Below are 111660 nucleotides of genomic sequence, written 5' to 3' on the forward strand. Positions count from 1 at the left end.
GACTTGCTCGGAGAAAACCTTCTTGCAGCCGAGGGCGGCGAGGTCGCGGACCTGAGCCTCAAGGCCGGCTTCTTGTTCGAGGGTGGAGGTGCGGGCGTAGCCGATCAACATTGAAGGGGTCTCCAAGCTGGCGGCGAGCCTGCCGCGTTCCAATAGGGTCTTAGAGATATTGCCCCAAGCGTTCCAGAAGTCAACACGGTATTTCAATGGAACGGATGCGGTGGCAGGGTGGAACGGTCCACATGCCCTTGCCCTATGGAACGTTTGAATGCATTTCGTTTTCGACCCGGCAACCGTGGGCTACGGGCACCTGGTAAGAGTGAGGTCTAAATTGGCACAAGTTCTGAGTTACAGACTGGCGATTGCTGATCGGTACAGAAAAGCCGCAAAGCTGGTGATTGACCGCCAAGCCAGCGAGTTCGAGCACATGGAGCCTGTTGGTTTCCTGATCGCCATGGCTGCGGAGATCACCCTGAAGGCCTTTCTCTCCGACAGGGGATGGAGCGACAAAAAGCTTAAAAAGCTAGGTCACGATTTAAGAGCAATTCTTCGCAGCGCGGTTGATGCCGGGTTGCTCCTCACGTCATCGGAGGCACGTTGCATACTCACGATGCGGGACGCGCACTTCAGCCACTTCAACCGGTATGGCCTCGATGCGGTTGACGGGCACCTCAAACTAGGTGCCGTTCAGCTATCCAACGAACGCATGTCATTGCGGTTTGTAGGCGCACTTATAGATAGGCTAACAGGCAAGTCCGCCTCTGCCTCTCTCGCCGCTTGGCACAGCATTGAAGCCGAGAGGCTCGTTTCGCCACAGCTTCTAGAAGAGCTTGACGGTATTGTAGAGATCGAGCGCGAAGGTATACGAGCCTTGAACTCCGCGTACGAAAGGCGGTGAGGGGGTACGGGGGGAATGTCGCCTCAGCCCTCTCATGGGGAGGGTCTCACGTACGGGACCCTAATTTCATTGGGGCACCGGCTCGCTCACCATCAAGCTTTGGCGCAGCAAGGCAGACCCAATGCCCTGCATCACGCCCGCCACAATCCTCGCGTAGTCGGCTTCCTCAAGGCTGAACCGCATGGGCTCCGGCTTGGGTAGGTTCCGGGGCTCGGCCTTGCGGAGAGCGTCCTGCATTTCGTTGAAGCGGTTGATGTAGGCCACCTTGAAGGCCAGCGCGTCGCGGCCCGTGAAGCCCATAACGAGGAGCGTGAAGCCATCCTTCGTCATGTCGATGGCGGGAGCGGCCCGGTAGCCGAAGCCCACTTTGACGGTGTGGGAGGAGGGACAGAACCAGTCGTCCCCATTGCGCTCTTTTCTGAGCCGAATAGCCGCGATGTCCCGCAGCACATTCTTATGCTGCTTCCCGAAGTAGTCCGCCACGTCCCGCGAGTTGGCGTAAACCTCGCCGTCACGCACACGAACTACCGGCAGGGCGGGCGTGATGTTGAGCATTGTGTTTGTCACTGCCCGGACTGTTTTGGCGTAAGGGGTGGGCGTACGGAGGGAATGTCGCCTCAGCCCTCTCATGGGGAGGGTCTCACGTACGGGACCCTAATTTCATTGGGGCAGCTAGCCGACGAGTCGCGGTCCGCTATCATCCAATCAGTCATCCTGGAGGTCAGAGGAATGGAGTGGTTTGCACGGCTGCTAGACGATGCCGCAATGCTGATTGCCTGGCCTCTTATGTTCCTACTGGTCGGGGTGCTTACGGCAGCCGTTGGAAAGACGGCATGGGACCTAATGATGGACCCCCGCCGCAGCCGTTTCGCTCAAGCCGGCGCGGCCATCCTGTTGGGGGCGGGGGTCTTCGCCCTCATGAGCGGCTACTGGGTTGGACCTGGGCCGGCCGCGGAGGTTGCCTACAGGTGATCGCCTTCGCAGAGCGAGAGATAATCTTCTGCTTAGCACCATCTACTAGCAGGACGGAGGTGCGTGGAAACTCGCCGCTGCTAGAAGTAAGTGCCCGAAATACGGGACCCCAATATTCTTCGCGACGTAGCAGGCTACTTGAGCCCATAGTAGCGGAGCAACACTTCCTCCGTAAGCTTGCCCGCCGCGCCGACGCCAACCTTCCAAGCCCCGCTCGCTGCCTTGCCAATAGCTGTTCCGAGCCATGAGGTGACGGCTGGGCCATAGCTTCTGGTGTCCTGCACTAGCGCACCGTCCGATTCCACAGCCACGCGAAATCCATCGGCAGTGTCGCCATCCAGTCCAGCGGCTTTGAGCGTATCAATAGCCTCTGTAATATTACCCACAGAGCCCAATGCTATGAGCTTCGATTGGTCGGATTGAGCAACGATGTTGGTGTTCCCCGTGATGGCGCCATTAAAAATCTGGGTGACATGGGACGGCGGAACTGGAGACGATACCGACCCTACATTGATTTCACGGGCCGCCGGCTCACTTCTCCACAGTGCAATAGCAAACTCCAATACACGATTTCTTACGGCGCTCTCAATTCCGGCAAGTGCGCTGTAGGGGAACTCGGCAGAGAACGCGACTAGGGAGTATCCCTCATAAAAGGTATCGCGCAGCAGCAATATCATGTTGTCCATGTTAATGGACGCTGTTCCAGTTTTCTCTACGAGGCCCTCAATCGTCGCTATGCTGCTTCGATACGAGAGCGTAGCTACATCAGGCTGGCCGCTTGCCTTCGCAACTAGATACTGCGGCAGTGGTGCATTACTGATCTGTGCGCCAAACGGGCCTGAGAAAGTGCCGCGAAACGAAAGAGCCACCTTGCGATAGGCCGGCACCTCAGCGGCGGGCTCATACCCATCCAACTCCCATCGGACCCATTCTTCCAACGGATCACTTTCCAAACGGGATGCAAGGAGGCGGCATTTCCTTAAGAGCGTGGATAAACTAGTTGAGCCATCCGTCGCGGCAGTTTGAATGTCGATTAGAAGACTCACTGGCTCTGCCCTTCTAAAAATCGAAAGGGTACGCAAGCGGGTACGCAGAGGCAATTAGCTTACGTCTAAGTCCATGAGATTTATGGTGATAATAAACATATTAATGAACTGGTGGAGCTGAGCGGGATCGAACCGCTGACCTCGTCATTGCGAACGACGCGCTCTCCCAACTGAGCTACAGCCCCGTCCACCTGTTCGAGTGGGCTTCTAGTGCGCCGGCCCGCCGGCTGTCAAGCGCGATGTCACGAAGCGGTGCTTTCCGACCCATGCCCCGATGCGCTACAGGAGAGCCGTCGTTTTCACGAGGCTTACATCCCCATGCTCGCAGTCATCCAGCTCGTGCTGCTCATCCTGAATATCCTTTGGTGGATCATTATCGCGTCGGCGGTGCTCTCCTGGCTCTTCGCCTTCAACATCGTCAATCCGCGCAACCAGTTCGTGGGCATGATCGGCGAGTTCCTGTATCGCGTCACCGAGCCCATCTACCGGCCCATCCGTCGCGTGCTGCCCGATCTCGGCGGCATTGACCTGTCGCCGCTCGTCGTCCTGCTGGGCATCTTCTTCCTGCAGCAACTCATCATATATTCCATTGCCCCGGTCCTGCTCGGCATGTGACATTATCGGCATGGGCGCGTAGGAGGCGTTTGCGATGATGCAATGGCTGCTTGTTCCGCTTCTTGCCATGACGGCCGCCGGCGGCGCAGCGCCTCCCGCGCGGGACAGCATCACCACCGCCGCCACGCCTTTGTTCCTGAACCGATGCGAGACCCTGTCCGACACGGCATGGCGCTGCGCCGGCCTGCCGGGTACGGATGTCTTCGTGTCGGAGGAGGAGACGGGGCGCTGGCGCGTCGCGGTGGGCGTTCCGGAAGACGGATCGCCGACGTTCCATCTGCCGCATATGCTGGGCCGTACCATGGAATGGCGCATCGCCGGCAGCCGTCCGCTGGCCGGCATCGTGCGCTATCGCTTCCCCAGGCCCTCGGGCAGCGGCACGGACGATCTTTTAGCCGTGGTGAAGGCCGGCGGCGTCGCCGGACCGGGGTGCCTGGCCGCCCTCGTGGATGTCGCGGCCAACAGCGCGGCGGTGGAACTGGCGCGCGAGGCCGCCGATGCGGTGGCCCCGCGCTTTCGCTGTGGCGTCGATACGCTGGAGGCGGTCGGCCGCGTGACCGGGCGGACACGCGACGAACTGATGCCCGCCCTCCGTTAAGGCGGTTACGACTTCGACGTCTCGTAGCGCTCGATGGCTTCGAGGATCAGCCGACGTGCCTGCTCCGACCCGCCCCATTCGCCGATCTTCACCCATTTGCCGGGCTCCAGATCCTTGTAGTGCTGGAAGAAGTGCTCGATCTGCTTGAGGGTGATTTCCGGAAGGTCGGTGTGCTCGCGCACCTTCTCGTAGCGCAGGGTCATGTCGGCAGAAGGAACCGCGATAACCTTCTCGTCCTGGCCCTTGTTGTCTTCCATCACCAGGACGCCGATGGGGCGCACTGCGATGACGCAGCCCGGCAGCAGCGGGCGCGTGTTGCAGACGACCACGTCGATCGGGTCTCCGTCGTCCGACAGCGTATGCGGCATGAAGCCGTAATTTCCGGGATAGACCATCGGCGTATACAGGAATCGGTCGACGAAGAGCGCGCCCGACTCCTTGTCCATCTCGTACTTGATGGGCTGGCCGCCGACCGGAACCTCGATGATGACGTTGATGTCGTCCGGCGGGTTCTTGCCGCGCGGGATCGCCTCGATCTTCATTTGGTACTTCCTTGAAGGTTGGAAACTGTCTTCTCGGCCTTGGCCACTAGCGCATTTCGCGGCGAAGGGAAATCTCCAACAGCGCGCCCGGCTACGACTTGCGGTGGTCGAGCCGCGCCACCAGCCGGTCGCCGCCCCATTGCAGAAGCCACACCATGGCCACCAGAACCAGCACGACCGCGACCATGACGTTCGTTTCGAACCTCTGGTAGCCATAGCGAATGGCAAGGTCGCCCAGCCCGCCGGCGCCGATGGCCCCCGCGATGGCCGTCGCGCCGATAAGCGTGACCAGGGTGACCACGAAGCCGGCGACTAGGCCGGGCAGGGCCTCGGGCACCAGCACCTCGCGGACGATGGTCCAGCGCGTCGCGCCCATGGCGCGCGCCGCCTCAACGAGGTTCGGGTCCACCTCCCGCAGCGAAACTTCGGCCATGCGGGCATAATAGGGAATGGCGGCGACGGACAATGGTACGATGGCCGCCCATGTCCCGATGGAGGTTCCGACAACGAAGCGCGTAAAGGGGATCAACGCCACCAGAAGTATGATGAAGGGCACCGAGCGCAGCGCGTTGACGATGCCCCCCAGCACCCAGTTCACGCCACGGTTCTGCATGATGCCGCCGCGCGCCGTCAGCGTCAGCACCAAAGCGATGGGCAGGCCGACGACCAGCGATGCCGCGCCGGAGGCCCCGGTCATCAGCAGCGTTTCCCAGGTCGCCCGCAGGAACAGGTCGTACAGCGCCTGGTTCATCGCTCGATCACCTCGACCCGCAGGGCATAGGCCGAGAGAGTGTCGATCACGGCCGGCAGGTCGGCCGCCGTGCGCGGCGTCACGCCGATGAAGAGGCGCCCTACGGGCTGGCCTTGAACCTCTTCGACGCCGCCGCCGAGAATGCGCGCCGCGGCGCCATGCCGGAGTGCGATCTCCGACAGGAAGGGCCGGCGCGCAGTCTCGCCGCCAAGGTCCAGCCGTACAAGCGTCTCGCCCTCGGCCAATGCAGGCATCGCCCCGCCATCGCCCAGCGGCGCTTCCGGCATGACGGACGACAGCAGCGCGATGGTTTCGGGCGCGGTCGGCGCCGCGAAGACGCGCCATGTCTCGCCGTGTTCGACGATACGCCCGCCATCCAGCACCACGACCCGACCGGCAATGCGGCGTATGACATCCATCTCGTGCGTGATGAGCGCGATCGTCAGGCCCAGGCGGCGGTTGATGTCGGCCAGAAGCCGCAGGATCTGCTCCGTCGTTTCCGGGTCGAGGGCCGAGGTCGCCTCGTCCGACAGAAGCAGCACCGGATCCGCCGCGAGTGCACGGGCGATACCGACACGCTGCTTCTGCCCTCCGGAAAGCTGCGCCGGGTAGCTGCCCTCCCGGCCGGCGAGGCCGACGAGGTCCAGCAGTTCGGCGACGCGCTGCCGTCGCGCGGTCCGGCTGTGACCGCCGATCTTCAGCGGCAGGGCGATATTCTCGGCGACCGTCTTGTTGGCAAGCAGGTTGAAGTGCTGGAAGATCATGCCGATGCGCCGGCGTACCGGCTGCAATTCCGTTTCCGACAGGCCTTCGATGGCGCGGCCTTCCACCTCCACCGTGCCGCTATCGGGCTTCTCGAGCCCGTTTATGCAGCGGATCAGCGTGGATTTCCCGGCACCGGAACGACCGATGATGCCGACGATCTCGCCCTTGCCGACCGTCAGGTCGATATCGCTGATGGCGGCATGGGTGCCAAAACGCTTGGAGACGCCGGCCAATCGCAGGATCGGCCGCGCGTGCGATATCTGGTCGGCGTGACCGGCGCTCACCATGCGGGAAGCGTGGTGCCCTTGTAGACCGTTTCCAGTGCATCGGCGACGGGCTGGTTCTGGAACGAGGAGACGAGCGTCTTTACCCAGGGCTTGTCCTTGTCCTCGCTGCGCACGGCGATGAAGTTACGGTACGGATTGTCTTCCAGCGGTTCGATGGCGATCCGGTCTTCCGCGGCGGTCAGGCCGGCCTTGAAGGCCCAGTCGGTGTTGACGACGGCGGCGTCGAGATCGTCGATGGCGCGCCCGACGATGCCGGCGTCCAGCTCCTGAATCCGGATGTTCTTCGGGTTCTCTTCCACGTCGATGGCCGTCGCCAGAACGCCGGCATCGGCCCGCAGCTTGATCAGGCCCTCATGCTCGAGCAGCTTCAACGCCCGCCCGCCATTGGACGGATCGTTCGGAATGCCGATCTGCGCGCCGTCCGGAATGTCGGCAACGGTGTCGTACTTCCGGGTATAGAGGCCGATGGGCTGGATCAGCGTGTAGCCGACCGGCTCGATGGCATAGCCGTGCTGCTGGATCTGCGCTTCCAGATAGGGCCCGTGCTGAAAGGCATTGGCGTCGATCTCGCCATTGGCAAGCGCCTCGTTGGGCTGGATATAGTCGGAGAAGGGCACGATCGTCAGCGTCAGGCCCTGCTTTGCGGCTTCCTCGGCGACGGTCCGGAACACTTCTTCGGTTTCGCCCGCCATCACGCCGATGCGGATGGTGTCCTGTGCCTGCGCGGTGGACAGTGGCATGGCGGCCGCGACCGACAACGCGGCCAGGGTGGCGAATAGGGTGCGGCGGGTAAGGGTCAGTGTGGTCATCTGGATATTCCGGGTTGCCGTTGTGTCTGCGTGCAGGGCCAATCTGACGATGGCGCACCCGCAGCGCAAAGCATGGCTTTTCGCATTTGCGAAATTCTGCGCAAAAAACAGGCTCCGGGTGCCTGAATCGCGATCACAGGTTCGAAAGGGCCCGGCTGCGTTCAGGCAGCCGGGCCGATGGGATGTCAGGCGGCCGCCTTGCGGCTCTTCTCGAAGCGCTTGCGCTCGTTCGGGTCGAGATACAGCTTGCGCAGACGGATGTTCTTCGGCGTCACTTCCACCAGCTCGTCATCCTGGATCCAGGACAAGGCGCGGTCCAGCGTCATGCGGATGGGTGGGGTCAGCTTCACGGCTTCGTCCTTGCCGGCGGCGCGGATGTTGGTGAGCTTCTTGCCCTTCAAGACATTGACCTCCAGGTCGTTGTCGCGCGAGTGGATGCCGATGATCATCCCCTCATACACCTTGACGCCGGGATCGATCACCATCGGGCCACGATCCTCCAGGTTGAACATGGCGTAGGCCACGGCCTCGCCCGCTTCGTTGGCGATCAGGACGCCGTTGGTGCGGCCCGGCAGGGGGCCCTTGTACGGCTGGTAGGAGTGGAACAGCCGGTTCATGATGGCCGTGCCGCGCGTATCGGTGAGCAGTTCCGACTGGTAGCCGATCAGACCGCGAGTCGGCGCGTGGAACACCAGGCGCTGGCGGCCGCCGCCCGAGGGGCGCAGCTCCACCATCTCGGCTTTCCGCTCGCTCATCTTCTGCACGACGATGCCGGAATGCTCCTCGTCGACGTCGATGACGACTTCCTCGATGGGCTCCAGCGTCTCGCCAGTGGCTTCGTCCTTCTGCATCACGACGCGCGGGCGCGAAACGCCGATCTCGAAGCCTTCGCGGCGCATCGTCTCGATCAGTACCGCAAGTTGCAGCTCGCCGCGGCCGGACACGAAGAACGAGTCCTTGTCTTCCGACTCCTCGATCTTCAGGGCCACGTTGCCCTCGGCCTCCTTCAACAGGCGGTCGCGGATGACGCGGCTGGTGACCTTGTCACCCTCGGTGCCGGCCAGCGGGCTGTCGTTGACGATGAACGACATCGTCACGGTCGGCGGGTCGATCGGCTGCGCTTCCAGAGCGGTGGTCACCGACGGATCGCAGAACGTGTCGGCGACGGTGCCCTTCTGCAGGCCGGCTATGGCCACGATGTCGCCCGCCTCGGCGTATTCCACCGGCTGGCGCTCCAGGCCGCGGAAGGCCAGGATCTTGGAAATGCGGCCGCTTTCCAGCTGCTTGCCGTCGCGGCTCAGAACCTTGACGGCCTGGTTCGGGCGGATGGAGCCGGACTGGATGCGCCCGGTGATGAGGCGGCCGAGGAACGGGTTGGCTTCGAGGATGGTGCCGATCATCTCGAAGGGCGCGTCCTTGCCGGCGGTGCTGGGTTCCGGAACATGGCTGAGGATGAGGTCGAACAGCGGGGCCAGGCCCTGGTCCTGCGGGCCGGTCGGCGCATCGGCCATCCAGCCGCCGCGGCCGGAGCCGTAGAGGACGGGGAAGTCCAGTTGCTCTTCCGTGGCGTCGAGATTGACGAACAGGTCGAAGATCTCGTTCAGCACTTCCTCGTGGCGCTCGTCCGGACGGTCGATCTTGTTGATCGCCACGATGGGCTTGAGGCCGACCTTGAGGGCCTTGGACAGCACGAACTTGGTTTGCGGCATCGGGCCTTCCGATGCGTCGACCAGGATGACCGCGCCGTCCACCATGTTCAGGATGCGCTCGACCTCGCCGCCGAAATCGGCGTGGCCCGGCGTGTCCACGATGTTGATGCGGGTGTCTTTCCATTCCACCGAGGTCGCCTTGGCGAGAATGGTGATGCCGCGCTCCTTTTCAAGGTCGTTGGAGTCCATCGCACGCTCTTCGACGCGCTGGTTCTCGCGGACGGAGCCGGACTGTGCGAGCAACTTATCGACGAGGGTGGTCTTTCCATGGTCGACGTGCGCAATGATCGCGATATTGCGGAGCTTCATGTGATCTCGCTCGGAAAAAGGGGTTCAAGCACACCAAAGGCGCTTCCCCGCACTGGGAAAGCACCCTCGACAAGACTGTGCCGCTATTCTTTGGCGCCCCCTATACACTATCTTTCGCAGTCGCGAAAGGGTGGCGCCATCGAGATCGCGTCAGGCCGCAAGGCCCCGCTTGCGCATCAGCGCGCCGGCATCCGGCATCCGCCCCCGGAAGGCCTGGTACAATACGTCCGCCGGGCGGCTGTTGCCGGCCGAATAGATGTTCCGCAACAGGCTCTGCGCCATCGCAGGGTCGAACGGATCCCCCGTTTCGGTGAATGCCTCGAAGGCGTCGGCGTCCAGCACTTCCGACCACATGTAGGAATAGTAGCCCGAAGCGTAGCCATCGCCCGAGAAGACATGTGCGAAATGCGGCGAACGGTGCCGCATCACGATGGCATCCGGCATGCCGATCCGGGCCAGCACCTCGGCCTCGGCCGCAATCGGGTCGTCCGGCGCCTGGCCCATTTCATGCAGGGCAAGATCCACAAGGGCGGATGCGGTAAACTCCACCGTATCGAAGCCGGCGTCGAAATTGCGCGTCTCTTCCATGCGGCGCACGAGCTCGGCCGGCAGGGCCTCGCCGGTTTCGACGTGGCGGGCATGCCTTTCCAGAATCTCGGGTACGCCGAGCCAATGCTCATAGAGCTGCGACGGCAGTTCGACGAAATCGCGCGAGACGGAGGTTCCGGACAATGAAGGCCACGTCACGTCGGAGAGGAGGCCGTGCAGCGCATGGCCGAATTCGTGGAACAAGGTGCGCGCGTCGTCCATCGACAGAAGCGCCGGCTGGCCCTTCGCTGGTTTTGCGAAGTTGCAGATGTTGTAGATGATGGGCGTATGCCCGCCGTCGAGCTTGTCCTGCCCACGCAGCGCGCTCATCCATGCGCCGGAGCGTTTGGAGGAACGGGCGAAATAGTCGCCGATGAAGATTCCGACCGTCGAGCCGTCGGCACGCAGCACCTGCCAGACGCGGGCATCCGGGTGCCATGCCCGCGCGTTTTCGATGCGCTCGAATGTCAGGCCGAACAGAAGGTTGGCGACGTCGAACGACGCCTCGATCATCCGGTCCAATTGGAAATAGGGCTTCAGCGCGCCCTCATCGAAAGAAAATTCCGCCTGCCGGCGCTTTTCCGCGTAGTAGCGCCAGTCGAACGGGGCGAGGGCGGCGTTGTCGCCTTCCGCCACCGCCAGCGCCGCCAATGCCTCCGCATCCGCCGCAGCGCGGACGCGCGCCTTGTCCCAGACGCTCGTCAGCAGCGTGCGCACCGCATCCGGCGTCTTCGCCATGCTGTCGTCCAGCTTGAAGGCGGCGAAGCTGTCATAGCCCAGCAGCCGCGCCTTCTCGGCGCGCAGGCGCAGCGTTTCGGCCATGATGGGCCGGTTGTCGTGCGGGCCGTCATGCTCGCCCCTGGCCGTCCAGGCGGCGAAGGCCGTTTCACGCAAGGCGCGGTCGCGGCAATAGGTCAGGAAGGGCACGATCAGCGAGCGAGACAAGGTCACGACATGGCCTGCCATGCCACGCGCTTGCGCGGCCTCTGCCATGGCGGCGACGAGCCAGCCCGGCAAGCCTTCCAGCGCCGCCCCGGGCACCGGGAGAGCATAGGACTTCTCGTCGGCCAGAACGTTCTGGGAGAAGGCGGTGCCGAGTTCGGACAGCCGTGCATTGATCTCGGCCAGTGCGTCTCGGTCCCTGCCGACGAGGCGCGCGCCGCTGCGCACGAAACCCAGATGCATCCGCTCCAGCAGCCGCAGCGACTCCGCGTCGAGGCCCAGCGTGTGGCGTGCCTCGTAAAGCGCGTCGACCCGTGCGAACAACGCTTCGTTCAGCGAGATGGCCGAGGAATGGCGCGAGAGGCGGGGCGACACGGCGCGCTCCACCGCCTGCAGGGCGTCGTCGGTATTGGCGCCGGCCAGTGCATGGAAGGTGGCCGATACGCGCCGCAGCAGGGCGCCGGCGCGCTCCATGGCCGCGACGGTGTTGTCGAAGCTGGGCGGGGCGTCCGCATTGGCGATGGCTGAAATCTCGGCCGCATGGCTGGCCATTGCCTCTTCGAAGGCCGGCTCGAAACGATCGGCGGTCAGCTTCGAGAAGTCCGGGAGGCCGGCGGGGCCATCGAAATCGAAGACGGACGCGTCGAATGGACTTAAGTCGTGTGGTGTGTTCAAGGAGGGCCTCGAAATGATAGTTCCTGCACAGGCTGCATTTGCGCTATCAGTTAGGGATGGCCATGGATAGTGGAAAGACCTGCCGTGGATCGGCCGGTGGTTCGACGGGCCGATCGGGCAAACACAGGAAAGGTCGCTCGTGACTCATTTTACCTCCGGCAACACCCTTGCCTTCCTTCTGTCGGATGGTGCGCGGCTTTACCGGCAGGCATTCGAACGCACCATCGCCGAAAGCGGCAGCGGGCTGACGCCGGGGGAGGTGCGTACGCTGGGCCACGCGTTGCGGTATCACGGGTCCAGGCAGGCGGTGCTGGCGGAGCGGATGGGCATAGAGCCGATGACGCTGTCGGCCTATCTCGACAGGCTGGAGGCGCGCGGCCTGATCCGCCGCGAGGTGGACCGCACCGACAGGCGCGCCAAGATCATCCATCCGACGGACGAGGCGGCGCGGCTGATGCAGCAACTCAGCCCGCTGTTTCAAAAAGTCTACGATGAGGCGACGCGCGACATCGACGAAGAGACCATGCGCGCGTGCGTCCAGGCGTTGATCGGCATTCGCTCGAACCTGACGAGCGACCCGGAGCTTCTGGGCAGCCTCGACCCGTCGAAACCGGAGGACCTGACCGGACGCCCGGTCCTCTAACGCCCATGAAAGGCCGCATGTCCGAAGCGCGGACGAGTGTCATCGGCGCGCTCCTGGTGGCTATCGGGCCCATTTCCATGGCGCTTTACACGCCTGCGATGCCGGAACTGGCGCACGCCTTCGACACGGACCCGGCCCTGGTCAAGCTGTCCCTGTCGCTGTATTTCGCCGGCTTCGCCGTCACCCAACTGGTCTGCGGGCCGCTGTCCGATGCGCTGGGGCGCCGCCGAACCACCGTCATCTTCATGATCCTCTATATCGCCGGGGCGCTGGTCGCCGTGCTGGCGTCCACCATCGGATGGCTGCTCGCGGCGCGTCTTCTGCAAGGTGTGGGGGCATCGGTCGGCGTTGCGACCGCCCGCGCCATCGTGCGCGATCAGTTCACCGGCGAGGCGTCCTCGCGCATCATGAGCACCATCGGCATGATCCTGGCGCTGGGGCCCGCGATCGCGCCCACCATCGGCGGCTTTACCCTGGCGCTGGCCGGCTGGCACGCCATCTTCGTGGTCATGCTGTTCTTCGGCATCGCCGTCATCGGCATCGTGCTCGGCGCCATGCACGAGACGACCACGCCCGACCCCGCAATGCTGAAGCCCCGCGCCATCCTGTCGGCCTATGGCCGGTTGGCCCGCAACCGCACCTTCCTGTGCTGCTGCCTCGTCCTCGGCGGATCCGTCGGGGCGCTCTACACCTGGGCCACGATCCTGCCCTTCGTGCTCATCGACCATGCCGGATTGACGCCGCAGCAATTCGGCGTCGGCATGCTGGCCCAATCGGGCATGTTCTTTCTCGGCTCGTCGCTGACGCGGCTGTCAATGCGCTGGATGCCGGCGGAACGGCTCGTTGTGCCCGGGCTTTTGGCCATCGGCCTCGGCGGGCTACTGTTGCTTCTGGTCCTGTCGCTGCGCGCACCGGGCTATATCGAGGTGATGATACCCATCGGCCTCTATGCCTTCGGCATCGGCTTCGTAATGCCGGCCATGACGACGGCGGCGCTGGCCCCGTTTCCGAGGATCGCCGGTTCCGCCGCCGCCATGATGGGTTTCATGCAGATGGGCACGGGGCTGGTCGGGGGCCTGATCGCGGCCGCCATACCCGACCCTGTCCTGGCCGTGCGCACGATCATCCCCGCCTTCGCCTGCGTGGCGATCGCCGCCTATCTTGCCCTGCGCCGTCCCGTGGCTACGCCGCCTGCCGTCCGGCGTTGAGCGCCTGCATCGCCTCGGCGCCGATGCGGAACGATTCCAGCCGCGCGGCCTCGTCGTGGATCTGGCCGTTCAACATGATCTCGTCCGGCTGGTACCGCGCGATCAGACCGGCCAATTGCTCCCGCACCGACTGCGGGCTGCCCGTGGCGGAGATGCGCAGCGCCTCGTCCACCATGGCGCGGGCCGACGGGTCCAGTGCCGCGTCGATATCGTCCACCGGCCGCGGCAGCTTGCCGGGCTTGCCGGTGCGCAACTGGGCGAAGGCAAGCTGCATGGATGTCTTCAGTTTCCGCCCCTCGGCATCTGTCGCGGCGGCAAACAGGTTGGCCGCCAGCATGAAGTACGGCTTGTCCAGGAAGGCCGATGGGCGGAACGTCTGGCGATACACCTCCACCGCATCGTCCAGCGCGGCCGGCGCGAAATGGGAGGCGAAGGCGTAGGGCAGGCCCAGATGCGCCGCCAGTTGGGCGCCGAACAGGCTGGACCCGAGAATCCATACCGGAACGTGCGTCCCGGAGCCCGGAATGGCGCGCAGCTTCTGCCCCTCGTCCGCATCGTCCAGGTAGTGGAGCAGTTCCACCACGTCCTGCGGGAAGTTGTCGGACGACTCCAGATTGCGGCGCAGGGCGCGCGCCGTCAGCATGTCGGTGCCGGGCGCGCGCCCGAGCCCCAGATCGATGCGGCCCGGATACAACTCGGCCAGCGTACCGAACTGCTCGGCGATCACCAGCGGCGCGTGGTTCGGCAGCATGATCCCGCCCGAGCCGACGCGGATCGTCTTCGTATGGGCCGCGACATGGCCGATCACCACCGCGGTGGCCGCGCTGGCGATGCCGGGCATGTTATGGTGCTCGGCCAGCCAGAACCGATGGTAGCCCTGGGCTTCCGCATGCTGTGCCAGCCGGGCGGAGCGGCCAAGCGCCTCCGCGACGGTTGCGCCCTCGGGCACGGGCGCCAGATCCAGCATCGAGTAGACAGTCATCGCTTCAACCTTGGGTTTATCTTTTCCCCCATTTGGGCATTGCGGTCACCGATTTTAAGCTGCGTCGCGTCATGTTCTCTCCGGCGATTACGGCCGGGTGACTGGAAACCTTCGATACGTGCCGCCACACCGGACGTCGTCGTCGAGGCCGCGTGGGTTCAGTAACCTGGCGAGCCCTCGACGGGCCCGGCCAGGCCGGGCCCATCGCTTGCAGGCCTTGCGCCGCTCAGCGGTCGCGCTTGGCCAGGGTGCGCAGGCGCAGTGCGTTGAGGCGGATGAACCCGGCCGCATCCTTCTGGTCGTAGGCGCCGTGGTCGTCCTCGAAGGTGACGAGCGCGTCGGAGTAGAGCGACTTGTCGCTTTCCCGCCCGATGACGATGACGTTGCCCTTGTAAAGCTTCAGCGTCACGGTGCCCTCGACATGCTCCTGGCTCTTGTCGATCAGCGCCTGCAGCATCTCGCGCTCGGGCGAGAACCAGAAGCCGTTATAGATCAGCTCCGCATAGCGGGGCATCAATTCGTCCTTCAGGTGCGCCGCCCCGCGGTCCAGCGTCAGGCTTTCGATGGCACGGTGCGCCGCGATGAGAATGGTGCCGCCCGGCGTTTCGTAGATGCCACGAGACTTCATGCCGACGAAGCGGTTTTCCACCAGATCCAGCCGGCCGATCCCGTTGTCGCGGCCGAGGTCGTTGAGAGCGGCAAGAATTTCGTGCGGCGGCAGCGCCTTGCCGCCGATCGACACGGCATCGCCGCGCTTGAAACCGATCTTGACGACGGTCGGCGTGTCTGGCGCCTCTTCCGGGCTCACCGTTCGCTGGAAGACATAGGCCGGCGGCTCTTCGTTCGGGTCTTCCAGCACCTTGCCCTCGGACGAGGAGTGCAGGAGATTGGCGTCCACCGAGAAGGGCGCTTCACCGCGCTTGTCCTTCGGCACGGGGATCTGGTGCTTTTCGGCGAAATCGATGAGCTGGGTGCGGGACTTGAGCTCCCATTCGCGCCACGGCGCGATCACCTTGATATCCGGGTTCAGGGCGTAGGCCGACAGTTCGAAGCGGACCTGGTCGTTGCCCTTGCCGGTGGCGCCGTGGGCGATGGCGTCGGCGCCCGTTTCCGCTGCGATCTCCACCAGCCGCTTGGAGATCAGCGGGCGGGCGATGGAGGTTCCCAGAAGGTAGGTGCCTTCATACAGGGCATTGGCGCGAAACATCGGGAAGACGAAGTCGCGGACGAATTCCTCCCGCACGTCCTCGATGCGGATATCCTTGATACCCATCAGCTCGGCCTTCTTGCGGGCCGGTTCCAGCTCCTCGCCCTGGCCGAGATCCGCGGTGAAGGTGACGACCTCCGCGCCATATTCCGTCTGCAGCCATTTCAGGATGATGGAGGTGTCGAGACCTCCGGAATAGGCGAGAACGACTTTCTTGACATCGCGATGCGCGGCCATGCTGCTCACTTTCCTTGTGTCGTCGCAGATCATCGCCATGCGCTCTACAGGAGATGCGGGCCGGAAGAAAGCCGTGGAATGCGGGGGAGCCAGGGTCTATACGAGCGCCCTTACAGCCGATGGACCATGCCGTCATGACCTTCCTGCCCGATGCCGCCGCGCTTGCCAGCTTCGCCGTCGCCTCCTTCGTGCTGGCCGTTACGCCCGGGCCCGACATGGTCCTGTTCCTGTCGCGTACCATTGCTCAGGGGCGCAGGGCCGGTTTCGCGTGCATGTTCGGCGCGCTCACCGGAATCATAGTCCATACGACGCTGGTGGCGCTGGGTCTCGCGGCCCTGTTGGCGGCTTCGCCCCAGGCTTTCGCCCTGCTGAAGCTGGCGGGCGTCGCCTATTTGATCTTCCTTGCGGTACAGGCCGTGCGCAACGGCTCGGCTCCGGCCGTCGCGCTGGGCAGATCGGCCTATCTGGGCTTCAGCCGCAACTGGCGCGCCGGCCTCGCGGTCAACCTCCTCAACCCGAAGATCATCCTGTTCTTCCTGACATTCCTGCCGCAGTTCGTGGCCGCCAGCGATCCGCATGCCGCCGCGAAGCTGGCCTTCCTGGGACTCACCTTCGTTGCGATCGGGTTGTGCGTCTGCATCGGCGTCATCCTCATGGCCGATCGGGTCGCGCTGCTGCTGCGTCGCAGCCAGAGAGCTTCTCGTGCGCTCGACTGGCTTTTCGCCTCGGTGTTCTCGGCCTTCGCGGTAAAGCTGATGCTGGCGCGGGCCTAAGGCCTATTCAGCGAAGGCGTAGGGCCCGCCCTTGTCCAGCGCCGCGCGGTAGGCGGGGCGGGCGTGGATCCGCGACAGGAAACCGGTCAGGTTGCCGTAGCCGGACAGGTCGGCCCGCGATGCGGCCGCCTCCACCGGAAAGCTCATCATGACATCGGCGGCGCTGATATCCGGTCCGGCAAACCAGCCTGTATCCGCAAGGGATCGGTCCCAGTAGGCAAGGTTTCTTTCGATCTGCGGCGTCACGAAGCCCTCGTCCGTCGCCTGCATCGCCTTGCCAACCACGGGCCGCACCAAAGCCGGCGTTTTCTTCGTCACCGTTGCCAGAACGAGCTTCAGAAGCAGCGGCGGCATGGCCGTTCCTTCCGCGTGGTGCAGGAAATGCTGGTAGCGCCAGTAGTCGGGGCTGCCCTGCGCCGGGACCATGCGTCCGCGCGCATGCGTTTCGAGGATGTAGGTGACGATGGCGCCCGTTTCAGCCAGCGTAAAGGCCCCCTCCGTCAGGACAGGCGACTTGCCCAGCGGGTGCAGCTGGCGCAGCTCCGCAGGTGCCTGCATGTCCGCGCCGCGCTGGTAATGGCGGATTTCGTAGGGGAGCTCGAGCTCCTCCAGAAGCCACAGGACCCGCTGCGAGCGGGAATTGTTCAGGTGATGGATCGTCAACATGCGCATGAAGATCGGGCGCGGCGCCCGATCGGCAAGAGGCGGATCAAGCGATGGGCGGACCCGGCTTGCGTCGCCACGATCCGGCTGCCCGTCCGGCGACGATCCAGTAGATCATCCCGAAAGCGAGCCCTGCCAGAAAGATGGCCGTCTGGATGGCCATCGGCGGCATGGCCCCGTCATAGGCCAGGCGCAGGGCGACGAAGCCGGATGCAAGTCCGATCGCGGCGTGCAACAGAAGCGAGCGCCACCCCATGATCTCGGTGGCCAACATGAAGATGGCCCAGGGCAGCAATGCCACGGAGCCGACCTGCGCGGCCTGTGCCGTGAAGACGAAGAACATCTCGACCATGCGGAAGGGATCGTCGCCGATCGTCGCCGGCACCTCGATGAATGGCCAGAGAAGCGCGAAGGCCGCGCCATAGCAGGCGAAGACGAAGGCCAGGGGAATGACGAACAGGAAGCGCAGCACCGCCCGCATGGATCGTCAGCCGGCCACCGCCGCAGCCAGCGCGAGCCTGTCGGCTTTTTTCATCCGCTCCGATTCCGATTTCAACTGGCCGCATGCGGCGAAGATATCCCGGCCCCGCGGCGTGCGGATGGGAGAGGCGTAGCCGGCATCGTTGACGAGGTCGGCGAACCGCTCGATCTGGTCCCAGTCGGAGCACTCATAGTCCGTTCCGGGCCAGGGATTGAAGGGTATCAAATTGATCTTGGCCGGAATGCCCCTCAGCAGGCGCACGAGCTCCCTTGCGTCGGCAAGGCTGTCGTTGACGCCCTTCAACATCACATACTCGAAGGTGATGCGCCGCGCATTGGACAGGCCAGGATAAGACCGGCAGGCGGCCACGAGCTCGTCCAGCGGGTACTTCTTGTTGATCGGCACGAGCACATCGCGCAATTCGTCGCGCACGGCATGAAGCGAGATGGCCAGCATCACGCCCATCTCGTCGCCGGTCCGCCCGATCATCGGGACGACCCCGGAGGTGGACAGGGTGATGCGGCGCTTGGACAGCGCCAAGCCGTCACCATCGGACGCCACGGCCAGCGCCTGCTTGACGTTGTCGAAATTGTACAGCGGCTCGCCCATGCCCATCATCACGATGTTCGATACGAGCCGCCCGTCGGACGGCACGATGGCGCCCATCGGCGTGTCGGCCTCCGGCAGGTCGCCCAATCGCTCCCGCGCGGTCAGGATCTGCCCGACGATCTCGCCTTCGGTCAGGTTGCGCACGAGGCGCTGCGTGCCCGTATGGCAGAAGGTGCAGGTGAGGGTGCAGCCGACCTGGGACGATACGCAGAGCGTGCCGCGCCCCTCTTCGGGGATATAGACGGTTTCGATCTCGACCGGGCGTCCGGCGCCGCGCGCCGGAAAGCGGAACAGCCACTTGCGGGTCCCGTCCACCGAAATCTGCTCTTCCACGATTTCCGGACGGGCGATCTCGAAATTGTCGGCCAGCGCCGTGCGCAGATCCTTGGAGATATTGGCCATGGCGGAAAAATCGTCGACGCCGCGCACATAGAGCCAGTGCCAAAGCTGGCCTGCCCGCATGCGGAGCTGCTTTTCGGGCACGCCGATGCCGCGCAGGCGCTCGGCCAGGCTCTCGCGCGACAGGCCCAGAAGGGACTGGCGCTCGGGCGCTTTTTCCGGTGCCGGGCGGTTGTGCCCGGCCAGGTCGATGCTCACGCTCATGGGCTCGCTTTCGGGCGTCGGCCTTTGGCCAGGCACGCCTTCATCGGTCTTCGGTGTCTGACGAATGGACACTCACATGCGCGTTTTGGCAGAATTTCGCAAGGAGGAGCGCAAAATTCCTTTGCGCTCCAACGGGTTTGCCCCCGCCACCCAGCGTCAGCGGCAGTTGCCGATGGAGTTCATCGCAGCGGTGATGCCAGCCAGCGAGTAGGTGTATTTGGTGTTGGTTCCGCGAGCCGATGTGGCGTCCACCGACATCGAGCGGCCGTTGCGCATCGCCGAGACGAGCTGCGGCTCCTCCGACGGATTCTCGACCCAGGCCGACTCGCCCCGCGTGAACAGCGTGAACTTGCGCGTATCGACCGTCACGGTGACCTTGGAGCCTTCGCGCATGGGATAACCCATGACGACCTGCGGCTCGTACGCGGCGGCCTGGCCCGGCTTCTGGGAGACGAGGAAGAAGATGTCGCCATGATTGACGCTGGCCGGTTCCTTCGTCTTCGGCGTCGACAGGACGTAGCACACCTTGTTGCCGCCGGCCGTGTAGGAATAGGTGCCCCAGTCGTTGAACTGCTGCAGGCGGGTCGGAGTCTGGGCGACGGCGGCGGTGGAAAGGACGACAAGGAGACTGGCTGCCGTCAAGACTTTCTTCAAGGACATGGTTCCCCGCATGATCAATTTCGATTAGCTCGCGCCGGGGCGCGACTTCGCGTCTTAATCGCGATCTGCCCGGAAATTAGGTCCAAGAGCCTTTCCGGACCGTAAACATCGGTCCGGCGACGATTGGAATCTCCGGGGCAACGGAACGCACGAAACCGAAGAAAGCGGCGAGACCGTGTCCAGACCATGGCCTCGCATCAAGGTGTTCGGGTGTCCGCCTCGTCCGTCTCGCTGTCCAGGAGTGCGCGGGCGCGGTCGTAATGCTCGGGCCGGATATTGGCCCGCACGGCCGTGATCGCGGCCATCAGCACCGCGGCGTCGTCGGTAAAGCCGATCAGCGGCATCAGGTCCGGGACGAGATCGGCCGGCATGACGAAATAGGCTAGCGCCGCCAGAAGGATGCCGCGCGAGGCGAGCGGCGTCTCGGGGTCGATCGCGCAGTAGTAGGAGGCGGCGAGATCGCGCGTGAAAGGGATCGCGCTTGCGGCGCGACGCACGGTGGACAGGAACGAGCGCATCACGCGCCGCTTCTGCCGCGCCTGCTGCCCGGCATCGGCCGGGCGCAGGATCTCTGCGATCTTCTGCCGGTCGAGCGGCAGGGCGGGAAGGCTCGGTCGTTTCATGTCAGGTTAGATAGGAAGTGCCAGGCGCCGACCAAGGGTCGAAACCGGCATCATGCCGGAACGGCCGCATGCTCCGGTGCGCGGCGCGATACCGGTTCCCCCAGTTTGAACGCTTCTTCCAGGAGATAGGGGCCGCCACCAACGGAATCGCGCGACGAGTAGAGCACGAAGCGACCCACCTGGAAGGACGGCGAGCGAAAATTGCCCCGTCCGGACAGATAGCGCGCGACGTCCTCGCCCTTTGGGTGGCGCAGCCGCGCCAGCGTCACATGCGGTACGAATTTTTGCGCGTTGGGTGCGATGCCGGCCCTGCGGCATGCCCGGTCGACATCGGCCTGCAGCGTGTCCAGCCCGGGCGAGGGGACCGCCCCGGCATAGATGGAATGCGGCTTCTTCGACCCGAAGGCGCCAACTCCGCGCAACGTCAACTCGAAACTCGGGCGAGCGACCCGGTCGAGTTCGGCGACCACTTCGTCCGCGGTGCGGCAATCGACATCGCCGATGAAGCGCAGGGTCAGATGGTAGTTTTCGGTGTCGATCCACCGCGCGGACGGCAGCCCGCCCCTGAGGAAGGATAGACAGAGCGCCGCATCCCGCGGGATCTCGATGGCAGTGAACAGTCGCGGCATGAAGTGTTTCCTTCTGCTTCGAGCATGTCTCGCACTTTGGAAAGGGAATCACTCAATCGGTTTCACCGCAAGCACCGCACTGCGATATCATGGGGAAATCCCGCGATGCTGCTGAATGAGGGGTTCGACGCTGGGCAGGATCCGCCGCACGATCTCGGCGATCCCATCGCCGGTCGGGTGCATGTAGTCGGCCTGGTTCAGGCGCGTGACACCGGCCACCCCATCCAGGAAGAACGGATAGAAGGGCACATCGTATTGCCGTGCGATATCCGGAAAGATCGGGTTGAAGGCGCTTGCGAACTCTTCGCCCATGTTCGGCGGCGCCAGCATTCCGGTCAGGAGCACGCTGGTATCCGCACGTGCCTTCAGGCGCGCGACGATGTCGGACAGGTTCGCTCGGGTGATGTCGGGCTGGATTCCGCGCAATGCGTCGTTGGCCCCCAGTTCCACGATGACGATGTCGGCACTGTCCGGCACCGACCAATCCAGCCGGGCCAGGCCTCCGGTGGTCGTGTCGCCGGACACGCCGGCATTGACGACCCGCACATCGTATCCCTTATCCCGCAAGGCCGCTTCGAGCTGGTCCGGAAACGCCTCGCCCGGGCCCACGCCATAGCCCGCCGAAAGGCTGTCGCCAAAGGCGACGATTTCCACCGGGCCCGCCTCCTGCGCCCTCGCAGTCGCAAAAAAGTGAGGGGACAAAAGCAAAAGGGCGGCCAGCACGGGGACCAGGAAGTGATTTTGCCGCATTCGATACCCATATCCCGTTTTCGAGGCGCCTTGATGGCGTTATCCTCCATGGTCCGCAGGCATATAGGATGACGGCGTCTTGGCTGAAATGGCGATCCGGTTACGAAATGTTCACCTGACCTTGGGCGCCGGCGGCAGCGCGGTCCATGTACTCAAGGGGATGGAGCTGACGGTCGGGCGGGGCGAATCGCTTGGCGTCGTCGGCCCGTCGGGCTCCGGTAAATCGACTTTGCTGATGGTCCTGGCCGGGCTCGAGCGGGCCGATTCCGGCCTCGTCGAAGTTGCCGGTCAGTCGCTCGAAGGCCTTTCCGAAGACAGGCTGGCGGCCTTTCGCGGGCGCAATATCGGCATCGTCTTCCAGTCGTTCCACCTCATTCCCAACATGACGGCCATCGAAAACGTCGCCGTGCCGCTGGAACTGGCGGGGGCGCCGGATGCTTTCGCCCGGGCCGCCCGGGAACTGGAGGCTGTGGGCCTCGGCCATCGCCTCGATCATTATCCGGGGGCGCTTTCGGGTGGCGAGCAGCAGCGCGTAGCGCTGGCAAGGGCCCTTGCGCCGGAGCCGGCGATCCTGATCGCCGACGAGCCGACGGGCAATCTCGATGCCGAAACCGGCCGCCTCGTGGCGGACCTTCTGTTTTCGGAGGTTCGGCGTCGGCACATGACCATGGTTCTCGTCACGCACGATGCCGCGCTGGCGGCGCGCTGCGCCCGCCAGGTCTCGGTGCGCGACGGGCGCATCCAGGGCACGAACGCTCCGGTGCAGGCCGCATGAGCGCGCTGGCCGGCAATGAAGCGGCAGGCGCCGTGCGTCCACCGGCGCGGCCGGCGGGAAATCTTCGGCTGGCGCTGCGCTTCGCCCTTCGGGAAATGCGCGGCGGCCTGTCGGGCTTCATCATCTTTCTTGCCTGCCTGACGCTGGGCGTCGCCTCCATCGCCGCCGTCAACTCCGTCTCCCGCATGATGACCGAGGCCATCGAGCGCGAGGGCCGCATCATCCTCGGCGGCGATATCCGCTTCAGCCTGCCGCAGCGCCAGGCCAGCGAAGAGGAGCGCGCCTTCCTGGAAGCGGCCGGGCCGGTGGGCGAAAGTGCGCAGCTGCGCTCCATGGCGCGGCTGGCCGATGGCCGCGACCAGACCATCAGCGAGGTCAAGGCAGTCGATGGGGCCTATCCGCTCTACGGTGCTGTCGAGACCGATTCCGACGCTTCCCTTGCCGAGCTTCTGGCCGATCGGGACGGTGTTGCCGGCGCGGTGGCCGCGCCCGAGCTGTTCACGCGGCTGGACATCGCCCCCGGAGCGCGCATACGCGTCGGGTCGCAGGAGTTCGAGCTGCGCGCCCGGCTGCTGACGGAACCGGACCGGCTCTCCGATGGCTTCGTCTTCGCACCGCGCCTGATGATCGGGCTCGATGCCCTGCAGCGCACGGGGCTGTTGCAGCCCGGCAGCCTCGTTGAATACGACTATAAAGTCAGGCTTCCTGACGGTGTCACCGCCGCTCAGGTGACGGAGCAGGCCGAGGCGCGCTTTCCGGAAGCGGGCTGGAGCATACGGCCCTACGACCGTGCCGCGCCCGCCCTGCAGCGCAATATCGAGCGCTTCTCGCAGTTCCTGACGCTCGTCGGACTGACGGCGCTGATCGTGGGCGGCGTCGGCATAGCCAACGCCGTCAACGCCTATCTGGATTCCAAGCGCACCGTCATCGCCACCTTCAAGAGCCTCGGCGGCGGCGGCAATTTCGTCGTGTCCATCTATCTCATCCAGGTCCTGGCGCTGGCCAGCATCGGCGTAGCGCTGGGGCTCGCTCTGGGTGCGATCGCCCCCTTCGTCGCTGCCGGCTTCCTGGAGGCGGCCATCCCGGTGGAAACGCGGCCGGAAGTCTATCCCGTGGCGCTTCTGGTCGCGGCGGCGTTCGGCTACATGACGGCGCTTGCCTTCGCCCTCCTGCCGCTTGGGCGCACCCGCGACATCGGTGCCGCCGCCCTGTTCCGCGATACCGGCGCCGGCGGCGGCCTGCGGATGCACTGGCCGTTCCTGGCCGGGGCGCTCGGCCTTGCGGTGCTGGTTTCGGCCATCGCGCTGTTCATGGCAGACGATCGGCGGATCGCCGGCATCTTCCTGGCATCCACGGCCGTCGCCTTCGTCATCCTGCGCGTGGTGGCGCTGGCCATCCAGTGGCTGGCCCGCGCCGAGCCGCGCGTACGCTCCACCGCACTGCGCCTTGCCATCGGCAACATCCACCGCCCGGGGGCGCTGACCTCCTCGGTGGTGCTGTCCCTGGGGCTGGGGCTGACGCTGCTGGTCACGCTGGCGACCATCGACAATAATTTGCGCAACGAAATCAGCACCAACCTGGCCGAACGGGCCCCCAATTTCTTCTTCTTCGATATCCAGTCGGCCGAGGCGCAGGGCTTCGGCGAGGCGGTGCTGGCATTGGCCCCCGGCAGCGAGCTGGAATCCGTGCCGATGCTGCGCGGGCGCATCGTCGAGCTGAATGGCACCAATGTCCGGGACATGGCCATACCGGCGGAAGGCGCATGGGTGCTGCGCGGCGACAGGGGCCTGACCTATTCCACGCAGATGCCGCCGGCCTCCACCCTGACGGAGGGAGAGTGGTGGCCGGCCGACTACGCCGGCGAAAACCTCGTGTCCTTCGCGGCGGAAGAGGCCGGACAACTGGGGCTGAAGATCGGCGACACGGTCACCGTCAACGTGCTTGGCCGCAATGTTACCGCACGCATCGCCAATCTGCGCCGTGTCGAATGGCAAAGCCTGTCGATCAACTTCGTCATGGTCTTCTCGCCCAATACGTTCGCCGGCGCGCCGCACACCGCGCTGGCGACCCTGCGCATGGGCGAAGATACGCCCGAGGCCGAGCAAGCCGTTCTGCGCGGCCTCGGCGACGATTTCCCCGCCGTGACCGCGGTGCGGGTACGCGACGCGCTGGATGCCGTCAATCAGATCATCGCGCAACTGGCCCTGGCCATCCGGGCGGCCGCGGCGGTGGCGCTGGTGGCTTCCGTCTTCGTGCTGGCCGGGGCTCTGGCGGCCGGCAATCGCGGGCGCGTACACGACGCCGTCGTGCTGAAGACGCTGGGCGCCACACGCGCCACGCTCATCCGCGCCTATGTCACGGAATATCTGCTGCTCGGTGTCGGCACGGCGGTCTTCGCCATCGGCGCAGGCGCGCTCGCCTCGTCCTTCGTGGTCTCCACCATCATGCAGTTGCCTTACCGCTTCGACTGGGGCGTGGGACTTGCGACGCTTCTGGTCTCGCTTCTCCTGACCATCGGCCTTGGCCTTGCGGGCACATGGCGGGTGCTGGGACGCAAGGCCGCGCCGGTGTTGCGGACACTCTAGGATCGGCGAAAGCCCCAGATAACGTAAATTTAATCGCCCGGAGGGGCACGGCAGCCGGTCTGCAACCTTGGATACCCTTGTATAGAGGAGCAAGGTTCCGCATATTTCAGGCAGGACTGCTGGGGGTTCCGCCAGCGGCGCCTCGGTGTGCGAGCCCGTCTTCGCGCCCGACACCGGACGGAACACGCAGAAAGGAATTAGGAAACCCATGGCTGATTATCGGAATTACGGGGCACGCGTTCCCGCTGCCGGTAGCCGCGCCGACGCCACGATCGACCCGGGCCTGCGCGCCTACATGCTCAAGGTTTACAACCTTATGGCAATGGGTCTGGCGATCACGGGTGTGGCGGCCTACGGCCTGTTCATGATGGCCACCAGCGGCGCTCCCGTCGAAGGCGGCGCTCAGGTGCGCCCGGATCTCTGGCTGACGCCTCTCGGCATCGCCCTCTTCACCTCGCCTCTGCGCTGGGTGCTGATGCTGGCACCGCTGGCGCTGGTCTTCTTCCTGTCGTTCCGTGTCCACCGCATGTCGGTCGGCGCGGCACAGGCGACCTTCTGGGCTTATGCAGCGCTTGTCGGCCTGTCGCTGTCGACGATCTTCCTCGTCTTTACGCAGGAGTCGATCGTCCAGGTGTTCTTCATCACGGCGGCGGCCTTCGGCTCGCTCTCGCTGTGGGGCTACACCACCAAGCGTGACATCTCCGGCTGGGGCTCCTTCCTGTTCATGGGCCTCATCGGCGTGGTCATCGCCATGGTCGTCAACATCTTCCTCGCCTCGTCGGCGCTCGGCTTCGCCGTGTCGGTGATCGGCGTGCTGGTGTTCGCGGGTCTCACGGCCTACGACACGCAGCGCATCAAGGAGATGTATTACGAGGGCGACGACGTCCTGGCCGGTGGCCGCAAGGCCGTCATGGGCGCGCTCAGCCTCTACCTTAACTTCATCAACATGTTCATGATGCTGCTGCAGCTTTTCGGCAACCGCGAATAAACTGAACGCGCATCACGGCCTCATCGGAGGGCGGTCCGCAAGGGCCGCCCTTTTTCGTGCCGGCGCAAGGGCATGCGGATTGAAAGCCCGGTATGCACGGGCGTAGAAGCGTGGCGACACCGATGGGGAATCGATCCATGAGCGCCTTTACCCTCCGCGACGCCACCCCGGCCGATATTCCGGCCATCACCGCGATCTATCGCCATGCGGTTCTGCACGGCACGGCAACCTTCGAGGTGACGCCGCCCGACGAGGCGGAGATGGCCGCCCGGATGCAGACGCTCCTGACCCAGAATTATCCGTACATCGTGGCGGTTTCGGCGGCGGGCGAGGTCGTCGCCTACGCCTATGCCGGCCCTTTCCGGGCCCGCCCGGCCTATCGCTGGTCGGTGGAGGATTCCATCTACATAGACCCCAGCCACCACGGCAAGGGCATCGGGCGCGCCTTGCTGATGCGTCTTCTGGAGCTGTGCACGGAAAAGGGCTTCCGCCAGATGATCGCCGTCATCGGCGGATCGGACCATGCCCCGTCGATCCGGCTGCACGAGCGCGCGGGTTTCGGCATGATCGGCGTGTTCGAAGGATCCGGCTTCAAGTTCGGCCGCTGGATCGACACCGTCTTCATGCAGATGCGCCTCGGCGATGGACGGCATTCCCTGCCCGACGAGCACCGCTATCCCGGCACCCTGTAGCGCCGTTCAGCTTTTGGATGCCTTGTCGAGCACGCGGAGTACGCTGGACAGCTCGTGCCCTCGCTTCAAAACCGTGCCGCCGGCGCCGATGACGCTGTAGGCGCCCTGGCGACGCGCCAGGCGCGGGTCTTTCTCGACGCGGAACAGCGGCATTTCGCTGGTGCGGCGAAAGATCGAGAAGACGGCCCTGTCCTTGAGGGTATCGATGGCATAGTCGCGCCATTCTCCCGCCGCGACCATGCGGCCGTAGATGCGCAGGATCTCGGAAAGTTCTCGCCGGTCGAAGGAAACCACTGGAAGCGTGTCGGCGGGCCGGGCCATCGGAAATGTCAGAAGGTCCGCGGAGTGCCGTGACGTCTGATCGTCCAAAATCATCCCCTGTCGAAGGGCTGCCGCTCAAACGCCGAGGCCGGCCCGAAGAGCGATGGTCTCACCAAAAGACGCAGGATGCAAACCGGCATGCGTCAGTCGTCGACAAACTCCAGTTGCGCGGCCGCCAGGATGCGGCCCGGCGTGCCGGAGGCGTCGACGGCCTGCAACAGCACCGCGCAGCCGATGGCGCCGCGCGCTCCCTCCTGCAGCATGGAAACGGGAATGTCGATTTCCAGCGGCTTCGTCTCCGAGACCGTGCCCACTACCTTGAACTCCGAAACGGCATGCCGGTTCACGATATGGTGTCCGCTGTTCTCGCCCTTCAGGACGGGGGTTTCGATCCGGTCCTGATAGGTCACGAGAACCAGGATCGGCGGATTCTCCGTCGCGGGGCCTACCAGTTTCGCACGGACCTGCAGCGTCTCGTCGACGACGTTCATGGCAACCCGCGCGAGCGCGTCCTGCCCCGTGGCAAGGGGAGACGACTTCAGCGCCTGCGAGATTTCCTTGTCGTGCGAGCCGATGAAATCTCCCGTGCCGTTGACGACGACCTGCGGCGTGTAGACCGAACTCATGCGGAACGCCTTGGCGTAGGAGCGCTGGCGCTCGGTGTTCTGCCGGGTCGCAAGCTGGTCCTTCCAGCCGATATAATCCCAGTAGTCGACATTGTAGGAGAGGGCGACGATTCCGTGTTCGTCGGACAGCCGCGCCAGCACATCGTCGGCCGGCGGGCACGAGGCGCAGCCCTGGCTGGTGAAGAGCTCGACCACCCCGCGAAAATCGTCCGAAGACGCGCTTTGCGCCATGGCCGGGCCCGTACCGAGCGTTCCCGCAAGGCCGGCAACCGCCAGTAACGTCCATAAGGGGGGCCGAGAAGTCGTCGTCATGCGCGAAACCTACTGGCGGGCGTCGACACCCACCAGTCAAATCGGGGTGAAACGCCCTGACCCCCGCAGGAGAAGAATGGGGCGGCCGCAAGGCCGCCCCTTCATGGTCCTGTCAATGGGCCGTCGGCCTCAGGCGGCGAGCTGGCGCAGCACGTAGTGCAGGATGCCGCCGTTGCGAAAATACTCCAGCTCGTCCAGCGTATCGATGCGGCACAGCAGCTTGACGACCTGCGTCGACCCGTCGGCACGCTCGATGGTGGCGTCCATGATCTGGCGCGGCTTGACGTCGGCAAGACCCGTGATCGTCACCTTCTCGTCGCCCGTCAGGCCGAGCGTCTGCCAGCTCTCGCCTTCATTGGCGAAGACGAACGGAACGACGCCCATGCCCACCAGGTTCGACCGGTGGATACGCTCGAAGCTCTGCGCGATCACGGCGCGGACGCCGAGAAGGACGGTGCCCTTCGCCGCCCAGTCGCGGGAGGAGCCGGTGCCGTATTCCTTGTTGGCGAAGATCACCAGCGGCACGCCTTCGTCCTTGTAGCGCATCGCCGCCGTGTAGATCGGCAGCTCCTCGCCCGAGGGGTAGTGCCTGGTGATGCCGCCCTCGATGCCGGGCACCATCTGGTTCTTGATGCGGATGTTGGCGAAGGTGCCCCGCATCATGACCTGGTGGTTGCCGCGCCGCGCGCCATAGGAGTTGAAGTCCACCGGACGCACCTGATAGCTGACCAGATATTCGCCCGCCGGGCTGCTGGCCTTGATGGAGCCGGCCGGAGAGATGTGGTCGGTGGTGATGGAATCCAGGAACAGGCCAAGGATGCGCGCGCCCTGGATGTCCTCCACCGGCCTGGGCGTCATGCTCATGCCCTCGAAGTAAGGCGGGTTCTGCACATAGGTCGAGCGGTCGTCCCAATCGTAGGTGAGCCCGCCCGAGACGTTGATCTTCTGCCAGTGCTCGTCACCGGCGAACACGTCCGAATAGCGCGTCTCGAACAGGTCGCGCGTGACGGTCTGGCGGACGATGTCGGCAATCTCCTGCGTCGTCGGCCAGATGTCCCGAAGGAAGACGTCGTTGCCGTCGGCGTCCTGACCGAGCGGGTCGTTCGTCAGGTCGACGAAGAGCGATCCGGCAAGCGCGTAGGCCACCACAAGCGGCGGCGAGGCCAGGTAGTTGGCCCGCACGTCCGGATTGACGCGTCCCTCGAAGTTGCGGTTGCCCGAAAGGACCGAACAGGCGACGAGGTCATGCTTGTTGATGGCATCGGAGATGTTTTCCGGCAGCGGGCCGGAATTGCCGATGCAGGTGGTGCAGCCATAGCCGACGAGGTTGAAGCCGAGCGCGTCGAGATCCTTCTGCAGGTCGGCCTTTTCCAGGTACTCGGTCACGACCTGGCTGCCGGGGGCAAGCGAGGTCTTGACCCACGGCTTCACCTTCAGGCCCTTCGCATGCGCCTTGCGGGCCAGCAGGCCGGCAGCGACGAGGACGTTGGGGTTGGAGGTGTTCGTGCAGGAGGTGATCGCGGCGATCACGACGTCGCCGTCGGAGATGCCGTGATCGGTTCCGGCGACGGGGTGACGCACGGTCTGCGGCGTCTGGCCGGCCTGTCCGGCGCCTTCGTCCATGTAGCGCGCATCGCCGACCGATTCGGGCTTGTCGCTTTTCTTGCGGCCGCCATGGATTTCCGTCAGCGCGATGTCGAACTTGCGTGCGGCGTCGGTAAGCGCCACGCGGTCCTGCGGACGCTTGGGTCCGGCAAGCGAGGGTACGACGGTGCCGAGGTCCAGTTCGAGCGTATCGGTGAAGACGGGCTCGCCCTCCGACAGGCCGTGGAACATGCCCTGCGCCCTGGCATAGGATTCCACCAGCGCGATGCGATGCTTGTCGCGGCCGGTTGCCTCCAGATAGGCGACGGTGTCCTTGTCGATCGGGAAGAAGCCGCAGGTCGCGCCGTATTCCGGCGCCATGTTGGCGATGGTGGCCTGGTCTTCCAGCGTCAGGTTGGCAAGGCCGGGTCCGAAGAACTCGACGAACTTGCCGACGACGCCCTTCTTGCGCAGCATCTCGGTGACGGTCAGCACCAGATCGGTCGCCGTGGTGCCTTCGGGCAGCTTGCCCGTCAGGCGGAAGCCGATGACTTCGGGAATCAGCATGGAGATCGGCTGTCCCAGCATCACGGCCTCGGCCTCGATGCCGCCGACGCCCCAGCCAAGCACGGCGAGGCCGTTGACCATGGTGGTGTGCGAATCGGTGCCGACGAGCGTGTCCGGATAGGCGACGGTCTCGCCGTTCTCTTCACGCGTCCAGACCGTCTGCGATAGATACTCCAGGTTGACCTGGTGGCAGATGCCCGTGCCGGGGGGCACGACGCGGAAATTGCGGAACGCCTTGGACCCCCAGCGCAGGAAGGTGTACCGCTCGCCGTTGCGGTCGTACTCGACCGTCACGTTCTTTTCGAAGGCGTCCTTGCTGCCGAAATAATCGACCATGACCGAGTGGTCGATGACGAGATCGACCGGGACCAGAGGGTTGATCTTGTTTGCATCGGCACCGAGCTTCTCGGTGGCGTCGCGCATGGCCGCCAGGTCGACGACGGCCGGAACGCCGGTAAAGTCCTGCATCAGCACACGGGCCGGGCGGTAGGCGATTTCATGGCCGGCCTTGCCGCGGTCGTCCAGCCAGTTGACGACGGCGCGGACGTCGTCCGCCTTGACGGTACGCCCGTCTTCGTTGCGCAGCAGGTTTTCGAGGAGAACCTTCATGGAGAAGGGCAGTCGCGACGCCCCCTCCAGGCCGTTCTTCTCGGCTTCCTTGAGGTCGTAGTAGACATAGTCCTTGCCGTCGACGGTCAGGGTGCGGCGGCATTTGAATGTATCGGGATGGGACACGGGCTCTCGTTCCTTCTCGAACCAAAGTGATGTCCGAAAGGCGAACGCCAGTCGCGCCCGCGGAATTGAGCGCGTTTGGTACTGCGGGTACGACCATTTCCGCTCGTCCGCCTCCGCGCCTGCCTGAAGAGGCAGGAAGCATGAGATCGGCGCTGTTGATCCACGCCGGTCGCTGGTGTGGTTGGCGCCCTTATAGGCAAGTTTGTAATCGCTATAAAGGGGCAAGACGCGTCGTGGCGCTATTTTTGCGGCACCCCTTGCATTGTCCGCGGCCAGGGGACAGGACAGGGCATAAGCGGGTTTGGCGGGGGCAAAGTGGTTGAACTGAGGCTCGAAGGCGTGGTGATCGGCCGTCAGGCCCGTGCGCTCGGCCCTCCGCTCAGCCTGGCGCTCCGCCGGGGCGATGCGCTCGTCGTCAGCGGGCCCAACGGTGCCGGGAAATCCACCCTTCTCAGGACCCTCGCGGGCCTCACTCCCGCGCTGGCCGGCCGCATCAGCGTCGGCGGCCTGAACGCGCCCGATGGAGAACCGGCCACCCATCCGGGCCAGGTGTGCCATTACATCGGCCATCGCAACGGGCTCAAGCCGCTCGAGACGCTCGCGCGCAACGTCGCATTCTGGCGCGATTTCCTGGATGGAGGCCGGACCGGCGTGGATGAGGCGCTGGCGGCCTTCGACCTGCAGCCGCTGGCCGCCATTCCGGCTGGCTACCTGTCCGCCGGCCAGCAACGCCGCGCGGCGCTGTGCCGGCTTCTGGCGGCATGGCGGCCCTTATGGCTGCTGGACGAGCCGACGAACGCCCTGGATACCGCGTCGCAGGCGCTGTTTGCGCGGGTGGTCGCCGGGCACCTCGCCAAGGGCGGCATCGTGGTCGCGGCGACCCACCAGCCCCTGGAACTCGGTCCGGCGCGTGAACTGGTCCTCGCCGCCCGTCAGGCCGATACGGGCGACGGGCAGCCGGCAGAGGACTGGCAATGGTGAGCCTGTTCCTGCGCGACCTGGCCCTGTTTGCGCGCGGCGGCGGCTTCGCCACGGGGCTCATCTTCTTCCTGGCCCTCGTCGTCACGATTCCCTTCGGCATCGGGCCCGACCTTGCTCTTCTGTCGCGGGTCGGCCCGGCCATCCTGTGGATCGGCGTGCTCATGGCGACGCTGCTGTCGCTCGACCGCCTCTTCCAGGCCGACCGCGAGGATGGGACGCTCGACGCGCTGATTCTCGGCCCGGTGCCGATGCCGCTGGTGGTCCTCGTCAAATGCGCCGCGCTGTGGTGCGCGGCCATCCTTCCGCTGGTGGTCGCGGCGCCCGTCCTGGGCCTGTTCCTTGCGGTGGAGCCAGCGGCCCTGGGCGCCGTCGCCGCCACCCTTCTGGTCGGCTCGCCCGCGGTCGTGCTTGTCGGGGCCATCGGCGCGGCCATTGCGATTTCGCTACCGCGCGGCGGCGTGCTCGTGTCGGTTCTGGTGCTGCCCCTGACGGTGCCGATCCTGATCTTCGGGGTCACGGCCGCCTATGGCGCCGTCAACGACCCCGCCCCCTTCCGCGAGCCTTTCCTGGTGCTGTGCGGATTGTCTCTTTTCTTCGCCGTGCTGGGGCCCGTCGCGGCAGCCCATGCGCTGCGGATGCTGGCCGATTGAAGGACGCGATGATGCAGGAAGCCTATACCCTGTCCATGGAGATACCGACCGTGGAGGATTACCGTCGCCTCCGCCTGGTTACCGGCCTGTCGGGCAAGACGGAGGAGGCCGCGCGCCTTGGGCTGCCGAACAGTTGGTCGGCGGCTGTCGTGCGCCATCGTGGCCGCGTGGTGGCCATGGGCCGCGTGATCGGAGATGGCGGCTGCTTCTTCCAGGTGTGCGACATGGCGGTGGAACCGGAGCATCAGGGGCAGGGTCTGGGCAAGCGCATCTTCGCCCGGCTGATGGAGGATCTTCAGGCGCGCGCCCCCAAATCGGCCTATGTCAGCCTGATCGCCGATGGCGACGCGAAGCACCTCTATGCCAAATTCGGCTTCGAACCGGTGATGCCGGCGTCGATCGGCATGGCGATCTGGATCGGCGAACGGCCATCCGGGGGAAGTTGAACGCCCTATGCTGCATCGCAGCGCAGAGCGCATTTGCGATGGCGGCACCACGCATTTAGATTGCCTCTCATGAACGACATTGCCGTCAGACAATCGCGCTTTTCGGCGCTGGCCAACCCCACGCGCTTCCTGCAGCTATCCGGCAGGGTGCAGCCTTACGTCTATGGGGCTGCCATCGCATCCATCGCCGCCGGGCTTGGCCTCGGCTTTGCCGCGCCCGGGGACTACCAGCAGGGCGCGACGGTGCGCATCATGTTCATCCACGTGCCCTTCGCCTGGCTGTCGATGATGGTGTGGACCGTGATGACCGTTTCCGCGCTTGGCACCCTCATCTGGCGGCACCCCATCGCGGAAGTGTCCATCAAGGCCGCGGCGCCCCTGGGCGCAGCCTTTACCCTGCTGGCGCTCGTGACGGGCTCGGTCTGGGGCCGTCCCATGTGGGGCACCTGGTGGGTCTGGGACGCCCGGCTGACAAGCGTGTTCGTGCTGTTCATCATGTATCTCGGCCTCATCGCCCTCACGCGCGCCTTCGACGATCCGGGCAAGGCGGGCAAGCCTTCGGCCGTTTTGGTGCTCGTCGGATTTATCAACATTCCGATCATCAAGTTCTCCGTCGACTGGTGGAACACGCTGCACCAGCCGGCCAGCGTGGTGCGCATGGACGGGCCGTCCATGGCGGCCGTCTACCTGTGGCCGCTGCTGCTGTCGGCACTGGGGTTCTCGCTCTTGTTCTTCGCCCTGCACCTGACGGCGATGCGCACCGAGATACGACGCCGGCGCATCGTCGCCCTTGGCCGGCGGTCGGCCGCGCGTATGGAGGCCTGACGCCATGACCGGGGATTATTTCGGCTATATCGCCGCCGCCTATGGCATTTCGGCGGTCGTCCTGGCGGCGCTCTGCCTGTTCGTCGGTCTCGATGCGCGGTCCGCCGCGCGCCGCCTCGAGGCCCTGGAAGGCAAGCGCCGATGATTTCGCGCAGAGCGCGCCGTCTGGCGCTGGCGGCGTTGCCGCTGATCCTGTTCGTGGGGATGGGCGGGATGTTTCTCTTCGCCCTGGAATCGGGCCGCGATCCGCAGGCCCTGCCATCGGCCTTGCAGGGGCGGGCAGCCCCGGCAACCAGCCTGCCGCCGCTGCAAGGCGCACGGCTGGCGGATGGACGGCCTGTTCCGGGCCTGACATTTCCGGCGGGCGGCACGGGCCGGCCCGCTTTGGTGAATGTCTTTGCGTCGTGGTGCGCGCCGTGCCGGGCCGAACATCCGTTGCTGATGCGGTTGGCGGCCGACCCGCGTTTCGACCTTGTCGGTATCAATTACAAGGACAAGCCCGAGCAGGCGTCGGGCTTCCTGGAAGAACTCGGGAACCCTTATGCGCAGATCGGTGCGGACGAAGACGGCCGCGCCGGCATCGACTGGGGCGTCTATGGCGTGCCGGAAACATTCCTGGTGTCGCCCGAGGGGACGGTGCTGTGGAAGGCGACCGGCCCGCTGACCCCGGCGATCATCCAGCAAGAGCTGCTGCCCCGGCTGGAGGCCGGCAGCCCGCTCTCCTGATCGGCGTTGCCGATATATCAGGTGACCGGAACTGTCGCGGCCGTCAGGGATGCCAGGAAACGCCGGGTGCGTTCCTCTCTCGGTGCGCCGAAAAGCGTGGCCGAGGGCCCCATCTCCACCACCACGCCCGCATCCAGGAAAACGGCCTGCCCGGCAATGCGCGAGCCGAGGCGCAGATCGTGCGTGGCCATCACCATCGTCGTGCCATCGCGCGCCAGTCCGGCCAGAACCTCGACCACCTCGTCGGACAGTTCCGGGTCCAGCGCCGATGTCGGCTCGTCGCAAAGCAGGACGCGAGGCGAGGGGGCCAGCGCCCTGGCGATTGCGACGCGTTGCTGCTGTCCGCCCGACAGCGTCGAGGGCCAGGCATCCGCCTTGTCCGCAAGGCCGACCCGGTCCAGAAGCTGCATGGCCCGCTGGCTGGCTTTCGCCTGCGGCCACTTCAGCACCGTAACCAGGGATTCCATCACGTTCTGAAGCGCCGTTCGGTGCGGGAACAGCTGGAAGTTCTGGAACACCATTCCGGTCTGGCGCCGCACGGCCTGAACCTGCCGCGCCGGCACCTTTCGGCCCGGCGTGAAGTCCACTTCCGCGTCGCCCACCTGCAGGTGGCCGCGATCCGGGATCTCGAGCAGGTTGATGCATCGCAGCAGCGTGCTCTTGCCGCTGCCCGAAGGGCCGATCAGCGCGGTGACGCTGCCTTCCGAAAAGCTCAGCGAAATTCCTTTCAGCACCTCGTTCGCAGCGAAGCTCTTGTGGATGTCCTTCATGACGATCATGACCGCGCCTCCATGAAGCCGCCATACCGGTTCAGGCGCTTTTCCATCCGGGTCTGGAGCGATGACAGGACGGAGGACAGCAGAAGATAGATCAAAGCCGCCTGGACATAGAGGATGAGCGGTTCGTAAGTCACCGCCACGATCCGCTGGGCCTGCTGGAACAGCTCCGGCACGGTGATGGCGGCGGCCAGCGACGTATCCTTGACCAGGGAGATGAAGGTATTGGACAGCGGCGGCACGGCGGTGCGGGCGGCCTGGGGCAGGATCGTGCGGCGCATGGTCTGAAACCAGCTCATGCCGATGGAATAGGATGCCTCCCATTGCCCGCGCGGCACGGAGGCGATGACCGCCCGGATGATTTCCGAGGTATAGGCCCCGACATTCAGCGTAAAGCCGATCACGGCGGCGGTGAAAGCATCCAGCACGATGCCTGCGCTGGGCAGGCCGTAGAAGATCAGGAAAAGCTGCACCAGCAGCGGCGTGCCGCGGAAGATCCAGACATAAAAGCGCGCCACAAGCGCGAAAGGCTTCGGCGCGAACATGCGTACCAGCGCCGTCAAAAGGCCGAGCGAGAGACCTAGCGCAAAGGATATCAGCGTCAGCGGGGCCGTGAACTTGAGGGCCGCCCAAAGCAGCGGCCCAAGGGAATCCCACATGAGTTGCAGCCAGAAGGGCATTTCATACTCCGCCTTCAGGCTTCGCCGCCGCTGTTTATTGCGAGACGTCCGCGCCGAAATATTTGTCGGCGATGGCCTGGTAGGTGCCATCGGTCTTGATGTCTGCAAGGGCGGCATTGACCGCGGCAACGAGATCGTCCTGCCCCTGACGCATCAGGATGCCGGAATATTCCGCGTCCGCAAGTTCGGCGGCGACCCGCACGGGCGCATTCGGTTGCTTCTTGCGGAAATCCAGAAATGAGAGGCTGTCATTGATCGTTGCGTCGGCCCGGCCCTGCAGGACGAGCTGGATCGATTGGTCGAAACCGTCGGTGGCAACCAGCTCGGCGCCGTGCTCCTGCGCCAGGCGCCCGAAATTGCTGGTCAGCGACTGAGCCGCACGAAGGCCTTTCAGGTCGTCGAACCCCTTGACCGCTTCGTTGTCGGCCTTGACGATCAGCACGGCCTTGGAGGCGATATACGGTTCGGAGAAGCTGTACTTGCGCTGCCGGGCCTCGGTGATGCCGACCTGGTTGATGACGGCGTCGTAGCGATTGGCGTCGAGCCCGGCGATGAGGCCGTCCCACTTTCCCTCCAGGAATTCGGCGCGCACACCCATCTTCTCGGCAACGGCGCGGCCGATCTCGACATCGAAGCCGACAAGCGCGCCGCTGGCATCGTGAAAGGTGAAGGGCGCATAGGTGCCTTCCGTGCCGATGCGGATGACACCGTCCGCCTTGATCCGCTCGAGGTCGGTCTGCGCCCGCGCAGGGGCGCCAAGGCCCGCGGCCACCAGGGTTGCGGCGAGTATCGTGGTGAACGACTTCATTGGGGACATTCCTGTCTTGGTCGTGCCGGGGCAAAACTCCGTTGCCTGCAAAGGTAACGCCTAGAGGCAGAAGGTGAAGGCCACGCCCGTCCATATGGCAAGGCCATGCGCCTCCCAAAGCCACAATCCGCCCACCAGCGCCACGAGGATGCCGGCCGCCGTCGCGGCCCTGAGGGCGAGCGCGCCGCTCATGCAGCCTGCGCACGCAGGATCGGCCGGTCCCGGATCGGCAGGTTGACGAGGCCGGCCAGAAGACCGAGCCCGATGGATACCTGCCAGGCAAGGTCGTAGCTGCCGGTGTCCTCGAAGAAGCGGCCTGCCAGCCACGCCCCGAAGAAGCCGCCCACCTGATGGCTCATGAAGACGATGCCGAACAGCGTAGCCAGGTATCGTACGCCGAAGATCTGGCTGACAAGCCCACTGGTCAGGGGCACGGTGCCGAGCCACAGGAAACCGATGGCACAGGCGAAGAGTGTCGCGCTGAGCGGCGTGAAAGGCACGGCCAGGAAGACGACGATGACCGCCGATCGGGCGAAGTACAGGCCGGACAGCACGTATTTCTTGCGCATCTTGTCGGCGCTGAGGCCGAAGACGTAGGAACCGAGGATGTTGAAAAGGCCGATAAGCGCCAGCGCCCGCGCGCCGACCGCTGGGTCCAGCCCCTGGTCGGCCAGAAAGGCCGGCAGGTGGGTGGAGATGAAGGCGACATGGAAGCCGCAGACAAAGAAGCCGAAATTCAAGAGCCAGTAGCCGGGATGGCGGGATGCCTCGCGCAGCGCCTCGCCCAGGCTTTGCTGGCGTAAGGTGCCCGCCGCCGTGCCTGCCGGAAGGCCGGCGATGCCACGCGCCAGAAGGACGATGAGGAGCGCCAGGAGGGCGCCGATCAACATGGTTTCGCGCCAGCCGAAACTGCCGATCAGCCCTTGCGTCAGCGGCACGAGGAGGAACTGCCCGAACGAGCCGCCGGCCGTCGCGATGCCGACGGCCGCGCCGCGCTTTTGCGGCGGCACCGCACGGCCTATGGCGCCGAGTACGACGACGAAGGTGATACCCGTCATGGCGAAGCCGGCCAGAAAGCCGAGCGAGAGGTTCAACCCGACTGCGCTGCCCGCCGTGGCGGCCAGCGCCAGCGCCAGCGCATAGAGGACACCGCCCGCGGCGGCGACGCGGCCGGAGCCATGCCTGTCGGCCAGCGCGCCGACGAAGGGCTGCGCCAGACCGAGAATCAGTGTCTGGACGGCAATGGCGAGACCGAAGGCTTCGCGGCTGACGCCGAGCTCCAGCTCGACCGGGCGCATATAAAGGCCGAAGGACTGGCGCAGGCCCATGGATATGGTGACGATCGCCGCGCCGCAGGCCAGCACGATGGCCGGCCTTGCGTATCCAAGAGGGGAACCTGTGCGCATGTCGGCATTTCTCCGCGCGAGACCCCGCGCACGCTCTTCAGTAGGGGAGCAGCGGGCGCGCGGTCAATGCCCGGGTGTCATGACTGCAGGGCGTTGTCGTGCGCATCGTGGATCTCGGCGACGAGGTCCGGCGGCAGGCGCAGCGCCGAAGCCAGCCTTTGCAGATAGTCCCGCTCGGCGGGCGTATCCGCGTCGATGGCCATCAGCGACGCAAGATAGACTTCGACCCCGGCTTCCGGGGTGCGGGCCTGCGCGGCGAGATCCTCCACCGGCATCGGGCGGCGCAACTCGTCCATCACCAGCGATTTTTCCTCGGCATCCAGTTCGAGCCCGTCCATCTTGCCGAAGATTGCTTCCTCTTCCGCACTGTCGATGCTGCCGTCCGCCTTGGCCGCGGCGATCATGGCCGACAGAAGCAGGCGGGCATGTTCCTGTTCTTCTCCCGGCGGCGGGATGAAGGCGGTATCCGATGCATCCGGAATCTCGCCGGGCGCGATGCGACTGACTGTATTGCCGGCCTGCTGCGCCTGATAATTTTGCCAGGCCTTGTAGCCGAGGCCCGCAACCAGAGCCAGGCCGCCAAGCTTGATGGCAGAGCCGCCGAGCTTCCTGGCGTTCTTTCCGCGCAGCAGATAGGAGGCGAGGCCACCGGCTATGACGGGACCGAGCGCACCGCCCATGCCGCCCGCAAGGCCGCCGCCCAGGCCGCTACCCCGGCCACCGCCGCGACTGCCCCCGAGGACGCTGCCGACGAGGTCTCCGAGGCCGCCCGGCAGACCGGCGCCGAGCCCTCCCTGGCCCGTCTGCAGGCCACCCTGGCCCGTTCCTTGCCTTGGCGCCCCGCGTCCCGTGCCGAGAAACTGGTCGAGAAGTTTTTGTGCGTCGATCATGTCAGCGCTCCTTGAGTACCTTCGATGGGAAAGGTGGGAGCCTGAAGACGATTTGCAACGTGCTACTTCTTCTGGTCGAAGAGCGGCTCCGTGGCATGACGCTTCAACAGCGGAAACTGCGCCAGCATGAAAGCGATGGTGATGGGCATCGTACCCCAGACCTTGAATGCCACCCAGAAGTCGGTGGAGAAAAAGCGCCAGACCACTTCGTTCAGCACGGCAAGGAAAACGAAGAAAAGCCCCCAGCGCAGCGTCAGTTTGCGCCAGCCCTCGTCGTCGAGCTTGAAAGCCTGATCGAAGACATAGCCCAGAAGCGGCTTGCCGAAGGCCAGCCCGCCCAGAAGGACCGCGGCGAACAGGCCATTGACGATGGTCGGCTTCATCTTGATGAAGACCTCGTCCTGCAGCCACAGCGTCAGCGTGCCGAACACGACGACGACGACACCCGAGACGATGGGCATGATGGGCAGCGTCCGGATCATCATCCAGGAAACGGTCAGAGAAACCACCGTCGCCAGCATGAAAAGCGCCGTTGCGACGAAGAGCGGTCCCCCGAGCGCCCCCAGCGCGGGAACCGCCTCGGCGATGGCCTCGCCCCGGTTGTTGGCGAAGAAGAAGACCACCAGCGGTCCAAGTTCGAGAGCGAACTTGACGAGCGGGTTCATCTCCTTGCGACCCGGCCTGTTGGGGGCTTCTTCGACGATGCGTTCGGACATCTCGTGCTCCTTGCGTGCGTCAGGCCGCGCGGCCGGCGATCGCCTCGGCGAAATCGCGGGCCTTGAATGGTTCCAGATCGTCTATCCCTTCGCCGACGCCGATGAAATAGACCGGCAGGGCATGACGCGTCGCGATGGCCACAAGAATGCCGCCGCGCGCCGTACCGTCGAGCTTGGTCATGACCAAACCGTTCACCCCGGCGACGTTGCGGAAAATCTCCACCTGGCTCATGGCGTTCTGCCCGGTCGTGGCATCCAGCGTCTGCAGCACGGTATGCGGCGCGTCGGGCGCGCGCTTGCGCAGCACGCGCACGATCTTCTCCAGCTCGGCCATCAGTTCGGTGCGGTTCTGCAGCCGGCCGGCGGTGTCGATGATGAGCACGTCCGAGCCGTTGCGCAATGCCTCGTCATAGGCTTCGAAGGCCAGTCCCGCGGCGTCGGCGCCGATATCGCGCGCAACGACGGCCGAGCCGGTGCGCTCGCCCCAGATTTTCAACTGCTCCACCGCGGCGGCGCGGAACGTGTCGCCGGCCGCCAGTGTCACCTTCAGGCCGCCGCGCGTCAGCTTGGCGGCCAGCTTGCCGATCGTGGTCGTCTTGCCGGTGCCGTTGACCCCGACGACCAGGATCACATGCGGCTTGACCGACAGATCGAGCTCCAGCGGCCGGGCGACGGGCGCCAGCGAACGCTCGACCTCCTCGGCCAGGATGGCGCGCACAGCCTCTCCGGTGATCTCCTTGCCGTAGCGCCCCTCGGACAGCCGTTCCGTGATGCGGGTCGCCGTCTCGACGCCAAGGTCGGCCTGGATCAGCACGTCCTCGAAGTCCTGAAGGGTATCTTCGTCCAGGCGCCGTTTCGTGAACAGCGAGGTGATCTGCCCCGACAATTGTCCGGACGAGCGCGACAGGCCCTCGCGCAGCCGTTGGAACCAGCTGCGCGCCGGCTCCGCCGCCAATGCCGCGCCGACAGCCGCCTGCCTGGCCTCGACGACGCGCCAGCCGGGCTGGTTGGCTTCCTCGTCCTCCGGCTCCGGCTCGACCGGCTGGTCGAGCCAGGCGAAGGAATCGTCGGCACCATCGTCTTCCGGCGGCAGCTCCAACTCCTCGACGGGGATGCTTTCGGGGACGGCCTCCACGGCCGGCTCCGGCGCGGGCACGCCGCCATCCTCCTCGATCAGGGTCGCCTCGGCTTCCTCGATGGCATCGACGTTCGGCGCGTCCTCCCTGAGCCAGTCGAAGTCGGCGTCCGGCTCTGTATCGGGCACGCCCGGCTCTTCCAGGAAGGCGAAATCGTCGCCATCGGCCGCGGCGGGCGCGTCGGCAACCAGGGGCCCGTCAATCAGGGGTTCTTCAACCAGGGGTTCGATCGGCTGGGCTTCGCTCGGCGCAACGTCCGCCGGCACCACCTGTGTCGGCGCCGTTTCCGCCGGTTTGGCGGAATCGTCCTGCCCGAAGGTGAAGATGCGGCGAAAGAAGCCTTTCTGCTCTGCCATGAAGTCTCCAGTTCGATAGGGTCAGGCGGCGGCGGCCATCAGCGGCCGCGCGACCAGGCGTTCGCCCGTCTGGCCGATGATCTCGGCCTCGACGATTTCGCCGGGGGCGCCGACCGCGATGTCGGCAAGGGTGAAGTCTTCGGCGCGGCCAAGACCTTCGCGCTCGACCAGGATACGTTGCCGTGTGCCGACCAGCCGCGCCAGATGCGCCGCGTGGGCCGCCTCGCCGCGCGCCCGCAGGAGCGCGGCGCGCTCCTTGCCGACGGCCTTGGGCAGTTGCGGCATGCGCGCGGCAGGCGTGCCCTTGCGCGGTGAAAAGGGAAAGACGTGAAGATGCGTCAGCCCGCACTCGTCCACGAGGCGCAGTGAATTTTCGAACATGGCGTCCGTTTCCGTCGGGAAGCCCGCGATGATGTCGGCGCCGTAGACGATGTCGGGCCGGCGGGACCGCATGTCGACGCAGAAGGCGATGGCGTCCTCGCGGCTGTGACGGCGCTTCATGCGCTTCAGGATCATGTTGTCGCCGGCCTGCAGCGACAGGTGCAGATGCGGCATCAGCCGCGTTTCCGTGCCGATGGCATCCATGAGGGCAGGGCCGGCTTCGATGGAGTCGATGGATGACAGGCGCAGGCGCGGCAGGTCGGGTACATGGCGCAGTATGGCCTGTACCAGCGTGCCCAGGCGCGGCGCGCCCGGCAGGTCGGCGCCCCAACTGGTCATGTCGACGCCCGACAGCACCACCTCGCGGTAACCGGCATCCACAAGGCGGCGCACCTGCGCCACCGCGGCGCCCATGGGCACCGAGCGGGAGTTGCCGCGTCCGAAGGGGATGATGCAGAAGGTACAGCGATGGTCGCAGCCGTTCTGCACCTGCACGATGGCGCGGGCACGGCCCTCGATGGCGTCCACCATGTGGCCCGCCGTCTCGCGCACGCTCATGATATCGTTGACGCGCACCTTCTCTTCGGCTGAAACCCCGAAATCGGGCAGGCTGCGATAGCTGTCCGCCTTCAACTTGTCGTCATTGCCGATGACGGCGTCCACCTCATCCATCCGGGCGAAGGTGTCGCCTTCGGTCTGCGCGGCGCAGCCGGTAACGATGATGCGCGCGGACGGGTTGTCGCGGCGCGCGCGGCGCACCGCCTGACGAGCCTGGCGCACCGCCTCGCCGGTGACGGCACAGGTGTTGATGATGATGGCGGGAATGGCGTCGGCTGCGCCAAGTCCGGCGGCCGCCGCCTCGCGCTTCATGATCTCCGCCTCGAAGGTGTTGAGGCGGCAGCCGAAGGAAATCACGTCGATCGCAGGCTTGCCGGTCATCGGACTGCGCTCTCCAGCGCGACGCGGCGATGGTCGCCCGTGACGGGGTCGAGGAAGCCGTCCCATTCCAGCTCCGCCGGCCCGGTCATCATCACGTGGCCGTCGTCGCGCCATTCGACGATCAGGTCGCCACCGGGCACGGTCACTGTCAGGCGACGGCCGGCGCGGCCGGTGCGCGCCGCCAGCACGGCCGCGGCGCAGGCGGCCGAGCCGCAGGCCTGCGTCAGGCCGACGCCGCGCTCGAAGGTACGCATGGTCAAAGCCGTCGGCCCGGTCACCTGGGCGATGCTTACATTGACCCGGTCGGGAAACAGCGGGTGATGCTCGACCTCGGCACCGTGGAGGGCAAGGTCGATGGACTGCACGTTGCGATCGATGAAGAAGACCGCATGGGGGTTGCCCATCGAGGCCACCGCGGGCCGGGACAGGACCGGCGCCCCCTCCGGTCCGCTGTCCACCGGGGCGGCGTCCGTGTCGTCGACGGCGTGGGCAAGCGGAATATCCTGCCAGTCGAACAAGGGAACTCCCATGTCGACGCTGATGAGCCCGCCGGGAAGGGCCCGCGCCTCCAGTATGCCGCGACGCGTCCGCAAAAGGTATTCCTGCGTGCCCGTATCCCGCCCGAGATACAGGACGACGCAGCGCGTACCGTTGCCGCAGGCGCCGGCCTCGCTGCCATCGGCGTTGAGGATGACGATGTCGGCGTCGGCGCCGGAGGTTTCCGGATCGTGGATCGCCATGATCTGGTCGAAATGGGTGTCCGCCTTGCCCGCCAGCGCCACCGCTGCCGCCGGCGTGATGCGGTCCGAGCGCCCGCGCAGGTCGGCGACGAGGATTTCGTTGCCGAGCCCGTTCATGCGGGAAAAGGGGACGTCGAGTGCCATGGCCGCTATATGCCGTCTTTCTACTTGGATTGCCAGTCGCCGCGGCTCAGCTCTCCCAGTCGGTGCCGACCGGGTCACGCTCGAGTTTTACGCCTTCCCGCCGCAGCTCGCGCGCCTCCTCCCTGTCGGCCTTATCCATCTGTTCGGGCCGCTCCCCGGCCATCTCGACCTTGCCCAGCGCCAGACGGAACAGGATGGGGAAATGGTCCGAGCCTGCCCGGTCCAGCCGCCTGATGCCGGCCAGGCGGAAGCGGGCATCGTGGAACAGGTGGTCCAGCGGCCAGCGGATGAAGAAGAAGCGGGCGTCGAAGGTGGAATAGAAGCCGCGCCCGACACGCGGGTCCAGCAGCCTTGAGATGCGCTGGAAGAGCCGCGTCGTATGCGACCAGGCGACGTCGTTGAGATCGCCCGTGACGATGCAGGGCAAGGTGTCGTCGCGGACAAGTCCGGCCACCGTCACGAGTTCCGCGTCGCGTCCGTAGGAATCCACGACCGGGACCGGTGGCTCCGGATGGACGCAATACAGGCGGAAGCGGTCCTGGTTGCGCAGGCTTACCGTGGCGATGATGGATGGAATGTCGTCCATCACCAGCTCGCGAACCGCGACATCGCTGAGCGGCAGGCGCGAATAGAGGATCATCCCGTAGCTGTTGTCGAGCGGATGGGAGACAACATGGTCATACCGGTCGGCGAGGGGCTCCAGCCCCTTCGCCCAGCCGGAATCCACCTCCATGAAGAGGGCGATGTCGGCATCAGCGGCAGCGGCGACGGCCAGCGCCCTGTCGTAATGCCGGTTCGACTGCTTGACGTTGAAGGACAGGATCGAGACGACGGACGGATCGTCGTCCGGCCCGTCGAAGTCCTGTGACTGCGCCTTCTTCAGCGGCGTGAACTGCACGATGGGCACGATCTGCGCTATGGCGACGGCGACCAGGCATGCGGATGCGACCGGGCTTATCCAGCCATCGGCGGGCATGAGGATGGAAAAGGCCAGCAGCACCAGGGTTGCCAGGAGAACCTGCAGGCGGGGAAACGAAAAGACGCGGACGAAGCCATGCGCCACCCGCAGGAATGAAAGCGCGGTGGCGATGACGAGCACAAGCGTCAGGCAGGCCAGCACGATGCCCCAGCTCATCGGTGCCTGCCGTCGGTACGTTCGGTCATTGCAGGTCCCCAGGTTGACATAAGCGCAGAGACAGGCTTAAAGCGGCGCGATCCGCGACAGTTCCGTCCGCGAGCAACCGACCACGCCCCTTCCTTGCGGAAGCCACGTGGAGGTCACCATCCGCCAGCGAGTTTCGCCCGCGGATGCGTTTCGTTTTGGTTGCTACCGGTTGGAGAGGTCGTCGTCCATCCCCATTCTGGCGTTCGGCACGATGCCGTACGAGACGAATGGAAAGGAAATCGATGTTCGAATCCCTCCAGGACCGCCTCGGGTCCATATTGAACGGCCTTACCGGCCGCGGCGCCCTGTCCGACAAAGACGTGTCGGCTGCGCTGCGCGAGGTGCGCCGTGCCTTGCTGGAAGCGGACGTCGCCCTCGAGGTGGTGCGCGACTTCACCGACAATGTCCGCCAGAAGGCCGTCGGCGCCGAGATCGTGAAATCGATCAAGCCCGGCCAGATGGTGGTCAAGATCGTCCATGACGAGCTGGTCGCCATGCTGGGTTCGGAGCAGGTCGCGATCGATCTGAACGCCCCCGCGCCGGTGACCATCATGATGGTCGGCCTGCAGGGCTCGGGCAAGACGACGACCACCGGAAAGATGGCCAAGCGGCTGACCGAGCGCCAGCGCAAGAAGGTGCTGATGGCCTCGCTCGATACGCGGCGGCCCGCCGCGCAGGAGCAGTTGCGTATCCTCGGCGAGCAGACCGGCGTCGCCACCCTGCCGATCATCGCGGGCCAGGGGCCGGTCGAGATCGCCTCGCGCGCCTCGCAGGCGGCGCGGCTGGGCGGCTACGACGTCCTCATCCTCGACACCGCCGGCCGCACCCATATCGACGAGCCGCTGATGGTCGAGATGGCCGAGATCAAGGCGCGCTCGAACCCGCATGAAATCCTTCTCGTGGCCGATTCCCTCACCGGCCAGGACGCCGTGAACCTGGCCCGCTCCTTCGATGAGCGGGTCGGCATATCGGGTATCGTCCTGACGCGCGTGGACGGCGACGGGCGCGGCGGCGCCGCGCTCTCGATGCGTGCTGTCACCGGCAAGCCGATCAAGCTGATCGGCGTCGGCGAGAAGATGGACGCGCTGGAGGAGTTCCACCCGGGGCGCATCGCGGACCGCATCCTCGGCATGGGGGACATCGTCTCCCTGGTCGAGAAGGCGGCCGAGAACATCGACGCGGAAAAGGCCGCGGCGATGGCCAAGAAGATGCGGTCGGGCAAGTTCGACCTCAACGACCTGTCCGACCAGATTCGCCAGATGCAGAAGATGGGCGGCATGGGCGGGCTGATGGGCCTGATGCCCGGCATGGGCAAGATCAAGAACCAGGTTGCGGCGGCGGGGCTGGACGATAAGCTTCTCAAGCGCCAGCTGGCCATCATCTCGTCGATGACGGCCGCCGAGCGCGCCAACCCCGATATCCTGAAGCACAGCCGCAAGAAGCGCATCGCGCTCGGCTCCGGCACCGATTCGGCCGACATCAACAAGCTGCTCAAGATGCACCGGCAGATGGCCGACATGATGAAGTCGGTCGGCAAGGGCAAGGGCGGCGGCATGATGGGCAAGCTCATGGGCGGCCTCGGCGCCAAGATGGGCCTGCCGGGCGGCGCCGGCATGCCGGACCTGTCCAGGATGGACCCCAAGCAGCTCGAAGAGATGGCCAAGGCCATGCAGGCGGGCGGCGGGCCGGGCGGCCTGCCACCCGGCCTCGGCGGGGCCGGCGGACTGCCCGGCCTCGGTAGCGGCTTCCCCGGCCTGCCGGGCCTGCCTCGCAAGAAATAGCGGCACCCTGCCGCTTCGCATCCAACCACATGACAGCGGCCCGAAGGGCCCGGAAATCAGCAAAGAAGGAAATACGCAATGTCCCTGAAACTGCGCCTTGCCCGTGCCGGCTCCAAGAAGCGCCCCTACTACCACATCGTCGTGGCTGACGCCCGTTCGCCGCGCGACGGCCGCTTCATCGAGACGGTCGGCGCGTGGAACCCGATGCTGCCGAAGGACGCCGAGCGCGTCTCGCTCAAGGAAGACCGCATCAAGCATTGGCTGGGTGAAGGCGCACAGCCGACGGACCGCGTGCTGCGCTTCCTGGACAAGGCCGGCATCGCCAACCGTCCGACCCGTTCCAACCCGGTCAAGGCCCAGCCCGGCAAGAAGGCGCAGGAGCGCGAGGCCGAGCGTCGCCAGCGCGAGGAAGACGCCGCCGCCGCCGCCGCGGAAGCTGCCGCCAAGCCGGAAGCCACGGAAACCGCCGAAGCCGAATAAGGCTTCCCGCAGCGCGCCCGGTGCGCGGCCCGGATTTCCAACCTTCATCGTGCCGGGCGGCAGGCGACTGCCGCCCGGAATCCGTTCAGGAGCGTGCGCGCATGACCGAGCTTGAAAATCCCGTGCTTCTGGCAACCATCGGCGGTGCGCATGGCATCCGTGGCGAATGCCGGGTGCGCAGCTTCACCGCGGACCCTACCGATGTCGGGGCCTATGGCCCGTTGGTGGACAAGGCCGGCGTGCGCTACACGGTCGCATCCGCGCGGCTGCAGAAGACGGTCGTGATCGTCCGCTTCAAGGAAGTGACGGACCGCAACCATGCCGAGCGCCTCAACGGGACCGAGTTGTTCGTCGACCGGTCGGCGCTGCCGGACGAGGGCGACGATTTCTACCAGGCCGACCTGATCGGCCTCGATGTCCGCACGACGCGTGGCGACGTGGTGGGCGAGGTCATCGCCTTTCACAATTTCGGTGCCGGCGACGTGCTGGAGATCAAGCCCGGGAACGGCGCCAGCGTGATGATCCCGTTCACCGAAGCGGCGGTGCCGGAGATCGATCTCGACCTCGGCTATCTGCTGGTGGAGCCGGTGGCCGCCGGGCTGGAGGGCGCCATCGAGGTGCGCTCCGACGACGACGATCTCGGCTGACGGGCAGGCCATCATGTTTCGCGCCTCCATCGTCACGCTCTATCCGGACATGTTTCCAGGCCCGCTCGGCCAGTCGCTGGCCGGCCGGGCGCTGGAGCGCGGGGATTGGACGCTCGAGACCACGCATATCCGCGAATTCGGCATCGGACGCCACCGCGCGGTGGACGACACGCCATCCGGCGGATCGGCCGGCATGGTGCTGCGCGCCGACGTGCTGGCGGCGGCCATAGATGCGGCCTCACCGCCAGACGATGTGCGGCCGCGCTATCTGATGAGCCCGCGCGGCGTGCCGCTGAAGCAGGATCGGGTGCGCGAGATCGCGTCCGGGCCGGGGGCGGTCATCGTCTGCGGACGCTTCGAGGGCGTGGACGAGCGGGTCATCGAGGGCCGCGGCCTGACGGAGATATCCATCGGCGACTATATCCTGTCGGGCGGCGAGATGGCGGCGCTGGTGATGCTGGACGCGATCGTGCGTCTGCTGCCCGGCGTGATGGGCAACGCGGAATCGGGAGAGGCCGAAAGCTTCGAGGGGGGGCTGCTGGAGCATCCCCACTATACAAGGCCCGCCGAGTGGGAAGGGCGCGGCATACCCCCCGTCCTGACATCGGGCGACCATGGCGCCATCGCGCGCTGGCGGCGCGGCGAGGCCGAGCGGCTGACGCGCGAGCGGCGCCCCGATCTTCTACCCCCGCCGAAAAGCGCATGATCTTGACGATGCAGGCTCGACAGGCGCCGCAAGCTGGTGTATGAGCGCGCCTGATTTCCTCAGAAGAACTTGACCGTTTCGACGGCCATGACCGGCCAATAATCCGGCATGAAATTAAGAGAGGCACCCTCATGGACATCATTTCCGAACTGAACGCCGCCGAAGTCGAGCGTATCTCCGCCATCCGCACCTTTCCGGCTTTCTCGCCCGGCGATACGCTGCGCGTGAACGTCCGCGTCACGGAAGGTACGCGCACCCGCGTCCAGGCCTATGAAGGTGTCTGCATCGCCCGCTCCGGCGCCGGCCTCCAGGAAAGCTTCACCGTCCGCAAGATCTCCTACGGCGAAGGCGTCGAGCGCGTGTTCCCGGTCTATTCGCCGCTGGTCGAATCGGTCGAGGTCGTGCGTCGTGGCCGCGTCCGCCGCGCCAAGCTTTATTACCTGCGCGACCGTCGCGGTAAGTCGGCGCGTATCGTGGAGGCGACCAACGCCCGCGCTCGCAAGCTGAACGACAATGTCCGCGCGGCCGCCGCCGAAGAGCGCGCCCGGGCCGATGCCGCCAAGGACGCCGCGAAGGCTGCTGCCAAGGCCGACGCCGCGGAGTAATCCGCACGCCGTCAGGCTGTGGTGCGACAGGCAGGGCGGTCTTCGGGCCGCCCTTTTTGTATTGGCGGTTCGGTCGTCCAGCTTGTAACCATTCCATGCAGTTGATAATTTCAGGTCATGAACCCTTGCCGCTCCTATCCGGGCCTGCTGCCGACCACGCTGGGTTATTCCCCGCTGGATGATCGCGCACGCCTGCCGGGCCGGTTCTTCTATCGGCAGATTTCCGCCGTCTACCTTCCGGGCTGACGCGCCGGGCCGCGTGGCCCTCTTCCCGTCTGACGATACCAATGAAGCCGCAGCCCATGTCACCCGACAGCGACCGGGCCGGCGAACCCTGAAAAGACCGATCATGAGCGCCAATCCACGCACACTCTACGACAAGATCTGGGACGACCACCTGATCGAAACCTTGTCCGGCGGCGCCGGCCTGCTCTACATCGACCGTCACCTTGTCCACGAAGTGACGAGCCCGCAGGCCTTCGAGGGGCTGCGCATGGCAGGGCGGCGCGTCCGCCAGCCCGCGCGCACGCTGGCCGTCGTGGACCATAACGTTCCCACCAGCGACCGCAGCGCCGGCATCGCCGACGAGGAAAGCCGCATCCAGGTGGAAGCGCTGGCGCGTAACGCGGCGGAGTTCGGCGTCGAGTACTTCAACGAGGTGGACCGGCGGCAGGGCATCGTCCACATCATCGGGCCGGAGCAGGGCTTCACCCTTCCCGGCATGACCATCGTGTGCGGCGACAGCCATACCTCGACCCATGGCGCGTTCGGCGCGCTGGCACACGGTATCGGCACCTCAGAGGTGGAGCATGTGCTGGCCACCCAGACCCTTATCCAGAACAAGGCGCGCAACATGCTCGTCCAGGTGGACGGCCAGGCGCCGGCCGGTGTGACGGCCAAGGATATCATCCTGGCCATCATCGGCGAGATCGGCACGGCCGGCGGCACGGGCTACGTCATCGAATATGCCGGCGAAGCGATCCGCGCTTTGTCGATGGAAGGCCGGATGACTGTCTGCAACATGTCGATCGAGGGGGGCGCGCGCGCCGGCCTCATCGCCCCCGACGACATCACCTTCCGCTACATCGAGGGGCGTCCGCGCGCGCCGCAGGGAAGCGCGTTCGAGCGTGCCGTCGATTATTGGCGCACGCTCCACACGGACGAGGGCGCCCATTTCGACAAGGTGGTGCGGCTGGACGCGGCCAGCTTGCCGCCCATCGTCACATGGGGTTCCAGCCCCGAGGACGTCGTATCCATCAGCGGTGTGGTGCCCAACCCCGACGACATCGCCGACGAAGCCAAGCGCGCCACCAAGCGCCGCGCCTTGGACTATATGGGCCTGACGCCCGGCACGCGGATGACGGACATCACCATCGATCGCGTCTTCATCGGCTCCTGCACCAACGGTCGCATAGAGGATCTGCGGCAGGCCGCCGACTACGTGAAGGGGCGCAAGGTGGCCGACAGCGTCTCCGCCATGATCGTGCCGGGCTCCGGCCTGGTGAAGGCCCAGGCCGAGGCCGAGGGGCTGGACCGCATCTTCATCGAGGCCGGCTTCGACTGGCGGGAGCCCGGATGCTCCATGTGCCTCGGCATGAATGCCGACAGGCTGGCGCCCAACGAGCGGTGTGCATCGACGTCCAACCGCAATTTCGAGGGTCGCCAGGGGTTCAAGGGACGGACCCATCTGGTTTCGCCGGCCATGGCGGCCGCGGCGGCCGTCGCCGGCCGCTTCGTGGACATTCGCGACTGGGCCTGACGTATCCGCCATCGGGTGGCGCGGTGTCGCGCCACCCGGTGTGTCTTGCCTTGCAGCCACCGATTGGGCATTGAAGCGTTGATGGAACCTGTAGCGGCCCCGGATATCGAAATCTCCCTCCTGCGTCTCAAGGATGCGCGGGACCTTGCGCCGCTGTTGGCCGCGTACAACCAGGCAATGTTTCGCGGTGCGCCTGGCGCGCCGGACACCTACTACGCGGAACAACTGCTTCAGGACCGTACGGGAGAGATCCTCGGTGCGCGGATCGACGGGGAACTGGTCGGCTTTCTCGTCTTCTACGACCTTCCTGACCCGTGGACCGGCATGCGATCCGGCCTTGCAGACCACATCTACGTGGATATACGGCACCGTCGCAAAGGCATCGCCCGGGCCATGGTGGACCTGCTCGCCGACGAGGGCGAGGGCAGGGGGTGGTCGCGCCTGGTCCTGCAGGCCCCGCGCAACGCGGATACAGGCCGCAACCTCTATGCCCGCATCGCCGAGCCGGCCGACTGGACCAGCTATATGATCCGCTTCATCGATCGCTGATTCGTCTCCATGCTGCGGCGCGGCGCTCCTGTTTCGGCGTGCGGGACAGGCGATAAACCGCTTAATCGATTAGGATTTGGGCGCAGGGGTGCAATCTTTGGCAGGGCGCTTGATTTCGCGGGTGCAAAAGGTGTTTTAGAAGCGCTCCATTCGGCGCCAGGTGGGCGGCGCCGTTTCGACATGTCATCGATCCGGCCGTATCCATGCAGGCCGGAATGCCCGCCCAACAGGAGAATCGCTTTGTCGGAGCTTAAATCCGCACGGCCGCTTTCGCCGCATCTGACGATCTATCGTTTCCGCCCCACCATGGCGATGTCGATCCTCCACCGCATCACCGGCTGCGCGCTGTTTTTCGGTACGCTGCTGGTCGCCTGGTGGCTGGTTGCGGCAGCCAGCGGGCCCGATGCATTCGCGACGGCGTCGTGGTTCTTCGGCTCCATCATCGGACGGCTCATCCTGTTCGGCTATAGCTGGGCCCTGCTGCACCACATGCTGGGCGGCCTGCGCCACTTCCTGTGGGATACGGGCCATGGGCTCGAAAAGACCACTTCCACCAAGCTCGCCATCGCGACGCTGGTCGGCTCTCTCGGGCTGACCGCGCTGCTGTGGCTCGGCATACTGATCTTCGGCTGACAGGAGAGCGGATCATGGACATGAGAACGCCTCTCGGCAGGGTGCGCGGGCTTGGCTCGGCCAAGGAGGGCACCGGGCATTTCTGGATGCAGCGGGTTACAGCCGTCGCCAACCTGTTTCTGGTCATCTTCTTCCTCATCCTCGTGGTACGCCTGTCTTCCGGCAGCTACGCGGATGTGCGGGCGGCCTTCGGCAACCCCTTCGTCGGCATCGCGATGGCGGCCACCATCATTTCCGCCACCATTCACATGCGCCTCGGCATGCAGATCGTGATCGAGGACTATCTGCACGGGGCGGCGCGCATCGTCGCCATCCTCGCCAGCACATTCTTCTCGGTCGCCATCGCGCTCTCTGTCCTTTACGCGATCGTGCGGCTGAGCTTCGGAGCTTGAACGACATGGCCGACACAACAACCGGCAACGCACAACCCCATCGCGTCGCGCCCGCCACCAACGGCACCGCCTACAAGTTCATCGACCACACGTTCGACGTCGTCGTGGTGGGGGCCGGCGGTGCCGGCCTGCGCGCCACGCTGGGTGCCGCCCAGGCCGGCCTTCGCACCGCCTGCATCACCAAGGTATTCCCGACCCGCTCGCATACCGTGGCCGCGCAGGGCGGCGTCGCCGCCTCTCTCGGCAATATGGGGCCGGACAACTGGCGCTGGCACATGTTCGACACCGTCAAGGGCTCGGACTGGCTGGGCGACCAGGACGCCATCGAGTATCTGGTGCGCAACGCGCCCGCCGCCGTCTATGAGCTGGAGCATTTCGGAGTCCCCTTCTCGCGGACCCAGGATGGCAAGATCTACCAGCGCCCCTTCGGCGGCATGACCACCGAGTTCGGCGAGGGGCCCCCCGCCCAGCGCACCTGCGCCGCCGCCGACCGCACCGGCCATGCCATTCTGCATACGCTGTACGGCCAGTCGCTGCGCTATGCATCGGAATTCTTCATCGAGTATTTCGCCATCGACCTGATCATGGATTCCGATGGCGTCTGCCGGGGCGTCGTGGCTCTCTGCCTCGATGACGGCACGCTGCACCGGTTCCGCGCCCAGAAGACGATTCTCGCCACCGGCGGCTATGGCCGCGCCTATTTCTCGGCAACTTCGGCCCATACCTGCACCGGTGACGGCAACGCCATGGTGCTGCGCGCCGGCCTGCCACTGCAGGACATGGAGTTCGTGCAGTTCCACCCCACCGGCATTTATGGCGCGGGCTGCCTGATCACCGAGGGCGCGCGCGGCGAAGGCGGCTACCTGACGAACTCGGAGGGCGAGCGCTTTATGGAGCGGTATGCGCCGTCCGCCAAGGACCTGGCATCGCGCGACGTGGTCTCCCGCTCGATGACGATGGAAATCCGCGATGGCCGCGGCGTCGGCAAGGGCAAGGACCACATCTTCCTGCACCTCGACCATCTGGATCCGAAGATCCTGCACGAGCGCCTGCCCGGCATTTCGGAGAGCGCCCGCATCTTCGCGGGGGTCGACGTGACGAAGGAGCCGATCCCCGTCCTGCCGACTGTCCACTACAACATGGGCGGCATCCCGACCAACTACCACGGCGAGGTGCTGACGCTGCGCAACGGCAATCCGGACACCGTCGTTCCGGGCCTGATGGCCGTCGGCGAAGCGGCCTGCGTGTCGGTGCACGGAGCCAACCGCCTCGGCTCCAATTCGCTCATCGACCTCGTCGTCTTCGGCCGCGCCGCCGCGCTGCGCTGCGTCGAGACGGTGGAGGCCGGGGCATCCCAGGCCCCGCTGCCGGCCGATGCCGGCGATCTTGCGGTGTCACGGCTGGACCGCTTCCGCAACGCCAAGGGCGGCACGCCGACCGCGCAGCTCCGCCTTGCCATGCAGAAGACGATGCAGAACAACTGCGCCGTCTTCCGGACTGGCGAGGTGCTGGAAGAAGGTCACCACAAGATCCACGAGGTGTGGGCCAATTCCGAGGACGTGCAGGTGACGGATCGCTCGCTGATCTGGAATACCGACCTTATCGAGACGCTGGAATACGACAACCTGATCTGCCAGGCGGTCGTGACGATGGATTCGGCCCTGGCCCGCCAGGAATCGCGCGGGGCGCATGCCCGCGAGGATTTCCCCGATCGCGACGACCAGAACTGGATGAAGCATACGCTGGCCTTCGCCGACATGGCGGGCAGGACGGTACAGCTTGCGGACCGGCCGGTTCATACCTACACGCTGTCGAACGAGATCGAGTACATCAAGCCCAAGAAGCGGGTGTACTGACACCGCGTCCACGGCCGGGCCATCCGCGCCCGGCCGCGGCAGCGAGGTTGAATGAAACGGTCGCTCGGCATCTACGCCATCAATCTGGACCGCTCTCAAGAGCGCTGGCAGGCGCTGGCCGAGGCATTCTCTCCATTGCCTTATCCACTTCGGCGTGTGCCGGCCCTGGACGCCCGGCTGCAGCCGCAGGCTGTGCTGGACATACGTGGCCTGTCCATCGTCCTGCCGCCTGCCGGGCTAGGCTACAGCATGGTGCGGGGCCGCGAATACCTACTCGTGCAGGAAGCCTGCTTCGCCAGCCATATCGTCGCGCTGCGGTGCTTCTTGTCCGGTGAGCACGATCTTGCCCTCATACTGGAAGACGACGCGGTGCCGGGCCCGCGCACGGGACCGGTGCTTGAAGCCCTCGGCGGGCTCGATGCGCCCTTCGACATCGTGCGTCTGGAAGCGATCCGCCTGTCGGGTTCGCGGCCGGCCGTCAAGGTGGCCGCGCTCGGCGCGGAAACGCTGGTTCGCTCGCTGAAGCCGTCGTCGGGCTCGGCAGCCTATGTCGTGACACGCCAGGCCGCCGAAAAGCTGATCGCGGCGGCAGGACGCAATCTCATGCCGTTCGACGATTATCTTGCGAACCCGTCATTGCACGGTTGCGATGTCTGCTACGTCTCGCCGCTGCCGATCCGGCAGGCGGACGCACCCAGCGTGATCGCAGAAAGCTACGAGCGCGGCCGCCTGCGCCGGCAAAGCGGGCTCTTGCCCTTCCTGCGTCAGGCGCGGGTTCGTGGCCGGCTGCGCCTTGGCCTGTGGGCGTGGGCCCTGCGCGGCGGCGGCGTGCCGCGCAATTATCGCTGGTAGGCTTTGACAAAACTTCCCCACGGATTAGCATTTCTTCCTGGGGGCGCCGTTCCGGGAGGATGCGGTAGTGCGAAATGACTGGAATATTCTGACACTGGCCTTGTGCGCGGGCGCCCTGGTGCTGGCGATGGGCCCGGCCGGGGCTCAGGACGGCGGCGCGCCTCCGGCACAGATGTTCCTGACGCCCGGCGAAGGCGACGAGGTTGGGCTTATCGCCGGCCTGTGCGGCGTCCAGATGAAGGATATGTCGCCGCAGGCCTGCCGCTGCCTTGCCGAACAGTCGCAGACGCAACTGTCCGCTCCCCAGCGCGACTATCTCGTGGCCACGGCCGTTTCGCCGCCGGCCGCAGACAGGATGCTGTCGGATGGCCGGGTCAGCCAACCCGACCAGCAGGCGATCTTCTCTTTCCTCAACGATACGATGCGAACCTGCCACGGCGGCACATTCGACGCCGATGCCCCGCCATTGCCCGGATAGATCAGGACCTGTCGCAGGGGGCGAGCGCACTTTCGGCGGCACGATCCATCTGCTAAGCCGGGTTTTATGACGAAGTCTGGCGTGTCGCGGCGTATCGCAACAACCATAGGGCGTAGCTGGCGCGCATCGCGTTTCGCCGTGAAGCGGCGGCTCGGCTTTGTCGACCCGCCCATGCTGATGCCCTATGTCGGTTTCACCGGCCGGGGAGGCCTGTGGCTGCGGGGCCGGGTGCTGGAAGACGAAGGTGTGGTCTCCGCGCCCCATACGACGTCCGCACTTCACAACCTGTGGCTGACATTCAAGCGGTACGAGACAGACGAGATCGCCGGGGCGCGCGTGCGCTGGCAGGCAGGCGCGGCGTCCGGCGTCGCCTTCAGCGACCATGCCGGCTATTTCGAGGTGGCGGCGGATGCCGCCCCGCAGGACCACGCGCCCTGGATGGCGGTCAACCTGTCGCTGGAGCACGCGCCGGGCTACGCACCGGTGACGCTGGCCGGCGAGGGGCTCGTGCGCGTCGTGTCTCCGCGGGCGCGCTTCGTCATCGTGTCCGACATCGACGATACGATCGTCCATACGGGCGCCAGCGAGATCATCAAGCATTGGCGCATCGTCACCGCCAACTCGCCCGAAAGCCGCGTGGCGTTTCCCGGGGTCGCCGAATTCTATCGTGCACTTGCCGACGGCGAGGACGGGCCCGAGACGAACCCGATCTTCTACGTCTCGTCCAGCCCCTGGAACCTGTTCGACCTGTACGACCGCTTCATGGCGCTGCGCGGCATCCCGCGCGGCCCGATGCTGCTGCGCAACCTTTCCGGCGACGGACTGGACTGGATCCTGCGCCGGCACAACGGCCACAAGGTCCGGATGATCGAGCAACTCCTGTCCGCCTACCCGGACCTGCCGTTCATCCTGATCGGCGACTCGGGGCAGGACGATACGTCCATCTACCATGACATCGCCCGGCGCTTTCCCGGGCGCATCTTGTCGGTTCACATCCACGATATCGGCAAGGCGGACCCGGCGTCCCGTGTCGGCAACGGCATCGGAGCGATCCGCGACCTCGGCGTGCCGGCGACGCTGAGCCGTACCCTGGTGGACGCTGCGGAAGTGGGCGAGGAGATGCGGCTGGTCGCGTCCGGCACGGTCGAGGCCGTGCGGCTGGCGGTGGCGGCCGAGGCGGGCTCCGGGTCGCGCGCCTTCGGCATTTATCCGGGCCTCCCGATGGGCTGAACCGATTGAATCGCGCAAGCCTGTTGCGCTGCGAAATTTTTATGTTTAGGCCCATTCTAAAAGCACCTTCAGGGCTTTCAGAGATACGTTCAGGACAGGTCCATGGTCGAACTCAGCCTCCCCCGGAATTCCCGGCCATCGAAGGGTAAGGTCTGGCCGAAGCCCCAGGGCGCGGCAAACGTACGCGAATTCGCCATCTACCGCTGGTCGCCGGATGACGGCGAAAATCCACGAATCGACACCTATTACGTCGATCTCGACGATTGCGGACCGATGGTTCTGGATGCCCTTCTCTGGATCAAGAACACGGTCGACGCCACGCTGACGCTGCGCCGGTCCTGCCGCGAGGGAATCTGCGGCTCCTGCGCCATGAACATCGACGGCACCAACACGCTTGCCTGCACGAAGGGCATGGACGAAGTGTCGGGCACGGTGAAGGTCTATCCGTTGCCGCACATGCCGGTCGTCAAGGATCTCGTGCCGGACCTGACGGTGCCCTACGCCCAGTTGCGCTCCATCGACCCCTGGCTGAAGACGGAAACCCCCGCTCCGGAAAAGGAATGGCGGCAGAGCCACCAGGACCGCGAGAAGCTGGACGGCCTCTACGAGTGCATTCTCTGCTTCTGCTGCCAGACCTCGTGCCCGTCCTACTGGTGGAATGGCGATCGCTATCTCGGTCCGGCCGTGCTGCTTCAGGCTTACCGCTGGCTGATCGATTCGCGCGACGAGGCGACAGGCGAGCGGCTCGATCAGCTCGAGGATCCGTTCCGCCTCTATCGCTGCCACACCATCATGAACTGCACGCAGACCTGCCCGAAGGGGCTGAACCCGGCGAAGGCGATCGCCGAGATCAAGAAGATGATGGTCGAGCGGCGCGTCTGAGCCATCCGCACCGCGTGAATGCGACGCCGTCGGCCATGCCGGCGGCGTTGTCGTTTACGCCTTCACTTCGGCGCAAAGTCCGGCGAGCATGCTACCCCGATCCCGTTTCGTGGAGGCAGGCATGCCAAGCCGTATCGCATTGGTTCTCGGGCTCGCCGCCGCGATGGCCGGCGGAACCGCCATGGCTGCCGAACAGACCGCCGTCTTTGCCGGCGGATGCTTCTGGTCGGTGGAAGCGCATCTGGAATCGATCCCCGGGGTGGTCTCGGCCGTCTCCGGCTTCACCGGCGGCAAGACGCAAAACCCCACCTATCCGCAGGTGATCGGCGGTGGCACGGGCCACATGGAAGCGGTGCAGGTGACGTACGATCCTCAGCGGGTGACCTACGAAGATCTGCTGAACGCCTATTGGCATTCGATCGACCCGACCGATCCGAACGGCCAGTTCTGCGACAAGGGCCCGCAATATCGCACCGCCCTGTTTCCTTCATCGCCTGCCGAAAATGCCGCCGTCGAAGCTTCCCGGGATGCGGTCCAGAAGGAGCTTGGACAGGCGGTGGCCACGCAGATACTTCCCGCCTTGCCCTTCTATGCCGCCGAGGACTACCATCAGGACTTCGCAAAGAAGAACCCCGTACGCTACGAGGCCTATCGCGTCGGTTGCGGGCGCGATCGGGCGCTGCGGGCCGTGTGGGGCGAGCGGGCCTTTGCCGGCTTGCCGGCAAACCACTGAGACGTCAACCGGAGGAGCACTCGAGCCGCATGTGGAGATGGACCGTCGGTTTCACCCGATCCTGTCGCGGCCTTCCGGCCCTCGTTCTTCTGGCCGTCTCGCTCGTCGCCGGGCAGGCCGGGGCCGCGGATGAATGGGTAGTTCGGCAAAGCCGGCACGACGTCGGGGAAACGGCCCGGCGGCTGGAGGACGCGGTGGTGCGGTCGGGTTCGGTCGTCCTGGCAGTGATCGACCATCAGGATGCCGCGCGGCAGGTGGGGGAGACCATCGCGCCCACCACGGTCGTCATATTCGCCAAGCCGAAACTGTCGACCCCGCTGATGAAGGAGAACCGGCAACTCGCCATCGATCTTCCGCAGCGTATCCTGATCTGGGACGATGGTGGCAGCACACGGATCGGTTACGTCTCGCCCTTCTCGCTTGCAGAGCGCTACGGCATGAATGGCGACCGCCGCGAATGGGAAGAGATGCGCGTCTCGCTGGAGGCGCTGGTGCAGGCGGCTGCGGCGCGAGGAGAGCGTCGACGCGAAGCCGGACAGCCTTGAAGGAACTTGACGGGGCCGTGTTGGTTCTAGGCAGACGCGGGCGTTCGGTCCGCCAGATAGCCAAGGGACAGGACATCATGGCGAAGAAGTCGCAGGCAAGGCTGCACCCCACCAAGAATTCCATGAACGAAAACCTCAGGGCTTCCATGGTCGAGCTGCTCCAGAAGCATCTGGCCTCGTCCATCGACATCGCCTATGCCGCCAAGCAGGCGCACTGGAACGTCAAGGGGCCGAACTTCATGTCGGTGCACCTGCTGTTCGACCAGTTGCACGAAGAGGCCGAGGAGTATGTCGACTCCATCGCCGAGCGGCTCACCGCCCTCGGTGGACAGGCCAGGGGCACCGTACAGGCTGCCTCGGAAGGGTCGATCCTGGAGCCGTACCCGCTCGATCTCGTCGACTCGATGGGGCATCTCAAGCGTCTCGCCGACAATTACGCCACCTGGGGCGGTGCGCTGCGCGACGCCATCGATGAGGCCGACGAGGCCGGCGACGACCTGACGGCGGATCTTTTCACAGGCATCGGACGCGGCGTCGACAAGTCGCTCTACTTCCTGGAAAGCCACTTCCAGCACAGTTGAGTTCGGGCGGCGCCAAGCCGCCCTCTTTTCATCTCCGCCCGCAATCGTTACCTCAGCGGGCATGGACGAACCCACGAAAACAGGTCAGGCGCGATACCGCAAACGGGAGGCGCATGCCACCGTCGCCGGCCTGTTCGACCAGAAGGCCGGACCGGAGGTCCGGACCGTCTCCGTGCTGGTTCCCGTGCCATCCGACAGGCCATATTCCTACGCATTGCCGGACGGGGTCGAAGCCCCGCCCGGCAGCATCGTTGCCGTGCCCCTCGGGCCGCGCACCGTAGCCGGCGTCGTCTGGGACGGACCGGCTGACGGCGTCGATCCGAAGCGGTTGCGCGCGGTTTCCCACGTTTTCGACTGTCCGCCTCTCAGGCCGGCGATGCGGCGGTTCATCGATTGGGTGGCCGCTTACACGCTGTCGCCGCCGGGCCTCGTCGTGCGCATGGCGCTGCGCTCTCCAACCGCATTCGATCCCGAGCCGATGATCGACGGGCTGCAACTTGCCGCCGCCCGGCCGGACCGGATGACGCCGGCCCGCACGCGCGTCCTGGCGGCAGCCGAGGAACACCCCGTGTGGACGCGATCCGGCCTTGCCCACGCGGCCGGGGTCTCCAGCACGGTCGTCGACGGCCTCGTCCGGCAGGGGGTGTTCGAACCCGTGCGCCTGCCGCCGCCGCCGGCGGTGGCCGCACCCGATACGGCCTATGGCCGCGCACGGCTGAGCGAGGCGCAGGCGGACGTGGCCGCCTGCCTCGCCCGGACCGTGACGGCAGGCGGGTTTTCCACGACGCTTCTGGAGGGCGTCACAGGCTCCGGCAAGACGGAAGTCTATTTCGAAGCGGTGGCCGCGGCGCTGGATGCCGGCCGACAGGTCCTTATCCTCCTGCCCGAGATCGCCCTTACCCAGGCGTTCATCGATCGTTTTCACGCGCGCTTCGGCGCGCCGCCCGCCGAATGGCACTCGGATGCGCCGCCGCGCATGCGGGAAAAGGTCTGGCGGCAGGTGGCAGAGGGCCGGGTACGGGTGGTCGCGGGGGCGCGCTCCGCGCTGTTCCTGCCATTCGAGGATCTCGGCCTCGTCATCATCGACGAGGAACACGACCCGGCCTACAAACAGGAAGACCGCACCTTCTATCATGCGCGCGACATGGCCGTGGTGCGCGCCTCGCTCGAAAAGGTCCCGCTGGTGCTGGCATCGGCGACGCCGTCCGTGGAAACGCGGGTCAATGCCGCGCAGGGCCGTTACGGCCATCTGCGCCTCGGCGCGCGCTTCGAATCTGCGGCGCTGCCGGAACTGTCGCTCGTCGATATGCGCCGCCATCCGCCCGAGCGCGGCCGCTTCGTATCGCCGGTACTGGCCACCGCCATCGAGGAAACGGTCCGGCGCGGCGAGCAGGCGCTCCTGTTTCTCAACCGCCGGGGCTATGCGCCGCTGACCCTGTGCCGGTCCTGCGGACATCGTTTCCAGTGCACGCAATGCTCGACCTGGCTGGTCGACCATAGGCTGCGGGGCCAGCTCGTCTGCCACCATTGCGGCTACAGCGAGAAGCGGCCGGAAGCCTGCCCCGAATGCGGCACTGTGGACCATCTGGTGCCGTGCGGGCCGGGCGTCGAGCGAATCGCCGAGGAGATGCTGGAGCGTTATCCCGATGCGCGCACCGTTCTCTTGTCGTCGGACCTGCCGGGTGGCGCGCGGCGCATGCGCCGCGAGCTGGACGCCATCGCAGAGGGCGAAGCCGACATCGTCATCGGCACGCAACTCGTCGCCAAGGGCCATCACTTCCCGCTGATGACGCTCGTCGGCGCCATCGACGCCGATCTCGGCCTGTCGAACGGCGATCCGCGTGCCGCCGAGCGCACGTTCCAGCTTCTTCACCAGGTCACGGGCCGGGCTGGGCGCACCGGACGCTCCAGCCGCGGGCTGATCCAGACATGGCAGCCTGAACACCCGGTCATGCAGGCCATCGCCAGCGGCGATGCCGAACGGTTCTACGCCCGTGAGGTCGGCGAGCGTGAACGTGCCCTGATGCCGCCCTTCGGCCGGCTGGCCGCGATCATCGTTTCCGCCGCAACGCGCCGCGAGGCGGAAGAGCACGGCCGCGCCCTGCGCGCCGCCGCGCCGGGCGGCGGCGGCATCGAGGTGCTTGGCCCGGCCGAGGCGCCGCTGGCGGTGCTGCGCGGGCGCCATCGCTTCCGGCTTCTGTGCCACGGACCACGGCAGGAATCGATGCAGGCCTTCCTGCGGGCGCTGTTCGCAGCGGCGCCAAGGCCGCGCGGCTCGGTGCAGGTGCAGGTGGACGTGGATCCGCAGAGCTTTCTCTGAACTATCACGCAATGGTGAAGCCACGTTCGGACAAGCCATGCGTGCCACCTATGATTTCGTCATGATTCGCCTGCCGCCGCATGTCGCGGACGGCGCGCCCGCAACCTGAGGACTGGCTGCCCGATGGAATTCACCCTGCCCACCACCAACGCCGACTGGCTGCCTTTTCTTGCCGCCGTCGCCACCCTTCTGGGCGGGCTGGTCCACCTGTTCGCGCCGCGCCTGGCGCTGCGGGACTCCGGCGTGCCGGCCGGGCAGGCACGGCCTGCCGCGCTGGCGCAGATCCGCGGGTCGCTCGGCGGCTTCTGGCTGGGGGCCGGCTTTGCCGGCATCCTCTTCTACGACCAGCCGATCGCGCAGCTCGTCCTGGGGCTGGCCTGGTTGTTCGCGGCCTTCGGCCGGTTCGTGTCCATGCTGTCGGATTCCGGCCTGATCCTGGTCAACTGGGTGGCCCTGGCAATCCAGCTGATTCTGGCGTTCCTGTTCATCGGGCCCGTCTTCGGCCTCACCCCGGGGTGAGCCTCCCGCATTTCATGCGAAAAAGCCGTGTTTGAAGCCCGCATGACTCGACTAAGCCATGTTGTCGAGGCCGGATCGCTATGCTAGACGAACCCCCGATCGGCATGGCGAAACGGCATCAGGCGGTTTCGCTGCAATTTCAAGGATCGGTTCTGGTTTTCCCCGCCGCCTGCATCGCAGGGGAACGGGAGGGTCAAACTTCAGGAAGAAAAGCGGTCGTCCGTGGCTAAATCATCCTCTCCGGTATCCGGAGTCGCAGAGCGCTACGCCCAGTCCCTCTTCGAGCTGTCGCATGACGATGGCTCCGTCGAGGCGACGGAGGCGGAACTTCGCCAGTTCCGCACCCTGATCGAAGAGAACGCGGATTTCCGCCGCCTGGTGGAAAGCCCGGCCTTCACATCGGAAGATCAGCTTCGCGCCGTCGGCGCCATCGTCGAGGCGGTCAAGCCTTCGATGCTCGTCGGCAACTTCCTCAAGGTCGTGGCGGCCAATCGCCGGCTCTTCGCCCTGCCGCAGATCGTTTCCGCCTTCATCGAGCTGGCGCGCGCGGCGCGCGGCGAAGTGGAAGCCAGGATCGTCAGCGCGCATGCGCTTTCGCAGGAGCAGCGCGACGAGCTTTCCAAGGCTCTGGCCGCCTATTCCGGCAAGACAATCACCATGCAGGAAAGTGTCGACCCCGCGATACTCGGCGGGCTCGTCGTGCGTATCGGATCGCGGCAGATCGATACGTCCCTGCGCACCAAACTCAATTCGCTCAAGCTCGCGCTGAAAGAGGTCGGCTGATGGACATCCGCGCCGCGGAAATTTCCGCAATCCTCAAGAACCAGATCAAGAATTTCGGCAATGAAGCCGAGGTTTCGGAGGTCGGTCAGGTTCTGTCGGTGGGCGACGGCATCGCCCGCGTCTACGGCCTCGACAACGTTCAGGCCGGCGAGATGGTCGAGTTTCCCGGCGGCGTCCGGGGCATGGCCCTCAACCTCGAAAGCGACAATGTCGGCGTCGTGATCTTCGGTTCCGACCGCGAGATCAAGGAAGGCGATACCGTCAAGCGCACGGGCGCCATCGTGGACGTTCCGGTTGGCAAGGGCCTGCTCGGCCGCGTCATCGACGGCCTCGGCAATCCGATCGACGGCAAGGGCCCCATCGACGCCACCGAGCGCCGCCGCGTCGACGTGAAGGCGCCGGGCATCATCCCCCGCAAGTCGGTGCATGAGCCGATGGCGACGGGCCTGAAGGCCATCGACGCGCTCATCCCGATCGGTCGCGGCCAGCGCGAGCTCGTCATCGGCGATCGCCAGACGGGCAAGACGGCGATCCTTCTGGACACGTTCCTCAACCAGAAGCCGGCCCACGACGAAGGCCGTACGGCAGACCAGCTCTACTGCATCTACGTGGCCATCGGCCAGAAGCGCTCGACTGTCGCGCAGTTCGTGCGGACGCTGGAAGAGCGCGGCGCCATGGCCTATTCGGTCGTCGTTGCCGCCACGGCTTCCGACCCGGCTCCGCTGCAGTACATCGCCCCCTTCGCGGGCTGCGCCATCGGCGAGTATTTCCGCGATAACGGCATGCATGCCGTGATCGGCTACGACGACCTGTCCAAGCAGGCCGTCTCCTACCGCCAGATGTCGCTTCTGCTGCGCCGCCCGCCGGGCCGCGAAGCCTATCCGGGCGACGTCTTCTACCTGCATTCCCGCCTGCTGGAGCGCGCCGCCAAGCTCAACGATTCGCTGGGCGCCGGCTCGCTGACGGCACTGCCGGTCATCGAGACGCAGGCCAACGACGTGTCGGCCTACATCCCGACCAACGTGATCTCGATCACCGACGGCCAGATCTTCCTGGAGACCAACCTGTTCTACCAGGGCATCCGCCCCGCCGTGAACGTCGGTCTTTCGGTGTCGCGCGTCGGCTCCGCGGCCCAGGTCAAGGCGATGAAGCAGGTTGCCGGCTCCATCAAGGGCGAGCTCGCGCAGTACCGCGAGATGGCGGCCTTCGCGCAGTTCGGCTCCGATCTCGATGCTGCCACGCAGCGCCTGCTGAACCGTGGTGCGCGCCTGACGGAGCTGCTCAAGCAGCCCCAGTTCTCGCCGCTCAAGACGGAAGAGCAGGTCGCCGTGATCTTCGCCGGGACGCAAGGATACCTCGACAAGCTCAAGGTCTCCGACGTCGGCCCGTTCGAGCAGGGCCTCCTGACCGCGCTCCGCACCGAGCACAAGGATATCCTGACCACGATCGCGACGGAAAAGGCGTTGTCGGACGAGACTCGCGGCAAGCTCAAGGCCGCCCTCGACCAGTACGCCAAGTCCTTCGCCTGATCGTACGGCAAGGCTGAACCCGGAGACGCTAGAGACAGATGGCTTCGCTCAAGGATCTGCGAAACCGCATTGCCTCGGTCAAGGCGACGCAGAAGATCACCAAGGCCATGCAGATGGTCGCGGCGGCCAAGCTTCGCCGCGCCCAGGCTGCGGCCGAGGCTGCCCGCCCCTATTCGGAGCGGATGGCCTCCGTTCTGGCCAATATCGCGAACGCCATGGACGATGGCGAGGCGCCGGCCCTGATGGCCGGTACCGGCAAGGACGATACGCATCTCCTGGTGCTGTTCACGTCCGACCGCGGCCTTTGCGGCGGTTTCAACGCGCAGATCGTGCGCCGCTTCCGGGAGCATGTCCGGAAGCTGGATGCCGAGGGCAAGACGGTCAAGATCGTGACCGTCGGCAAGAAGGGCTACGACATGATCCGTCGTGACCTGTCGGCCCGCATCGTCGAGCGCGTCGAGCTGTCCAATCCGAAGACATTGGGTTTCGCCCAGGCCGAAGAGGTCGCCGACACGGTGATGGCGCGCTTCGAAAAGGGCGAGTACGACATCGCGACGATCTTCTACTCGGAGTTCGTCAACGTCATCACCCAGAAGCCGACGGCACAGCAGCTGATCCCCGCGACGGTGCCGCCTTCGGAAGGTGCGTCCGTGGATGCCAGCGCCGGTGGCGCCCTCTACGAGTACGAGCCGGAGCCCGAGGCGATCCTCGAAGACATTCTGCCGCGCAACGTCAAGGTGCAGATCTTCCGCGCCCTGCTCGAGAATGCCGCTTCGGAACAGGGCGCCCGTATGAGCGCCATGGACAATGCTACGCGCAACGCCGGCGACATGATCAAGAAGCTGTCGATTTCCTACAACCGCCAGCGCCAGGCGCAGATCACGACCGAACTGATCGAGATCATCGCCGGCGCGGAAGCGCTGTAAGACTGTAGATTCCGGCCTCGACCGCCACAGGGCGGGGCCGCCCAATTCAACATCGAGGCGCGCGGGAGGCTTCTTTTGCCGGACGTGCGGTTCAAGCTGGTTTAAGAGGAGGCCTTCATGGCTGACACATTGGACAGGAGCGTGACCACCGGCCGCATCGCCCAGGTCATCGGCGCCGTGGTGGACGTCGAGTTCGACGGGCATCTGCCGGAGATCCTGAACGCGCTGGAAACCGAAAACAACGGTAACCGGCTCGTGCTCGAGGTTGCGCAGCACCTTGGCGAGAATACCGTCCGCACCATCGCGATGGACCTGACGGAAGGTCTGGTGCGCGGTCAGCCGGTGCGCGACACCGGTGCCCCGATCGAAGTGCCGGTGGGCGACGAGACGCTCGGCCGCATCATGAACGTCATCGGCGAGCCGATCGACGAGGTGGGGCCGATCCGTACGGAAACCAAGCGCTCCATCCACCAGCCGGCCCCGCCCTATATCGAGCAGTCGCCCGAGAGCCAGATCCTGGTCACGGGCATCAAGGTCATCGACCTTCTGGCGCCCTATGCACGCGGCGGCAAGATCGGCCTGTTCGGCGGCGCCGGCGTCGGCAAGACGGTTCTCATCCAGGAACTCATCAACAACGTCGCCAAGGCGCATGGCGGTTATTCGGTCTTTGCCGGCGTCGGCGAGCGGACCCGCGAGGGCAACGATCTCTACCACGAGATGATCGAGTCCGGCGTGAACAAGGACCCGCACGAGCACAACGGCTCGACCGCAGGCTCCAAGGCCGCCCTGGTCTACGGCCAGATGAACGAGCCTCCCGGTGCGCGCGCCCGCGTCGCGCTGACCGGCCTGACGATCGCCGAGCATTTCCGCGATCAGGGCCAGGACGTGCTGTTCTTCGTGGACAACATCTTCCGCTTCACGCAGGCGGGCTCCGAAGTGTCGGCGCTTCTGGGCCGTATTCCTTCGGCGGTGGGCTATCAGCCGACGCTGGCCACCGACATGGGCGCCATGCAGGAACGTATCACGACGACGACCAAGGGTTCGATCACGTCGGTGCAGGCCATCTACGTGCCCGCCGACGATCTGACCGACCCGGCGCCGGCAACGTCCTTCGCCCACCTCGATGCGACGACGGTTCTCAACCGCGCCATCTCCGAGAAGGGCATCTACCCGGCGGTGGACCCGCTGGAGTCCACCTCGCGCATGCTGTCGCCGATGATCATCGGCGAAGAGCACTACGATGTGGCCCGGAAGGTCCAGTCGATCCTGCAGAAGTACAAGTCGCTGCAGGACATCATCGCCATTCTGGGCATGGACGAGCTGTCGGAAGAGGACAAGCTGACGGTGGCGCGCGCCCGCAAGATCGAGCGCTTCCTGTCGCAGCCCTTCTTCGTGGCCGAGGTCTTCACCGGCGCGCCGGGCCAGCTCGTGCCGATGGAAGACACGATCCGCTCGTTCAAGGGCCTCGTCGAGGGCGAGTACGACCATCTGCCGGAAGCGGCCTTCTACATGGTCGGCTCCATCGACCAGGCGATCGAAAAGGCCCAGCGCCTGGCCGCCGAAGCGGCCTGATCGATACTGGAAAGGCGCACCGCAGGCCGGAGCGCCTTTCCGCCATCGTTGCGGAGCCGGCCGGTAGGGCGCGGTTTCCGTCGAAATACCAAAGGTGCGCTTTCCATCGGGGAGGGCACGGTTTCAAGGCAGGCGATCCGTGGCTGACAGCTTCAAGTTCGAACTCGTTTCTCCCGAGCGGCTGCTTCTTTCGGAGCAGGTGACGGCCGTGATCGCGCCGGGGACCGAAGGCTATTTCACCGTCATGGCGCATCATGCGCCCCTGATGACGACGCTGAAACCGGGCGTGGTCCATGCCACGATGGCCAGCGGCCCGGATCGCCGGATTTTCATCCAGGGCGGCTTTGCCGACATCAACCCGGATGGCTTCACCCTTCTGGCCGAGCATGCCATCCCGGTGGAAGATCTTTCGGCCGACGAGCTGGATCGCCAGATCCGCGCCGCCGAGGAAGACGTGGCCGACGCCACGGACGGGGAGGTCAAGTCGCGTGCCGAGCATCGGCTTGCCGACCTGCAGAATGCCCGGGCCGCGTTGGCTGCCTGATCCATACCGTTTCACACAGGTTTCGAAGGCCTCTCGGCAGTACGCCTAGGGGCCTTTTCTTTCGTCTCAACGAAACATGCCCTCGCGGATGTTGATCCCGCGTTCGGCCCATACCTTAAGGGCGCACAGCATCTGCATCCATCCGGCGCAATTGTCGTAGGATGCCTTCAGCCCGGCCGCATCATCGCGCCAGCCGCTCTCCGCAATCGTCACCAGCGTGCGCCCGTCCTCTGTCGCTTCGAAACTCATGATCACTTCGGTCTGGTACGAGCCGGCCTCCGGCGCCGCGTCCCACCGCAGGACGATCCGGCTCGGATGCGTCACCTCGACGACCGTTACCGGGAAGGCTCCGGGGAAATCGGCGAAGTCCCACCGCACCGTCGCGCCGGTTTCGAGCCGCCCTTCCGCGCCGCCGGTCGTGAAGTAGGACGAAAGCTGGTTCGGATCGACGACCGCCTCGAACACCGCTTCAACCGGGCGATCTATCCGGCCGGATACCTGAAAAGAAAGGTTCATCTTCTGTACCTCCGCTTGCGATTGCACCAATAATGTTATAAAAACATAACATGTCAAGCGATACGGAAGACGACCAGATATTCAAAGCCCTCTCGTCGGGTCTCCGGAGGCGGATGCTGGACGCGTTGAAGGCGGGGCCGCAGACCACGGGGAGCCTGTGCGCGGCCTTCCAGACCTTGGATCGCTGCACGATAATGCAGCATCTCAAAGTGCTCGAAGACGCAGGCCTCGTGGTTGCCGTGCGAAAGGGGCGGGAGCGCTGGAACCATCTCAACGCCCTGCCGATCAAACGCATTCACGACCGGTGGATCGGCCCCTATGCGGCGGCGGCCGCGGACCGCCTTGCGGCGCTGGACGTCGCGCTGCCGCCGGGGCCGGTGTCAGACCGCTGAAAGACCGCGAAACTGCGCCACCACCGCCTCGTAGACCGGGCGCTTGAAGGGCACGATCAGATCGAGCACCTCATCCATCGTCTTCCAGTCCCATTCAGAGAACTCGGCCTCGTGGCCGCCGGGGGGAGGGGCAATCTGGATCTCGCCTTCGTCACCCTCGAAGCGGAACGCGAACCATTTCTGCGTCTGGCCTCGGAAACGACCCTTCAATGCGATTCCGACCAGATGCGCGGGCAAGTCGTAATCGATCCAGCGATCGGCCTCGGCGAGCAGGGACACGTTGCGCATGCCCGTTTCCTCGTAGAGCTCGCGCAGCGCCGCGGGCAGGGGCTCCTCGCCCGGATCGATACCGCCCTGCGGCATCTGCCAGAGGCGTTCCTCTCCGTCGAGCTCGCCCTGCGGCAGCGCGATGCGCCGGCCCACCCAGACCCTGCCCTCGGCGTTCAACACCATGATGCCGACGCATGGGCGGTACGGCAATGTTTCGGGATCGACAATCGGCATCTATGTCCCCAGTGCTCCGTCAAAACAAAAGACCCCGGGGCGAACCCCGGGGCCGGATAGGCAAATGCAGGACGCGGTCAGTTGGCCGCCGAGGCCGCTTCCTGCTTGGGTGGGAAGGCCGCATGGGTCTTCGTGCCGCGCAGGAGTTCCAGGGCGTACTGGAGCTGCAGGTCGTCCTTGGCCTCGGGCGGAACGTAATCGAGCGAGCCGGAACCCTCGTCGTTCTCTTCCGCACCCTGGATGTGGCCGCGCAGCGAGGATTCGCCCCGGCGCAGGTCATCCTCGGCGGTCAGGCCCATCTGCTCGCGGATCTCCTCGGGCAGGGGCTGGTCGACCACGATGTCCGGACGGATGCCACGGCCCTGGATGGAAGAGCCCGAGGGCGTGTAATAGAGCGCCGTCGTCAGGCGAAGCGAACCGTTGGAGCCAAGGGGAATGATGGTCTGCACCGACCCCTTGCCGAACGAGCGTGAACCGACGACCGTCGCCCGGCCCTGGTCCTGCAGGGCGCCGGCAACGATTTCGGATGCGGAGGCCGAGCCGCCATTGACCAGGACAACCAGCGGCTTGCCGTCGATATCGTCGCCGGTGCGTGCGTTGTAACGCCGCGTTTCCTCGGCGTTACGGCCACGGGTGGAGACGATCTCCCCCTTCTCGAGGAAGGCGTCGGAGACGCTGACGGCCTCGTCGAGAAGACCGCCGGGGTTGCGGCGCAGATCGAGGACATAGCCCTTGAGATCGCCTTCCGGGATCTTCTCCTTGATGTCGGCGACCGCCTCCTCGAGGCCCACGGTAGTCTGCTCGTTGAAGCGCAGCAGCTTGATGTAGCCGACATCGTTCTCGACCGTATGACGGACCGAGGGAACCTTGATCTCGTCGCGCGTGATCGACAGGCGGATCGGCTGCGCGGCGCCCTCGCGGATGATGGTCAGGTCGACAGGGGTGCCGATGTCGCCCTTCATGCGGTCCACCGCTTCCGAAAGCGTCAGGCCGCGCACCTGCTCGCCGTCGATTTCGGCGATCAGGTCGTTGGCGAGAACGCCGGCCTTGTCGGCCGGTGTGCCCTCGAAGGGCGAAATCACCTTGACCAGTTCGTTCTCCATGGTGACCTCGATGCCGAGGCCGCCGAACTGGCCGCGCGTTTCGGTGCGCATGTCGGCCGTCTGTTCGGGGTTCATGTAGCTGGAATGGGGGTCGAGCGAGGTGAGCATGCCGTTGATCGCAGTCTCGATCAACTTCTGGTCATCGGGCTGTTCGACGTACTGCGCGCGAACGCGCTCGAAGACGTCGCCGAAAATGGCAAGCTGGCGGTAAGTATCCGATCCTGCTGCATTGGCGACGCCGGAATGGGGACCGACGAAGGCGGTCATCGCCGTCGCGCCCATCAGCGCTCCCGCGAAGAGAATGGAGAGCTTACGTATCATTCCTCGTCCTTCCAGATGGTCGTTCCGCCCACCACGGCGCTGGATCGACCGGTTGCCCGTCCTTGCGAAACTCGACGTAGAGCTCCGGTCCGCTCTCTGGCGGATACTGCCCGTCGCCTCGCTCGGCCAGTCGCCGCGCCCCCATGCGTGCGACCGGTTCTCCGGCGAGGACGAATTGCCCGACATCCACGTCGATTTTCGCCATGCCTGCCAGGACGATATGATAGCCATCGCCGGCATTCAGGATCAAGAGTTGTCCATAGGACCGGAATGGTCCCGCATAGAGCACTTCCGCATCTGCAGGTGCTGTGACCCTGTCTCCGAAGGCACCCGCAAAGCGCATTCCGGAAGACGATCTTCCGCCGGCGTCCACCTGTCCGAAGCCGGTGATCGTCTCACCCGATACCGGACGATTCAGTACGCCCTTCAATGTCGAAAATGCGGCGTTGCCACGCAATCGCGGCATGTTTTCACGCAGGGATGCGATGTCGTATCCCGTTTCCGGCGGCCGGGCGGCTTCCTGGCCCTGTGGCGCGTCGGCCTTGTCCAGGGCGGCGATCAGTTGCTCCAGTGTCGCGGCCCGGGCCGAAAGCCGTTCCGCCCGCGCGGACAGGGCTCGCGATTCTTCCTGCGAGCGTGTCTCGGCCTGCCGACGCTCGGCGATCAGGCTTTCCAGCCGGGCTTCCTCGACACGCCGGTCGGCCAGCCGGTCGGCGTAGGTCGCCTTGGCGGCCTCCATGGCTGCGGTCAGCGATGACAACTCGTCGATCTCCCGGCGGAGTGCCGCCGTTTCCTGCTGGACGGCCGGCACCACGCGGCCCAGCATCATGGCGCTGCGCAAGGCACCGATGGCATCGTCCGGCTGCACCAGAAGCGCCGGCGGGGGAGAGCGCCCCAGCCGCTGCATGGCGGCGAGCAGGCCGGTAAGCACGCGCCGGCGCTCGGCCAGCGACCGATCCAGGACGAGCGATCGGGCGCCCATCCGGTCCAGGCGCGTCTCCAGCGCCGCCACTTCCCCGGCCAGGTCCTCGGCCGCCTTCGCGCTTTCCACCAGACGGCGCGACAGGGCCTCGCGATCGAGGGCGATCTCCGCCGCCTCCGAACGAAGGCGGGCCAGTGTCTGCTGCGTAACCTGGATCTGGCCCGAGATCGCTGCCAGTTCGCTGCGGATCTGCCGCGATCCGGCGTCCTGCGGACCAATGGCGGCAACGCGTTCTTCGGCGCCCGCGGGAGACGGGTTTGCCGACAGCGCCGCGACGACGCCGAGCGCAATCGATAGCACGGCGCCCCGGAAGAGGCGCGACACCGATCCGCGGAAGGGCTGTGTTACTGCGAAGATGCGCCGGCCCTTTCCCTGTCTCGCGATGCACAATGCGATGTTAGGACGGGCCGGTTAAAGAATCCATCCGCCGCACCGCCGCAGCGTGCCTCATCGCCGGTGATAGGGATGGCCGGCCAGGATGGTGGTTGCGCGATACAATTGTTCGGCAACGAGGATTCGCGCAAGCTGGTGCGGCCACGTCATGCGGCCAAGGGCGACGATGGCCGATGCCTGCGACCGAAGGGATGGAGACAGGCCGTCGGGCCCTCCGATGACGATGCCGAGATCGCGCAACGGCTCGTCCCGGAGCGCCGCGAGACGCAGGGCGAATTCATCCGAACTCGGCGTCTTCCCCGTTTCGTCCAGGACCATCAGCGCGGCCTTGTCGGGCAGGGCGGCAAGGATGCGCGCCGCCTCGTCGGCCTTGCGCGCATCGGCATCGGCCGCCCGCGATTCGGCAAGCTCCACCACTCCGGCGAAGTCCAGCCCCAGCGCGGCGCCGCTTTTGCGCAGGCGTGTCAGATAGCGGGCCGCAAGCTCCTGCTCCGGCCCGGCCTTCATGCGGCCGACGGCGATCAGCGTCATGCGCATGCGCCGGCTCGCTCAGTGAAGCTTCGGATCCTGATCCACGGCCGCCCACATCTTCTCGATGTTGTAGAAGCTGCGTACTTCCGGCCGGAAGATGTGGATGATGATATCGCCGGTGTCGATGAGCACCCAGTCCCCATTGGTCAGGCCCTCCACCTTGGCGGGGCCGAGTCCGTTGTCCTTCAGGTCCCTCAGGAGGTGGTCCGCAACGGCGCTGACATGGCGGTGGGAGCGGCCGGAGGCGATGACCATATGGTCCGCGAGGGCCGATTTTCCCTTGAGATCGATCGCGACGATCTCCTCAGCCTTGGAATCGTCAAGACTTGCGATGACCAGGTCGATAGCGTTCCGGTCGGCCGTACGGTCGCCGGAGGGCGCGTCGGAAGCGACGTCCGGGACGTCCTTCGTTTCAGGCGCGGGGGTCAGTTGACAGGTTCCTTCTTGCTGCAAACGGTGCGGCGATTGTGTTCCAACTTGCATATCGTGTCCAGTTCGATGCCGATCAAGCATTGCTGCGCAATGCCGTTGATGAGAGAGCCGAGCGCGGCCCATGAAGAAAGACCCAGGCCGGGGGCCGGGCGCCGGGCAGCGCCCTGGCCGAGCGCTCCGGCATGCGCCATTGTTGAAACCGCTGCGCCATGGGCGAGGACAGCAGCGACAGGGTCGATCCCGGGCGGTCTACCACCGCGATCGGCATCGCCGCGGCGATGAACTGCCAGTCCTGCCAGCGGTGGAACGTCGCAAGGCTGTCCGCCCCCATTACCCAGACGAACTTCACGTCGCGTCGGCGTGCGGCCACCAGCCGCACCGTATCGGCGGTAAACCGGATGGCGGCGGCGGCCTCGAAAGCCGTGACGTCGATCCGCGGGTCGCGGGCCAACGCTTCCGACAGGGCCAGCCGCTCGCCGAGCGGGGCGAGGACGCCATGATCCTTCAATGGGTTGCCGGGCGTCACCATCCACCACAGACGGTCAAGGCCAAGCCGGCGCAGCGCCGTTTCAGCCACCAGGAGATGGCCGCGATGGGGCGGGTTGAACGATCCGCCGAACAGGCCGACGCGCATGCCCGCCGTAGTTGGCGGCATGCGCAGCGCGCGGGCGGGCAAAGGCCATTCGGGGGCCGAGAAGCCCGCGTTCACGGCCTCAATTGCCCGGTGCCGTGGACGCGATAGTTGAAGCTCGTCAATTGCTCTACGCCCACCGGCCCGCGCGCATGCATCTTGCCGGTGGCGATACCGATTTCCGCACCCATGCCGAACTCGCCCCCATCGGCAAACTGCGTCGAGGCGTTATGCAGAAGGATCGCGGAATCGATCGCCCGCATGAAACGATCGGCGGTCATCTCATCGTCGGTCACGATGCATTCCGTATGATGCGAGGAATAGGTCTCGATATGGTCGATTGCCCCCTCGACGCCATCCACCAGTTCGACGGAAATGATGGCGTCCAGATACTCCGTACGGAAATCCGCGTCGGTGGCGGCATGGGCCGCCGGGTACAATGCGCGGACGGCGTCGGAGCCGCGGATTTCACAGCCCTTCTCTGCCAGCGCGTCGAGGATGGGGCATAGATGCGTCTCGGCCACCGCCCGGTCGACAAGGAGCGTTTCGGCCGCGCCGCAGATGCCGGTGCGCCGCATCTTGGCGTTGACGGCGATATCGCGTGCCATGTCCAGTTGTGCGGCACGGTCGATATAGACGTGGCACAGGCCCTCCAGATGCGCGAACACGGGCACGCGCGCCTCCGCCTGCACCCGCTCCACGAGGCTGCGGCCGCCACGTGGCACGATCACGTCGATCGAGCCGCCAAGCCCTTTCAGCATCTCGCCCACGGCGGCCCGGTCGGCCGTCGGCACGATCTGTATGGCATCCTCGGGCAGCCCCGCCTCGCGCAGGCCGGCGGCCAGCGCCCGATGGATGGCGGCCGAGGAGCGTGCGCTGTCGGAGCCGCCGCGCAGGATCACGGCATTGCCGGACGCAAGGCAGAGCGCCCCGGCGTCCGCCGTCACGTTGGGGCGGCTTTCGTAGATCACGCCGATCACGCCGAGCGGCGTGCGGACGCGCTCGATCCTGAGCCCGTTGGGCCGGGTCCAGGCATCGATCACCGAGCCGACGGGATCTGGCAGGGCGGCCACGGCCTCGATGCCGGAAGCGATGCCGGCGATGCGATCCTTGTCCAGCACCAGCCGGTCGACCAGCGCGGCGGAAAGCCCGGCCTCCCGCGCGCGCGCCACGTCCTGCGCATTGGCTGCCAGTATATCCGCTTCGGACCGCCGGACGGCGGCGGCCATGGCAAGAAGGGCGCCGTGACGCAGCGTCGATGGAGCCTGCGCCACGAGGCGCGATGCCGCGCGCGCCCGCGTGCCGATATCAGCCATCACGCTTTCGATGCCGGGCCTTGCGCTGTCGTCACGCATCGTATGTCTCCGATTGATCTCCGGACGCATGATCGCCCTGTCTCGGACTGACGACGAGATCGTCGCGGTGAATCATCGCCGCGCGCGGCGCATGGCCGAGGATGCGCTCCACATCGCCGCTTCGGTGGCCGGCGACGGCCCGCGCATCGTCCGCGTCATAGGCGACGAGGCCGCGCGCGACCTCGTGTCCGGCCTCGTCCTCCACCACGATGGTATCGCCGCGCCCGAACGTGCCGTGCACGGCGCGTACGCCCGCCGGCAGCAGGCTGCGCCCGCGCCGCAACGCATCCACCGCGCCTGCATCCACCGTCAGGCGCCCCAGTGTGTTGAGGTGCCCGGCGATCCACCGCTTGCGCGAATTGACCGCGCTGGAAGCGGGGGCAAAGAAGGTCGCGCGTTCGCCGGCTTCGATGGCGGACAGGGGGCTCATGCGGTTACCGGCGGTGACGATCATGGCAACACCGGCTTCCGTTGCGATCCGGCCGGCATCGATCTTCGTTTTCATGCCACCACGGGAGAGCTGCGAGGCGGCGGCCCCGGCCATCGCCTCGATCTCGGGCGTGATCACGGCGACATGCGGAATATGGCGCGCATCCGGGTTCTGGGCCGGCGGCGCGGTATAAAGCCCGTCGATATCGGACAACAGCACGAGCAGGTCGGCGGACATCATCGTCGCCACCCGCGCGGCCAGCCTGTCGTTGTCGCCGTAGCGGATTTCCGCTGTGGCGACGGTGTCGTTTTCGTTGATGACGGGGATCGCACCGAAGCCGATCAGCGTCTTGATGGTGGCGCGGGCGTTCAGGTAACGGCGCCGCTCTTCGGTATCGCCGAGCGTCAGAAGGATCTGCCCGGCCTCCAGCCCATGTGCGCCCAGCACTTCGGAGTAGACGCGCGCAAGGGCGATCTGGCCGACAGCCGCCGCCGCCTGGCTCTCGTCGAGGCGCAGAGGCTTGGGCTGCAGCCGCAGGACGTTGCGGCCGAGTGCGATGGCGCCCGACGACACCAGCAGCACTTCGTGCCCGGCGCGGACAAGGCGGGCAACGTCGTCGGCGAGGCTTTCCAGCCAGGCGCGCCGCAGCCCGCTTTCGCGGTCGACCAGCAGCGCCGAGCCGATCTTGATGACGATGCGGCGATAGGCCGAAAGGGATGAGTCGCTCACCGACGCCAATCCTCTTCGCTCATGCGATGGCCGAAGCGGCTTGCGTCTTCCTCGGCCAGACGCTCGACATCCTCGTCGGCGAAGCTGTCGATCTGCCGGCGCAGCAGGCGCAGCGTCTCGGGCAGGCCTTCGAGGCTGACGGCGGACAAGGCGATGACCCGGTGGCCGACTTCGGCTTCCAGCGCCGCCAGCTTTTCGGCCCGGATGTCGGGCGCCAGGGAATCGATCTGCGACAAGGCGACGATTTCCGGCTTGTCGGTCAGGCCGCCCTCGTACAGCTCCAGCTCGCGCCGCACGGTACGGTAGGCAAGTGCAACATCGTCCTCCACACCGGAGACGAGGTGCAGCAGGACGCGCGTACGCTCGACATGGCCCAGGAAGCGGTCGCCGATGCCGACCCCCTCGTGCGCGCCCTCGATCAGGCCCGGAATGTCGGCGATGACGAATTCGGTGCCGTCGACGGTGGCGACGCCGAGGTTCGGGTGCAGGGTGGTGAAGGGATAATCGGCGATCTTCGGCCGCGCCGCCGTCACGGAGGCCAGGAAAGTCGACTTGCCGGCATTCGGCAGCCCCACGAGGCCGGCATCGGCGATCAGCTTGAGCTGCAGCCAGATGGTCAGTTCCTCGCCCGGCAGGCCGGGGTTGGCGCGGCGCGGCGCCTGGTTGGTGGATGTCTTGAAGTAGGCGTTGCCGAAACCGCCATTGCCGCCGGCGGCGATGCGGAAAACCTCGCCGACTTCCGTCAGGTCGCAGATCAGCGTCTCGCCGTCCTCGGCGAAGACCTGCGTGCCGACGGGCACCTTCAGCGTCACATCTGCGCCCTTGCCGCCCGTCCGGTTACGGCCCATGCCGTGCATCCCCGTCTTTGCACGGTAATGCTGCTGGTAGCGATAATCGATCAACGTGTTGAGGCCAGAAACGGCCTCGACGAAGACGTCGCCGCCGCGCCCGCCATCGCCGCCGTCCGGCCCGCCGAACTCGATGAACTTCTCGCGGCGAAACGAGACGGAGCCCGCGCCGCCGTCGCCGGACCGTACATAGACCTTGGCCTTATCGAGAAATTTCATCTTGCGCCTTCATTTCTGGCTGTCGGGGGCGGGCGTTCCGTCCTCGCGTGCTTGCCCCGTTTCTTAAGCCAAGCACGCGGAAAATTGAACGCCCGCCGCTGTTTGTTTTGCGCCGCTCAGGTCGCCTGGTTCAATTCGGCCGCCGGCACCGGCGTCGAATCCCGCACCCAGGACTTCAGCGACAGCCAGCAGCGGCGGTCCATGCGGTAGGACTCGCTGGCCACCCGCCCCGCCACCGCCGACACATCCATGCTGACGCCCTGATAATGGAAGCCGCATTTGTGGATCACCCGCCGCGAGGCGTTGTTGATGACGCGGCAGCGGATCTCCACCGCCTCGGCCGCCAGCTCGCCGAAAGCATAGTCGATCACGGCATGCGCCGCCTCGGTGGCGTAGCCCTTGTTCCAGAAGGGACGGCCAAGCCAGTATCCAAGGTCGAGCGCGTCGCTATCGTCCTTCTCGCGCAGCGATATGAGGCCCATGAAGGCGTCGTCACTGTTGCGCATCATGGCGAAGGTCAGTTCATGGCGCGTCCGCGCCAGAAACTCTTCCGCATCCGCCAACCGATAGGGGTAGGGAATGCGCGCCGTCATCTCGGCGATGTGCCTGTCATTGGCCAGCGTGGCAATGGCGGGCGCATCGTCCATCCGAACCTCCCGCAGGGTCAGCCGGCGGGTTGGTATCGGACTGAGTTCTTCCTCTATCCACAAATCGTCCGAAGGCATCGGGGTCCACTTTCCACGAAAAGAAACGGGGAGATGGCGGCCCATCTCCCCGTTTTCTCGCTTTACCCGAACCTGTCGGTTAAAGCGCCGGGTCGGTGGGACGCCGGCGCTTGGAAGCCAGCGTCACTCGGCGGCTTCGGCGGTCGGCATAATCGATACGTAGGTGCGCCCTTGCGCTTTGGTCTGGAAGCTCACGACGCCGTCGGTGGTCGCAAAAAGGGTATGGTCGCGGCCGATGCCGACATTGACGCCCGGATGCCAGCGCGTGCCGCGCTGACGCACGAGGATATTGCCGGCGATGACGCGCTCGCCGCCGAACTTCTTCACGCCGAGGCGTTTGGACTCGGAGTCGCGACCGTTGCGGGAAGAACCGCCTGCCTTTTTATGTGCCATTGTTCAGTCTCCTGATCTCATCCGCATGGTGGAGCCCATCCGGGGCCGCGCTGCCATGCCTGTTCAATTTCGTTCACGCCGGCCGAAGCTGGCCTGGTTTCGCGTTGGGCGGAGCCGCTCAGGCCTCGTCGCCCGCGGCGTCCTTCTTCTTGGTGGCGCGGGGCTTCTTGGCGGCAGCCTCGACAGCCTCCGTCTTCTCGGCCTTCGGCTTGGCGGCGCGCTTGGGCTTGTCGCCCTCGGCGGCCTTGTCCTCGACCTTCGCCTCGCTGGCCTTCACGGCCTTTTCCTTCTTGGCCGGGGCCTTGCCGTCGGTCAGGATCTCGCTGATGCGCACCAGCGTCAGGTCCTGGCGATGACCGCGCGTGCGCTTGGAGTTCTGGCGACGACGCTTCTTGAAGGAGATCACCTTCGGGCCGCGCGTCTGCTCGACGATCTCGGCCACGACGCTGGCGCCGGCCACGAAGGGCGCGCCGATCGTGGTGCCGACCATCAGCACCTCATCGAAGGAGACGCTGTCACCGGCTTCGCCGGCCACACGCTCGATCTCGAATTCGTCGTTGGCGGCGACGCGATACTGCTTACCGCCGGTTTTGATGACTGCGAACATGCCATGTACCTTTATCAAGGGGATCGGCTCTCGGGGTTGCCGGGCCATCTTCTTTTGATTCTTGGATCTTCAGGGCTTTTGAGCCCGCGCGCTGCATAGCCGATGTGCTGCCCCGCGTCAACGTCGAAAGCCCTGCGCATGCGGCATCGGGGCGTTTGACGGTGCCTTAAGGGAAATTGGCTCTTGTGCGCCGGGGGCAAGCTTTGATATGCACCGCACGCGCTTCAGGGCGCAACCACGAAAGTCCGGTTTCACCGGCGGCCGGAGAGGTGGCAGAGTGGTTGAATGCACCGCACTCGAAATGCGGCATACGGGCAACCGTATCGGGGGTTCAAATCCCTCCCTCTCCGCCAGAAACATCCTGTTAGGTAATAGTTTGCTGCTTGGACTAGCCCTCCAGGTGACGTGCGGCGTGGGCCTAGTGAGGACGTCCGACGTTGAGCGCCACGACCGCGGCACAACCGCTAGCATGGTCCTTGGATGGAATTGCGCGCCGTCGTAAGGATTCCAGTAGAGTGCTGGAGATGGATGCCTATTCGACGCGCCTCGTTGAGACTCAGTCGCCAGAGCGGACCGGGTTTTCCAGATAGTAGCATGGCTTGGCCCTTCCACACGGCCTGCTGGGGCTCGACTGTGATCGCTTCCACGCCGGTGCGATGGTGAAGAAAGCGGATGGGCTCGTCGCTGTGTAGAAAGACAATCTCAGGCTTTACGCTTTCGAGGAGAAACTCGAACGCTGCCGTTCGACGATCTTCTTTCGTTAACTGAGCAGCCCTCGCCGTTGGCATCGAGCAGATGTTTGTCTCCAGACAAGTGCCGTTTGGAAACTGATCAACGATTGCTTTAATGCGAGGTCGCGCGCCCTTCATTCATCGCTGAAAGAGGTAGTCCTTCATGATTGACTTCGATCGAAACCATGATCGTCTGACCAGTAGCTCCAAAAGCTGTGCTTGAGGGACGTCGCCGGATTGAAACCAACGATAAAGACTTGGGTGGTGAGTGGAGATCCGTCGCACAAGAACGGGCGCGCATTCTCGATCGTTTCAAGCGTTTGAAGGCGTTCACGAAACTCTTTTAGATCCACGCATTTTATCACCTTGCGATTACCTATTCGAGGGTGATCACCGTCGCCTCAAACGCCTGGAGCGATTTTGCGCCGCTCACCATGCCGTCCATGTAGCGCGGCTGCCCGACGCTGCCTTTCAGCCAGCACTCGCCTTTACGCCTGACGAATGTGAAGGCGATGCACTGCTGGTTGGCAACACAGGCAAGGCGACATTGCTGTGGCGTCGATGCTGCGTCATGCGCTCGCCGGCTTAGATCGCCGCCCGGTAGGTCGACGTTCTCGAAGATGCCGGTCTTCGGATCGATGATGCCCAGGGAGACCGTATCCGGCTGCGGGTCAGACGGTCGCAGAAGCTCGCCGGAAATGGCAACGGCGTTGCCGTCGGCCATGGCCCGGCGGGCCTTCAGAAAGCAATTGGGGCCTCGGACAAGACGATCGTCCGTATTGAATGTGAAGGCCTTGCATTGATCTCCGAACGATAGGCACTCCATCGCACAGGCGGGGGCGTTTGCGACACGGCTCGACGCCAGATCCTCGCCGAAGAAGTCGAGGCCGGCGTAAAGCGCAAGCCTGTCGGGTCGTTTGGTATACGCTTCGATTGCCGAAATCCGCGATGAGGAAGCTCCGGCAAGGCTCGGGCGGCTCGAATCGACTTCGGCCAGCGAAAGAGCGTCGGTCTCACCTTGCGGGAGAGGGGAGGGGCTGGCTTCGGATGCAGGTTCCGCCGGCGGCAGGGTTGTCGCTGCGCCGCGACGGCGATTGATGCCGAACTTTTCGATCTCTGCCGACGAAAAGACATACATCTCATCCGGCGGGGTCTTGAACATCACCGTCAGAACCTGGATCGGGGTATCGAACCGGTCCAGGACGTCGAGTATGTCGGCAATCGAATTCTGCGCTCTGGCCGCATCGTTTGCGCCGTTGCGAATCTGATGCACTCCGAGATCGCCGTCTGCCTGGCGCTCGATGCCCGCCAGGAAAACGAAAGAGCAGGCAGAGAAGCATTGGGAGCCGCTCGGGATCAGCGTCGCCAGTTCGCGGGCATGAACATCATCGGCAATCAGCAGTCCCGCCGAAACCAACCCGCCGCCGCTGTTAAGGGTCATCAGCCTGGCTTTCGGCGCAACCATGAGGATGCGCCTGAAGTTGAGGGCGTCACCCTCCTCGATGTCGCCGTTCAGGCGAATGACGTCCGGATGATCGGTATCCACCGAAAACGGCCCAAAGGACTGCACCTCGGCAAAAGCTGGGCATGCAGACAGCAGGATGATGATCCAGAGGACCGTGAGAAAGTGCCTAGGTTGACGAACACGCACCGAACTTGCCTCACGCTTGCGGAAACCTACGAAGCCATGAATCGTCCGCTTCCGACAAGCCTGCATTTACACGCCATTGGGCGACGTGCTCATGCACCGTTTGGGTAAGCCGATGATGTGCAGCAAGCGGACAGCCTGTTTGCCGGCACAGCACACGCAGCATGCCGGCAGATCGCCGACAACCGGAGGCAACGTGTCGAAAGCAGGGTCTTCTACAGCGAATGAACTTCTGTTCGTTCCGCGCCCGCATCAGATCGAGGCGCGTGATTCTATCCTTGCCGCCAGGGCGGGAGGACGGCCCGGTTTCCTGCTCGGGGATCTGACGGGGCTGGGAAAGACGCTGTCGGCGTGGAGCGCCATTTGCGAAATGCCGGACCCGGATGTGCTGATCGTCTGCCCGAAGGGTGCAATCCCCCAGTGGCAGCGCACGATCGCCGGCTCGCCCGCCACGGGCAAGGTGGTGACCATCCTGAACTTCGAGAAGACGAAGTCCCTGATGGCCCCGCCGAGCTCCAGCACCAGGCGCTCGACCCGGGCCAGGAACAACGAGCTTGCCAAGCTCGGGACGCTGAAGCGGCGCTGGCCACTGGTGGTGATCGACGAGAGCCATCGCATCCGCAACCCGTCATCGCAGCAGGGGCTCGTTTGTCGGCATCTGGCCGCGGCGGCCGACTTCACGATCTACATGAGTGCCACGGCCGGCCAGTCCCCCCACGAATTGTCCTATCTCGGCAGGCTTCTTGCCTTCGCGACCGGAGGACACACCGGCGACATGGATGAGTTCCGCGCCCTGATGAAGCGCCTGAAAATCGGCCGGCCACGCGGACGGTGGAAGAACTGGAGCTGGGAGCCGAACGAAGCCGACCGGCAGGTGATGTCCGGGCTCCTGTATCGCGGCGACAACGCGATCGGCTTGCGCCGGCGGCCCGAACAGATCGCCGGCTGGCCCGAAGTGCAGAGGGAACTGGCGCCCACGGCGCTGGATGCCGAGGCAAGGCGGCTTTACGATTCCACCTGGCGGGAGTTCCGGCGCGAGCTTGGTCTGGCAGGCGGTTCGACCCGGCGGCCGACAGGCTGGGCGGCCGACCTCCGCTTCCGGCAGAAGGCCAGCCTGATCCGCGTGAAGGGCACGGCCGACTTCGTCTGCGATCTTCTGGAGGTGGGCCAGCAGGTGGCGATCTCGGTGGCCTTCCTGGAGACCAGCGCGATCCTGGCCGACAGCCTTCGCGGCCGGGGATGGAGCGTCGGCGAGATCAACGGCAATTGTGCCGGCGACGCGAATGAGAAGACGCGTATGGCGTTCCAGACGGGTCGTCTCGATGCCGTCATCTTCACGGTGACGGAGTCGATCTCGCTGCATCGTGGCGAGATGGAAGGCGGCGACCGGGAGCGCTCGCTCGTCGTGCATGACATGCGCCACAGCGCGATACAGATTCAGCAGATCGAGGGACGCTGCCACCGCGACGGGCAACGCGCCGTGATCTATTACACCTTTGCCGAAGGCACGGTCGAAGAACGGATCGCCGCCATCGTCATCGCCCGGATGGCGTCGATGGACGGCATGGCAGGGGATGACACCGCGCTGCTCGACGCGATAGCGCTGGAGCTGCAGGCCTGAGGGCTCAATGCAAGCTGGCCGCAATACACGAGACAGGCTTATGAAAGAGCGCTTATACAGCGGCCGGAACCTCGTAAACCGCTATGGATGGCGGTGGATCGGGTCTACCCAGTAGACCTCCTCCGGCTTCTCGACCGGATCGACATTCGTGATGTTGACCACGACCGCCTCGTTGTCCGAACGGACCAGCACGCAGTGCAGGGGCTGCGAGGGATCGGCATTGATCTCCTGGTGCGGCACAAAGGGCGGCACGAAGATGAAATCGCCGGGCTCCGCCTCTGCGACGAACTCGAGCCGGTCGCCCCACCGCAGGCGCGCGCGGCCGCTGACGACATAGATGACGCTTTCCAGGGCGCCGTGGTGATGCACTCCGGTCCGGGCATCGGGCGCGATGCTGACCGTGCCCGCCCAGATTTTCTGTGCACCCACGCGCGCGGCGCTGATCGCCGCCTGGCGGAACATGCCGGGTGTCTGCGGGGTGTTCGAATCCAGTGCGTCGCCTTTGATTACGCGGATGCCGTCATGCTTCCAGCGCGGTTCGTCCGGGGCGTCCGAGTGGGGATGGTCGTCGGTCAAAGATGCCTCCTGCGTCATGTCGGTACCGGAGCGTCTGCCCCCGTCGGACGGATACTCTCATGATTTTCGTCGGCAGCGAACCATGTGGCGGCATGGGCATACCCCGAACGCTGGACGCAAAGGCCGGCACGCCCTTTCAGCCGATACGGCGCTGATGCCGACGGATGATTTCTTCGATGCGTACGTAAGCGTCCGGCCCGGATTCGGTGAGCTGGTCCAATTGTGGGCTGAAAGATGACAAAATTTGTCATGTTCAAACTTGACTCGAATCATCATGTTTAGGATAATTGTCTTGTTCGAATTTTTCAGGGCGTTTTATCGAAATGGATCAACGATTTGGGCCGGCGCCGCGTGCGCCGGGGCGCGCGCTTGCGTGCATTCTGAGGGCGGGTGCCTGCCTTATTGCTATTGCCGGCTCCCATCCGGCCTGGGCCCAGGACAGCGAGGCCGCCGCGGACGTGCGGCTGGACGAGGTTCTCGTCCTCTCCACCCGCGTGGAAAAGCGGCTGCTGGATGTGCCGCAGACGGTTTCGGTGATCGACCGTGCACAGATGGACGAACGCAACGTTCGGGATATCCAGGATCTGGTTCGTTACGAACCGGGCGTCAGCGTCGGCCGCACGACCTCCATCACAAACCCCTGGGGCCAATTGTCCGGCTTCACCATACGCGGCATGAGCGGCAACCGCGTTCTCATGACGGTGGACGGCTCCCGCGTGCAGGAGCAGATCACCGACGGAAGCCGCGACTTCTTCGATATGTCCAATTTCAAGCGCGTCGAGATCGTGCGCGGCCCCAACTCGGTCCTGTGGGGGGCCGACGCGCTGGGCGGCGCGGTGATGTTCCAGACGCGCGACCCTTCCGACCTCCTGATCGGGGCGGGCAAGCCCTGGGCGCTGGAGGTAAAGGGCGGCTATGACAGTTTCGACCGATCCTTCCGCGAACAGGCGACGGGCGCCTACGATTTCGGCGACGTATCCATCCTGTTGAGCTACGGGCGTCGCGATGGGCATGAGGCGCGCCTGTCCAATGCGCGCGCCGATGGCGGAATCTGGGGATGCTCGCGCCGGACGATCGGCTGCGACCGCCTTTTCCCCGCCGATACGGGCATCGACAACGGCCTCGCCAAGCTGGTCTGGACGCCGAATGGCGAGCACACCGTCAAGCTCACCGGCGAGTGGTTCGAACGCAATACGCAGGTCGAGCAGCTTTACGACATGTCGGCCTCCCCATCCGGAATCCCGACCATGTCGGCCTACGTGAGCGAGTCTTATCCCCGGGATCTGGAGATGAGCCGCAGGCGTGTCGCGCTCCAGCACGCGTGGATCGTCGGCGCGTCGTGGCTCGACAGCGTCAACTGGTCCGTTTCCTATTCGCCGCAGAGCCGCGTCACCGACAGCACGCAAAGGCGGCGCTATGCCAACCGGACGCTGACGGCGAACCAGTATCGCGACTACAGCGAAGATTTCCTGGAAGCCGATCTTCAGCTCCAGTCCTCGTTCGGATTGGCCGCAAGCCAGCATACGCTGACCTATGGTTTCGACGGCGACCACACGAAGGGCGACTATAAAGGCATCAACACGACCTTCAATTCGCTGACCGGCGCAACGACCGTCGCCGAAAACCAGGGCTTCAGCTTTCCGCGCGTCACGACCGACCGGGCGGACTTCTACCTTCAGGACGATATCGCCCTCCTGGACGGGCGCCTTACCGTGACGCCGGGCGTGCGCCTGGCATATTATGCGATCGACCCGACCGGGGATGAAACCTATCCCGGCCTGCCGGGCTTCGAACCGGAAAAGCAGTCCAACCGGGAGCTGCTGACCTCGCTCGGCGCGATCTACCGCTTCGACGACACCTATTCCGCCTATGCCTCGCTGGGGCAGGGGTTCAAGATGCCGACCTCGCAGCAATTGTTCCAGTCGAGCACGGATCCTTTCTCGGGAACGGCCATCGTTCCCAACCCGTCCCTGAAGCCGGAATCCGTCGATGCCTACGAAGCGGGCGTAAGGGGCCAGTTCAGCCGTGGCTATTTCAGCGCGGGCGTTTTCTACTCCCGCTACAAGAACTTCATCCGCAGTTTCCAGCCGACCACGGTGACGGACCCGAGCGGCAACCTCGTGACCGCCTACACCTTCGACAATGTCGAAGACGTGAATCTGTATGGCGTCGAACTGGCCGGGGAAGTCGAAGTTGCCGATTACACCAGGCTGCACGGCAGCCTGAGCTGGAGCCGGGGGAACCAGCGTGTCGCAGCGGATGCGGCCAAGACCTTCTTCGATGGAGCGGTGCCGATCACCGCCATCGTCGGCGTCACGCAGCAGATTCCGCAGTACGACCTGCAGCTCGAACTGTTCGGAACCTTTGCCGCAGGGAAGACGAGTGCGAGCAACGACGAGCTGTTCCTGCCGTCCAGCTATGCCCTGTTCGACGCCTATGCCAAATGGACGCCGCGCGAGAACTTCGAATTGACGCTCGGCGTCGAGAACATCCTGGACAAGCGCTACTTCCCCAATACGCTTCAGAACTACAATTTGACGCCGGCATCCGCCGCGGTCGCCAACGTCAATCCGCTCGAGCTGCAGACAGGCCCAGGCCGTGTCATCAAGGTCGGCGCCACGGTAAGGTTCTGACCCGATGGCCGACCTGATCCGTCAATTCGCACGGCTCATCCGCATCTGCGTGTCGACGCCCGCAGGACGGATCGGGATCGCCATCTTCGTTGCCGTGGTGTGCCTTAAACTCGGAGCGGTCTATGCCACAGTCCGCCTCGTGCAGTGGACGGGCGAGTTCTACTCGGCCGTCCAATCGATCGATGGACCGGAGATCCTGCGGCAGATCGGCGTCTTCGCGGTGATCGTCGGCCTCAATTCCGTCCGGCACATCATTTCGGAATATATGCGAAAGCACCTGGAATTTCGCTGGCGCCGGGTCCTTACCTCTCATGCTCTCGATGTGTGGACGCGCAACAAGGCATACTGGCATCTGGCCTACAGGCCGGGATCTGCGATCGACAATCCGGACCAGCGCATCGCCGACGATTGCCGGCTTTTCGTCGGCGGGCTGCTCGGCGAGCTGCTGGACGTCATCCAGGCGGTCGTGGGCCTGTTCTCGTACGTGGCGCTGCTGTGGGTGCTTTCCGATTTCGCATTGTCGCTGGAGCCTCTCGGGCTGGCCGTGGAGATACCGCACTACATGGTCTGGGCGGCCTTTCTTTACGCCGCCATGAGCAGTGTGGCGACCCATGTGCTGGGGCGGCGGTTGAAGCCGGTGCTTGCCGAACAGCAGCATCGCGAGGCAAGTTTCCGGTTTGCCCTGGCGCGCTGGCGCGGCTATTTCGACGAGGTTGCGCTGTCCAATGGCGAGGCCGCCGAACGCCGGCGCTTCGACCTGCGTTTCGAGGACGTGGCCCGGAACTGGCGGGATCTCGTCAAGCGGGAGATGATCCTGCAATCCTTCACCTATCCTTTCCAGCACAGCGTGCTGCGCATCCCCCTGTTCGTGGCCATGCCGGGCTATCTGGCGGGCCATGTCGATTTCGGTGGCCTGATGCAGATCGGCATGGCCTTTTCCAATGTCGTCACCACCCTGTCGTGGTTCATCTTCTCCTACCGGGACCTGGCGGAGCTTGCCGCCACGGCAACACGCCTCGACACATTCCTGAAGGCGGCCGGCGACTATCATGACAGGCCGGGTCCGATCCATCTGGTCGATGCCCCCGACCGGCTCGAACTCGCCGACCTGAGTGTGCGCAGCCCGACCGGCGTCCCGCTGCTGAGGGTGCCGGCCCTGTCTTTCCAGCATGGGGAACACGCCTGGATCCGTGGCCGCTCCGGCCTTGGCAAGACTACGCTGCTCAAGGCGATCTCGGGCTTCTGGCCGCATGGCGATGGCCGGATCATGCGGCCGGCCGACTCCGTGATGGTGCTGCCGCAGCGGTCCTACCTGCCGTCGGGCTCGCTGATCGAGGCGGCAGCCTATCCAGGGCTGCCGGGCCGGTTCGGGCAGGGGGCGATCGTCCGGGCGTTGGGCCTCGTCGGCATCGATGAGGGAGCCGGAGCCGACGCCAGGCAGGTGGAAACGCTGTCGGGTGGAGAAGCTCAACGCCTGGCCATGGCCCGCCTGCTGCTTCACCGGCCGCGCTTCGCCATACTGGACGAGGCGACCAGCGCCCTGGATGCGGCCGCAGAGCGCCAGTTGCTGCAGCGTCTGCGCCAGGAACTGCCCGACACGACATTCATCATGATCGCCCACCGCGAGCCGCCCGGCTTTTCAAACCTGCGGCGAATCGACCTCGATCAGCCCGCCGCCCCGGTGATCTCGCTTTCCGCATGACAGACGAAAGAAAGCATAATGGAAACATCCCCACAAACGGACCGCCGCCGCTTGAACACCGCGCCTGTTGACGTCCTGCCATTGCTGGCGGAGCTCGGTCGCATCATGGCGATCGGCAGGCACAAGGGCGTCACGCATGAACGGATCGGCTGTGTGGACACGGTCGTCATCGCCGATGGTCGCGCCCGGCTTCAGGGAGACGCCCACGAGGGAGCGCTCGAACTTGCCGAAATTGCATCCGTCACGGCAGATTTCACGGCCGCGATGGGTGACAAGGCCATGCCGCGCCTGGAGTTCGAGGACAGCGACGGCGAGCCGATCCTGAGCATCGTCGCCCTGGACGGCCGACAGGCGTTCGACCGTGCCTTCGGCGGCCTGCCGGCGGAGCCCGTGGCTGCCGTCGCCGCGACCCCGCGCCCGGAGCGGCGCGAGCTTGCCGATGACGATCCCGGTTTTTGTCTTCTGGACGCCTTGCGCCAGGCGGGTGGCACGGTGGAACTGCTGCTGGAGCGCAAGGGGTTCACGCAGAGCTGGCGGGGGGCGATCGAGAAGGTCAGCAGCGGTATGGGATTCGCCAATGTCATGACCGAGTCGTTCCATCTTCATCTGCGCGGTGGTTCCGTGGCAGGCTGGCGTTGGCAGGCAGATGCCGCGCGCCTCGTCGCGCTGGACACGCAAGATCGTCCGATCGGCCTCTTTGTCCGCGGAGCGGACGCGACGCTGGCTGCGCTGGCCGAACGCGGGCGCGGCCTTTGAGCGCAGGCGCAATCCCGCATCCGCCGGCGTGCTGGGTGGACGCCATCTCGATGCGTGTCGTGCCGCACGAGGCCGCCCTTCGCGGTGCAGCCCGCAACCCCGTGATCCTCCTGGGCGAGACGCATGACGATGCCGCCGTGCATCGCTGGCAGCTTCATGTTGCCGCGGGCCTCCTGGCGCTGGGCGAGCCTATGGTAATGGGGTTCGAGATGTTTCCGCGCCGGGTGCAGCCGGTTCTCGACCAGTGGGTGGGCGGCCAACTCTCTGCCGAAGCGTTTCTGGAGCGGGCCGACTGGAGCGCGGTCTGGGGCTTCCCGGCCGAACTATACTGGCCGCTCTTCCACTTCTGCCGGCAGATGCGCGTTCCCATGCGTGCGTTGAACTGCGAGCGGCCCCTGGTCACCAAGGTTGGCAAGCTTGGCTGGGAGGCGATCGACGATGCCGAGCGGGAGGGGATCACGCCGGCCCGGCCGGCGAGCGACGGTTACCGCCGATATCTCCATGCCATCTGCGGCCGGTCTGCACCGTCCGGAGGGCCCGCGTCCCCGGACGCGCCGGAGTTCGATCGTTTCGTGCGCGCACAGCAGACGTGGGATCGCGCCTTCGCCTGCCGCATTGCCGATACGCTGAAGGACCTGCCCGGACATCGCGTCATCGGCATCATCGGGCGCGGCCATCTGGAACACGGCTACGGCACGCCGTTCCAACTCGAGGATCTCGGCGTCCGGAGCTCCATCCTGCTGCCCACGCGGGAGGCCATGTTCCTGCCTCGATCGCCCGATGCGATTGCCGATCTCATCTTCCGGATAGACGATCGGTAAGAGAGGGGCATTATTGCTCGCTGCGTTCGGGCCCGGATGGCCGACCGCGTGGTCACGCCTGCCGCGCCGGGCATGACTGCCCGGGCGGCGGAGCGGCGGGCCGAAAGGCTCAATTGCCCATGACGGCGTTCGGCAGCCAGGTCGCGAACGGAGCGTAGTACGACACCATCAGCAGAACGATGATGTTGGAGAGCAGGAACGGCATGACCGCCTTGATGACCGGCAAAAGAGGGATGCGCGCGATGTTGCAGGCCACGAACAGGCACACGCCGACCGGTGGTGTCGTCAGACCGATCATGAGGTTCAGCACCGCAAAGGTCGCGAAATGGACCGGATCGATACCGATGCTGGTCGCCAGAGTCAGCAGCGGGACGAACAGGATGATCAGCGCCGCGATCGTTTCCATGAACATGCCGACGATCAGCAGCAGGATGTTGATCAACAGAATGACCAGCAGCGGATTGTCGGTGATCGACAGGACGGTCTGCGCAAGCGCCTGCGGGATCCGCTCGGAGGCCAGGATGGAGCCGAACACGTTGGCGAAGCCCACGAGGGCCAGGATGCCGGCCGAGGAGACGGCGCTGTCGATGATGATGCGCGGCACCTTGGACAATGGCAGTTCCCGATAGACGAGCGTGCCCACCAGGAAGGCGTAGATGCAGGCGACGACCGCCGTTTCGGTGGGCGTCGCCATGCCGGTGACGAGGCCGCCAATGATCAGCGCGATCATGGCAAGCGCCCACGACGCCGACAGCGTTGCCGAGACGAGCTCGCCCCAGCCCTGCCAGGGCATGCGCGGATAGTTGCGTCGCACGGAGATCACGTAGCAGGTGATGCCCATGCCGATCCCCATGAGGATGCCCGGCACGGCGCCGGCAAGGAAAAGCTGCCCGACCGAGATGCCCGACAGCGCGCCGACGATGATCATCGGGACGCTGGGCGGCAGCATCGGGCCGACGGTGGAGGAGGCGGCCGTGATGGCGGCCGAGAAGTCGGCCGGGTAGCCGGACTTCTTCATGCCGGGGATCATGACCGAGCCGGTCGCCGCGACATCGGCGACGGCCGTGCCGGACACGCCCCCGAACATCATGGAATCGGCCACATTGGCCATGGCCAGGCCACCGCGCATCCATCCGACCAGCGCGTTGGCCAGGCGGATGATGCGCTCGGTCACGCCGCCGTAGTTCATCAGGTTGCCGGCCAGGATGAAGCCGGGAATGCACAGCAGCACGAAGACATCCATGCCGGCGTACATGCGCTGCGGCAGGATGACGATCGGCAGGCCGGCCGCCAGCATGTAGGCGAGCGACGCCAGGGCCAGACAGATCGCGACGGGCACGCCGAGGGCGAGCGTCACCACGAAGGTGACGAGAAGCAGTGCGAGTTCCATCGATCAGGCTTCCTCTGGCCGTTGCGGACGCCCGTCATCGGCGCCGGTCAGCATGCCGACGACCCGCAGGGCGGAAAAGAAAAACAGAAGGACCGCCAGCACGAAGACGCTGGCATGGACCATGTCCATCGTGACGCGGAGGGCGGGCGACCGCTGGAAGGCGCCGATCTGCACGAAGCGCCATGCCGGCCAGATCATCGTTGCCGCCAGCAGCGCAGTGGCGGCCAGCGCCACCAGGCGCATCCACCAGGAGGCGCGTTCGGGCACCGCTTCCTGCAGGAGGTCCACCGCGACGAACTCGCCGGTCATCAGCGACAGGCCGATGCCGAAGGCGACCATGTAAAGGAGAAGGATGCGCGACAGCTCTTCCGTCCAGACCGGCGATGGCAGGCCGAAGGTTCGCGTGGCGATCTGCAGCGTGACGACGACGATCAGCCCGAAGAAGGCAAGTCCGACGAGGCTGCGGGTGGTCGTGACCAGAAGGCGCGAAAGGAGGTTCAGGAAGTGCATTGGCGATCCCCATGCGTTTCGCGCGATGGCCTGAGCGTATTTCCAGGCCATCGCGCGCTTCGGATCAGCGGGCGAACAGCTCTTCGACCGTCGGACGGATTTCAGCGTCGACGGAGTCGATCACGGGCTGGCGCGCCTTTTCGGCAAAGGCCGCCTGGTCCACTTCCACGAAGGTCATGCCTTTGGCCTCCAGGTCGGCGCGGATCGCTTCCTCGTCGGCCAGGAACTGCTCGCGCTCGAATTCCTGCGCAATCTTCGCAGCTTCGATAAGGTGCGCCTGGTCCGCTTCTTCGAGCTGGCTCCAGACCTGCTCCGCGATCGCCAGATAGATCCAGGAACGGACATGCTCGGTCATGTTCACATGGCTCTGCACCTCATTGAACGAGGCGCTCTGGATAAGCGCGAGCGGATTCTCCTGGCCGGCGATCGTGCCGTTCTGGAGCGAGGTGAATACCTCCGAGAAGGCCATGGGCGTCGGCAAGGCACCGAGCGCGGTCCACGTATCCACGAACAGCGGCACGTTGGGCACGCGCATGCGCATGCGCTGGAGTTCGTCCGGCGTGGTGATCGCCCGGTTGGCGGTCAGGTTGCGCGGGCCGCGCGCAAAATAGGCGAGGGGGCGTACCTGGGCCCGCTCGACGATCTGCGCCTCGATCTGGTCGCCGATGTCGCCGGACGCGACCGCGTCCATTTCTTCCAGCGTCTGGTAGGCGTAGGGCAGGGCCAGCAGGGCCGCCATCGGCGCCCAGTTCTGCAGGCTCTCGCCGGTGATGGTCATCTCCACCGTGCCGAGCTGCATGCCGTTGATCAGGTCGATCTCGCGGCCGAGCGAGTCGTTCGGGTAGACTTCGACGACGATGCGCCCGTCGGTCCGCGCCTTGACCTCCTCGCCGAAACGAAGCGCCGCCTTGTGCCAGGAGTTCTGCTCATTGGCGAGATGGCCGAGCTTGAGCGTCAGATCCTGCGCCAATGCGCCCGTGCCTGTCGCCAGCGCCACGATCAGCCCCGCGATACCCGTCTTGAAACCCGTTGTCATGAAATCCTCCCTGAAGATGCGTTCGAAAGTTCAGCCGCCCTTCCCGAACAGGTCGGGATGGGCCGCGGCGATATCCGGAAGCGAGCGCAGGATTTCGCGCAGGTGCCCGCGCATGGCCTCCTCCGCGGCGGCGGCGTCGGCCGCCTCGATGGCTCGCGCTATGGTTTCGTGCTGGGCGATCAGCCGGCGCACATGCATCTCCTCGACGCTGAGGTAGCGGATGCGGTCCATCTGCGCCTTGACGTCTTCCACCACGCGCCAGGCGAAGGGCACGCCGGCAATCTCTGCCAGCGTGCGGTGGAACAGCTCGTCGAGTTTCATGAAGGCGGCGACGTCGTCCTCGGCGACACGCTTCTGGTCGTCGATCTGGGCCAGCAGCCGGCGGGCGTCGTTGCCGTCGGCACGGGCGGCCGCCGCGCGTACGACATCGGACTCGATCGCCTCGCGTACGAAGCGCGCCTCGGTGACCGCCTCCGCCGTTATTGGACTGACCATCGTGCCCCGTTGCGGCCGAACCCTGACAAGCCCTGCCTCGGCAAGCTTGATGAAGGCTTCGCGCACGGGCTGCCGCGACACGGAGTAGGCGCGTGCGATCTCGGTTTCGGAGATGATCTCGCCGGGACGCAGCTCGGCGCGCACGATCCGTCCCCGCAAGCTTTCGTAGAGCTGCGGCGCAATGGCGGTGTCGGCGTCGAGCTCGACGGCCGATCGCTCCGATCCTGCTCCCACGCGAATCCTCCTCGTCCTCGCTCCTATTGTCTCCATACTTCCATACTAGTCAACTCTAGTCTAAGAATCGCTTCGTTCGGTCCCTGCCGGGGCCGGTGAACATGGGAGAGTGCCCGATGAGGCAGACTTGGCGATGGTTCGGTCCGCACGATCTGACCTCGGTCGACGACATGCGGCAGGCTGGCGTGGAGGGAGTCGTCAGTGCCTTGCACCACGTGTCGACCGGTGCGGTCTGGACCGATGAGGAAATCCGCAAGCGGCAGGGCGAAATTTCCCGGATGAAGGATGGCAGCGCTTCCGGCCTGTCCTGGGAAATCGTCGAGAGCCTGCCCGTATCGGAAGCCATAAAGAAGCAGAAGGGCGACTGGCGCGCCCACATCGCGAACTACAAGGTGAGCCTCGAAAACCTCGCGGCTGCCGGGCTACAGACCATCTGCTACAATTTCATGCCCGTGCTGGACTGGACGCGCACGGACCTCGCCTTCCGCGTGAGCCATGGCGGCACGACCATGCGCTTCGACCATGTCGATTTCGCCGCGTTCGATATTCACATCCTGCAGCGGGCCGGCGCTGCCGAAAGCTTCGGGCCCGAGGTCGCCGAGGCGGCCGGTGAGCGTTTCGCGGGGATGAGCGAAGAGCGCAAGCGTCAACTGGCCGCCAATGTCACGGCCGGTCTGCCCGGCTCCACCGAAAGCATGACCACGCAGGAGGTGAGGCAGCACCTTGCCGAGTACGATTCCATCGGCGCGGACGCCTTGCGGGCGAACTTCATTGCCTTCCTGGAAGAGGTGACGCCGGTGGCCGAAAGGCTGGGGATGCGGCTCTGCTGCCATCCCGACGACCCGCCTTTCCCGCTGCTGGGCCTGCCGCGCATCATGTCGACGGCCGACGACTACGCCGTCATCCTCGGTGCGGTGGACAGTCCGGCCAGCGGCATGACGCTCTGCTCGGGCTCGCTCGGGGCGCGGCCCGACAACGACATCCCGGCGATCATGCGGCGCTTTGCGCCGCGCGTGCATTTCTTGCATCTGCGCAACGTGACGCTGGAAACGCCGGGCATGCCGGCATCCTTCCATGAAGCGGAGCATCTCGGCGGGGGCACCGACATGGTGGCCCTGATCGCCGAGATCGTGGCGGAAGAGGCGCGCCGCAGGGCCGAGGGCCGGGCGGACCACCAGATACCCATGCGGCCGGATCATGGACAGGACATCGTCGACGATCTCGGCCGCGATGGGCAGCCCGGCTACCCGATCATCGGGCGGCTGAAGGGCCTTGCGGAGCTTCGCGGCGTCATGACGGCACTGACTCACCCGTCAGTGGCGCAGCGGCCGGCATAGCCTTGCGGCGCGTCGGCGCAAGCCGGCGCACCAGGACGTAGAAGACCGGCGTCAGGAACAGGCCGATCAACGTGACGCCGATCATACCGGCGAAGACGGCGATGCCCATGGCCGAGCGCATCTCCGCGCCGGCTCCCGTCGAAAGGACGAGCGGCAGCACGCCCATGATGAAGGCCAGCGACGTCATCAGGATCGGCCGCAGCCGCAGCCGCGCCGCCTCTATGGCGGCGTCTCTGGCGCTGCGCCCCTCGGCCTCCAGCTCGCGGGCGAACTCCACGATCAGGATGGCGTTCTTGGCCGATAATCCGACAAGCACGATCAGGCCGATCTGCGTGAAGATATTGTTGTCGCCCCCGGTGAGCCAGATGCCGGCGAGCGCCGAGAACAGCCCGGCCGGCACGATCAGCAGGATCGCTATCGGCAGGGTCAGGCTTTCGTACTGGGCGGCCAGAACCAGGAAGACCAGGAGAAGCGCGAGCGGGAAAATGATCACACCCGAATTGCCGGCGATGATCTCCTGGTAGGTCAGCTCCGTCCATTCGAAGGAGAAGCCGGGCGGCAGCGTTTCCGCCGCGATGCGTTCCACCGCCTCTTGCGCCTGTCCGCTCGAATAGCCGGGCGCGGCGTTGCCGTTGACGTCGGCCGACAGGAAACCGTTGTAGCGCAAGGCGCGCTCCGGCCCGGACACCAGCTCGACATTCATCAGGGCCGACAGCGGGATCATCTCGCCGGTGTTGGACCGCACCTTCAGGGCGCCAATGTCCTCGGCCCGCGCGCGATAGGGTGCGTCGGCCTGGACACGGACCGAATAGGTCCGGCCGAACTGGTTGAAGTCGTTGACGTAGAGCGAGCCGAGATAGATCTGCAGCGTGTTGAAGATCTCGGTGATGGGGACGTCCAGCTGGCGGGCGCGGGCCCTGTCCACATCGGCGAAAAGCTGCGGCACGTCGATGCCGTACCCGGTGAAGAGGCCGACGAGTTCAGGCGCCTGCTGCGCCCCTGCCAGAAACGCCTTTACCGTATCGTCGAGGGCCTGGAAGCCGTTGCCGGCCCGATCCTCGATCTGCAGCTTGAAGCCGCCGATCGTGCCGAGCCCCTGCACCGGCGGCGGCGGGAAGATGGCCGTGAAGGCCTCTTCGATCCCGGCGAAGCGGCCGTTGAGGTTCTGCGCGATGGCGCCGGCCGAAAGCTCTGCCGTCTTCCTGTCCTCGAACGGGTCGAGGGCCAGGAACACCACGCCGGCATTGGACGAGTTGGTGAAGCCATTGATCGACAGGCCGGGGAAGGCGATGGTGCTTTCCACGCCCGGCGTCTCCAGCGCGATGTCGCCCATGGCGCGCACCACCTCTTCCGTCCGGTCGAGCGAGGCGCCATCGGGTAGCTGCGCGAACCCGACGAGATACTGCTTGTCCTGCGCCGGAACGAAGCCGCCGGGCACGGAGTTGAACAGCACCGCGGTCATGGCCACCATCAGGACGTAGAGCCCCAGCGTGATGCCCTTGCGGGAAATGACGCCGCCCACCCCGTTGCCGTAGCGCCTGGAACTTGCCCCGAAGAAGCGGTTGAAGCCGCGAAAGAACCAGCCGAGAGTCCGGTCCAGGAACCGCGTGAGGCGATCCTTCGGGGCGTCGTGACCGCGCAGCAGCAACGCCGCCAGCGCGGGAGACAATGTCAGCGAGTTGAAGGCCGAGATGACGGTGGAGATGGCGAGCGTCAGCGCGAACTGCCGGTAGAACTGCCCCGTGAGGCCAGAAATGAAAGCCAGCGGCACGAAGACGGCCACCAGCACCAGTGCGATGGCGATGATCGGGCCCGACACCTCGCTCATGGCCTTGTAGGTGGCCTCGCGTGGAGCAAGGCCGTTCTCGATGTTGCGCTCGACGTTCTCAACCACCACGATGGCGTCGTCGACGACGATGCCGATGGCCAGCACGAGGCCGAACAGGCTCAGCGCGTTGATCGAGAATCCCAGGAAATACATGACCGCGAAGGTGCCGACGATCGATACGGGCACGGCCAGGAGGGGAATGATCGAGGCGCGCCAGGTCTGCAGGAAGACGATGACCACCAGCACGACCAGGAGAATCGCTTCCAGCAACGTATCGACGACCGCCTCGATGGATGCCCGCACGAACTGCGTCGTATCGTAGACGATCTCGTAGTCGATGCCCTCGGGCATGGTCTGCTTGATCTCGGCCATGATGGAGCGGACCTCGTCCGCGATGGCGATCGCGTTGGAGCCGGGAGCCTGGAAGACCGGTATGGCGACGGCCGGCTCGTTGGACAGAAGCGAGCGCAGCGCATAGTCGCTGGCGCCGAGCTCCACCCGGCCGATGTCGCGGATGCGCGTCAGCGCGCCTGTTTCCGGGTCCGTGCGCACGATGATATTGGAAAATTCCTCGACATCCTTCAGTCGGCCCTGCGCGTTGACCGAAAGCTGGAATTCGACGCCCGGCACGCTGGGCGACGCGCCGATGACGCCGGCGGCCGCCTGAATGTTCTGCTCCCGTACGGCTTGCACCACGTCGCTGGCCGACAGGCCGCGCGCCGCCGTCTTCTCCGGATCGAGCCAGATGCGCATGGAATAATCGCCGGAGCCGAACAGTTGCACCTGCCCCATGCCCTCCACGCGCGCCAACCGGTCGCGCACGTTGATAAGGGCGTAGTTGCGAAGGTAGGTCAGGTCATAGCGCCCGTTGGGCGAGGTCAGGTGCACCACGAGCATCAGGTCGGGAGATGATTTGATGACGGTGACGCCGAGGCGGCGCACCTCCTCGGGCAGGCGCGGTTCGGCCTGGGCGACGCGGTTCTGCACGAGCTGCTGCGCCTGGTCCGGGTCGGTGCCGATGCGGAAGGTGACGGTCAGCTGCATGACGCCGTCCGTCGTCGTCTGGCTGGACATGTAGAGCATGTCTTCGACGCCGTTGACCTGCTCTTCCAGCGGGGTCGCCACCGTCTCGGCGATCACCGCCGGGTTGGCGCCCGGATAGGTGGCGCGCACCACGATAGAGGGTGGCACGACGTCCGGGTATTCGCTGATCGGCAGGGCGAAGATGGACAGGAGCCCGCCCAGAAAGATCAGGAAGGACAGGACACCGGCAAAGACCGGCCGGTCGATGAAGAATCGCGAGATGTTCATGGCTGGGTTCGTCCGTTTGCGGGTTCCGCCTCGGCCGTCCGGGTGGACAGCGGCTGCCCCGTTTCCATCGACACCATCTGCGGCTCGACGCGGGCGCCGGGGCGCAGGCGTTGCAGGCCGTTGACGACGATCCGCTCGTTCTCCGAGAGTCCGCTTTCCACGACCCGCATGTCGCCCGAGGCGCGGCCGAGCTTGACGCTGCGGTATTCCACCATGTCGTTTTCACCGACCACCAGCACGTAGCGCTTGTCCTGGTCGGTGCCGACGGCGCGTTCGGCCACCAGTATGGCCGGCGCCGCGTTCGCTTCGCCCAGGCGGATCCTGGCGAACTGGCCCGGCAGTAGCGCGCCGTCCGCGTTGGAGAACGCCACGCGGATACCCACCGTACCGTTGGCCGGATCGACGCTCGGGTCGATCAGCTGGATATGACCCTCGACCGTGGCGCCGCCCGCCAGGTCCATTTCCACCGGCACGCGCTCCAGCGCGCCGGGGGCCGAGAGAAGATGGTCGACCGTCGCCTCGTCCGCATCGAAGCTGGCATAGATCGGATCGACGGAAACCATGCGCGCCAGAACCGGCGAGCCGGCGCCTGCTGACACGAGGTTGCCCGTCGTCACCTCCAGCCGTCCGATACGCCCGGAAACCGGTGCGCGAATGTTCGTATAGGCAAGGTCGAGCCGCGCGCTGCGCAGCGTTGCCTCCGCCGAGGCCAGTTGCGCCTCGGCCTCCAGGCTCGCCTGGACGCGCCGCTCGTATTCCGAAATGGCGATCGTGCGGTTGCCTTGAAGCTGCGCGCCGCGCTGCAGTTCGCCGCGGGCATAGGCAAGCCGCGCCTTGGCGGCCTCGAGCTCGGATTGCGCGCGTGAGACCGCGGCCTGGTAGGGTGCCGGATCGATGGTGAGAAGCGGCGCGCCCTTTTCCACAAGGCTGCCCTCGCGGAAATGGGCGGCCTCGACGGCACCCTCGACGCGGGAGCGGATTTCGACCCGTTCGACGGCTTCGAGCCTTCCCGAATAGCGTGTCCAGAGTTTTACCGGCCGGCGCTCGACGCGAGCCACGGAGGCCGGCACGGCCACAGCCTGCTCTGCTTGCAGCGTATCCGCCCCGGCGTTGCGCCCGACGAATCCGATGCCGAGCAGGACGATGAAGAAAGCCAGCGTTGCGAGCGTGGCGAAAATGCCGACAACCCAGTTCACAATTCTGCGGATGCTGGACATGGCGTTTTCCTGATAATGGAGTGAAGACGAGTGTCGGCCGGCTGACGCCAAGCGCCAGCGGTCCATGCCCGGAAGACGAGGCCGGGCACCGGTGAGAATGTTGATTACCGATCGGTAAGAAATGAGTTAGGGGCTTGGAACCGAAGTGTCAACGGACTAATTTACCGATAGGTATAAAATTTGACGACATCGGCTTGGCAGGCAGGAAAGGAATAATGCGATGGGAGTCGGCCGTCCGCGGGAATTCGATCCCGATGTGGCCCTCGACAGGGCGATGGAGCTGTTCTGGCGCCAGGGCTATGAAGGGACTTCGCTGTCAGACCTGACGGAAGCGATGGGCATCGCCAAGCCAAGCCTGTACGCCGTGTTCGGCAACAAGGAGGAATTGTTCCGCAAGGCGCTGGATCGCTACGCGTCGCGCCGTTCGGATACCGCCTGCGATGCCTTGAACGAGCCCACCTCGCGCCGTGCGATCGAGATGCTTCTGCTCGGCTTCGCCGGTGTCGGCGCCGAGGATGACAAGCCCAAGGGCTGCCTGATGGTGCAGGGCGCACTCGTCTGCAGCGAGGCCAGCGAAACCATCCGGCGGGAGCTGTGCGACCGGCGCGCCGAAAGCGAAGCCGCGCTCTGCCGCCGCATGCAGGAGTGGAAAGCCGCGGGCGACCTGCCTGACAGCGCCGATCCCGAGGGTCTTGCGCGATACGTCATGACGGTCGCCAACGGCATCGCGGTCCAGGCGGCCAGCGGCGCCAGCAAGGAAGACCTGCGCCAGGTGGTGGAGATGACCATACGGACCTGGCCGCCGGCGTGAGCCGGCTTACCGACCGGCAACCGTCCATCCGCCAGGCCCGATGATTTTTCGCTTGCTCCTCTAGTCGCTATAGGAAGCAAACTCCCGGATCATGATGGCCGCGTGCGTTGCGGCCCCTGCATTCGGGACGGGTTCGATGAGAGACGATAGCGTGCAACGGCGGGAATGGACGATCACGGGGATGGACTGCGCTTCCTGCGCGACCAAGGTCCAGAATGCGCTCGGCCGGCTGCCGGGCGTCTCCGAAGTCAGGGTCGGTCTGATGAGCGAGCGTCTCTCGCTCGATCTCCTTCCCGGCGTCGGCACGGATGCCGATGTGGAAAATGCGGTCCGCCGGCTCGGCTACGGCATCACCCCGCGCGACAGCGGGGCCGTCCAGGACCATGAAAAGCAAGGCGACGCCGGGGCGTGTTGCGGTGGCCATGCCGCCGCCGACGCGGCAGGCCATCACCACGATCATGACCACGCGGCGGGGGATGCCGTGCATGGCAGGCACGTCCATGATGACCCCGCCGAACGGGGCAGGCGCTGGTTCCAGACCGCGAAAGGCCGCCTCGTTCTGCTGACGGGGGCTTTGCTGGCCTGCGCCTGGGCTATCGAGATGCTTGTGGGCGCCAGCTACGGCTACTGGGCGTTCCTGGCGGCGTGTCTGATCGGGGTGGCGCCCGTCGCGCGCCGCGCCTTCGCGGCGGCGCGTATGGGCCAGCCCTTCACCATCGAAAGCCTCATGACCATCGCGGTGGTCGGCGCCTTGTGGATCGGCGCGGCCGAGGAAGCCGCGCTCGTCGTATTTCTCTTCGCGGTCGGCGAAGTGCTGGAGGGCGTCGCGGCCGGCAAGGCGCGGGACGGCATCCGGGCGCTGGCCGACCTTGTGCCCAAGACGGCTCTTCTGGACGTTGGCGGCACCACGCGTGAGGTGGCGGCCGACACCCTGCGCATCGGCCAGACGGTGCTGGTGCGTCCCGGCGACCGGATCCCCGCCGACGGCGAGATCGCCGATGGCACGAGCGGCATCGACGAGAGCCCGGTGACGGGCGAAAGCGTGCCGCTGACGAAGGGGCCGGGGGAAGCCGTTTTTGCCGGTTCCATCAATACCGAGGCGGTCCTGCGCGTCACGGTGACGAAGGAGCCGTCCGACAACACCATTGCCCGCATCATCCGCCTGGTGGAGGACGCGGAAGAGGCGCGGGCGCCCACCGAGCGCTTCATTGACCGGTTCAGCCGCTGGTACATGCCGGCCATCGTGGCGCTCGCCGCTTTGGTCGTGCTGGTTCCGCCGCTGGCTTCCGGTGCGGACTGGGACATTTGGGTCTATCGCGGGCTTGCCCTGCTTCTGATCGGCTGCCCCTGCGCCCTGGTCATTTCCGTGCCCGCATCCATCGCCTCGTCGCTGTCGGCCGGGGCGCGCAAGGGCCTTCTGATGAAGGGCGGCGCGGTCATCGAGGCAACCTCGGCGGTGCGAATGGTGGCCTTCGACAAGACGGGCACCCTCACGCATGGCAGGCCGGAGGTGGTGGACGTCCGCCCCGCCGCCGGGGTGGAGGCGGCCGAGCTTCTGGCCGTCGCGGCCGCGGTCGAAGCCGGCTCGAGCCATCCGCTGGCACGGGCGGTGCTGAAGCGCGCGGGCGCCGACGACGTCGCGGCGATGTCCGCCGCCAACGCACGGGCCATGCCGGGCAAGGGCGCCGAGGCGATGGTCGACGGTGCGCGCGCCGTCGTCGCCTCGCCGCGCCATGCCGCGACCGAAGGCGGCATCGATGCCGAAGGCGCAGAGCTGGCCGAGACGATGGAAACCGAAGGCAAGACGGTCGTCGCCGTCTACCGGGAGGGGCGTCCGCTGGGCATCCTGGCCTTGCGCGACGAGGCGCGCGAGGACGCGCGGGATGCCATCGGCCAGTTGCAGAGGATGGGCGTCGGCGCGGTGATGCTGACCGGCGACAACCCCCGTACCGCCAAGGCGGTCGCCGGCGGCCTCGGCGTGGACTTCAAGGCCGGAATGATGCCGGAGGACAAGCTGGCGACGGTGCGCGAGATCGGCGCACAAGGCGGCGTCATGATGATCGGCGACGGCATCAACGACGCGCCGGCCCTCAAGCAGGCGGCCGTCGGCGTTGCGATGGGGTCAGGCACGGACGTGGCACTGGAAACGGCCGACGCGGCGATCCTGCGCGACAGGGTGGTGGATGTGCCGGCGCTTATCCGGCTGGCGCGCGCCACCATGGGCAACATCCACCAGAACGTGGCCATCGCGCTGGGATTGAAGGCCGTATTCCTGGTGACGTCCGTCCTGGGCATCACCGGCCTATGGATCGCCATCCTGGCGGATACCGGCGCCACCGTGCTGGTGACGTTGAACGCCTTGCGTCTTCTGGGCTTCGATCCGACGCGGGAGCGCTCTCACCAATAGCCGGGACTGCAACCGCCTTTCATGGAACCGCCGCAATAGCTTCATGCGCCCGTCATGGAACCGGCCGATATGGCTCCACCAAAGGTTAGGAGCAAGGCATGTCGGCGCAATCGGTGGAGCTTGTCGGGATCGGCAAGCGGTTCGGCTCGGAAGAGGTGCTGAAGGGCATCGACCTCAGCGTGCGTGCCGGCGAGTTCCTGTCGCTGGTCGGCATGTCGGGCTGCGGAAAATCGACCCTTCTGCGGCTGATCGCGGGGCTGGAAGCGCCGGACAGCGGGTCCGTCGCCATCGGCGGCGAAACGGTGACCGACCGCGATCCGAGCGACCGCAACCTGGCCATGGTGTTCCAGTCCTATGCGCTGTATCCGCACATGACGGTCCGGCAGAACATCGCGACGCCGCTGCGCATGCGGCGACTGTCGGCCTTCGCGCGCCTGCCGCTTGCCGGCCGTCTTGCGCCGGGCCGCCGCGCCGCAATGCGCGCCATCGACGCCGAAGTGGAGGAAGCCGCCCGGACGCTGCGGATCGAGCCTCTTCTGGACCGGCGGCCAGCCCAGCTTTCGGGCGGCCAGCGGCAGCGCGTCGCCCTGGCCCGAGCGCTGGTGCGCCAGCCGGCCGCTTTCCTGATGGACGAGCCGTTGTCGAACCTCGACGCCAAGCTGCGCGCCCATATGCGCGACGAGCTCGCAGGGCTGCACCGGCGTCTCGGCGCGACCTTCATCTACGTCACGCACGACCAGACCGAAGCGATGACCATGTCCGATCGCATTGCGCTCATGGAAGGCGGGCGGATCCTGCAGCTGGGCACGCCGGCCGAGCTGTACGAACGTCCCGACAGCCTTGCCGTCGCCCGCTTCATCGGCACACCCACCATCAATGCCGTTCCGGCGACCGTCGACACCGGCGGGCAGATCGGCGTGTTCGGCTACAGGCTCGGTATTGCCTGCGAGGAAGCGCGCGGCTCCTGCACCCTCTGCATCCGGCCGGAAGACGTGCGCTTTGCCACCGATGGCATGCCGGCGCGGGTGATCCGCAGCGAAATCCATGGGGCGGACCGCTATCTGACGCTGCTCGTGGAAGACGGTGCCGAGATCACCATGCGTACGCGTGTCGGTGACAGCCTGCCCATGGATGGCGACGGTACCGCCTGGATCGCGTTCGACCGGCGGCGTGTCCACCTTTTCGATGCTTCCGGCCGGCGGCTGGAAGCCCGGACGCGCGAGAAGGTGGCCGCATGAGCGCCGCCGACATCGCCCTGTCCGGTGCCGCCGCACCCGCCACCGCGGCCCGTCGTCCGGCGCGTCGCCGCTGGGTCGGGCTGGCCTTCGCCGCGCCCGCGATGCTTCTTCTGCTGGGCATCTATATCCTGCCGATGGCGGCGTTGGGCGCCTTTTCCGTCACCGATTATCAGCTGGGTGCACTGACCTTCGGCTTCGTCGGCCTTGACAACTTCGCGGCCGCCTTTTCCGATCCCGTCTTCATACGGGCCATGGGCAACACGCTTCTCTATGCCTTGATCGTCATCCCCTTCGGAGTCGGTCTCGGCCTCGGGGCGGCGCTGCTGGTGGACGGAACCAAACGCAGCCGGCCTTTCTGGGAGGTCGCCTATTTCCTGCCCGTCACGGCCACCCTCGTCGCCATGGCGACGGTATGGCAGTTCCTGCTGCACCCATCGCTCGGGCCGGTCAACGCGGCAATCAGGTCGCTGGGCCTCGACCCCGTCTACTTCCTGTCCAATCCCGTCCTGCTGATCCCGACCCTGGCGCTGATCGGCATCTGGCAGGTGCTCGGGTTCAACATGGTGCTGTTCCTGGCGGGGCTGACGAACATTCCGCAGGATCTCTACGAGGCCGCACGGCTGGACGGCGCGAAAAGCCCGATCGACCGGTTCCTGACGGTGACATGGCCGATGCTGGGGCCGATCACGATGTTCGTCGTGGTCACCACCTCCATATCGGCGCTCAAGGTGTTCGAAACCGTCGCGGTGCTGACGAAGGGGCGTTCGGGCTCGGAAACGGTGCTCTACGCGCTGTATCTCGAAGGCTTCGAATACGCCAACACCGGCTATGCCGCGGCGCTGACGCTGATCTTCCTGGCACTGGTGCTCGTGCTGTCCATCGGCCAGACGATCTCGATGGACCGGAAGGTGCACTACCGATGACCCGCTCCGGCCAGTTCTTTCGCTTTCTCGCCCTGGCTGTCGGCGCAGCGGCCATGCTTCTGCCCTTCTACTGGATGGTCCTGACCTCGCTGCGCTCGCCGGCCGAGATATTCGATGTCTCGTTGTGGCCGTCCATCTCGCCGTCCGATGCCGTCGACAATTATGCGCGTGCCGCCGGGCAGGTGCCGATGGGGCGCTTCATGCTCAATGGTGCCATCGTCTGCATCGGCATTCTTGCGGTGCAGGTGCTGACGGCGGTGCCGGCTGCCTATGCGCTGGCAAAGCTTCCATTTCCGGGAAGGCGGCTTTTGATGACGCTGGTCATCGCCGCCCTGTGCATCCCGATGCAGGCGCTGGCGCTGCCGCTCTTCGTCGGCCTGGCCATGACGCAGATGCTGAACAGCTATTTCGCGATGATGCTGCCCTTCTTCCTGTCGGTTTTCGCCATCTTCCTGTTTCGCCAGGCGTTCCGCAGCTACCCGGACGAGATCATCGAAGCGGCCAGGATGGACGGCTTCTCCGAAATGGAGATCTGCTGGCGGCTCGTGCTGCGCGGTGCGCTGCCGTCGCTTGCGGCCTTCTCGGTGTTTTCGGTCGTTGCGCACTGGAACGACCTCTACTGGCCGATGATCGTCGTATCGGACACCAATCTCGCGCCGCCGCCGCTGGGCATGCTGTTTTTCTCGGATGTCGAGTCCGGAGCCAACTACGGCGCGCTGATGGCCGGCGCCACTCTGATCACCGCCCCCATGGTCGTCTGCTTCCTGATGGCGCGGCGGCACTTCATCGCCGGAATCACCATGACCGGCGTCAAGTAACCGGACGGCGGGAAAAAGCCGTCCGACCTATCGACAGGAGATATCGACATGTCGCTTCCCACCCGCATCGTGGCCGGCGCGCTGGCGCTTGGCCTGACGCTTCCGGGCATCGCTCGCGCCGAGCCCGTGGAGTTGCAGGTTCTCTACAACCTGCCCGGCTTCACCAAATTCCACCAGCCGCTGGCCGACCAGTTCATGGCGGCGAACCCGGACATCAAGATCAACTTCCTGGCGCCCGCTGCCGGGTACAACGAGGGTCAGCAGCAGGTGCTGCGGGCCGCCGTCACCGGTAACCTGCCGGACGTCTACTTCTCCGGCTACAACCTGACGGCCGAGCTCGTCGGCGCCCTGGCGCCCCGCTCGCAGATCACCGATCTGGCGCCCTTTATCGAGGCGGAGGGCGGACAGGCGTTCCTGGATGAGAACTATACGCCCAAGATGGCGGCGCTCGGCCAGATCGACGGCAAGCAATACGGCCTCCCGGTCAACGCTTCCTCCCCCATCGTCTATGTCAACGCCGACCTGGTGCGGCAGGCGGGCGGCGACCCGGACAACATGCCCGACACGTTCGATGGCCTCATCGACCTGGCCGCGAAGATCGACGCGCTCGACCCGCGCTATGCCGGTATGGGATACGATATCGGCGGCTGGCCGGACGACTGGCTGTGGCAGGCGCTGATCTTCCAGCAGGGCGGCACGCTTGTCGACGCACAGACCGGCACCGTCGCGTTCGACGGCGAAACGGGATTGAACGCCATGAAGCTGGTGCGCCGCTTCGTGACGGAAGGCGGCCAGGAGATGCTGGACTGGGATCAGTCCCGCCAGCAGTTCGGGGCCGGATTGACGGGCTTCATCTTTTCCACCCCCGCCCATGTCCAGACCATCGAGGGGCTGGTGGGCGAGCGGTTCGAGCTGACCACCGCCACCTTCCCGCTGGAGAACAAGGAGACTGGCGGCGTGCCGACCGGTGGCAACTCGGCCGTCATCCTGACGCAGGACCCTGCGCTCCAGCAGGCTGCGTGGAAATACCTGAAGTGGATCACCGGTGCCGAGGCGCAGAACCAGATCGTGCGCATCACCGGCTACCTGCCGACCAACAAGCGCGCGACCGGTCCGGATTACCTTGCGCCCTATTATGCCAAGAACCCCAATGTCGAAACGGCGTCGCTGCAGGCCGACCGCTCGCTGCCCTGGGCCGGGTATCCGGGCGGTGACTCCGTGCGCATCTGGCGCACGCAACGCGACATCATCGGCACCGTCATGCGCGGCGAGGTGACGCCGGAAGACGGCCTGAAGGAGATCGTCGCGCAGACGAACGCCCTGATGAAGTGACCCGGGAACCGGGACGGGCGCGCGCGGCCATGCCGCCGCGCCCCATTCGGAAAGACGATACCTTGAAGATCATCCAGATTACCGACACGCATCTCGTGCCGCCCGGCAACCTCGTCAACGGGGTGGACCCGGAACTGCAGCTGCGCCGCACGCTGGACGACGTCCTGGCGCGCCATGCCGATGCCGACCTTCTGGTCATAACCGGAGACCTCTGCAACGACGGCGACCCGGAGGCCTACGCCCTCCTGCGCGAGATCCTGTCGTCAGTGCCGTTCCCCATCCGCCTGATGCTCGGCAACCACGATCGGCGACCGGCCTTCGTCGACGCCTTCCCCGACCACCCCCTGGATGTCGACGGCTATGTCCAGTCGAGCATCGATACACCGCATGGCCGGTTGCTGTTCCTGGATAGCCATGAGGCCGGGACGATCGGCGGCATCTATGGCGCCGACCGGCTCGCCTGGCTCGACGATGCGCTTGCCGGGGCGGGAAACCGCCCGGTCACCGTCTTCGTCCATCATCCGCCGGTGCATGACGGGCTGGCGCATTTCCGGCATATCGGCCTGCATGACGATGGTGCCCTGCTGGCGCGCCTCGCCGCCCATGCGGGCGGGGTCCGCCATATCGTGTTCGGCCATATCCACGTGCCCCTGGCAGGAACGACGGCCGGCGGCATCGCCTTCAGCTCCGGGCAGTCCTGCGCGCATCGTTTCATCACTGATCTCGATGCGCCCGACCCTTGGTGGACCGGCGGCAATCCGTGCTACCGGATCCTGATCCTGGACGAGCACGGGTTTCGGGCCTATGGCACCGAAGTCGGAGAGCCCCGCCTTGCAAGGGCCGAGGCTTGCGCCGGGCCTTGAGGGAACCGGCGTCGGCAGCGCTTACGGCGCCGCCGACATGAACAGGAAGACGAAGAATATCACCAGGTGGACGCCGCCCTGCAGGATCGTGGTGCGGCCGGTCGCCAGGGTGATCGTGCCGATGATGAGGGTCAGCACGATCTGCACGATATGATCGCTTTCCAGGCCCAACGTAATCGGCCTGTCGGTGACGATGGAGACGAGGGCCACGGCGGGAATGCTCAGCCCGATGCTGGCGAGTGCCGACCCCAGCGCGAGATTGAGGCTCGTCTGGATGCGGTTGGCGCGCGCCGCACGAAAGGCGGTCGTCCCTTCCGGAAGCAGGACGACCGCGGCGATGAGAACGCCGATCAGTTCCGAATTGAGGCCGGCCGACAGCACCACCGTGCTGACGACGGGCGTCAGGTCCTCTGCCAGGAGGATGATCATGAGGAGGGACAGAAGCAGAAGGCCGAGGCTGGCAAAGGCCCGGCCATTGGTTGGGGCCTCGTGCGGTTCGGCCGCGATCACGTCGGTGAAGTAGTTGCGATGGCGGACCGTCTGGACGAACAGGAACAGGCCGTACAAGGTCAGCGACACCACTGCCACGAAACCGAGCTGCATGGTCGAATAGGAAGGACCCGGCGTCGCCACCGTGAAGTTGGGCAGGATCAGGGTCAGCGTCGCGAGCGTACCCAGGACGCACAACGCCGCTGCCGCCCCCGTGGTGTGGAACTCCTGCTCCTTGTGCAGGATGCCGCCGGTCAGGAGGCACAGGCCGACGACGCCGTTCAAGACGATCATCAGGGTCGCGAAGACCGTGTCGCGCGCGATTTCGCTTCCGTCGGTGCTGGCCGACAGCATGATCGATACGATCAGCGACACCTCGATCAGCGTTACGCAACCGGCCAGGAGCACGGAGCCGAACGGCTCCCCGATCTTCTGCGAAAGCACTTCGGCATGTTCGACCGCCGCGAAGACCGAGCCTATGAGAAACAGCGCCGCAAGGTCGACGAAGAGGCCGGAGGTTTCCGAAACGACATGGGCCGCATGCGCGAGAAGCAGAAGGACAGCGCCGACGACGAAAAGAAGCGAGCGGCCGATGACGGGGCGCGTGGCAGACGGTGCGTGCATCGATGATCCGGAGCGGGCCGTTGCGAGAGGACCTGTCCGGCGCTGAAGCGCCGAACCGGTCCCGCCAAGCTGTGTCCGTTGGGGGCACCCTGTCAAGCTGCCGTGGCCCACCATAAGACGCTTCCGAAAATTGCAACCTGTGATATTCGGGCGGCCGACAGGGGATGCTGTCGAACGGGAGGGACGACATGGTTCAGGCATGGATAAGCCGCCGCGGGATGCTGGCGATGACGGCGGCGCAACTGGCGTTGTTTGGGCTGGCGGGTCATCACGCGATGGCCACGGAGTTTCCGACCGGCACCCTGACGCTCGTGGTGCCCTTTCCGCCGGGCGGCACGCTGGACATCGCCGCCCGACTTCTGGCGCGCCGCCTGGAGACGGCCTTCGGGCAGACGGTCCTTGTCGACAACAGGCCCGGGGCCGGCGGCAATATCGGCGCCGATTTCGTGGCCGAAAGCGCGCCCGACGGCGCCACGCTGCTCATGGGCGCCACGTCGACGCACGGTATCAACGTCAGCCTGTTCCCCGACATGCCGTTCGACCCCGTGTCGGACTTCGCTCCCGTCGCTCTCGTCGGCCGGACGCCCAACGTTCTGGTGGTGCGTGAAGAGGTCGGCATCGACACGCTGGAGGAGTTCGTCGCGCGCCTTCGGCAGGAGCCGGAGCTCGCCATCTATTCGTCCGGCTCAAACGGAAGCGCAGGCCATCTCGCCGGAGAGCTCTTCGCGCAGAAACTCGGTATCGACCTGACCCATGTTCCCTACCAGGGCTCGGCCGCGGCGTTGCAGGCGGTGCTGTCGGGGGAGGTCGGCTTCATGTTCGACAATCTGTCGTCCGCATCGAGCCATATCGATTCGGGCGTGCTGCGCCCCCTGGCCGTGACGACCAGGGCGCGCTCTTCCTTCCTGCCGGATGTGCCGGCAATGGCGGAGGAGGGGTTCGATGAGTTCGACCTGACCACCTGGTTCGGCGTTCTGGCGCCCGCCGGCACGCCGGAAGCGTCGGTGGCGCGGCTGAACGCGGCGATCCGCGCGGCGATGGCGCAGCCGGACATCGTCGAGGCGCTGGCCGTCCAGCGCACCGAGGCGGCGGCGGGCACCCCGCAGGATTTCGCCGACTTCATCGCGGCCGAGATCGCGCGCTACAAGACCATCATCGACGGGGCGAACCTGTCCCTGAACTAGGCTGCCGCATCATCGCGCCATGTCAGGGTGCCGCGACCGCTTGTGACGTCGGCCACGAGCCGCTCCACCCGGGCGCGCTCGGCCACGGGTATGGCAATCTCAATCAGGGCGCCGCGCGGGGTGAATTCCTGGCCGGTCGTCTCCAGCCCCGGGATGGCGGCCAGCCGCGCGGTCAGGATGGCGAGGTCGCCGAAATCGCAGGCGACGAGCGCCGCCGCCAGATCGAGGCATTGAAGCTTTTCCGCCTGGCGCAGGCATTGTGCCGCAGCGCCCCCATAGGCCCGCACGAGGCCGCCTCCGCCCAGCAATATGCCGCCGAACCAGCGCGTGACGACGACAGCCACCCTGTCGAGGCCCTGTCCGTCGATGGCCTGCAGGATCGGCTTGCCCGCCGTACCGGCCGGCTCGCCGTCATCGTCGAACCGATAAGCCTGCCCGATGCGCCATGCCGAGCAATTGTGGGTCGCCGAGAAATTTGAATGGGCGGCGATGAAGGCCTTGGCTTCGCTTTCGTCCCGCACGGGGCCGGCGGCTGCCAGGAAGCGGCTTTTGCGGACCTCGGTCCGGACCATGGCGATGGCGGCAAGGGTGAAACTGTCTGACATGGGCAACGCAAGCGGGAATGGATCGTGGGCCGGGCTTCCTCCCGGCCTTTGCGCCCTTATACGACCGCCACTTTCGGTTTGGGAGGCCAAAGGCTCACAGGCTTGCGGGAATGAATATTGTGGGGCGCTCCGGTAGCGTCCGGACGGACAGGTCCAGCGTGTCGCCGTCGAGCCTCCGGACCTCGAAGGCATCGCCCATGCGCCCCGTAAACGAATCCAGGGACGTGGCATTGCGGTGCATCGGCAGCACGACGGAAGACGACAACCGCCGCGTGATCGCTTCCATGTTGGCGAGCGACGAGGTGAGGCCCCCATCCACCGGCACCATGACTACGTCCAACCGGCCGATCCTGGCGTAGTGGTCGTTCGTCAGTTCGTGGTGAAGGTGGCCGAGATGCCCGATGCACAGGCCGGCGACCTCGAAAATGAAGATGGAGTTGGCATCCGGTTCGGAGGCGCCCCAACGGCGGATATCCGTCGTGACGTTGCGTATGACGACATCGTCCACGGCAAGCCCGTGGCGCGCCGGCCCGGACTCGCCCCAGCCCCTCAGGACGTGCTCGATACCGGGATCGGGTGTTTCGGTGTAATGCGTCCTGTGCGCCTTGTTCATGGTGACGATGCGGGGCAGGGGCGTGCTTCCGTAGAAGCCCGAATAGTCGGTGGCGATGGTGACGCCGCCGGGCGTTTCGATCCGGTAGGTAGAATGGCCGGCATAGGCGATGCGCACCGTGCCCTCGACCGTACGTACCGGCGTATAGGCGACGTTGAAGGTCCGAGGCATCGTCGAGGCCATTGCCAGGCAGGATGAAGCGACCGAAGGCACGTCGTTCGATTGGGCAACGGCCTGTGTCGCCATCGTCAGCAACACCGCCACGGAAAGCAGAACCGGTCGCATCATCGGCATGGCCTTCGACTGTTCCAGTCCCGGAGGATAGGCATCATCCATCAGCGGACGCCAGCCCTCCTCACATCCTGCCCGTCAATTCAGCGTGACGCATAATTGCGCAGGCGACTTGACAGGGCCACGAAATAGCGACAGCATGATCGCTCTGCAATTCAAAAAATCGCACAGCGATTATATGGGATGCGATGGAGTACAAGGACCGCCTCTTTGTCGAGTCTCTGGAACGCGGTTTCGGGGTGCTGCGCGCCTTCGAGGGACATGAAAGCCTTGGCCTTGCGGAGATTGCCGAAAAGGCGGGTATCACCCGCAGCGCGGCGCAACGGTTCACGCATACGCTGGAGGTTCTCGGCTTCCTGCGGCGCGATGCGGCGCGCCGCTGGCGACTGACGCCGCGCACGCTGGAGTTCGGCACCTATTATCTGGCGGCCGATCCGCTGATCGCGCAGGCGACGCCCCATCTTGTGGATCTCAACAATGATTGCGGAGAGACGGTAAACCTGTCGCGCCCGGATGCGCTGGACATGGTGTTCCTGGGCCGCTTCACAGCCAACCGCCGCTCGTTCATCCACATGCCGCAGGGCATGCGGGTTCCGATGTACTGCGGCGCCACGGGCAGGGCCTACCTGGCGACCCTGCCGCGCGATGCGGCGCAGGAGATGGTGGAGCGTTCGTTGCGGCGCGCCTTCACGCCAAGCACGGAAACCGATCCTGACCGAATTATGGAGGCTGTCGACGCCGCGCGCGAGCGTGGCTTCGCCACCGCCGCCGAGCAATTCTACGTCGGCGACCTCAACATCGCCTGCGCTATCGTCGGCACCGACGGCGCCGGCCTCGGCGCCGTGAACATATCCTGCCCGACCAGCCGCTGGAGCATGGCGGACATGGAACGGGAACTTGCACCCCGCCTGATCGAGACGGTCGGCTTCATTTCGTCCGTGCCGGCGGCACGGGCCGATAGCGGAATTCACCACAGCCAAAGGAACCAGTCATGAAACTGCAGGCATTCTTCGCAGGCGCAGCCATGCTCGCCATCGGCTCGCTGCAACCGGCCGCCGCCGAGACGCTGACCGTCGGGT

The 111660-nt window shown here is 65.6% G+C and carries 114 protein-coding genes and 2 tRNA genes (2 of these 116 running past the window's edge); 59 read left to right on the forward strand and 57 right to left on the reverse strand.

All coding sequences use genetic code 11. From position 1 onward, the window contains the following. Nucleotides 1–111, reverse strand: partial view of a recombinase family protein gene (locus IGS74_RS04570; protein ID WP_192389716.1) — the start only. Its footprint begins 462 nt before the window's first position; only the first 111 of its 573 coding nucleotides appear in the window; the start codon lies at nucleotides 109–111; its stop codon lies beyond the left edge, outside the window. Nucleotides 112–268: 157 nt separating this feature from the next. Here IGS74_RS04570 and IGS74_RS04575 point away from each other — a divergent pair, with 157 nt between their 5' ends. Then, nucleotides 269–898: a hypothetical protein gene (locus IGS74_RS04575; RefSeq protein WP_192389718.1), complete on the forward strand. Its 630-nt coding sequence runs from the start codon at nucleotides 269–271 to the stop codon at nucleotides 896–898. A gap of 66 nt (nucleotides 899–964) precedes the next feature. Here IGS74_RS04575 and IGS74_RS04580 read toward each other — a convergent pair whose 3' ends face one another. The 3 genes from IGS74_RS04580 to IGS74_RS04590 all read right to left on the reverse strand — a co-directional run bounded on the left by IGS74_RS04580 (nucleotide 965) and on the right by IGS74_RS04590 (nucleotide 3101). Then, nucleotides 965–1453, reverse strand: a complete 489-nt coding sequence (locus tag IGS74_RS04580; RefSeq protein WP_192389720.1) for a Rha family transcriptional regulator — start codon at nucleotides 1451–1453, stop codon at nucleotides 965–967. Nucleotides 1454–2004: 551 nt separating this feature from the next. Continuing rightward, nucleotides 2005–2916, reverse strand: coding sequence for a hypothetical protein (locus IGS74_RS04585; RefSeq protein WP_192389722.1), 912 nt, complete (start codon nucleotides 2914–2916; stop codon nucleotides 2005–2007). Between the two features lie 109 nt (nucleotides 2917–3025). After that, a tRNA-Ala gene (locus IGS74_RS04590) sits at nucleotides 3026–3101 on the reverse strand. A gap of 133 nt (nucleotides 3102–3234) precedes the next feature. Between IGS74_RS04590 and IGS74_RS04595 the strand changes: the two genes are divergently transcribed. Both IGS74_RS04595 and IGS74_RS04600 read left to right on the forward strand, forming a co-directional pair. After that, nucleotides 3235–3531: a YggT family protein gene (locus IGS74_RS04595; protein ID WP_039188140.1), complete on the forward strand. Its 297-nt coding sequence runs from the start codon at nucleotides 3235–3237 to the stop codon at nucleotides 3529–3531. Between the two features lie 34 nt (nucleotides 3532–3565). Beyond that, the gene (locus tag IGS74_RS04600) at nucleotides 3566–4129 is read left to right on the forward strand and encodes a hypothetical protein (RefSeq protein ID WP_192389724.1); all 564 of its coding nucleotides are present in this window, start codon (nucleotides 3566–3568) and stop codon (nucleotides 4127–4129) included. A 5-nt stretch (nucleotides 4130–4134) separates the two neighbouring features. On the opposite strand, the gene ppa is transcribed toward IGS74_RS04600, so the two are convergent. The 6 genes from ppa to IGS74_RS04630 form a co-directional block, all read right to left on the reverse strand. Further along, nucleotides 4135–4671 carry an inorganic diphosphatase gene (gene ppa, locus IGS74_RS04605; RefSeq protein WP_192389726.1) on the reverse strand — a complete coding sequence of 179 codons (537 nt, stop codon included), beginning with the start codon at nucleotides 4669–4671 and terminating at the stop codon, nucleotides 4135–4137. Nucleotides 4672–4762: 91 nt separating this feature from the next. Continuing rightward, nucleotides 4763–5422, reverse strand: a complete 660-nt coding sequence (locus IGS74_RS04610) for a methionine ABC transporter permease (RefSeq protein ID WP_039188146.1) — start codon at nucleotides 5420–5422, stop codon at nucleotides 4763–4765. Then, entirely contained in the window at nucleotides 5419–6474 is a 1056-nt protein-coding gene (locus IGS74_RS04615) for a methionine ABC transporter ATP-binding protein (protein ID WP_192389728.1), read from the reverse strand. The genes IGS74_RS04610 and IGS74_RS04615 overlap by 4 nt, the downstream gene beginning before the upstream one ends. Further along, a complete protein-coding gene (locus IGS74_RS04620) occupies nucleotides 6468–7283 on the reverse strand; it encodes a MetQ/NlpA family ABC transporter substrate-binding protein (protein ID WP_192389736.1) in 816 nt (271 codons plus the stop codon). The genes IGS74_RS04615 and IGS74_RS04620 overlap by 7 nt, the downstream gene beginning before the upstream one ends. Nucleotides 7284–7468: 185 nt before the next feature. Then, complete coding sequence (gene typA / locus IGS74_RS04625) at nucleotides 7469–9301, reverse strand: translational GTPase TypA (protein WP_192389738.1); 1833 nt, start codon at nucleotides 9299–9301, stop codon at nucleotides 7469–7471. Between the two features lie 150 nt (nucleotides 9302–9451). After that, nucleotides 9452–11506: a M3 family metallopeptidase gene (locus IGS74_RS04630; RefSeq protein ID WP_246722927.1), complete on the reverse strand. Its 2055-nt coding sequence runs from the start codon at nucleotides 11504–11506 to the stop codon at nucleotides 9452–9454. Nucleotides 11507–11645: 139 nt separating this feature from the next. Between IGS74_RS04630 and IGS74_RS04635 the strand changes: the two genes are divergently transcribed. Further along, nucleotides 11646–12149 carry a MarR family transcriptional regulator gene (locus IGS74_RS04635; RefSeq protein WP_192389740.1) on the forward strand — a complete coding sequence of 168 codons (504 nt, stop codon included), beginning with the start codon at nucleotides 11646–11648 and terminating at the stop codon, nucleotides 12147–12149. Between the two features lie 17 nt (nucleotides 12150–12166). Then, nucleotides 12167–13357 (forward strand): multidrug effflux MFS transporter, encoded by a 1191-nt coding sequence (locus IGS74_RS04640; RefSeq protein ID WP_192389742.1) that lies wholly within the window; start codon nucleotides 12167–12169, stop codon nucleotides 13355–13357. Here the strand turns inward: IGS74_RS04640 and IGS74_RS04645 are convergent. After that, nucleotides 13332–14339 (reverse strand): LLM class flavin-dependent oxidoreductase, encoded by a 1008-nt coding sequence (locus IGS74_RS04645; protein ID WP_192389744.1) that lies wholly within the window; start codon nucleotides 14337–14339, stop codon nucleotides 13332–13334. The two genes, IGS74_RS04640 and IGS74_RS04645, sit on opposite strands and share 26 nt — an antisense overlap. A 226-nt stretch (nucleotides 14340–14565) precedes the next feature. Next, nucleotides 14566–15783 (reverse strand): argininosuccinate synthase, encoded by a 1218-nt coding sequence (locus IGS74_RS04650; RefSeq protein WP_192389746.1) that lies wholly within the window; start codon nucleotides 15781–15783, stop codon nucleotides 14566–14568. Nucleotides 15784–15902: 119 nt separating this feature from the next. Here IGS74_RS04650 and IGS74_RS04655 point away from each other — a divergent pair, with 119 nt between their 5' ends. Further along, the gene (locus tag IGS74_RS04655) at nucleotides 15903–16556 is read left to right on the forward strand and encodes a LysE family translocator (protein WP_348641883.1); all 654 of its coding nucleotides are present in this window, start codon (nucleotides 15903–15905) and stop codon (nucleotides 16554–16556) included. A gap of 3 nt (nucleotides 16557–16559) precedes the next feature. Here IGS74_RS04655 and IGS74_RS04660 read toward each other — a convergent pair whose 3' ends face one another. The 7 genes from IGS74_RS04660 to IGS74_RS04690 form a co-directional block, all read right to left on the reverse strand. After that, nucleotides 16560–17222 carry a glutathione S-transferase gene (locus tag IGS74_RS04660; RefSeq protein WP_192391349.1) on the reverse strand — a complete coding sequence of 221 codons (663 nt, stop codon included), beginning with the start codon at nucleotides 17220–17222 and terminating at the stop codon, nucleotides 16560–16562. Between the two features lie 43 nt (nucleotides 17223–17265). Next, nucleotides 17266–17700, reverse strand: coding sequence for a hypothetical protein (locus tag IGS74_RS04665; protein WP_192389748.1), 435 nt, complete (start codon nucleotides 17698–17700; stop codon nucleotides 17266–17268). 6 nt (nucleotides 17701–17706) lie between these two features. Further along, nucleotides 17707–18912, reverse strand: a complete 1206-nt coding sequence (gene rlmN / locus IGS74_RS04670) for a 23S rRNA (adenine(2503)-C(2))-methyltransferase RlmN (RefSeq protein WP_192389757.1) — start codon at nucleotides 18910–18912, stop codon at nucleotides 17707–17709. A gap of 156 nt (nucleotides 18913–19068) precedes the next feature. Then, complete coding sequence (locus tag IGS74_RS04675) at nucleotides 19069–19572, reverse strand: invasion associated locus B family protein (RefSeq protein WP_039190408.1); 504 nt, start codon at nucleotides 19570–19572, stop codon at nucleotides 19069–19071. Nucleotides 19573–19769: 197 nt separating this feature from the next. Next, nucleotides 19770–20195 (reverse strand): YkvA family protein, encoded by a 426-nt coding sequence (locus IGS74_RS04680; protein ID WP_192389759.1) that lies wholly within the window; start codon nucleotides 20193–20195, stop codon nucleotides 19770–19772. Nucleotides 20196–20245: 50 nt separating this feature from the next. Continuing rightward, nucleotides 20246–20824, reverse strand: a complete 579-nt coding sequence (thpR, locus tag IGS74_RS04685; protein WP_192389761.1) for an RNA 2',3'-cyclic phosphodiesterase — start codon at nucleotides 20822–20824, stop codon at nucleotides 20246–20248. Between the two features lie 87 nt (nucleotides 20825–20911). Continuing rightward, nucleotides 20912–21574 (reverse strand): arylesterase, encoded by a 663-nt coding sequence (locus IGS74_RS04690; RefSeq protein ID WP_192389763.1) that lies wholly within the window; start codon nucleotides 21572–21574, stop codon nucleotides 20912–20914. A 79-nt stretch (nucleotides 21575–21653) separates the two neighbouring features. Between IGS74_RS04690 and IGS74_RS04695 the strand changes: the two genes are divergently transcribed. From IGS74_RS04695 to IGS74_RS04710, 4 genes are all read left to right on the forward strand, one after another. Next, nucleotides 21654–22349, forward strand: a complete 696-nt coding sequence (locus IGS74_RS04695; protein WP_192389765.1) for an ABC transporter ATP-binding protein — start codon at nucleotides 21654–21656, stop codon at nucleotides 22347–22349. A gap of 95 nt (nucleotides 22350–22444) precedes the next feature. Next, nucleotides 22445–24934, forward strand: a complete 2490-nt coding sequence (locus tag IGS74_RS04700; RefSeq protein ID WP_246723113.1) for an ABC transporter permease — start codon at nucleotides 22445–22447, stop codon at nucleotides 24932–24934. Between the two features lie 208 nt (nucleotides 24935–25142). Further along, nucleotides 25143–25922, forward strand: coding sequence for a Bax inhibitor-1/YccA family protein (locus IGS74_RS04705; protein ID WP_192389769.1), 780 nt, complete (start codon nucleotides 25143–25145; stop codon nucleotides 25920–25922). A 137-nt stretch (nucleotides 25923–26059) separates the two neighbouring features. Further along, the gene (locus IGS74_RS04710) at nucleotides 26060–26614 is read left to right on the forward strand and encodes a GNAT family N-acetyltransferase (protein ID WP_192389770.1); all 555 of its coding nucleotides are present in this window, start codon (nucleotides 26060–26062) and stop codon (nucleotides 26612–26614) included. Nucleotides 26615–26620: 6 nt separating this feature from the next. Here IGS74_RS04710 and IGS74_RS04715 read toward each other — a convergent pair whose 3' ends face one another. The 3 genes from IGS74_RS04715 to acnA form a co-directional block, all read right to left on the reverse strand. Continuing rightward, nucleotides 26621–26935, reverse strand: coding sequence for a DUF2794 domain-containing protein (locus IGS74_RS04715; protein WP_246723114.1), 315 nt, complete (start codon nucleotides 26933–26935; stop codon nucleotides 26621–26623). Nucleotides 26936–27078: 143 nt separating this feature from the next. Beyond that, nucleotides 27079–27873, reverse strand: a complete 795-nt coding sequence (locus tag IGS74_RS04720) for a DUF1223 domain-containing protein (protein ID WP_192389774.1) — start codon at nucleotides 27871–27873, stop codon at nucleotides 27079–27081. A 129-nt stretch (nucleotides 27874–28002) separates the two neighbouring features. Then, nucleotides 28003–30759, reverse strand: a complete 2757-nt coding sequence (gene acnA / locus IGS74_RS04725) for an aconitate hydratase AcnA (protein WP_192389776.1) — start codon at nucleotides 30757–30759, stop codon at nucleotides 28003–28005. A 324-nt stretch (nucleotides 30760–31083) separates the two neighbouring features. On the opposite strand from acnA, the gene ccmA reads away from it, so the two are divergent. The 6 genes from ccmA to IGS74_RS04755 all read left to right on the forward strand — a co-directional run bounded on the left by ccmA (nucleotide 31084) and on the right by IGS74_RS04755 (nucleotide 34387). Continuing rightward, nucleotides 31084–31740: a heme ABC exporter ATP-binding protein CcmA gene (gene ccmA, locus IGS74_RS04730; RefSeq protein WP_192391350.1), complete on the forward strand. Its 657-nt coding sequence runs from the start codon at nucleotides 31084–31086 to the stop codon at nucleotides 31738–31740. Further along, nucleotides 31734–32390, forward strand: a complete 657-nt coding sequence (gene ccmB / locus IGS74_RS04735; protein ID WP_192389778.1) for a heme exporter protein CcmB — start codon at nucleotides 31734–31736, stop codon at nucleotides 32388–32390. Before ccmA ends, ccmB begins: the two co-directional genes overlap by 7 nt. 8 nt (nucleotides 32391–32398) lie before the next feature. Further along, the gene (locus IGS74_RS04740) at nucleotides 32399–32836 is read left to right on the forward strand and encodes a GNAT family N-acetyltransferase (RefSeq protein WP_192391351.1); all 438 of its coding nucleotides are present in this window, start codon (nucleotides 32399–32401) and stop codon (nucleotides 32834–32836) included. Nucleotides 32837–32905: 69 nt separating this feature from the next. Beyond that, entirely contained in the window at nucleotides 32906–33661 is a 756-nt protein-coding gene (locus IGS74_RS04745; RefSeq protein ID WP_192389780.1) for a heme ABC transporter permease, read from the forward strand. Between the two features lie 4 nt (nucleotides 33662–33665). Further along, on the forward strand, nucleotides 33666–33806 hold the full coding sequence (gene ccmD / locus IGS74_RS04750) for a heme exporter protein CcmD (RefSeq protein WP_082015938.1): 141 nt from the start codon (nucleotides 33666–33668) through the stop codon (nucleotides 33804–33806). After that, nucleotides 33803–34387 (forward strand): DsbE family thiol:disulfide interchange protein, encoded by a 585-nt coding sequence (locus IGS74_RS04755; RefSeq protein ID WP_192389782.1) that lies wholly within the window; start codon nucleotides 33803–33805, stop codon nucleotides 34385–34387. The genes ccmD and IGS74_RS04755 overlap by 4 nt, the downstream gene beginning before the upstream one ends. Nucleotides 34388–34404: 17 nt before the next feature. On the opposite strand, the gene IGS74_RS04760 is transcribed toward IGS74_RS04755, so the two are convergent. The 11 genes from IGS74_RS04760 to IGS74_RS04805 form a co-directional block, all read right to left on the reverse strand. Further along, complete coding sequence (locus IGS74_RS04760) at nucleotides 34405–35166, reverse strand: amino acid ABC transporter ATP-binding protein (protein WP_192389784.1); 762 nt, start codon at nucleotides 35164–35166, stop codon at nucleotides 34405–34407. Beyond that, nucleotides 35163–35843 carry an amino acid ABC transporter permease gene (locus IGS74_RS04765; protein WP_192389786.1) on the reverse strand — a complete coding sequence of 227 codons (681 nt, stop codon included), beginning with the start codon at nucleotides 35841–35843 and terminating at the stop codon, nucleotides 35163–35165. Before IGS74_RS04765 ends, IGS74_RS04760 begins: the two co-directional genes overlap by 4 nt. 34 nt (nucleotides 35844–35877) lie before the next feature. Beyond that, nucleotides 35878–36651, reverse strand: coding sequence for an amino acid ABC transporter substrate-binding protein (locus IGS74_RS04770; protein ID WP_192389788.1), 774 nt, complete (start codon nucleotides 36649–36651; stop codon nucleotides 35878–35880). Between the two features lie 60 nt (nucleotides 36652–36711). Beyond that, complete coding sequence (locus IGS74_RS20400) at nucleotides 36712–36843, reverse strand: hypothetical protein (RefSeq protein WP_281413042.1); 132 nt, start codon at nucleotides 36841–36843, stop codon at nucleotides 36712–36714. Next, complete coding sequence (locus IGS74_RS04775; RefSeq protein ID WP_192389790.1) at nucleotides 36840–38057, reverse strand: MFS transporter; 1218 nt, start codon at nucleotides 38055–38057, stop codon at nucleotides 36840–36842. The genes IGS74_RS20400 and IGS74_RS04775 overlap by 4 nt, the downstream gene beginning before the upstream one ends. Nucleotides 38058–38134: 77 nt before the next feature. After that, entirely contained in the window at nucleotides 38135–38947 is an 813-nt protein-coding gene (locus tag IGS74_RS04780; protein WP_192389792.1) for a tellurite resistance TerB family protein, read from the reverse strand. A 62-nt stretch (nucleotides 38948–39009) separates the two neighbouring features. Beyond that, nucleotides 39010–39663: a septation protein A gene (locus tag IGS74_RS04785; RefSeq protein ID WP_192389794.1), complete on the reverse strand. Its 654-nt coding sequence runs from the start codon at nucleotides 39661–39663 to the stop codon at nucleotides 39010–39012. A 19-nt stretch (nucleotides 39664–39682) separates the two neighbouring features. After that, nucleotides 39683–41155, reverse strand: coding sequence for a signal recognition particle-docking protein FtsY (gene ftsY / locus IGS74_RS04790; RefSeq protein ID WP_192389796.1), 1473 nt, complete (start codon nucleotides 41153–41155; stop codon nucleotides 39683–39685). Between the two features lie 21 nt (nucleotides 41156–41176). After that, entirely contained in the window at nucleotides 41177–42475 is a 1299-nt protein-coding gene (mtaB, locus tag IGS74_RS04795) for a tRNA (N(6)-L-threonylcarbamoyladenosine(37)-C(2))-methylthiotransferase MtaB (RefSeq protein WP_192389798.1), read from the reverse strand. Further along, complete coding sequence (gene dapF / locus IGS74_RS04800; protein ID WP_192389800.1) at nucleotides 42472–43359, reverse strand: diaminopimelate epimerase; 888 nt, start codon at nucleotides 43357–43359, stop codon at nucleotides 42472–42474. The genes mtaB and dapF overlap by 4 nt, the downstream gene beginning before the upstream one ends. Nucleotides 43360–43405: 46 nt before the next feature. After that, nucleotides 43406–44494 (reverse strand): endonuclease/exonuclease/phosphatase family protein, encoded by a 1089-nt coding sequence (locus tag IGS74_RS04805; protein ID WP_192389802.1) that lies wholly within the window; start codon nucleotides 44492–44494, stop codon nucleotides 43406–43408. Nucleotides 44495–44766: 272 nt separating this feature from the next. Between IGS74_RS04805 and ffh the strand changes: the two genes are divergently transcribed. The 25 genes from ffh (at nucleotide 44767) to IGS74_RS04925 (ending at nucleotide 67426) form a co-directional block, all read left to right on the forward strand. Continuing rightward, entirely contained in the window at nucleotides 44767–46305 is a 1539-nt protein-coding gene (ffh, locus tag IGS74_RS04810) for a signal recognition particle protein (protein WP_192389804.1), read from the forward strand. 78 nt (nucleotides 46306–46383) lie between these two features. Next, on the forward strand, nucleotides 46384–46785 hold the full coding sequence (gene rpsP, locus IGS74_RS04815; RefSeq protein ID WP_039188214.1) for a 30S ribosomal protein S16: 402 nt from the start codon (nucleotides 46384–46386) through the stop codon (nucleotides 46783–46785). 101 nt (nucleotides 46786–46886) lie between these two features. After that, the gene (rimM, locus tag IGS74_RS04820) at nucleotides 46887–47432 is read left to right on the forward strand and encodes a ribosome maturation factor RimM (protein WP_192389806.1); all 546 of its coding nucleotides are present in this window, start codon (nucleotides 46887–46889) and stop codon (nucleotides 47430–47432) included. Between the two features lie 13 nt (nucleotides 47433–47445). Continuing rightward, the gene (gene trmD / locus IGS74_RS04825; protein WP_192389809.1) at nucleotides 47446–48138 is read left to right on the forward strand and encodes a tRNA (guanosine(37)-N1)-methyltransferase TrmD; all 693 of its coding nucleotides are present in this window, start codon (nucleotides 47446–47448) and stop codon (nucleotides 48136–48138) included. A 131-nt stretch (nucleotides 48139–48269) separates the two neighbouring features. After that, the gene (gene rplS / locus IGS74_RS04830; protein WP_039188221.1) at nucleotides 48270–48743 is read left to right on the forward strand and encodes a 50S ribosomal protein L19; all 474 of its coding nucleotides are present in this window, start codon (nucleotides 48270–48272) and stop codon (nucleotides 48741–48743) included. A 117-nt stretch (nucleotides 48744–48860) separates the two neighbouring features. Then, nucleotides 48861–48989, forward strand: coding sequence for a hypothetical protein (locus IGS74_RS20405; protein WP_280940197.1), 129 nt, complete (start codon nucleotides 48861–48863; stop codon nucleotides 48987–48989). Between the two features lie 103 nt (nucleotides 48990–49092). Next, a complete protein-coding gene (leuC, locus tag IGS74_RS04835) occupies nucleotides 49093–50502 on the forward strand; it encodes a 3-isopropylmalate dehydratase large subunit (RefSeq protein ID WP_039188223.1) in 1410 nt (469 codons plus the stop codon). A gap of 81 nt (nucleotides 50503–50583) precedes the next feature. Next, entirely contained in the window at nucleotides 50584–51051 is a 468-nt protein-coding gene (locus tag IGS74_RS04840; protein WP_192389811.1) for a GNAT family N-acetyltransferase, read from the forward strand. 240 nt (nucleotides 51052–51291) lie between these two features. Continuing rightward, nucleotides 51292–51684 carry a succinate dehydrogenase, cytochrome b556 subunit gene (gene sdhC, locus IGS74_RS04845; RefSeq protein ID WP_246722930.1) on the forward strand — a complete coding sequence of 131 codons (393 nt, stop codon included), beginning with the start codon at nucleotides 51292–51294 and terminating at the stop codon, nucleotides 51682–51684. Nucleotides 51685–51698: 14 nt separating this feature from the next. Then, nucleotides 51699–52076, forward strand: coding sequence for a succinate dehydrogenase, hydrophobic membrane anchor protein (gene sdhD, locus IGS74_RS04850; RefSeq protein WP_039188228.1), 378 nt, complete (start codon nucleotides 51699–51701; stop codon nucleotides 52074–52076). Between the two features lie 5 nt (nucleotides 52077–52081). Continuing rightward, nucleotides 52082–53932 carry a succinate dehydrogenase flavoprotein subunit gene (gene sdhA / locus IGS74_RS04855; RefSeq protein ID WP_039188230.1) on the forward strand — a complete coding sequence of 617 codons (1851 nt, stop codon included), beginning with the start codon at nucleotides 52082–52084 and terminating at the stop codon, nucleotides 53930–53932. A gap of 51 nt (nucleotides 53933–53983) precedes the next feature. After that, complete coding sequence (locus IGS74_RS04860) at nucleotides 53984–54784, forward strand: glycosyltransferase family 25 protein (protein WP_192389813.1); 801 nt, start codon at nucleotides 53984–53986, stop codon at nucleotides 54782–54784. 67 nt (nucleotides 54785–54851) lie between these two features. Beyond that, nucleotides 54852–55262, forward strand: coding sequence for a hypothetical protein (locus IGS74_RS04865; RefSeq protein WP_192389815.1), 411 nt, complete (start codon nucleotides 54852–54854; stop codon nucleotides 55260–55262). 66 nt (nucleotides 55263–55328) lie between these two features. Then, a complete protein-coding gene (locus IGS74_RS04870; RefSeq protein ID WP_192389817.1) occupies nucleotides 55329–56492 on the forward strand; it encodes a phosphatase domain-containing protein in 1164 nt (387 codons plus the stop codon). A gap of 102 nt (nucleotides 56493–56594) precedes the next feature. Beyond that, entirely contained in the window at nucleotides 56595–57374 is a 780-nt protein-coding gene (locus IGS74_RS04875) for a succinate dehydrogenase iron-sulfur subunit (protein WP_039188239.1), read from the forward strand. A 121-nt stretch (nucleotides 57375–57495) separates the two neighbouring features. Then, entirely contained in the window at nucleotides 57496–58107 is a 612-nt protein-coding gene (msrA, locus tag IGS74_RS04880) for a peptide-methionine (S)-S-oxide reductase MsrA (RefSeq protein WP_192389819.1), read from the forward strand. A gap of 29 nt (nucleotides 58108–58136) precedes the next feature. Beyond that, complete coding sequence (locus tag IGS74_RS04885) at nucleotides 58137–58652, forward strand: DUF302 domain-containing protein (RefSeq protein ID WP_052194445.1); 516 nt, start codon at nucleotides 58137–58139, stop codon at nucleotides 58650–58652. Nucleotides 58653–58729: 77 nt separating this feature from the next. Continuing rightward, on the forward strand, nucleotides 58730–59233 hold the full coding sequence (dps, locus tag IGS74_RS04890; protein ID WP_192389829.1) for a DNA starvation/stationary phase protection protein Dps: 504 nt from the start codon (nucleotides 58730–58732) through the stop codon (nucleotides 59231–59233). 61 nt (nucleotides 59234–59294) lie between these two features. After that, entirely contained in the window at nucleotides 59295–61553 is a 2259-nt protein-coding gene (locus IGS74_RS04895) for a primosomal protein N' (protein ID WP_192389831.1), read from the forward strand. 123 nt (nucleotides 61554–61676) lie between these two features. After that, entirely contained in the window at nucleotides 61677–62072 is a 396-nt protein-coding gene (locus IGS74_RS04900) for a DUF4345 family protein (RefSeq protein ID WP_192389833.1), read from the forward strand. 222 nt (nucleotides 62073–62294) lie between these two features. Beyond that, nucleotides 62295–62855 carry a F0F1 ATP synthase subunit delta gene (locus IGS74_RS04905; RefSeq protein ID WP_039188245.1) on the forward strand — a complete coding sequence of 187 codons (561 nt, stop codon included), beginning with the start codon at nucleotides 62295–62297 and terminating at the stop codon, nucleotides 62853–62855. Next, nucleotides 62855–64384 (forward strand): F0F1 ATP synthase subunit alpha, encoded by a 1530-nt coding sequence (gene atpA, locus IGS74_RS04910; protein ID WP_039188246.1) that lies wholly within the window; start codon nucleotides 62855–62857, stop codon nucleotides 64382–64384. Before IGS74_RS04905 ends, atpA begins: the two co-directional genes overlap by 1 nt. Before the next feature lie 38 nt (nucleotides 64385–64422). Further along, the gene (locus IGS74_RS04915) at nucleotides 64423–65310 is read left to right on the forward strand and encodes a F0F1 ATP synthase subunit gamma (protein WP_039188248.1); all 888 of its coding nucleotides are present in this window, start codon (nucleotides 64423–64425) and stop codon (nucleotides 65308–65310) included. Nucleotides 65311–65427: 117 nt separating this feature from the next. Next, complete coding sequence (gene atpD / locus IGS74_RS04920; protein WP_192389835.1) at nucleotides 65428–66882, forward strand: F0F1 ATP synthase subunit beta; 1455 nt, start codon at nucleotides 65428–65430, stop codon at nucleotides 66880–66882. A gap of 139 nt (nucleotides 66883–67021) precedes the next feature. Continuing rightward, entirely contained in the window at nucleotides 67022–67426 is a 405-nt protein-coding gene (locus tag IGS74_RS04925) for a F0F1 ATP synthase subunit epsilon (protein ID WP_192389837.1), read from the forward strand. Between the two features lie 66 nt (nucleotides 67427–67492). On the opposite strand, the gene IGS74_RS04930 is transcribed toward IGS74_RS04925, so the two are convergent. After that, nucleotides 67493–67942 (reverse strand): SRPBCC domain-containing protein, encoded by a 450-nt coding sequence (locus IGS74_RS04930; RefSeq protein WP_192389842.1) that lies wholly within the window; start codon nucleotides 67940–67942, stop codon nucleotides 67493–67495. Nucleotides 67943–67992: 50 nt separating this feature from the next. Here IGS74_RS04930 and IGS74_RS04935 point away from each other — a divergent pair, with 50 nt between their 5' ends. Beyond that, a complete protein-coding gene (locus IGS74_RS04935) occupies nucleotides 67993–68334 on the forward strand; it encodes a metalloregulator ArsR/SmtB family transcription factor (RefSeq protein WP_192389843.1) in 342 nt (113 codons plus the stop codon). Here the strand turns inward: IGS74_RS04935 and IGS74_RS04940 are convergent. From IGS74_RS04940 to rplU, 12 genes are all read right to left on the reverse strand, one after another. Further along, nucleotides 68323–68838, reverse strand: coding sequence for an RNA pyrophosphohydrolase (locus IGS74_RS04940; protein ID WP_192389844.1), 516 nt, complete (start codon nucleotides 68836–68838; stop codon nucleotides 68323–68325). The two genes, IGS74_RS04935 and IGS74_RS04940, sit on opposite strands and share 12 nt — an antisense overlap. 77 nt (nucleotides 68839–68915) lie before the next feature. Beyond that, nucleotides 68916–70262, reverse strand: coding sequence for a S41 family peptidase (locus IGS74_RS04945; RefSeq protein ID WP_192389846.1), 1347 nt, complete (start codon nucleotides 70260–70262; stop codon nucleotides 68916–68918). Next, nucleotides 70252–71568, reverse strand: a complete 1317-nt coding sequence (locus IGS74_RS04950; protein WP_192389848.1) for a peptidoglycan DD-metalloendopeptidase family protein — start codon at nucleotides 71566–71568, stop codon at nucleotides 70252–70254. Before IGS74_RS04950 ends, IGS74_RS04945 begins: the two co-directional genes overlap by 11 nt. Nucleotides 71569–71691: 123 nt before the next feature. Beyond that, entirely contained in the window at nucleotides 71692–72174 is a 483-nt protein-coding gene (gene rlmH, locus IGS74_RS04955; protein ID WP_192389850.1) for a 23S rRNA (pseudouridine(1915)-N(3))-methyltransferase RlmH, read from the reverse strand. A gap of 12 nt (nucleotides 72175–72186) precedes the next feature. After that, nucleotides 72187–72651 (reverse strand): ribosome silencing factor, encoded by a 465-nt coding sequence (rsfS, locus tag IGS74_RS04960; RefSeq protein WP_192391352.1) that lies wholly within the window; start codon nucleotides 72649–72651, stop codon nucleotides 72187–72189. A 22-nt stretch (nucleotides 72652–72673) separates the two neighbouring features. After that, entirely contained in the window at nucleotides 72674–73234 is a 561-nt protein-coding gene (locus IGS74_RS04965) for a nicotinate-nucleotide adenylyltransferase (RefSeq protein WP_246723115.1), read from the reverse strand. Between the two features lie 71 nt (nucleotides 73235–73305). Beyond that, nucleotides 73306–74586 (reverse strand): glutamate-5-semialdehyde dehydrogenase, encoded by a 1281-nt coding sequence (locus IGS74_RS04970; RefSeq protein WP_192389852.1) that lies wholly within the window; start codon nucleotides 74584–74586, stop codon nucleotides 73306–73308. Further along, the gene (gene proB / locus IGS74_RS04975) at nucleotides 74579–75745 is read right to left on the reverse strand and encodes a glutamate 5-kinase (RefSeq protein WP_192389854.1); all 1167 of its coding nucleotides are present in this window, start codon (nucleotides 75743–75745) and stop codon (nucleotides 74579–74581) included. Before proB ends, IGS74_RS04970 begins: the two co-directional genes overlap by 8 nt. Continuing rightward, nucleotides 75742–76812 (reverse strand): GTPase ObgE, encoded by a 1071-nt coding sequence (gene obgE / locus IGS74_RS04980; protein ID WP_192389856.1) that lies wholly within the window; start codon nucleotides 76810–76812, stop codon nucleotides 75742–75744. The genes proB and obgE overlap by 4 nt, the downstream gene beginning before the upstream one ends. Before the next feature lie 116 nt (nucleotides 76813–76928). Continuing rightward, the gene (locus tag IGS74_RS04985) at nucleotides 76929–77537 is read right to left on the reverse strand and encodes a GNAT family N-acetyltransferase (protein WP_052194449.1); all 609 of its coding nucleotides are present in this window, start codon (nucleotides 77535–77537) and stop codon (nucleotides 76929–76931) included. 123 nt (nucleotides 77538–77660) lie between these two features. Next, nucleotides 77661–77930 carry a 50S ribosomal protein L27 gene (gene rpmA / locus IGS74_RS04990; RefSeq protein ID WP_039188261.1) on the reverse strand — a complete coding sequence of 90 codons (270 nt, stop codon included), beginning with the start codon at nucleotides 77928–77930 and terminating at the stop codon, nucleotides 77661–77663. Between the two features lie 118 nt (nucleotides 77931–78048). Continuing rightward, nucleotides 78049–78537, reverse strand: a complete 489-nt coding sequence (rplU, locus tag IGS74_RS04995) for a 50S ribosomal protein L21 (RefSeq protein WP_039188262.1) — start codon at nucleotides 78535–78537, stop codon at nucleotides 78049–78051. A gap of 263 nt (nucleotides 78538–78800) precedes the next feature. On the opposite strand from rplU, the gene IGS74_RS05000 reads away from it, so the two are divergent. Next, nucleotides 78801–78890: transfer RNA gene (locus IGS74_RS05000), tRNA-Ser, on the forward strand. A gap of 754 nt (nucleotides 78891–79644) precedes the next feature. Here the strand turns inward: IGS74_RS05000 and IGS74_RS05005 are convergent. Further along, nucleotides 79645–80985 carry a PAN domain-containing protein gene (locus tag IGS74_RS05005; protein WP_246722938.1) on the reverse strand — a complete coding sequence of 447 codons (1341 nt, stop codon included), beginning with the start codon at nucleotides 80983–80985 and terminating at the stop codon, nucleotides 79645–79647. Between the two features lie 127 nt (nucleotides 80986–81112). Here IGS74_RS05005 and IGS74_RS05010 point away from each other — a divergent pair, with 127 nt between their 5' ends. Continuing rightward, nucleotides 81113–82537, forward strand: coding sequence for a DEAD/DEAH box helicase (locus IGS74_RS05010; protein WP_246722940.1), 1425 nt, complete (start codon nucleotides 81113–81115; stop codon nucleotides 82535–82537). A gap of 81 nt (nucleotides 82538–82618) precedes the next feature. On the opposite strand, the gene IGS74_RS05015 is transcribed toward IGS74_RS05010, so the two are convergent. After that, nucleotides 82619–83113 (reverse strand): cupin domain-containing protein, encoded by a 495-nt coding sequence (locus IGS74_RS05015; protein ID WP_246722941.1) that lies wholly within the window; start codon nucleotides 83111–83113, stop codon nucleotides 82619–82621. A gap of 323 nt (nucleotides 83114–83436) precedes the next feature. Between IGS74_RS05015 and IGS74_RS05020 the strand changes: the two genes are divergently transcribed. The 4 genes from IGS74_RS05020 to IGS74_RS05035 are packed head-to-tail and all read left to right on the forward strand — an operon-like array spanning nucleotide 83437 to nucleotide 89025. Next, complete coding sequence (locus tag IGS74_RS05020) at nucleotides 83437–85746, forward strand: TonB-dependent hemoglobin/transferrin/lactoferrin family receptor (RefSeq protein WP_192389860.1); 2310 nt, start codon at nucleotides 83437–83439, stop codon at nucleotides 85744–85746. 4 nt (nucleotides 85747–85750) lie between these two features. After that, nucleotides 85751–87448 carry an ABC transporter ATP-binding protein/permease gene (locus IGS74_RS05025; RefSeq protein WP_192389863.1) on the forward strand — a complete coding sequence of 566 codons (1698 nt, stop codon included), beginning with the start codon at nucleotides 85751–85753 and terminating at the stop codon, nucleotides 87446–87448. An 18-nt stretch (nucleotides 87449–87466) separates the two neighbouring features. Beyond that, nucleotides 87467–88204, forward strand: a complete 738-nt coding sequence (locus IGS74_RS05030; RefSeq protein WP_281413043.1) for a ChuX/HutX family heme-like substrate-binding protein — start codon at nucleotides 87467–87469, stop codon at nucleotides 88202–88204. Further along, a complete protein-coding gene (locus IGS74_RS05035) occupies nucleotides 88201–89025 on the forward strand; it encodes a ChaN family lipoprotein (protein ID WP_246722943.1) in 825 nt (274 codons plus the stop codon). The genes IGS74_RS05030 and IGS74_RS05035 overlap by 4 nt, the downstream gene beginning before the upstream one ends. A gap of 109 nt (nucleotides 89026–89134) precedes the next feature. Here IGS74_RS05035 and IGS74_RS05040 read toward each other — a convergent pair whose 3' ends face one another. The 4 genes from IGS74_RS05040 to IGS74_RS05055 form a co-directional block, all read right to left on the reverse strand. After that, on the reverse strand, nucleotides 89135–90415 hold the full coding sequence (locus tag IGS74_RS05040; RefSeq protein WP_192389867.1) for a TRAP transporter large permease: 1281 nt from the start codon (nucleotides 90413–90415) through the stop codon (nucleotides 89135–89137). A gap of 3 nt (nucleotides 90416–90418) precedes the next feature. Next, nucleotides 90419–90925 (reverse strand): TRAP transporter small permease subunit, encoded by a 507-nt coding sequence (locus IGS74_RS05045; RefSeq protein WP_192389869.1) that lies wholly within the window; start codon nucleotides 90923–90925, stop codon nucleotides 90419–90421. Nucleotides 90926–90989: 64 nt separating this feature from the next. Continuing rightward, nucleotides 90990–91961: a TRAP transporter substrate-binding protein gene (locus tag IGS74_RS05050; protein ID WP_192389871.1), complete on the reverse strand. Its 972-nt coding sequence runs from the start codon at nucleotides 91959–91961 to the stop codon at nucleotides 90990–90992. A gap of 30 nt (nucleotides 91962–91991) precedes the next feature. Then, nucleotides 91992–92690, reverse strand: a complete 699-nt coding sequence (locus IGS74_RS05055) for a GntR family transcriptional regulator (RefSeq protein WP_246722945.1) — start codon at nucleotides 92688–92690, stop codon at nucleotides 91992–91994. Between the two features lie 116 nt (nucleotides 92691–92806). Between IGS74_RS05055 and uxuA the strand changes: the two genes are divergently transcribed. Then, entirely contained in the window at nucleotides 92807–94027 is a 1221-nt protein-coding gene (gene uxuA, locus IGS74_RS05060; protein ID WP_192389875.1) for a mannonate dehydratase, read from the forward strand. On the opposite strand, the gene IGS74_RS05065 is transcribed toward uxuA, so the two are convergent. Both IGS74_RS05065 and IGS74_RS05070 read right to left on the reverse strand, forming a co-directional pair. Continuing rightward, nucleotides 93981–97166 carry a multidrug efflux RND transporter permease subunit gene (locus IGS74_RS05065; protein ID WP_192389877.1) on the reverse strand — a complete coding sequence of 1062 codons (3186 nt, stop codon included), beginning with the start codon at nucleotides 97164–97166 and terminating at the stop codon, nucleotides 93981–93983. The two genes, uxuA and IGS74_RS05065, sit on opposite strands and share 47 nt — an antisense overlap. Then, on the reverse strand, nucleotides 97163–98383 hold the full coding sequence (locus tag IGS74_RS05070) for an efflux RND transporter periplasmic adaptor subunit (protein WP_192389879.1): 1221 nt from the start codon (nucleotides 98381–98383) through the stop codon (nucleotides 97163–97165). Before IGS74_RS05070 ends, IGS74_RS05065 begins: the two co-directional genes overlap by 4 nt. Before the next feature lie 220 nt (nucleotides 98384–98603). Between IGS74_RS05070 and IGS74_RS05075 the strand changes: the two genes are divergently transcribed. From IGS74_RS05075 to IGS74_RS05105, 7 genes are all read left to right on the forward strand, one after another. Beyond that, entirely contained in the window at nucleotides 98604–99194 is a 591-nt protein-coding gene (locus IGS74_RS05075; RefSeq protein ID WP_192389881.1) for a TetR/AcrR family transcriptional regulator, read from the forward strand. Nucleotides 99195–99330: 136 nt separating this feature from the next. Then, nucleotides 99331–101601: a heavy metal translocating P-type ATPase gene (locus IGS74_RS05080; protein ID WP_192389883.1), complete on the forward strand. Its 2271-nt coding sequence runs from the start codon at nucleotides 99331–99333 to the stop codon at nucleotides 101599–101601. 98 nt (nucleotides 101602–101699) lie between these two features. Continuing rightward, the gene (locus tag IGS74_RS05085) at nucleotides 101700–102839 is read left to right on the forward strand and encodes an ABC transporter ATP-binding protein (protein WP_192389884.1); all 1140 of its coding nucleotides are present in this window, start codon (nucleotides 101700–101702) and stop codon (nucleotides 102837–102839) included. Beyond that, nucleotides 102836–103762 (forward strand): sugar ABC transporter permease, encoded by a 927-nt coding sequence (locus IGS74_RS05090; protein WP_192389885.1) that lies wholly within the window; start codon nucleotides 102836–102838, stop codon nucleotides 103760–103762. The genes IGS74_RS05085 and IGS74_RS05090 overlap by 4 nt, the downstream gene beginning before the upstream one ends. Then, nucleotides 103759–104580 carry a carbohydrate ABC transporter permease gene (locus IGS74_RS05095; protein WP_192389886.1) on the forward strand — a complete coding sequence of 274 codons (822 nt, stop codon included), beginning with the start codon at nucleotides 103759–103761 and terminating at the stop codon, nucleotides 104578–104580. The genes IGS74_RS05090 and IGS74_RS05095 overlap by 4 nt, the downstream gene beginning before the upstream one ends. 48 nt (nucleotides 104581–104628) lie before the next feature. Beyond that, nucleotides 104629–105912 (forward strand): ABC transporter substrate-binding protein, encoded by a 1284-nt coding sequence (locus tag IGS74_RS05100; RefSeq protein ID WP_192389887.1) that lies wholly within the window; start codon nucleotides 104629–104631, stop codon nucleotides 105910–105912. 62 nt (nucleotides 105913–105974) lie between these two features. After that, nucleotides 105975–106775, forward strand: a complete 801-nt coding sequence (locus IGS74_RS05105) for a phosphodiesterase (protein WP_192389888.1) — start codon at nucleotides 105975–105977, stop codon at nucleotides 106773–106775. Nucleotides 106776–106796: 21 nt separating this feature from the next. Here the strand turns inward: IGS74_RS05105 and IGS74_RS05110 are convergent, their stop codons facing one another. Beyond that, nucleotides 106797–107888, reverse strand: a complete 1092-nt coding sequence (locus tag IGS74_RS05110) for an ionic transporter y4hA (RefSeq protein WP_192389889.1) — start codon at nucleotides 107886–107888, stop codon at nucleotides 106797–106799. Nucleotides 107889–108076: 188 nt separating this feature from the next. Between IGS74_RS05110 and IGS74_RS05115 the strand changes: the two genes are divergently transcribed. Next, nucleotides 108077–109072, forward strand: a complete 996-nt coding sequence (locus tag IGS74_RS05115) for a tripartite tricarboxylate transporter substrate binding protein (protein WP_206688214.1) — start codon at nucleotides 108077–108079, stop codon at nucleotides 109070–109072. Here the strand turns inward: IGS74_RS05115 and IGS74_RS05120 are convergent. Next, nucleotides 109069–109677: a YigZ family protein gene (locus IGS74_RS05120; RefSeq protein ID WP_192389891.1), complete on the reverse strand. Its 609-nt coding sequence runs from the start codon at nucleotides 109675–109677 to the stop codon at nucleotides 109069–109071. The two genes, IGS74_RS05115 and IGS74_RS05120, sit on opposite strands and share 4 nt — an antisense overlap. Before the next feature lie 94 nt (nucleotides 109678–109771). After that, a complete protein-coding gene (locus IGS74_RS05125) occupies nucleotides 109772–110626 on the reverse strand; it encodes an MBL fold metallo-hydrolase (protein ID WP_246722947.1) in 855 nt (284 codons plus the stop codon). 143 nt (nucleotides 110627–110769) lie between these two features. Between IGS74_RS05125 and IGS74_RS05130 the strand changes: the two genes are divergently transcribed. Continuing rightward, nucleotides 110770–111576: an IclR family transcriptional regulator gene (locus IGS74_RS05130; protein ID WP_192389892.1), complete on the forward strand. Its 807-nt coding sequence runs from the start codon at nucleotides 110770–110772 to the stop codon at nucleotides 111574–111576. After that, nucleotides 111573–111660: the start of an ABC transporter substrate-binding protein gene (locus IGS74_RS05135; RefSeq protein WP_192389894.1), read on the forward strand. It continues 662 nt past the right edge of the window; 88 of the gene's 750 nt are visible here — the first part of the coding sequence; it begins with the start codon at nucleotides 111573–111575; its stop codon lies off the right edge, out of view. Before IGS74_RS05130 ends, IGS74_RS05135 begins: the two co-directional genes overlap by 4 nt.

Source organism: Aureimonas sp. OT7, assembly GCF_014844055.1.
GTDB classification, from domain to species: domain Bacteria; phylum Pseudomonadota; class Alphaproteobacteria; order Rhizobiales; family Rhizobiaceae; genus Aureimonas; species Aureimonas altamirensis_A.

Bases quoted from the DNA above. Each gene is read 5' to 3' on its own strand.
- IGS74_RS04575 (WP_192389718.1), top strand. From the start codon at position 269: ATGCATTTCGTTTTCGACCCGGCAACCGTGGGCTACGGGCACCTGGTA.
- IGS74_RS04580 (WP_192389720.1), bottom strand. From the start codon at position 1,453: ATGCTCAACATCACGCCCGCCCTGCCGGTAGTTCGTGTGCGTGACGGC.
- IGS74_RS04595 (WP_039188140.1), top strand. From the start codon at position 3,235: ATGCTCGCAGTCATCCAGCTCGTGCTGCTCATCCTGAATATCCTTTGG.
- IGS74_RS04600 (WP_192389724.1), top strand. From the start codon at position 3,566: ATGATGCAATGGCTGCTTGTTCCGCTTCTTGCCATGACGGCCGCCGGC.
- ppa (WP_192389726.1), bottom strand. From the start codon at position 4,671: ATGAAGATCGAGGCGATCCCGCGCGGCAAGAACCCGCCGGACGACATC.
- IGS74_RS04610 (WP_039188146.1), bottom strand. From the start codon at position 5,422: ATGAACCAGGCGCTGTACGACCTGTTCCTGCGGGCGACCTGGGAAACG.
- IGS74_RS04615 (WP_192389728.1), bottom strand. From the start codon at position 6,474: ATGGTGAGCGCCGGTCACGCCGACCAGATATCGCACGCGCGGCCGATC.
- IGS74_RS04620 (WP_192389736.1), bottom strand. From the start codon at position 7,283: ATGACCACACTGACCCTTACCCGCCGCACCCTATTCGCCACCCTGGCC.
- typA (WP_192389738.1), bottom strand. From the start codon at position 9,301: ATGAAGCTCCGCAATATCGCGATCATTGCGCACGTCGACCATGGAAAG.
- IGS74_RS04640 (WP_192389742.1), top strand. From the start codon at position 12,167: ATGTCCGAAGCGCGGACGAGTGTCATCGGCGCGCTCCTGGTGGCTATC.
- IGS74_RS04645 (WP_192389744.1), bottom strand. From the start codon at position 14,339: ATGACTGTCTACTCGATGCTGGATCTGGCGCCCGTGCCCGAGGGCGCA.
- IGS74_RS04650 (WP_192389746.1), bottom strand. From the start codon at position 15,783: ATGGCCGCGCATCGCGATGTCAAGAAAGTCGTTCTCGCCTATTCCGGA.
- IGS74_RS04655 (WP_348641883.1), top strand. From the start codon at position 15,903: ATGGACCATGCCGTCATGACCTTCCTGCCCGATGCCGCCGCGCTTGCC.
- IGS74_RS04660 (WP_192391349.1), bottom strand. From the start codon at position 17,222: ATGTTGACGATCCATCACCTGAACAATTCCCGCTCGCAGCGGGTCCTG.
- IGS74_RS04665 (WP_192389748.1), bottom strand. From the start codon at position 17,700: ATGCGGGCGGTGCTGCGCTTCCTGTTCGTCATTCCCCTGGCCTTCGTC.
- rlmN (WP_192389757.1), bottom strand. From the start codon at position 18,912: ATGAGCGTGAGCATCGACCTGGCCGGGCACAACCGCCCGGCACCGGAA.
- IGS74_RS04675 (WP_039190408.1), bottom strand. From the start codon at position 19,572: ATGTCCTTGAAGAAAGTCTTGACGGCAGCCAGTCTCCTTGTCGTCCTT.
- IGS74_RS04680 (WP_192389759.1), bottom strand. From the start codon at position 20,195: ATGAAACGACCGAGCCTTCCCGCCCTGCCGCTCGACCGGCAGAAGATC.
- thpR (WP_192389761.1), bottom strand. From the start codon at position 20,824: ATGCCGCGACTGTTCACTGCCATCGAGATCCCGCGGGATGCGGCGCTC.
- IGS74_RS04690 (WP_192389763.1), bottom strand. From the start codon at position 21,574: ATGCGGCAAAATCACTTCCTGGTCCCCGTGCTGGCCGCCCTTTTGCTT.
- IGS74_RS04700 (WP_246723113.1), top strand. From the start codon at position 22,445: ATGCGCGGCGGCCTGTCGGGCTTCATCATCTTTCTTGCCTGCCTGACG.
- IGS74_RS04705 (WP_192389769.1), top strand. From the start codon at position 25,143: ATGGCTGATTATCGGAATTACGGGGCACGCGTTCCCGCTGCCGGTAGC.
- IGS74_RS04710 (WP_192389770.1), top strand. From the start codon at position 26,060: ATGAGCGCCTTTACCCTCCGCGACGCCACCCCGGCCGATATTCCGGCC.
- IGS74_RS04715 (WP_246723114.1), bottom strand. From the start codon at position 26,935: ATGGCCCGGCCCGCCGACACGCTTCCAGTGGTTTCCTTCGACCGGCGA.
- IGS74_RS04720 (WP_192389774.1), bottom strand. From the start codon at position 27,873: ATGACGACGACTTCTCGGCCCCCCTTATGGACGTTACTGGCGGTTGCC.
- ccmB (WP_192389778.1), top strand. From the start codon at position 31,734: ATGGTGAGCCTGTTCCTGCGCGACCTGGCCCTGTTTGCGCGCGGCGGC.
- IGS74_RS04740 (WP_192391351.1), top strand. From the start codon at position 32,399: ATGATGCAGGAAGCCTATACCCTGTCCATGGAGATACCGACCGTGGAG.
- IGS74_RS04745 (WP_192389780.1), top strand. From the start codon at position 32,906: ATGAACGACATTGCCGTCAGACAATCGCGCTTTTCGGCGCTGGCCAAC.
- ccmD (WP_082015938.1), top strand. From the start codon at position 33,666: ATGACCGGGGATTATTTCGGCTATATCGCCGCCGCCTATGGCATTTCG.
- IGS74_RS04755 (WP_192389782.1), top strand. From the start codon at position 33,803: ATGATTTCGCGCAGAGCGCGCCGTCTGGCGCTGGCGGCGTTGCCGCTG.
- IGS74_RS04760 (WP_192389784.1), bottom strand. From the start codon at position 35,166: ATGATCGTCATGAAGGACATCCACAAGAGCTTCGCTGCGAACGAGGTG.
- IGS74_RS04765 (WP_192389786.1), bottom strand. From the start codon at position 35,843: ATGCCCTTCTGGCTGCAACTCATGTGGGATTCCCTTGGGCCGCTGCTT.
- IGS74_RS04770 (WP_192389788.1), bottom strand. From the start codon at position 36,651: ATGAAGTCGTTCACCACGATACTCGCCGCAACCCTGGTGGCCGCGGGC.
- IGS74_RS20400 (WP_281413042.1), bottom strand. From the start codon at position 36,843: ATGAGCGGCGCGCTCGCCCTCAGGGCCGCGACGGCGGCCGGCATCCTC.
- IGS74_RS04775 (WP_192389790.1), bottom strand. From the start codon at position 38,057: ATGCGCACAGGTTCCCCTCTTGGATACGCAAGGCCGGCCATCGTGCTG.
- IGS74_RS04780 (WP_192389792.1), bottom strand. From the start codon at position 38,947: ATGATCGACGCACAAAAACTTCTCGACCAGTTTCTCGGCACGGGACGC.
- IGS74_RS04785 (WP_192389794.1), bottom strand. From the start codon at position 39,663: ATGTCCGAACGCATCGTCGAAGAAGCCCCCAACAGGCCGGGTCGCAAG.
- ftsY (WP_192389796.1), bottom strand. From the start codon at position 41,155: ATGGCAGAGCAGAAAGGCTTCTTTCGCCGCATCTTCACCTTCGGGCAG.
- mtaB (WP_192389798.1), bottom strand. From the start codon at position 42,475: ATGACCGGCAAGCCTGCGATCGACGTGATTTCCTTCGGCTGCCGCCTC.
- dapF (WP_192389800.1), bottom strand. From the start codon at position 43,359: ATGGCACTCGACGTCCCCTTTTCCCGCATGAACGGGCTCGGCAACGAA.
- IGS74_RS04805 (WP_192389802.1), bottom strand. From the start codon at position 44,494: ATGAGCTGGGGCATCGTGCTGGCCTGCCTGACGCTTGTGCTCGTCATC.
- ffh (WP_192389804.1), top strand. From the start codon at position 44,767: ATGTTCGAATCCCTCCAGGACCGCCTCGGGTCCATATTGAACGGCCTT.
- rpsP (WP_039188214.1), top strand. From the start codon at position 46,384: ATGTCCCTGAAACTGCGCCTTGCCCGTGCCGGCTCCAAGAAGCGCCCC.
- rimM (WP_192389806.1), top strand. From the start codon at position 46,887: ATGACCGAGCTTGAAAATCCCGTGCTTCTGGCAACCATCGGCGGTGCG.
- trmD (WP_192389809.1), top strand. From the start codon at position 47,446: ATGTTTCGCGCCTCCATCGTCACGCTCTATCCGGACATGTTTCCAGGC.
- rplS (WP_039188221.1), top strand. From the start codon at position 48,270: ATGGACATCATTTCCGAACTGAACGCCGCCGAAGTCGAGCGTATCTCC.
- IGS74_RS20405 (WP_280940197.1), top strand. From the start codon at position 48,861: ATGAACCCTTGCCGCTCCTATCCGGGCCTGCTGCCGACCACGCTGGGT.
- leuC (WP_039188223.1), top strand. From the start codon at position 49,093: ATGAGCGCCAATCCACGCACACTCTACGACAAGATCTGGGACGACCAC.
- IGS74_RS04840 (WP_192389811.1), top strand. From the start codon at position 50,584: ATGGAACCTGTAGCGGCCCCGGATATCGAAATCTCCCTCCTGCGTCTC.
- sdhD (WP_039188228.1), top strand. From the start codon at position 51,699: ATGGACATGAGAACGCCTCTCGGCAGGGTGCGCGGGCTTGGCTCGGCC.
- sdhA (WP_039188230.1), top strand. From the start codon at position 52,082: ATGGCCGACACAACAACCGGCAACGCACAACCCCATCGCGTCGCGCCC.
- IGS74_RS04860 (WP_192389813.1), top strand. From the start codon at position 53,984: ATGAAACGGTCGCTCGGCATCTACGCCATCAATCTGGACCGCTCTCAA.
- IGS74_RS04870 (WP_192389817.1), top strand. From the start codon at position 55,329: ATGACGAAGTCTGGCGTGTCGCGGCGTATCGCAACAACCATAGGGCGT.
- IGS74_RS04875 (WP_039188239.1), top strand. From the start codon at position 56,595: ATGGTCGAACTCAGCCTCCCCCGGAATTCCCGGCCATCGAAGGGTAAG.
- msrA (WP_192389819.1), top strand. From the start codon at position 57,496: ATGCCAAGCCGTATCGCATTGGTTCTCGGGCTCGCCGCCGCGATGGCC.
- IGS74_RS04885 (WP_052194445.1), top strand. From the start codon at position 58,137: ATGTGGAGATGGACCGTCGGTTTCACCCGATCCTGTCGCGGCCTTCCG.
- dps (WP_192389829.1), top strand. From the start codon at position 58,730: ATGGCGAAGAAGTCGCAGGCAAGGCTGCACCCCACCAAGAATTCCATG.
- IGS74_RS04895 (WP_192389831.1), top strand. From the start codon at position 59,295: ATGGACGAACCCACGAAAACAGGTCAGGCGCGATACCGCAAACGGGAG.
- IGS74_RS04900 (WP_192389833.1), top strand. From the start codon at position 61,677: ATGGAATTCACCCTGCCCACCACCAACGCCGACTGGCTGCCTTTTCTT.
- atpA (WP_039188246.1), top strand. From the start codon at position 62,855: ATGGACATCCGCGCCGCGGAAATTTCCGCAATCCTCAAGAACCAGATC.
- IGS74_RS04915 (WP_039188248.1), top strand. From the start codon at position 64,423: ATGGCTTCGCTCAAGGATCTGCGAAACCGCATTGCCTCGGTCAAGGCG.
- atpD (WP_192389835.1), top strand. From the start codon at position 65,428: ATGGCTGACACATTGGACAGGAGCGTGACCACCGGCCGCATCGCCCAG.
- IGS74_RS04930 (WP_192389842.1), bottom strand. From the start codon at position 67,942: ATGAACCTTTCTTTTCAGGTATCCGGCCGGATAGATCGCCCGGTTGAA.
- IGS74_RS04935 (WP_192389843.1), top strand. From the start codon at position 67,993: ATGTCAAGCGATACGGAAGACGACCAGATATTCAAAGCCCTCTCGTCG.
- IGS74_RS04940 (WP_192389844.1), bottom strand. From the start codon at position 68,838: ATGCCGATTGTCGATCCCGAAACATTGCCGTACCGCCCATGCGTCGGC.
- IGS74_RS04945 (WP_192389846.1), bottom strand. From the start codon at position 70,262: ATGATACGTAAGCTCTCCATTCTCTTCGCGGGAGCGCTGATGGGCGCG.
- rlmH (WP_192389850.1), bottom strand. From the start codon at position 72,174: ATGCGCATGACGCTGATCGCCGTCGGCCGCATGAAGGCCGGGCCGGAG.
- rsfS (WP_192391352.1), bottom strand. From the start codon at position 72,651: ATGCAAGTTGGAACACAATCGCCGCACCGTTTGCAGCAAGAAGGAACC.
- IGS74_RS04965 (WP_246723115.1), bottom strand. From the start codon at position 73,234: ATGCGCGTCGGCCTGTTCGGCGGATCGTTCAACCCGCCCCATCGCGGC.
- IGS74_RS04970 (WP_192389852.1), bottom strand. From the start codon at position 74,586: ATGCGTGACGACAGCGCAAGGCCCGGCATCGAAAGCGTGATGGCTGAT.
- obgE (WP_192389856.1), bottom strand. From the start codon at position 76,812: ATGAAATTTCTCGATAAGGCCAAGGTCTATGTACGGTCCGGCGACGGC.
- IGS74_RS04985 (WP_052194449.1), bottom strand. From the start codon at position 77,537: ATGCCTTCGGACGATTTGTGGATAGAGGAAGAACTCAGTCCGATACCA.
- rpmA (WP_039188261.1), bottom strand. From the start codon at position 77,930: ATGGCACATAAAAAGGCAGGCGGTTCTTCCCGCAACGGTCGCGACTCC.
- rplU (WP_039188262.1), bottom strand. From the start codon at position 78,537: ATGTTCGCAGTCATCAAAACCGGCGGTAAGCAGTATCGCGTCGCCGCC.
- IGS74_RS05005 (WP_246722938.1), bottom strand. From the start codon at position 80,985: ATGCAGGCTTGTCGGAAGCGGACGATTCATGGCTTCGTAGGTTTCCGC.
- IGS74_RS05020 (WP_192389860.1), top strand. From the start codon at position 83,437: ATGGATCAACGATTTGGGCCGGCGCCGCGTGCGCCGGGGCGCGCGCTT.
- IGS74_RS05025 (WP_192389863.1), top strand. From the start codon at position 85,751: ATGGCCGACCTGATCCGTCAATTCGCACGGCTCATCCGCATCTGCGTG.
- IGS74_RS05030 (WP_281413043.1), top strand. From the start codon at position 87,467: ATGGAAACATCCCCACAAACGGACCGCCGCCGCTTGAACACCGCGCCT.
- IGS74_RS05040 (WP_192389867.1), bottom strand. From the start codon at position 90,415: ATGGAACTCGCACTGCTTCTCGTCACCTTCGTGGTGACGCTCGCCCTC.
- IGS74_RS05045 (WP_192389869.1), bottom strand. From the start codon at position 90,925: ATGCACTTCCTGAACCTCCTTTCGCGCCTTCTGGTCACGACCACCCGC.
- IGS74_RS05050 (WP_192389871.1), bottom strand. From the start codon at position 91,961: ATGACAACGGGTTTCAAGACGGGTATCGCGGGGCTGATCGTGGCGCTG.
- uxuA (WP_192389875.1), top strand. From the start codon at position 92,807: ATGAGGCAGACTTGGCGATGGTTCGGTCCGCACGATCTGACCTCGGTC.
- IGS74_RS05065 (WP_192389877.1), bottom strand. From the start codon at position 97,166: ATGAACATCTCGCGATTCTTCATCGACCGGCCGGTCTTTGCCGGTGTC.
- IGS74_RS05070 (WP_192389879.1), bottom strand. From the start codon at position 98,383: ATGTCCAGCATCCGCAGAATTGTGAACTGGGTTGTCGGCATTTTCGCC.
- IGS74_RS05075 (WP_192389881.1), top strand. From the start codon at position 98,604: ATGGGAGTCGGCCGTCCGCGGGAATTCGATCCCGATGTGGCCCTCGAC.
- IGS74_RS05080 (WP_192389883.1), top strand. From the start codon at position 99,331: ATGAGAGACGATAGCGTGCAACGGCGGGAATGGACGATCACGGGGATG.
- IGS74_RS05085 (WP_192389884.1), top strand. From the start codon at position 101,700: ATGTCGGCGCAATCGGTGGAGCTTGTCGGGATCGGCAAGCGGTTCGGC.
- IGS74_RS05090 (WP_192389885.1), top strand. From the start codon at position 102,836: ATGAGCGCCGCCGACATCGCCCTGTCCGGTGCCGCCGCACCCGCCACC.
- IGS74_RS05095 (WP_192389886.1), top strand. From the start codon at position 103,759: ATGACCCGCTCCGGCCAGTTCTTTCGCTTTCTCGCCCTGGCTGTCGGC.
- IGS74_RS05100 (WP_192389887.1), top strand. From the start codon at position 104,629: ATGTCGCTTCCCACCCGCATCGTGGCCGGCGCGCTGGCGCTTGGCCTG.
- IGS74_RS05110 (WP_192389889.1), bottom strand. From the start codon at position 107,888: ATGCACGCACCGTCTGCCACGCGCCCCGTCATCGGCCGCTCGCTTCTT.
- IGS74_RS05115 (WP_206688214.1), top strand. From the start codon at position 108,077: ATGGTTCAGGCATGGATAAGCCGCCGCGGGATGCTGGCGATGACGGCG.
- IGS74_RS05120 (WP_192389891.1), bottom strand. From the start codon at position 109,677: ATGTCAGACAGTTTCACCCTTGCCGCCATCGCCATGGTCCGGACCGAG.
- IGS74_RS05125 (WP_246722947.1), bottom strand. From the start codon at position 110,626: ATGGATGATGCCTATCCTCCGGGACTGGAACAGTCGAAGGCCATGCCG.
- IGS74_RS05130 (WP_192389892.1), top strand. From the start codon at position 110,770: ATGGAGTACAAGGACCGCCTCTTTGTCGAGTCTCTGGAACGCGGTTTC.